The sequence below is a fragment of the Streptomyces sp. NPDC020681 genome, assembly GCF_044334895.1.
GTDB lineage: Bacteria > Actinomycetota > Actinomycetes > Streptomycetales > Streptomycetaceae > Streptomyces.
On the sequence record NZ_JBIRTX010000001.1, the window covers coordinates 227,056 to 342,398 of the forward strand.

The 115,343-nt window shown below is 70.7% G+C and carries 91 protein-coding genes (2 of these 91 only partly in view); 45 read left to right on the forward strand and 46 right to left on the reverse strand.

The window, feature by feature from the left end; all coding sequences use genetic code 11:
- Positions 1–471 carry the 3' portion of an N-acetylmuramoyl-L-alanine amidase gene (locus ACH4YL_RS00920; protein WP_398504348.1) on the forward strand. 1,455 nt of this gene lie to the left of the window's left edge, so the window shows 471 of its 1,926 coding nt (coding positions 1,456–1,926); its start codon lies off the left edge, out of view; its stop codon occupies positions 469–471.
- A gap of 166 nt (positions 472–637) precedes the next feature.
- Entirely contained in the window at positions 638–2,824 is a 2,187-nt protein-coding gene (locus tag ACH4YL_RS00925; protein ID WP_398503460.1) for a germacradienol/geosmin synthase, read from the forward strand.
- 4 nt (positions 2,825–2,828) lie between these two features.
- Here ACH4YL_RS00925 and ACH4YL_RS00930 read toward each other — a convergent pair whose 3' ends face one another.
- The 8 genes from ACH4YL_RS00930 to ACH4YL_RS00965 form a co-directional block, all read right to left on the reverse strand.
- On the reverse strand, positions 2,829–3,329 hold the full coding sequence (locus ACH4YL_RS00930; RefSeq protein ID WP_398503462.1) for a hypothetical protein: 501 nt from the start codon (positions 3,327–3,329) through the stop codon (positions 2,829–2,831).
- 67 nt (positions 3,330–3,396) lie between these two features.
- The gene (locus ACH4YL_RS00935) at positions 3,397–6,312 is read right to left on the reverse strand and encodes an ATP-binding protein (RefSeq protein ID WP_398503464.1); all 2,916 of its coding nucleotides are present in this window, start codon (positions 6,310–6,312) and stop codon (positions 3,397–3,399) included.
- A gap of 164 nt (positions 6,313–6,476) precedes the next feature.
- Positions 6,477–6,827: a hypothetical protein gene (locus ACH4YL_RS00940; RefSeq protein WP_398503466.1), complete on the reverse strand. Its 351-nt coding sequence runs from the start codon at positions 6,825–6,827 to the stop codon at positions 6,477–6,479.
- Between the two features lie 103 nt (positions 6,828–6,930).
- Complete coding sequence (locus ACH4YL_RS00945; protein ID WP_398504350.1) at positions 6,931–7,161, reverse strand: DUF397 domain-containing protein; 231 nt, start codon at positions 7,159–7,161, stop codon at positions 6,931–6,933.
- A 176-nt stretch (positions 7,162–7,337) separates the two neighbouring features.
- Positions 7,338–8,504, reverse strand: coding sequence for a thiolase domain-containing protein (locus ACH4YL_RS00950; RefSeq protein ID WP_398503467.1), 1,167 nt, complete (start codon positions 8,502–8,504; stop codon positions 7,338–7,340).
- Complete coding sequence (locus ACH4YL_RS00955; RefSeq protein ID WP_398503469.1) at positions 8,497–9,561, reverse strand: thiolase domain-containing protein; 1,065 nt, start codon at positions 9,559–9,561, stop codon at positions 8,497–8,499. Before ACH4YL_RS00955 ends, ACH4YL_RS00950 begins: the two co-directional genes overlap by 8 nt.
- A complete protein-coding gene (locus tag ACH4YL_RS00960) occupies positions 9,558–10,517 on the reverse strand; it encodes a Zn-ribbon domain-containing OB-fold protein (RefSeq protein ID WP_398503471.1) in 960 nt (319 codons plus the stop codon). The genes ACH4YL_RS00955 and ACH4YL_RS00960 overlap by 4 nt, the downstream gene beginning before the upstream one ends.
- Before the next feature lie 58 nt (positions 10,518–10,575).
- Positions 10,576–11,376: a crotonase/enoyl-CoA hydratase family protein gene (locus ACH4YL_RS00965; RefSeq protein ID WP_398503473.1), complete on the reverse strand. Its 801-nt coding sequence runs from the start codon at positions 11,374–11,376 to the stop codon at positions 10,576–10,578.
- 164 nt (positions 11,377–11,540) lie between these two features.
- On the opposite strand from ACH4YL_RS00965, the gene ACH4YL_RS00970 reads away from it, so the two are divergent.
- Positions 11,541–13,163, forward strand: coding sequence for an acyl-CoA synthetase (locus ACH4YL_RS00970; RefSeq protein WP_398503475.1), 1,623 nt, complete (start codon positions 11,541–11,543; stop codon positions 13,161–13,163).
- A 21-nt stretch (positions 13,164–13,184) separates the two neighbouring features.
- Here ACH4YL_RS00970 and ACH4YL_RS00975 read toward each other — a convergent pair whose 3' ends face one another.
- The gene (locus ACH4YL_RS00975; RefSeq protein WP_398503477.1) at positions 13,185–13,709 is read right to left on the reverse strand and encodes a VOC family protein; all 525 of its coding nucleotides are present in this window, start codon (positions 13,707–13,709) and stop codon (positions 13,185–13,187) included.
- 156 nt (positions 13,710–13,865) lie between these two features.
- Between ACH4YL_RS00975 and paaK the strand changes: the two genes are divergently transcribed.
- Both paaK and ACH4YL_RS00985 read left to right on the forward strand, forming a co-directional pair.
- Positions 13,866–15,155: a phenylacetate--CoA ligase PaaK gene (gene paaK, locus ACH4YL_RS00980; RefSeq protein WP_398503479.1), complete on the forward strand. Its 1,290-nt coding sequence runs from the start codon at positions 13,866–13,868 to the stop codon at positions 15,153–15,155.
- Between the two features lie 55 nt (positions 15,156–15,210).
- Positions 15,211–15,990 carry a PIG-L deacetylase family protein gene (locus ACH4YL_RS00985; protein ID WP_398503481.1) on the forward strand — a complete coding sequence of 260 codons (780 nt, stop codon included), beginning with the start codon at positions 15,211–15,213 and terminating at the stop codon, positions 15,988–15,990.
- Positions 15,991–15,999: 9 nt separating this feature from the next.
- Here the strand turns inward: ACH4YL_RS00985 and ACH4YL_RS00990 are convergent, their stop codons facing one another.
- Positions 16,000–17,499: an acyl-CoA synthetase gene (locus tag ACH4YL_RS00990; protein WP_398503483.1), complete on the reverse strand. Its 1,500-nt coding sequence runs from the start codon at positions 17,497–17,499 to the stop codon at positions 16,000–16,002.
- A gap of 85 nt (positions 17,500–17,584) precedes the next feature.
- Here ACH4YL_RS00990 and ACH4YL_RS00995 point away from each other — a divergent pair, with 85 nt between their 5' ends.
- On the forward strand, positions 17,585–20,068 hold the full coding sequence (locus ACH4YL_RS00995; protein WP_398503485.1) for a penicillin acylase family protein: 2,484 nt from the start codon (positions 17,585–17,587) through the stop codon (positions 20,066–20,068).
- Positions 20,069–20,085: 17 nt separating this feature from the next.
- Here ACH4YL_RS00995 and ACH4YL_RS01000 read toward each other — a convergent pair whose 3' ends face one another.
- Positions 20,086–21,186, reverse strand: a complete 1,101-nt coding sequence (locus tag ACH4YL_RS01000; protein WP_398503487.1) for a calcium:proton antiporter — start codon at positions 21,184–21,186, stop codon at positions 20,086–20,088.
- Between the two features lie 109 nt (positions 21,187–21,295).
- Between ACH4YL_RS01000 and ACH4YL_RS01005 the strand changes: the two genes are divergently transcribed.
- Complete coding sequence (locus ACH4YL_RS01005; protein ID WP_398503489.1) at positions 21,296–22,249, forward strand: endonuclease/exonuclease/phosphatase family protein; 954 nt, start codon at positions 21,296–21,298, stop codon at positions 22,247–22,249.
- A 22-nt stretch (positions 22,250–22,271) separates the two neighbouring features.
- Here ACH4YL_RS01005 and ACH4YL_RS01010 read toward each other — a convergent pair whose 3' ends face one another.
- Both ACH4YL_RS01010 and ACH4YL_RS01015 read right to left on the reverse strand, forming a co-directional pair.
- A complete protein-coding gene (locus ACH4YL_RS01010; protein WP_398503490.1) occupies positions 22,272–23,831 on the reverse strand; it encodes an acyl-CoA synthetase in 1,560 nt (519 codons plus the stop codon).
- Entirely contained in the window at positions 23,832–24,953 is a 1,122-nt protein-coding gene (locus tag ACH4YL_RS01015; RefSeq protein WP_398503492.1) for an NAD(P)H-dependent flavin oxidoreductase, read from the reverse strand.
- Positions 24,954–25,104: 151 nt separating this feature from the next.
- Here ACH4YL_RS01015 and ACH4YL_RS01020 point away from each other — a divergent pair, with 151 nt between their 5' ends.
- Positions 25,105–26,904: a serine hydrolase gene (locus ACH4YL_RS01020; protein WP_398503494.1), complete on the forward strand. Its 1,800-nt coding sequence runs from the start codon at positions 25,105–25,107 to the stop codon at positions 26,902–26,904.
- A gap of 21 nt (positions 26,905–26,925) precedes the next feature.
- Here ACH4YL_RS01020 and ACH4YL_RS01025 read toward each other — a convergent pair whose 3' ends face one another.
- From ACH4YL_RS01025 to ACH4YL_RS01045, 5 genes are all read right to left on the reverse strand, one after another.
- Positions 26,926–28,458, reverse strand: a complete 1,533-nt coding sequence (locus ACH4YL_RS01025) for a phytoene desaturase family protein (RefSeq protein ID WP_398503496.1) — start codon at positions 28,456–28,458, stop codon at positions 26,926–26,928.
- A 36-nt stretch (positions 28,459–28,494) separates the two neighbouring features.
- Positions 28,495–30,714 carry a tetratricopeptide repeat protein gene (locus ACH4YL_RS01030; RefSeq protein ID WP_398503498.1) on the reverse strand — a complete coding sequence of 740 codons (2,220 nt, stop codon included), beginning with the start codon at positions 30,712–30,714 and terminating at the stop codon, positions 28,495–28,497.
- Positions 30,696–31,625 (reverse strand): oxygenase MpaB family protein, encoded by a 930-nt coding sequence (locus ACH4YL_RS01035; RefSeq protein ID WP_398503500.1) that lies wholly within the window; start codon positions 31,623–31,625, stop codon positions 30,696–30,698. Before ACH4YL_RS01035 ends, ACH4YL_RS01030 begins: the two co-directional genes overlap by 19 nt.
- Position 31,626: 1 nt before the next feature.
- Positions 31,627–32,817 (reverse strand): acyl-CoA dehydrogenase family protein, encoded by a 1,191-nt coding sequence (locus ACH4YL_RS01040; RefSeq protein ID WP_398503502.1) that lies wholly within the window; start codon positions 32,815–32,817, stop codon positions 31,627–31,629.
- A gap of 131 nt (positions 32,818–32,948) precedes the next feature.
- Complete coding sequence (locus tag ACH4YL_RS01045) at positions 32,949–34,109, reverse strand: serine hydrolase domain-containing protein (RefSeq protein ID WP_398503504.1); 1,161 nt, start codon at positions 34,107–34,109, stop codon at positions 32,949–32,951.
- Positions 34,110–34,283: 174 nt separating this feature from the next.
- Between ACH4YL_RS01045 and ACH4YL_RS01050 the strand changes: the two genes are divergently transcribed.
- On the forward strand, positions 34,284–35,339 hold the full coding sequence (locus tag ACH4YL_RS01050; RefSeq protein WP_398503506.1) for an enoyl-CoA hydratase/isomerase family protein: 1,056 nt from the start codon (positions 34,284–34,286) through the stop codon (positions 35,337–35,339).
- A 2-nt stretch (positions 35,340–35,341) separates the two neighbouring features.
- On the opposite strand, the gene ACH4YL_RS01055 is transcribed toward ACH4YL_RS01050, so the two are convergent.
- The 3 genes from ACH4YL_RS01055 to ACH4YL_RS01065 all read right to left on the reverse strand — a co-directional run bounded on the left by ACH4YL_RS01055 (position 35,342) and on the right by ACH4YL_RS01065 (position 41,998).
- Positions 35,342–36,169 (reverse strand): hypothetical protein, encoded by an 828-nt coding sequence (locus ACH4YL_RS01055; protein ID WP_398503508.1) that lies wholly within the window; start codon positions 36,167–36,169, stop codon positions 35,342–35,344.
- Between the two features lie 60 nt (positions 36,170–36,229).
- Entirely contained in the window at positions 36,230–38,293 is a 2,064-nt protein-coding gene (locus ACH4YL_RS01060) for a SpoIIE family protein phosphatase (RefSeq protein WP_398504352.1), read from the reverse strand.
- Positions 38,294–38,491: 198 nt separating this feature from the next.
- Positions 38,492–41,998: a phosphodiester glycosidase family protein gene (locus tag ACH4YL_RS01065; protein ID WP_398503510.1), complete on the reverse strand. Its 3,507-nt coding sequence runs from the start codon at positions 41,996–41,998 to the stop codon at positions 38,492–38,494.
- A 255-nt stretch (positions 41,999–42,253) separates the two neighbouring features.
- Here ACH4YL_RS01065 and ACH4YL_RS01070 point away from each other — a divergent pair, with 255 nt between their 5' ends.
- From ACH4YL_RS01070 to ACH4YL_RS01095, 6 genes are all read left to right on the forward strand, one after another.
- The gene (locus tag ACH4YL_RS01070; RefSeq protein ID WP_351446407.1) at positions 42,254–42,337 is read left to right on the forward strand and encodes a putative leader peptide; all 84 of its coding nucleotides are present in this window, start codon (positions 42,254–42,256) and stop codon (positions 42,335–42,337) included.
- 211 nt (positions 42,338–42,548) lie between these two features.
- Complete coding sequence (locus tag ACH4YL_RS01075) at positions 42,549–43,559, forward strand: ABC transporter substrate-binding protein (RefSeq protein ID WP_398503511.1); 1,011 nt, start codon at positions 42,549–42,551, stop codon at positions 43,557–43,559.
- Positions 43,560–43,563: 4 nt separating this feature from the next.
- Positions 43,564–44,376 (forward strand): ABC transporter ATP-binding protein, encoded by an 813-nt coding sequence (locus tag ACH4YL_RS01080; protein ID WP_398503513.1) that lies wholly within the window; start codon positions 43,564–43,566, stop codon positions 44,374–44,376.
- Complete coding sequence (locus ACH4YL_RS01085) at positions 44,373–45,266, forward strand: ABC transporter permease (RefSeq protein WP_398503515.1); 894 nt, start codon at positions 44,373–44,375, stop codon at positions 45,264–45,266. The genes ACH4YL_RS01080 and ACH4YL_RS01085 overlap by 4 nt, the downstream gene beginning before the upstream one ends.
- A gap of 10 nt (positions 45,267–45,276) precedes the next feature.
- Complete coding sequence (locus ACH4YL_RS01090; RefSeq protein WP_398503517.1) at positions 45,277–46,611, forward strand: LLM class flavin-dependent oxidoreductase; 1,335 nt, start codon at positions 45,277–45,279, stop codon at positions 46,609–46,611.
- Between the two features lie 61 nt (positions 46,612–46,672).
- Positions 46,673–47,569, forward strand: a complete 897-nt coding sequence (locus ACH4YL_RS01095; RefSeq protein ID WP_398503519.1) for a TauD/TfdA dioxygenase family protein — start codon at positions 46,673–46,675, stop codon at positions 47,567–47,569.
- A 145-nt stretch (positions 47,570–47,714) separates the two neighbouring features.
- On the opposite strand, the gene ACH4YL_RS01100 is transcribed toward ACH4YL_RS01095, so the two are convergent.
- The 3 genes from ACH4YL_RS01100 to ACH4YL_RS01110 all read right to left on the reverse strand — a co-directional run bounded on the left by ACH4YL_RS01100 (position 47,715) and on the right by ACH4YL_RS01110 (position 49,865).
- Entirely contained in the window at positions 47,715–48,335 is a 621-nt protein-coding gene (locus ACH4YL_RS01100; RefSeq protein WP_398503521.1) for an LAETG motif-containing sortase-dependent surface protein, read from the reverse strand.
- A gap of 169 nt (positions 48,336–48,504) precedes the next feature.
- Positions 48,505–49,026, reverse strand: coding sequence for a DUF6328 family protein (locus ACH4YL_RS01105; protein ID WP_398503523.1), 522 nt, complete (start codon positions 49,024–49,026; stop codon positions 48,505–48,507).
- Between the two features lie 47 nt (positions 49,027–49,073).
- Positions 49,074–49,865, reverse strand: coding sequence for a SigB/SigF/SigG family RNA polymerase sigma factor (locus tag ACH4YL_RS01110; RefSeq protein ID WP_398503525.1), 792 nt, complete (start codon positions 49,863–49,865; stop codon positions 49,074–49,076).
- 217 nt (positions 49,866–50,082) lie between these two features.
- On the opposite strand from ACH4YL_RS01110, the gene ACH4YL_RS01115 reads away from it, so the two are divergent.
- The gene (locus tag ACH4YL_RS01115; protein WP_398503526.1) at positions 50,083–50,253 is read left to right on the forward strand and encodes a hydrophobic protein; all 171 of its coding nucleotides are present in this window, start codon (positions 50,083–50,085) and stop codon (positions 50,251–50,253) included.
- A 179-nt stretch (positions 50,254–50,432) separates the two neighbouring features.
- Here ACH4YL_RS01115 and ACH4YL_RS01120 read toward each other — a convergent pair whose 3' ends face one another.
- The 3 genes from ACH4YL_RS01120 to ACH4YL_RS01130 form a co-directional block, all read right to left on the reverse strand.
- Positions 50,433–51,755, reverse strand: coding sequence for an NAD(P)/FAD-dependent oxidoreductase (locus ACH4YL_RS01120; protein ID WP_398503528.1), 1,323 nt, complete (start codon positions 51,753–51,755; stop codon positions 50,433–50,435).
- A 97-nt stretch (positions 51,756–51,852) separates the two neighbouring features.
- Entirely contained in the window at positions 51,853–52,077 is a 225-nt protein-coding gene (locus tag ACH4YL_RS01125) for a DUF6458 family protein (protein WP_398503530.1), read from the reverse strand.
- A 176-nt stretch (positions 52,078–52,253) separates the two neighbouring features.
- Positions 52,254–52,517: a DUF6158 family protein gene (locus tag ACH4YL_RS01130; RefSeq protein ID WP_398503532.1), complete on the reverse strand. Its 264-nt coding sequence runs from the start codon at positions 52,515–52,517 to the stop codon at positions 52,254–52,256.
- Positions 52,518–52,867: 350 nt separating this feature from the next.
- Between ACH4YL_RS01130 and ACH4YL_RS01135 the strand changes: the two genes are divergently transcribed.
- A complete protein-coding gene (locus ACH4YL_RS01135) occupies positions 52,868–53,665 on the forward strand; it encodes a VOC family protein (RefSeq protein WP_398503534.1) in 798 nt (265 codons plus the stop codon).
- Between the two features lie 43 nt (positions 53,666–53,708).
- Here the strand turns inward: ACH4YL_RS01135 and ACH4YL_RS01140 are convergent, their stop codons facing one another.
- Entirely contained in the window at positions 53,709–54,035 is a 327-nt protein-coding gene (locus ACH4YL_RS01140) for a plasmid stabilization protein (RefSeq protein ID WP_398503536.1), read from the reverse strand.
- A gap of 256 nt (positions 54,036–54,291) precedes the next feature.
- On the opposite strand from ACH4YL_RS01140, the gene ACH4YL_RS01145 reads away from it, so the two are divergent.
- On the forward strand, positions 54,292–56,562 hold the full coding sequence (locus ACH4YL_RS01145) for a SpoIIE family protein phosphatase (protein WP_398503538.1): 2,271 nt from the start codon (positions 54,292–54,294) through the stop codon (positions 56,560–56,562).
- Positions 56,563–56,590: 28 nt separating this feature from the next.
- Here the strand turns inward: ACH4YL_RS01145 and ACH4YL_RS01150 are convergent, their stop codons facing one another.
- From ACH4YL_RS01150 to ACH4YL_RS01165, 4 genes are all read right to left on the reverse strand, one after another.
- Positions 56,591–59,548 (reverse strand): HAMP domain-containing protein, encoded by a 2,958-nt coding sequence (locus ACH4YL_RS01150; protein WP_398503540.1) that lies wholly within the window; start codon positions 59,546–59,548, stop codon positions 56,591–56,593.
- Positions 59,549–59,627: 79 nt separating this feature from the next.
- Positions 59,628–60,059, reverse strand: a complete 432-nt coding sequence (locus ACH4YL_RS01155) for an ATP-binding protein (protein ID WP_398503542.1) — start codon at positions 60,057–60,059, stop codon at positions 59,628–59,630.
- An 11-nt stretch (positions 60,060–60,070) separates the two neighbouring features.
- The gene (locus ACH4YL_RS01160) at positions 60,071–60,466 is read right to left on the reverse strand and encodes an STAS domain-containing protein (RefSeq protein WP_398503543.1); all 396 of its coding nucleotides are present in this window, start codon (positions 60,464–60,466) and stop codon (positions 60,071–60,073) included.
- Positions 60,467–60,647: 181 nt separating this feature from the next.
- Positions 60,648–61,883, reverse strand: a complete 1,236-nt coding sequence (locus tag ACH4YL_RS01165; protein ID WP_398503544.1) for an aromatic acid exporter family protein — start codon at positions 61,881–61,883, stop codon at positions 60,648–60,650.
- Positions 61,884–61,987: 104 nt separating this feature from the next.
- Between ACH4YL_RS01165 and ACH4YL_RS01170 the strand changes: the two genes are divergently transcribed.
- The 3 genes from ACH4YL_RS01170 (at position 61,988) to ACH4YL_RS01180 (ending at position 66,690) form a co-directional block, all read left to right on the forward strand.
- Positions 61,988–62,992: a PHP domain-containing protein gene (locus tag ACH4YL_RS01170; RefSeq protein WP_398503546.1), complete on the forward strand. Its 1,005-nt coding sequence runs from the start codon at positions 61,988–61,990 to the stop codon at positions 62,990–62,992.
- 141 nt (positions 62,993–63,133) lie between these two features.
- A complete protein-coding gene (locus ACH4YL_RS01175; protein WP_398503548.1) occupies positions 63,134–65,191 on the forward strand; it encodes a phosphocholine-specific phospholipase C in 2,058 nt (685 codons plus the stop codon).
- Positions 65,192–65,331: 140 nt separating this feature from the next.
- The gene (locus tag ACH4YL_RS01180; RefSeq protein ID WP_398503550.1) at positions 65,332–66,690 is read left to right on the forward strand and encodes an LCP family protein; all 1,359 of its coding nucleotides are present in this window, start codon (positions 65,332–65,334) and stop codon (positions 66,688–66,690) included.
- On the opposite strand, the gene ACH4YL_RS01185 is transcribed toward ACH4YL_RS01180, so the two are convergent.
- The 5 genes from ACH4YL_RS01185 to rhaI all read right to left on the reverse strand — a co-directional run bounded on the left by ACH4YL_RS01185 (position 66,678) and on the right by rhaI (position 73,015).
- Positions 66,678–67,064: a VOC family protein gene (locus ACH4YL_RS01185; protein ID WP_398503552.1), complete on the reverse strand. Its 387-nt coding sequence runs from the start codon at positions 67,062–67,064 to the stop codon at positions 66,678–66,680. The genes ACH4YL_RS01180 and ACH4YL_RS01185 overlap by 13 nt on opposite strands.
- Before the next feature lie 159 nt (positions 67,065–67,223).
- Positions 67,224–68,324 carry a diaminopropionate ammonia-lyase gene (locus ACH4YL_RS01190; RefSeq protein ID WP_398503554.1) on the reverse strand — a complete coding sequence of 367 codons (1,101 nt, stop codon included), beginning with the start codon at positions 68,322–68,324 and terminating at the stop codon, positions 67,224–67,226.
- A 38-nt stretch (positions 68,325–68,362) separates the two neighbouring features.
- Positions 68,363–69,730 (reverse strand): rhamnulokinase family protein, encoded by a 1,368-nt coding sequence (locus ACH4YL_RS01195; RefSeq protein ID WP_398504354.1) that lies wholly within the window; start codon positions 69,728–69,730, stop codon positions 68,363–68,365.
- Between the two features lie 70 nt (positions 69,731–69,800).
- Entirely contained in the window at positions 69,801–71,840 is a 2,040-nt protein-coding gene (locus ACH4YL_RS01200) for a bifunctional aldolase/short-chain dehydrogenase (RefSeq protein WP_398504356.1), read from the reverse strand.
- 5 nt (positions 71,841–71,845) lie between these two features.
- Positions 71,846–73,015 (reverse strand): L-rhamnose isomerase, encoded by a 1,170-nt coding sequence (rhaI, locus tag ACH4YL_RS01205; RefSeq protein ID WP_398503556.1) that lies wholly within the window; start codon positions 73,013–73,015, stop codon positions 71,846–71,848.
- Between the two features lie 264 nt (positions 73,016–73,279).
- On the opposite strand from rhaI, the gene ACH4YL_RS01210 reads away from it, so the two are divergent.
- The 15 genes from ACH4YL_RS01210 (at position 73,280) to ACH4YL_RS01280 (ending at position 90,970) form a co-directional block, all read left to right on the forward strand.
- Positions 73,280–74,833 carry a sugar ABC transporter ATP-binding protein gene (locus ACH4YL_RS01210; protein WP_398503558.1) on the forward strand — a complete coding sequence of 518 codons (1,554 nt, stop codon included), beginning with the start codon at positions 73,280–73,282 and terminating at the stop codon, positions 74,831–74,833.
- Positions 74,830–75,870: an ABC transporter permease gene (locus ACH4YL_RS01215; protein WP_398503560.1), complete on the forward strand. Its 1,041-nt coding sequence runs from the start codon at positions 74,830–74,832 to the stop codon at positions 75,868–75,870. Before ACH4YL_RS01210 ends, ACH4YL_RS01215 begins: the two co-directional genes overlap by 4 nt.
- Complete coding sequence (locus tag ACH4YL_RS01220) at positions 75,867–76,868, forward strand: ABC transporter permease (RefSeq protein WP_398503562.1); 1,002 nt, start codon at positions 75,867–75,869, stop codon at positions 76,866–76,868. The genes ACH4YL_RS01215 and ACH4YL_RS01220 overlap by 4 nt, the downstream gene beginning before the upstream one ends.
- A gap of 32 nt (positions 76,869–76,900) precedes the next feature.
- A complete protein-coding gene (gene rhaS / locus ACH4YL_RS01225) occupies positions 76,901–77,986 on the forward strand; it encodes a rhamnose ABC transporter substrate-binding protein (protein ID WP_398503564.1) in 1,086 nt (361 codons plus the stop codon).
- 64 nt (positions 77,987–78,050) lie between these two features.
- Positions 78,051–79,085, forward strand: a complete 1,035-nt coding sequence (locus ACH4YL_RS01230; protein ID WP_398503566.1) for a LacI family DNA-binding transcriptional regulator — start codon at positions 78,051–78,053, stop codon at positions 79,083–79,085.
- Positions 79,086–79,181: 96 nt separating this feature from the next.
- Complete coding sequence (locus ACH4YL_RS01235) at positions 79,182–82,445, forward strand: family 78 glycoside hydrolase catalytic domain (RefSeq protein ID WP_398503568.1); 3,264 nt, start codon at positions 79,182–79,184, stop codon at positions 82,443–82,445.
- 96 nt (positions 82,446–82,541) lie between these two features.
- Positions 82,542–84,398 (forward strand): glycoside hydrolase family 76 protein, encoded by a 1,857-nt coding sequence (locus ACH4YL_RS01240; protein ID WP_398503570.1) that lies wholly within the window; start codon positions 82,542–82,544, stop codon positions 84,396–84,398.
- Between the two features lie 83 nt (positions 84,399–84,481).
- Positions 84,482–85,474, forward strand: a complete 993-nt coding sequence (dhaK, locus tag ACH4YL_RS01245) for a dihydroxyacetone kinase subunit DhaK (protein ID WP_398503572.1) — start codon at positions 84,482–84,484, stop codon at positions 85,472–85,474.
- Positions 85,475–85,507: 33 nt separating this feature from the next.
- Positions 85,508–86,122, forward strand: coding sequence for a dihydroxyacetone kinase subunit DhaL (gene dhaL / locus ACH4YL_RS01250; protein WP_398503574.1), 615 nt, complete (start codon positions 85,508–85,510; stop codon positions 86,120–86,122).
- Positions 86,119–86,535, forward strand: coding sequence for a PTS-dependent dihydroxyacetone kinase phosphotransferase subunit DhaM (locus tag ACH4YL_RS01255; protein WP_398503576.1), 417 nt, complete (start codon positions 86,119–86,121; stop codon positions 86,533–86,535). The genes dhaL and ACH4YL_RS01255 overlap by 4 nt, the downstream gene beginning before the upstream one ends.
- Positions 86,536–86,670: 135 nt before the next feature.
- The gene (locus tag ACH4YL_RS01260) at positions 86,671–87,378 is read left to right on the forward strand and encodes a hypothetical protein (protein WP_398503578.1); all 708 of its coding nucleotides are present in this window, start codon (positions 86,671–86,673) and stop codon (positions 87,376–87,378) included.
- An 18-nt stretch (positions 87,379–87,396) separates the two neighbouring features.
- Positions 87,397–88,029 (forward strand): class F sortase, encoded by a 633-nt coding sequence (locus ACH4YL_RS01265; RefSeq protein WP_398503580.1) that lies wholly within the window; start codon positions 87,397–87,399, stop codon positions 88,027–88,029.
- A 94-nt stretch (positions 88,030–88,123) separates the two neighbouring features.
- Positions 88,124–88,660, forward strand: a complete 537-nt coding sequence (locus tag ACH4YL_RS01270) for an SRPBCC family protein (RefSeq protein WP_398503581.1) — start codon at positions 88,124–88,126, stop codon at positions 88,658–88,660.
- 104 nt (positions 88,661–88,764) lie between these two features.
- Positions 88,765–89,547: a glucosamine-6-phosphate deaminase gene (gene nagB, locus ACH4YL_RS01275; RefSeq protein WP_398503583.1), complete on the forward strand. Its 783-nt coding sequence runs from the start codon at positions 88,765–88,767 to the stop codon at positions 89,545–89,547.
- 160 nt (positions 89,548–89,707) lie between these two features.
- Complete coding sequence (locus ACH4YL_RS01280) at positions 89,708–90,970, forward strand: globin domain-containing protein (protein WP_398503585.1); 1,263 nt, start codon at positions 89,708–89,710, stop codon at positions 90,968–90,970.
- A 10-nt stretch (positions 90,971–90,980) separates the two neighbouring features.
- Here ACH4YL_RS01280 and ACH4YL_RS01285 read toward each other — a convergent pair whose 3' ends face one another.
- The 9 genes from ACH4YL_RS01285 to ACH4YL_RS01325 form a co-directional block, all read right to left on the reverse strand.
- Positions 90,981–92,696, reverse strand: coding sequence for a ThuA domain-containing protein (locus ACH4YL_RS01285; protein ID WP_398504358.1), 1,716 nt, complete (start codon positions 92,694–92,696; stop codon positions 90,981–90,983).
- 87 nt (positions 92,697–92,783) lie between these two features.
- Positions 92,784–95,228: a PQQ-dependent sugar dehydrogenase gene (locus ACH4YL_RS01290; protein ID WP_398503587.1), complete on the reverse strand. Its 2,445-nt coding sequence runs from the start codon at positions 95,226–95,228 to the stop codon at positions 92,784–92,786.
- Positions 95,229–95,640: 412 nt separating this feature from the next.
- Positions 95,641–96,300 (reverse strand): SRPBCC family protein, encoded by a 660-nt coding sequence (locus ACH4YL_RS01295; RefSeq protein WP_398503589.1) that lies wholly within the window; start codon positions 96,298–96,300, stop codon positions 95,641–95,643.
- Positions 96,301–96,330: 30 nt separating this feature from the next.
- Positions 96,331–97,443 carry an XdhC family protein gene (locus tag ACH4YL_RS01300; protein ID WP_398503591.1) on the reverse strand — a complete coding sequence of 371 codons (1,113 nt, stop codon included), beginning with the start codon at positions 97,441–97,443 and terminating at the stop codon, positions 96,331–96,333.
- Positions 97,436–98,566, reverse strand: coding sequence for a VWA domain-containing protein (locus ACH4YL_RS01305; RefSeq protein ID WP_398503593.1), 1,131 nt, complete (start codon positions 98,564–98,566; stop codon positions 97,436–97,438). The genes ACH4YL_RS01300 and ACH4YL_RS01305 overlap by 8 nt, the downstream gene beginning before the upstream one ends.
- A 5-nt stretch (positions 98,567–98,571) precedes the next feature.
- Complete coding sequence (locus ACH4YL_RS01310; RefSeq protein ID WP_398503595.1) at positions 98,572–99,450, reverse strand: AAA family ATPase; 879 nt, start codon at positions 99,448–99,450, stop codon at positions 98,572–98,574.
- Positions 99,451–99,514: 64 nt separating this feature from the next.
- Positions 99,515–100,378 carry an FAD binding domain-containing protein gene (locus ACH4YL_RS01315; protein WP_398503596.1) on the reverse strand — a complete coding sequence of 288 codons (864 nt, stop codon included), beginning with the start codon at positions 100,376–100,378 and terminating at the stop codon, positions 99,515–99,517.
- Positions 100,375–102,750 carry a xanthine dehydrogenase family protein molybdopterin-binding subunit gene (locus ACH4YL_RS01320; protein ID WP_398503598.1) on the reverse strand — a complete coding sequence of 792 codons (2,376 nt, stop codon included), beginning with the start codon at positions 102,748–102,750 and terminating at the stop codon, positions 100,375–100,377. The genes ACH4YL_RS01315 and ACH4YL_RS01320 overlap by 4 nt, the downstream gene beginning before the upstream one ends.
- Complete coding sequence (locus tag ACH4YL_RS01325; RefSeq protein ID WP_398503599.1) at positions 102,747–103,325, reverse strand: (2Fe-2S)-binding protein; 579 nt, start codon at positions 103,323–103,325, stop codon at positions 102,747–102,749. The genes ACH4YL_RS01320 and ACH4YL_RS01325 overlap by 4 nt, the downstream gene beginning before the upstream one ends.
- 197 nt (positions 103,326–103,522) lie before the next feature.
- On the opposite strand from ACH4YL_RS01325, the gene ACH4YL_RS01330 reads away from it, so the two are divergent.
- The 9 genes from ACH4YL_RS01330 to ACH4YL_RS01370 form a co-directional block, all read left to right on the forward strand.
- Entirely contained in the window at positions 103,523–104,047 is a 525-nt protein-coding gene (locus ACH4YL_RS01330; protein WP_398503601.1) for a hypothetical protein, read from the forward strand.
- Between the two features lie 582 nt (positions 104,048–104,629).
- Positions 104,630–106,480 (forward strand): phage tail sheath family protein, encoded by a 1,851-nt coding sequence (locus ACH4YL_RS01335; protein WP_398503603.1) that lies wholly within the window; start codon positions 104,630–104,632, stop codon positions 106,478–106,480.
- Positions 106,481–106,528: 48 nt separating this feature from the next.
- A complete protein-coding gene (locus tag ACH4YL_RS01340; RefSeq protein ID WP_351570284.1) occupies positions 106,529–107,053 on the forward strand; it encodes a phage tail protein in 525 nt (174 codons plus the stop codon).
- 29 nt (positions 107,054–107,082) lie between these two features.
- Entirely contained in the window at positions 107,083–107,829 is a 747-nt protein-coding gene (locus tag ACH4YL_RS01345) for a hypothetical protein (RefSeq protein WP_398503605.1), read from the forward strand.
- Positions 107,822–108,538, forward strand: coding sequence for a hypothetical protein (locus tag ACH4YL_RS01350; RefSeq protein ID WP_398503607.1), 717 nt, complete (start codon positions 107,822–107,824; stop codon positions 108,536–108,538). Before ACH4YL_RS01345 ends, ACH4YL_RS01350 begins: the two co-directional genes overlap by 8 nt.
- 18 nt (positions 108,539–108,556) lie before the next feature.
- Positions 108,557–109,399 (forward strand): Pvc16 family protein, encoded by an 843-nt coding sequence (locus tag ACH4YL_RS01355; protein ID WP_398503609.1) that lies wholly within the window; start codon positions 108,557–108,559, stop codon positions 109,397–109,399.
- A gap of 34 nt (positions 109,400–109,433) precedes the next feature.
- Positions 109,434–111,458, forward strand: a complete 2,025-nt coding sequence (locus ACH4YL_RS01360) for an ATP-binding protein (RefSeq protein ID WP_398503611.1) — start codon at positions 109,434–109,436, stop codon at positions 111,456–111,458.
- Positions 111,449–111,766, forward strand: a complete 318-nt coding sequence (locus ACH4YL_RS01365) for a hypothetical protein (protein ID WP_398503612.1) — start codon at positions 111,449–111,451, stop codon at positions 111,764–111,766. Before ACH4YL_RS01360 ends, ACH4YL_RS01365 begins: the two co-directional genes overlap by 10 nt.
- A protein-coding gene (locus ACH4YL_RS01370; protein ID WP_398503614.1) for a DUF4157 domain-containing protein crosses the window boundary here: on the forward strand, positions 111,763–115,343 show its 5' portion. 2,956 nt of this gene lie beyond the right edge of the window; only the first 3,581 of its 6,537 coding nucleotides appear in the window; its start codon is at positions 111,763–111,765; the stop codon falls past the right edge of the window. The genes ACH4YL_RS01365 and ACH4YL_RS01370 overlap by 4 nt, the downstream gene beginning before the upstream one ends.

Below are 115,343 nucleotides of genomic sequence, written 5' to 3' on the forward strand. Positions count from 1 at the left end.
CCGGGCGGCGAGGACTCCACGACCGGCGTCAACGACACGGGCGCGCGGGCCTCGACCGGCCAGCAGTACGCGGTGGCCGGCCGGCAGGGCGACTGGACGGCGATCTGGTACCTGGGCCAGAAGGCGTGGTTCCACAATCCGCGCAACCAGCCGACGGCGGTGAACGCCCGCGGAGCGCTGCTCACTCCGAAGGCGGGCCTGGCCGAGATCCCGGTCTACGGGCGCGCCTATCCGGAGGCCTCCGCATATCCGGCCACAGTGCCGGTGCAGGCGGTCTCTCCGCTGCCGTACAAGCTGTTGGCCGGGCAGAGGTATGTGACGGGCGATCTGACGCCGGGCGAGTACCTGTACGCGACGACGTTCGACACGACCGGGCATCAGGTGGTGCGCGGCAAGGAGATGTACTACGAGATCCAGTTCGGGCACAGGGTCGCCTTTGTGAAGGCGGCGGATGTGCGGGTGCTGAGGTAGATCGCGGTGCGCCACCGGCCCCGGTTGCTGGTGGCGCACCGACTGAGGGCCTCAAGTCCCCACCCTTTGTGGGCTTGTGTGACTAATGGGCGTGATGCGTGGGCTGTATGGGCGACGGGTAGGGCTGGCCCGGTAACGCTCCGCCCACCCGAAAGGTCTCGCACGCATGGCACAGCCCTTCGTCCTGCCGGACTTCTACGTGCCGCATCCGGCGCGCCTCAATCCCCATGTCGACTCGGCCCGTTCGCACACCAGGGAGTGGGCGCGCGGGATGGGGATGCTGGAGGGCTCCGGCATCTGGGAGGAGCGCGATCTCGACGCGCACGACTACGCCTTGCTGTGCGCCTATACGCACCCCGACTGCGACGCTGACGCGCTGTCGCTGGTGACCGACTGGTATGTGTGGGTCTTCTTCTTCGACGACCACTTCCTGGAGATCTTCAAGCGGACGCAGGACCGGGAGGGCGGCAAGGCCTATCTGGACCGGCTGCCCGCCTTCATGCCGCTGGATCCTTCGCAGGCCACGCCCGAGCCGACCAACCCGGTCGAAGCCGGTCTCGCCGATCTGTGGTTGCGGACGGTGCCGAGCATGTCGCCCGCCTGGCGCGCCCGGTTCGCGGAGTCCACGAGAAACCTTCTCAACGAATCGCTGTGGGAGCTCTCCAACATCAACGAAGGACGGGTCGCCAATCCCGTCGAGTACATCGAGATGCGCCGCAAGGTCGGCGGCGCCCCGTGGTCGGCGGGGCTTGTGGAGTACGCGGCAGGGGCCGAGGTGCCCGAGTCCGTGGCCGGTTCACGGCCGTTGCGCGTCCTCACCGACGCCTTCTCCGACGGCGTTCATCTGCGCAACGACCTTTTCTCGTACCAGCGGGAGGTGGAGGACGAGGGCGAGTTGAGCAATGGCGTGCTCGTGCTGGAGACGTTTCTGGCCTGCACGACACAGGAGGCCGCCGAAGCCGTCAATGATCTGCTGACGTCCCGGCTGCACCAGTTCGAGAACACCTTCTTCACCGAACTCGGCCCGCTCTGCGTCGAGAAGGGCCTCGATCCGGCCCAGACCGCCGCCGTACTCGCCTATGTGAAGGGCCTGCAGGACTGGCAGTCCGGCGGCCACGAGTGGCACATGCGGTCAAGTCGCTATATGAACAAAGAGATTGAGCTCAGCCGGTCTCCGTTCGACGGTGTTCTCGGCACCTCGGCGCTCGACATCAGGGCGCTGTTCGGCCGTCCCGCCGCGGCTCGGGTGCGCGGCCTCACCCATGTACCGCACCAGCACATCGGCCCGTCCCTGCTGCCGGACTTCGACCTGCCGTTCCCGCTGACGATCAGCCCGCACCACCAGGACGCGCTGGAAAAGTCCGTCGAGTGGACGGCCCGGATGGGGCTGCTCGGCGACCTCTGGGACGAGCAGAAGCTGCGGGGCTTCGACTTCGCGCTGTGCTCGGCGGGTCTCGACCCGGACGCCACCCCTGAGGAGCTGGAGCTCAGCGCCGAGTGGCTGACCTGGGGGACGTACGGCGACGACTACTACCCCGTCGTCTACGGGCAGCCGCGCAATCTCATCGGCGCGAAACTGTGCACCGAGCGGCTGATCGCCTGCATGCCGGTGGCCGATCCGGCCGCGGGCGCCGCGGTGGCGGTCAGCCCGATGGAGCACGGTCTCGCCGATCTGTGGGCCCGGACGGCGGGCCCGATGGAGCCAGGGGCGCGTCAGGCCCTGCACCACGCGATCGCGGTGATGCTGGAGAGCTGGCTGTGGGAGCTGCACAACCAGGCGCAGCACCGCATTCCCGATCCGGTCGACTACACGGAGATGCGCCGGCTGACCTTCGGTTCCGATCTCACGATGCTGCTCTGCAGGCTGCGGCACGAGCAGCAACTGCCGCCGGAGGTGCTGCGCAGCGCGACGGTGCGCACTCTGGAGAGCTCGATCGCCGACTACGCCTGCCTGATCAACGATCTCTTCTCCTACCAGAAGGAGATCGAGTTCGAGGGCGAGGTGCACAACGCGGTTCTGGTGGTGCAGTCGTTCTTCGACTGCGACTATCCGACCGGTGTGCGCATCGTCGACGACCTGATGCGTGGACGGCTGCGGCAGTTCCTCCATGTCAAGGAGAACGAACTGCCCGTCCTGTACGAGGACTTCGGGCTGGACGACGGCGGCAGGGCCGCGGTCGACGCCTATGTGCGGGAGCTGGAGGACTGGGCCGCCGGCATCCTCAACTGGCACCGGGGCGTGCGCCGTTACCGGGAGGAGGATCTGCGCCGGGACGACAGCGCGCCGCCGCTGTGGGCCGGTCCGACGGGGATCGGCACCGCGGCGGCCCGCGTGACCGCGCTGCTCGGATGAACGTTCAGCCCTGCTGGAAGAGCTCCGCGGGCAGCGGCTTCAGCAGCGCGTACAGATCGTCCGTGATCGGCCGGTCCCAGCTCGCGATGGTGACCAGGACATTGTCGCTGCGGTCGAACTGCACGCAGGAGATGCGGCTCTCGGAGAGCTTCAGCCTGCGCACGATCAGCAGGTTGTCCCCCTGCATCACCGGCATGTCCTCGGTCTCCACGACCTCGACGGGCTCGTCGTTCTCCAGGGCCAGCAGCAGCTGGGCCACCTCGAACGGAACCTGTCCGTCGCCGAGCTCACGGGCCGGCGAGCCCTCCGGCAGATTGCCGATGATCATCGCCGGGCCACGGCCTCCGAACAGGTCGTAGCGCAGGAAGACGCCCTGGCAGGAGCCGTCCGGAGCGGGCAGCAGACCCGCGCCGAGATTTCCGGGCCAGTCCCCCGGGTCCATGGCCAGGACATCGAAGTCCGGGCCCGCGGGGGTGGCGGCGCTGCGGCGGCGGAGGAAGGACATACCGCCATGGTACGTGTCGGCGCGGGCCCGGCCGAGCCGGGGCCGGGGCCCCTTCGGCCGCCGTCGGTCACGGTGCACGACCACCTCCCGGGCCCTCGGGGGAACTCTCTCCGATGGCCTGGGCAAGGCCCGCGGCATCGGTGCCGATCTTCCGGTAAACGGCGGAGAGAAGCCTGGTCACGGCCTGTTCGTCGAGCTGGAGAGCGGCGGCGACCGAAGCCTTGTCCTGGCCTCGGACGGTCAGTACGGCCGCGGTCCGCTCACGGGTGGTGAGGGCGTCGGTCTCGATGGCGCGCAGCCTGCGCGGCCGCAGCCCGGCCGCGGCGAGTTCGTCGCGGGCGGCGTCCGCGAGCCCGTCCGCGCCGCACTGGCCGGCAGCCTCCAGGCCGCGGTAGAGATGCTCGGCGGCTTCCTTTGTCATGCCCGTGCGGCGCAGGTGCGTGCCGAGGTCGACCAGGGCCCTGGCCAGTTCGTACGCGGCGGGTGAGCGCTCCAGGTGGGCCACGGCCTCGGTCAGATACGCGGTGCGTTCGCTGCCGCCGCAGACCTCGGCGGCGACCCGCAGGGCCTGGCCGATCCCGGACGCGGTGGCATATCGGCGGGCGCGTTCGACCGCTTCCAGAGCGGTCGCGCGGGCTCGCTCCGGGGCGTCGTGGGCCTCGGCGAGCGCGAGGTGGAGCTGCCAGGGGCACCAGGCGGGATTGCGCATGCCGCGCGGGTCCAGCCGCCGGCCCGCCGCAGACAGCTCGACGGCCGCCTCCTTGTTGCGGCCACGGGCCAGCAGCAGCTCTCCGTAGACGGTCTGCGAGTCGGGGAAGGTCACGGCCGCCGGGAAGGGGTCACCGAAGTCGTGGTCCTCGGCGACGTGCACCGCCTCGTCGATGCGGCCGCGGGCCAGCAGGACCTCGATGAGGACGCCCGCCGCGTACCACTCCGCGGGAGCGCGGTGGCCGACGCGCTCGGCGAGCCGCAGTCCGGCGCGTACGAAGTCCTCGGCCTCGGCCAGCCGTCCTCGGCGGTAGCGGATATAGGCGAGCAAGGTGTACGCGAACGACAGATGCGCGCCACGCCAGCCCTGGCGCTCGAACTCGGCGGTCCCGGCGGCGAACAGTTCCTCGGCCCGGCCGGGCCGGTCGGCGTACAGGAAGGTGAGGGCGACGAGGACCGGGACTTCGAAGCCGCGGTCCTCGACGGCCCAGCTCAGTCCTCCGCGGAGGGCGCGTTCGGCGTGGCGCAGCGCGACGGGTGCGGGCTCGGCGCGCAGCGTGGCGTCCCAGGCGCGCAGGCCGATGATGTACCGCTCGGTGAGATCGCGGCCGGTGAGCCGGTCGGCGAGCCGGGTCAGCCGGCGGGAACGGGCCGGCGAGTCGGGTTCGTCGGCGCGGAACGCGTCCCACATGAACTTCTCGGCCTGCATCCGCAGCCGGGTGCGCGGATCGGTGGTGCGGCGTGCCTCCCGGGCCAGCGTGTCGGAAGCCTCGCCGAGCCGGTCGGAGTGGGCGAGGACCTGTGAAAGCCGGTAGACGATGCCGTGGCGCATGGCCGGGTCGGCGATCGGTTCCTCGAGCGCGGCGCGCAGGTGGTTGACGGTGGTGGCGGGTTCGGTGAGCAGGGACGCGCAGCCGAGTTCGAAGAGGACGGCGGCCCGGTCCTCGAAGGGCGGGGGTTCGCGCAGCGCACGGGCGAGCAGTCGGCATGCCGCGTCCGGGGCTCCGGAGCGGAGCGTTTCACGGGCCGCGTCACGCAGCTGGCGGACCACCCACGGGTCGCCCTCGGGGTGGGTCTCCATGAGATGGCGGGCGGCGGCCGTGGGGCCGAGGCCGGCGTCGACGACGGCCCAGGCGGCCTGGCCGTGGAGTGCGACGCGTACGGCGTCCGGGATGGCGCGGTAGACCGCGGTCGCGATCAGCGGATGGACAAATTCGAGCGTGGCCGAGCCGGCGAGGATACGGGCGTCGCGCAGCCGGTCGGCGGCGTCGGCGGCCTCTTCACTACCGAGTCCGGCGACGGCGGCGGCGAGCGCCGGCTGGATCTCGGTGCCGAGTACGGCTCCGGCCCAGGCGAAGCGGACCGTGGATGCGCCGAGGCGCTCGAGACGGGAGACCAGGCCGCTGCCCTTGACCGCGGCGGCGAGATCGCGCAGCAGATGCGCGCCGGCTTCGTTGGGTTCGATGCCTCGGTCGCGGATCTTGGCGGCGAGTTCGACGGCTTCGAACGGGTTGCCGGCGGTGACCGCCCAGCACTCGCGGCAGAACGCGTCGTCGGCGTGGGCCCCGAGCAGGTCGCGCACCAGCTTGCCGACGGCCGGTGCGGTGAGCGGTTCGAGGCCGATCGGCCGCTGTCCGGCGCGGCCGGGCAGACCGCGGAACTCCCGGGCATGATCGGGGAGTTCATCGGGCCGGTAGGCGACCACCAGCAGCATGGGCAGCTCTTCGGCGCGCGGCGCGAAGGCGGCGAGCCAGCTCAGCGACTCGGGGTCGGCCCAGTGCGCGTCGTCGAGCACAAGAACGAGAGGCGCGCGCTGGACGGCGAGATGGGTCAGGACCCAGTCGAGGCCGTCACGCAGGCCCTGCGGGTCGGGCGGCGAGCCCGCCTCGGCGGTGCACAGTCCGAGCGCGGGCCCGACGATGGCGTACCAACTCCCCAGCTGCATCCGGAGCGCGGCTTCGGAGGACCCGGCGAGCTGGGGCTGGATCAGCTGGCGGGCGACATGGAAGGCGACCCGCTGTTCCTGGTCGCCGCCGCGCGCGGAGAGCACGGTGCAGCCCTGGGCGGAGGCGCGCCGGCGCACTTCGGCGAGCAGGGTCGTCTTGCCGAGTCCCGCGGGTCCGGCGAAGGCAAGCAGCGCACCACGCGGTCGCTCGGGCGGATCGACGTCCTCCGCGTGCAGCCCCAGCAACTCGTCCAACGCCTCGTCCACGGCGGCCAGTTCGGCGTCGCGTTCGAAGAGACGGCGTCTGATCGCGCCGGCACGTCGCGTCATGTGCACCCCCACGGACGGGCGCACGCCCGGCGCGGGGAAGAGCTGCCGGACACACGTCCTTGAGGCACCTCAGCGTACGCCCGCGGAGGGTTGTGCGGACCTCTCCGGAGAAAAGGGGTGGTACGAAAGCGCTGTCCGGAGCGATCCGTTGGCCTCCTGTGGTATCAGGCGGAGGTCTGCGCCGGGCCGAGTCCGGTGGGCGCCGTCCCGTTGATCTTCTCGATCGCCTGCCGGGCGTGCTCACCCGGAGTGCGGGCGGTCAGCGAGGACACGGACGACGGCACGGTCTGCTGGGGGCGCTCCGCCGGGGGCCGGGCATGTGTGGCGGTGGTCCGGTTGCGCAGCCGGTGGCCGGCCGCCTCGTCCAGGCTCACCGGACGCTGCATCTGGGCGGCGAGCCGGCCCGCCTCCTGTCCCAGCGCTGCGACGTCCTCCCACTGCAGTCGGACCACCAGCCGGAGTTCGGCCTCTCCGTCCGGGAGGGCTTGAAGAGAAGGGTTGACGGCGTCGTTCATGGGCTGACCTCACGTTCCTGGAACGGAATCCTCGCTGGACGCTGCGTACCCCGCACCCGGGGCACGCAGAGTCATACGAGAGCCAGACCCCGCGCGTTCACCGTCAGGTGAGGTCGAACTCCCCGTCGCGGGCGTTCAGGACGAAGGCACGCCACTCCGCCGGCGTGAAGATCAGCGACGGGTTCTCCGGCTTCCCCCCGTTGCGCATCGCGATGAAACCCTCGACGAAGGCGATCTGGACGTCCCCCGTTCCCTGACTGCTCGACTGCCAGTCGGCGTTGCTGAGGTCGAGTTCAGGCTTGTCCCAGCCCGAAAACATCTGCGTGGTGGTCATGCTCTCGGTCACGTCCGTGCTCCTCCCGCATCGTCTCCGGCTCACACTAGCGATCGTCCCCGGCATGGGACAGGCCGCGGAGGAAGGACCGGGGACCGGCCGGGCCGACACGCCGTGCCCGGGACGTATCGGGTGGTCGGCGTGTCGGGTGGCCGGTGTGTCAGGTGGTCGGTGTGTCAGGTGGTCGGTGGCTCGGCGCCGACGAGCCACATGGAGAAGAACTGCGATCCTCCACCGTAGGCGTGTCCGAGAGCCTTGCGGGCTCCGTCGACCTGGTGCTCGCCCGCCTGTCCGCGGACCTGGAGTGCGGCCTCGGCGAAGCGGATCATGCCGGACGCGCCGATCGGGTTGGTGGACAGCACACCGCCCGACGGGTTCACGGGCAGATCGCCGTCGAGTTCCGTGACACCGGACTCGGTCAGCTTCCAGCCCTCTCCCTCGGCCGCGAAGCCCAGGTTCTCCAGCCACATCGGCTCGTACCAGGAGAAGGGCACGTACATCTCCACGGCGTCGATCTCGCGCCGCGGATCGGCGATGCCGGCCTGCCGGTAGACGTCGGCCGCGCAGTCCTTGCCCGCCTGCGGCGAGACGAAGTCCTTGCCGGCGAACATCGTCGGCTCGCTGCGCATGGCGCCGCCGTGCATCCAGGCCGCCGGCTGCGGCGCGCGCGAAGCACCGGCGCGGTCGGTGAGGACCATCGCGCACGCGCCGTCGGACGACGGGCAGGTCTCGGAGTAGCGGATCGGGTCCCAGAGCATGGGCGACGCCTGGACCTTCTCCAGGGTGATGCCGTGTTCGTGCAGATGGGCGTACGGATTCTTCAGCGCGTTGCGGCGGTCCTTGTACGCGACGAGCGAGCCGACCGTGTCGGGGGCTCCGGTGCGGCGCATATAGGCCCGGATGTGCGGTGCGAAAAAGCCGCCCGCGCCCGCGAGCAGCGGCTGCTGGAACGGGACGGGCAGCGAGAGGCCCCACATGGCGTTGGATTCGGACTGTTTCTCGAAGGCGAGCGTCAGCACGGTCCGGTGCACCCGCGAGGCGACCAGGTTGGTGGCGACGAGTGCGGTGGAGCCGCCGACCGAGCCCGCGGTGTGCACGCGCAGCATCGGCTTGCCGACCGCTCCGAGCGCGTCGGCGAGATACAGCTCCGGCATCATCAGGCCCTCGAAGAAGTCGGGTGCCTTGCCGATGACCACGGCGTCGATGTCGGACCAGGTCAGCTGGGCGTCGTCCAGGGCGCGTCGGGCCGCTTCGCGGACGAGTCCCGCGATGGACACGTCGTGGCGCGCGGCGACGTGCTTGGTCTGGCCGATGCCGACGACGGCGACGGGCTCCTTAGGCATCGGAGGCCTCTCCTTCGAGTACGGCGACGAGGTTCTGCTGGAGGCAGGGCCCGGACGTGGCGTGCGCGAGGGCCCGGTCGGACTCGCCGCGGTGGATGCGGGCGGCGGCTTCGCCGAGGCGGATCAGACCGGCGGCCATCACCGGGTTGGCGGCGAGCGCTCCGCCGGACGGATTCACTCTCACCCTGTCGTCGAGGTTGAGGGCTCGGCGCAGGACGATCTCCTGCGAGGTGAACGGCGCGTGGAGTTCGGCGGTGTCGACGGGACACTCGAAGGCCCCGGCTCGTTCGGCGGCGAGCCTGGTGGAGGGCGAGTCGGTCAGATCGCGTACGCCGAGGCTGTGCGCCTCGATCCGGTGGTCCATGCCGCGGATCCAGGCCGGGCGCTCGCACAGTTCACGGGCCCGGTCGCCGGCCGCGAGGATCACGGCCGCCGCGCCGTCACCGATCGGCGGGCAGTCCCCGGTCCGCAGCGGCTGAACGACGTATTCGCCCGGCGGGACGGAACCGCTCAGCTGCGCGTGCGGATTGGAGACCGCGTCGGCGCGACTGCGGGCGGCGACGCCCGCGAGCGCCGGCTCGTCGGCCGCTCCGGCGTCGATCAGCGCCTGAGCCTGGAGTGCGGCGAGTGACACGGAGTCGGGCCAGAGCGGTGCGAGGTAGTACGGGTCGAGCTGCCGGGTCAGCACATCGCGGACCTGGCCGGGCGAGGACTTTCCGTAGGCGTAGACGAGTGCGGTGTCGGCCTCGCCGGTGAGGATCTTCACCCAGGCCTCGTACAGGGCCCACGCGCCGTCCATCTCCACATGGGACTCGGATATGGGCGGCCAGGCTCCGACTCCGTCGAGCGCCATGGTGAAGGAGAAGGCGCGTCCGGCGAGATAGTCGGACGAGCCGGAGCAGGTGAAGCCGATGTCGCCGGTCTTCAGTCCGGTCTGGTCCAGCACGCTGTGCAGGACCGGCATCAGCATCTCGACCTCGGAGAGCGCGTCGCTGTGGCGCAGATGGTCGGTCTGCGCGAAGGCGACGATCGCGACGTCCCTGGCGTACCGCGTCACAGCAGCTCCTTGTACGTGTCGTAGTCGGCGTCCGGCTCGCCGGTGGGCCGGTAGTGGTCGGGGTAGCGGCTCTCCGCGCTCCACACCGGTTCCACCCGCAGACCCTCGCGCACCTGGTCGTACGGGATGCCGCCGATCCGTCCGTGCAGGGCGAGGTCGGCTCCGTCGAGCGCGATGTGCGCGTACACGTACGGCACTTCGATGTCGAGGTTCTTGGCCTTGATGTTGACGATGCAGTACGTGGTGACGGTGCCGCGCGGGCCGACCTCGACCTGCTCGGCGGTGGCGACGCCGCAGGTGGGACAGGCGCCACGGGGCGGGACGTACACCTTGCGACAGGACGGGCAGCGCTCGCCGACGGTCCTTCGGTCGGCGAGCGCGTGGATGTAGCCGGCCTGCGCGCGGCCGGGCGCGTAGGTGTAGTCGAGGCGGGCGGCTGCGACGATGCCGGTGACGGCGTCCTCGAACTCGCCGCTGTGGTCGCGTACTCCGGTGCTCGTCTGCCCTTCGTACGGCTCGAAGCAGGCGATGTCGGTGATGGCGCCGGTGCGCTCCTCGGCCCAGCGGACGCGGACCCGCATTCCGGTGTGCACGGCCTCGGGGCCCGGTGCGTCGAGGGCGTGCAGCAGCGCGGTGTCGGCCCCGTCGAGATTCACCAGCACCCAGGCGAACGGGGTGGCCAGCGGCTGGTCACGGCGCGGCGCGGGGTTCCAGGCCCAGGTGGTGACGGTGCCGGCGGAGCCGACCTCGACCAGGTCACGCAGTTCGTCGGCGGTGACCGGGTCGTACTCGACGGGCGGCACGAGGATCGTGCCGTCGCCGGTCCGCACGCCGAGGACGGTGCGCTCGCGCAGGCCGGTGAGAAAGGCGCTCTGCACGGGGCCGAGTGAGCGGGTGAAGGGGAACTCGACGACCAGCGGTGCGCTCAGCGTCTCCGGCGCGGGTGCGGCTGCCATGGGCGATGCTCCTTCCAAGGGGCTTCCACGGACTCCAGGGGGCTTCCGAGGCGGGAGTTCATGCGCGGCGGTACACCGGGGCGCGCTTCTCGGCGAAGGCGCGCGCGCCTTCCTTCGCATCGGCCGTGTCGAAGATCGGCCAGCCGCGTTTGAGTTCGGCGGCGAGCCCTTCGGTCTCGGTCATCTCGGCGGTCTCGTACACCGATGCCTTCACCGCCTCGACGGCGAGCGGGCCGCAGGCGTTGATCTGCTCGGCGATGGCGAGCGCCTTCTCCACGGCGGTGCCGTCGGGCACCACATGGCCGATCAGCCCGATGTCCTTGGCTTCGCCGGCGCTGTACGGCCGTCCGGTGAGCAGCATTTCGAGCGCGTGCGTACGCGGTATCTGGCGCGGCAGTCGTACGGTCGAGCCGCCGATCGGGAAGAGTCCGCGCTTGACCTCGAACAGTCCGAAGGTCGCGCTCTCGGCCGCCACGCGGATGTCCGTGCCCTGCAAAATCTCGGTCCCGCCCGCGACGCAGTACCCCTCGACCGCGGCGATCACCGGCTTGCGCGGGCGGTGGTGACGCAGCATGGCCTTCCAGTGCAGATCGGGGTCCGCCTTCATCCGGTCCCGGTACTGCTGTCCCTCCATTCCCTGGCCCGCGAGGGCCTTGAGGTCCATTCCGGCGCAGAAGGAGCCACCCGCCCCGGTGAGCACGACGGAGCGGACGGTCTCGTCCTCGTCCGCCTCCAGCCAGCCGTCGTACAGGCCGACCAGCATCGGCAGTGAGAGAGCGTTCTTCGCCTCGGGCCTGTTCAAGGTGAGCACCAGCGTGGCGCCCTCGCGCCGCACGCTGAGGTGTTCGGTACCACCCATTGCCTGTCTCCCGTCTTCAGACCTAGAACAGGTTGCAGTAGTGGAGGTGCCAGTTCAATAGTTTTCTGACAGTCAGTCAGATTCTTCTGCGCGGACCCTTCCCAGTTGGCCGGGACGGCGCTCTAATGACCGCCGAGTCAGTCGGGCCGCGGTCAGGAGGAACGGTGGAGTACAACCTTGCCGACCTGTTCGAGTCGGTCGTCGATGTGGTCCCGGACCGCGAGGCGCTTGTGTACATCGACCATCCGGGCACCGGCGCGGAGCACCGGCTCAGCTACGCCGAACTGGACGCGGCCGCCAACCGCGTCGCCCACCATCTGATCGACGCCGGCATCCGCCCCGGCGAACATCTCGGGCTGCACCTGTACAACGGCATCGAGTATCTGCAGACCGTGCTCGGCTGCCTCAAGGCCCGCGTTGTGCCGGTCAACGTCAACTACCGGTACGTGGAAGAGGAGTTGGTCTACCTCTACCGCGACGCCGATCTCGCCGCTCTGGTCTTCGACGCGGAGTTCACCGAGCGGGTCGCCGCCGCGCTGCCGAAAACGGAGAAGCTCCGGCATGTGGTGCGCGTCGGCACGCCCCCGGAGGACGCCCCGCAGTTGGAGGCCCTGCCGTTCCAAGAGGCGGTGGCGGCCGCGTCGCCGGAGCGCGGCTTCGCGCCGCGTTCGGCCGACGACCAGTTCATCATCTACACCGGCGGCACCACCGGAATGCCCAAGGGCGTGATGTGGCGGCAGGAGGACCTGTTCTTCTCCGGCCTCGGCGGCGGCGCGCCGACCGGCGAGCCCGTCGGCGCGCCCGAGCAACTCGCCGAGCGGGTGGCCGCCGGAGGCGACGGCATCACCTTCTTCCCCACTCCCCCGCTGATGCACGGCACCTCGACGCTCACCGCGTTCATCGGCTTCAACTTCGGCCAGCGCGTCGTGCTGCACCGCAAGTTCGTGCCGGAGGAAGTGCTGCGTACGATCGAGAAGGAGAAGGTCACCAGCGTGTCCCTGGTCGGCGACGCGATGCTGCGACCGCTGATCGACGCGCTGAACGGCTCGTTGAAGGGCACCGACCTCTCGGCGTTGTTCAGCGTGTCGTCCTCCGGCGCGATCATGTCGGAGACGGTGCGCGCGCAGTTCGCGGCGCTCGCGCCGAATGTGATGCTGCTGAACAACTTCGGCTCGTCCGAGTCCGGATTCAACGGCACGGCGACCGACGACTCGGGCCCGGAGAAAGGCTTCCGGCTGCGTGTCAACGCCCGTACGGCGGTGGTCGACCCGGCGACGTACGAGCCGGTCGCCGTGGGTGAGCCGGGACGGATCGCGCAGCGCGGCCATGTGCCACTCGGCTACTACAACGACCCGAAGAAGACCGCGGAGACCTTCTTCCAGCGCGGCGACGAGCGCTGGGTGCTGCTCGGTGACATGGCGACGGTCGACGAGGAAGGCATCGTCACCGTCCTCGGCCGCGGCTCGCAGTGCATCAACACCGGCGGCGAGAAGGTGTATCCGGAGGAGGTCGAGCAGGCGCTCAAGTCGCATCCGGACGTGTACGACGCGCTGGTGGCCGGGGTGCCGGACGCGACGTGGGGCAACCATGTGGCGGCGGTGGTGCAGGTGCGCGAAGGCGCGGCGGCACCGAGCCTGGACGCGATCCAGTCGCACTGCCGGACCCGGCTGGCCGGATACAAGATCCCGCGCCAGCTGGTCATCGCCGAGGAGATCCAGCGCTCGCCGAGCGGGAAGGCGGACTACCGCTGGGCGCGGTCGGTGGCGACGGACGCGGCGGCGCAGTGACGCGTCCGGCGACCTCGCGCCTCAGTCGTCACCGAGGATGCGCTCGCCGTTGAACACGCCGAGCCGCTCCCGGTAGAGCTCCAGCGGTACGCCGTTCGGGTCGCGGATGTACAGGCTGTCGTCCACGCCGCGGTCCGGGCCGAGATACTCCGTGCCCGCCTCGTCCAGCGCCTTGCGTGCCGAGTCGAACTGTTCCGCGTCCACCGACAGCGCCAGATGCTGCACGCCGCCGATCGTCTCCTCGATCGGCGGATGGTCGTGGCCCGGGAAGTCGAAGAAGCCGAGCAGATTGCCGTGACCGATGTCGAAGAAGAAGTGCGTGGAGCCGCGGTAGTCGCGGTTCTCCACGATCTCGACCAGCGGGAAGCCCAGGAACTCCTGGTAGAAGCGGATGGTCTCCGCCACGTCGCGACAGATGAAGGCCACATGGTGGATGCCGCGCGCCGTGGTCGGAGGCCGTTCGGCCGGCGGCCGCAGAAAGCGCCGCTTCAGCTCCTCCCTGCGGGCCTGTACGGCTTCGAGTTCGGCTCCCTCGGGCTGCGGCATCACGGTCTCCTTCGCGGAAGGTGTTTGCGGGATTCAACTTCTATCGCTTCTTTCCCGCGCGCACACCTCTTGCCAGGAGCCGGGCGGGCTGGATTACTGATCCACAGCACCACGACCGAATGATCGGTCGTCCGTTTTGGGGACGGGAGTCGCGGGATGACGGATCTGCTGGACGCCGGGGAGCGGCTCGGCCGCCCGGAGCTCGAGGCGCTGCAGCTCGAGCGACTGCGGGCGACCCTGCGCCATGCGTACGACAACGTCGCCTTCTACCGGACCGCCTTCGACAAGGCCGGTCTGCGCCCGGAGGACTGCCGTACGCTCGCCGATCTGGCCCGCTTCCCGTTCACGGCCAAGACGGATCTGCGGGACAACTACCCCTTCGGCATGTTCGCGGTCGAGCAGTCCGCGGTGCGCCGCATCCATGCCTCCAGCGGCACCACCGGCCGCCCGACCGTCGTCGGCTACACCGAGCGCGATCTGGACACCTGGGCCGATGTGGTGGCCCGCTCGATCCGCGCGGCGGGCGGCCGGCCCGGGCACAAGGTCCATGTGGCGTACGGCTACGGGCTGTTCACCGGTGGCCTCGGCGCGCACTACGGCGCGGAGCGGCTCGGCTGCACCGTGATCCCGGCGTCCGGCGGCATGACCGCCCGTCAGGTGCAGCTGATCCAGGACTTCCGGCCCGAGATCATCATGGTGACGCCGTCGTACATGCTCACGCTGCTGGACGAGTTCGAGCGGCAGGGCGTCGACCCCCGCAGCACCTCGCTCCAGGTCGGCATCTTCGGCGCCGAGCCGTGGACGGAGGAGATGCGCCGCGAGATCGAGGAGCGGTTCGCCATCGACGCCGTCGACATATACGGACTGTCGGAGGTCATGGGCCCGGGCGTGGCGCAGGAGTGCGTGGAGACCAAGGACGGGCTGCACATCTGGGAGGACCACTTCTATCCGGAGGTCGTCGATCCGTTCACCGGCGAGGTGCTGCCGGACGGCGAGCAGGGCGAGCTGGTCTTCACCTCGCTCACCAAGGAGGCCATGCCCGTGATCCGGTACCGGACACGGGACCTGACCCGGCTGCTGCCGGGCACGGCCCGAGTCTTCCGCCGGATGGAGAAGGTCACCGGGCGCAGCGACGACATGGTGATCCTGCGCGGCGTGAATCTCTTCCCGACCCAGATCGAGGAGATCGTGCTCCGTACGCCGCATGTCGCTCCGCACTTCCAGCTGCGGCTGACCCGCGAGGGGAGGCTCGACGCGCTCACGGTGCGGGCCGAGGCGCGCGCGGCTGCGACGTCCGAGCAGCGCGAGGCCGCGGCCCGCGCGATCGCGACGGCGGTGAAGGACGGGATCGGGGTGTCGGTCGCGGTCGAGGTGGTGGATCCCGAGACGCTGGAGCGGTCGGTCGGCAAGATCAAACGGATCGTGGACCTCCGGAACCCGGTCTAGCCGGCTGGTCCGCCGGAGCTGCCAACTCACCCTCCGGACGGCCATCATGGGCTCCATGAACGCCTTCGAGGACACAGGTGGTGGGGCCTTGCTGCCCGCACTGCCGGAGGACTGGCAGCGGGGCATGGCCGTGGTGGCCCACCCCGACGACATCGAGTACGGGACCGCGGCGGCCGTCGCCCGCTGGACCACGCAGGGCAAGAGCATCACGTATCTGCTGGCCACGCGCGGAGAGGCCGGGATCGACGGGATGCATCCCGATCAGGCGGGCCCGCTGCGCGAGGAGGAGGAGCGGGCCGGGGCGCGGGCGGTCGGCGTGGACGTCGTGGAGTTCCTCGACCATCGCGACGGCGTGGTGGAGTACAGCCTGGCGCTGCGCCGCGACATCGTACGGGCGATCCGCCGGCACCGGCCCGAAGTGATCGTGTCCGGCGCGTTCTCCGTACGCATGGTCGGCGGGATGACCAATCAGTCGGACCACCGGGTGGTGGGTCTGGCCGCGCTGGACGCCGCCCGGGACGCCGGCAACCGGTGGGTCTTCCCGGAGCTCGAGAGCGAGGGACTCGAACCGTGGGGCGGTGTCCGCCTCATGTGCTTCGCCGGCGCGGAACGGCCCACGCACGGCGTGGATGTGACGGGCGATCCGATGGAGCGCGGCATCGCCTCGCTCGCCGCCCACGCCGAGTACACCAAGGGCCTCGGCGAACAGGGCTTCGAGCCGCGGCCGTTCCTCACCTGGCTCGGCAGGATGGGCGGGCCCGCGCTCGGTGTCGAGGCGGCGGTGCTGCTGGACGTCCACGAGCTCATCCCGCAGGGACCGCCGCCCTGGCTGTGACCCTGACCGCTACCTCGAGAACCGGTTGCGCAGCTCGCGCTTGAGGATCTTGCCACTGGCGTTGCGCGGCAGCTCGTCCACGAACAGGACCTTCTTCGGGGCCTTGAAGTGGGCGAGCTTCTCGCGTGCGTGGTCGATCAGTTCGGCCTCGGTGACCTCGGCGCGGGTCACGACGACGGCGGTGACCGCCTCGATCCAGCGCTCGTCGGGCAGGCCGACGACCGCGGTCTCGGCGACCGCCGGATGGGTGTAGAGCGCGTCCTCGACCTGGCGCGAAGCGACCAGCACTCCCCCGGAGTTGATGACGTCCTTCACCCGGTCGACCACCGTGAAGTAGCCCTCGGCATCGCGGACGGCGAGATCGCCGGAGCGGAACCAGCCGTCGCGGAAGGCCTCCGCCGTCTCCTCCGGCTTGTCCCAGTACCCCTCGCACAGCTGCGGCGAGCGGTAGACGACCTCGCCGGCCGTGCCGTCCGGCACGTCCTTGCCGTCCTCGTCGACGACCTTCGCCTCCACGAAGAGCACCGGCCGGCCACAGGATTCCATCCGGCCCTCGTGCTCGTCGGGGCCGAGGACGGTGGCGAGCGGACCGATCTCGCTCTGCCCGAAGCAGTTGTAGAAGCCCAGTTGGGGCAGGCGTTCGCGGAGCCGCTCCAGAACGGGCACGGGCATGATCGACGCGCCGTAGTACGCCTTGCGCAGCGCGCTCAGGTCGCGGGCGGCGAAGTCCGGATGGTTGGACAGGCCGATCCACACCGTCGGCGGAGCGAACAGACTGTCCGCGCGCCCCGCCTCGACCAGATCGAAGATCTTCGCCGCGTCGGGCGCGTCGAGGACGGTGTTCTCCGCGCCGACCGCGAGATACGGCAGCAGAAACACATGCATCTGGGCCGAGTGGTACAGCGGCAGCGAGTGGACAGGTCGGTCGCTCCGGTGGAGGTCGAGGGCGGTGATCGCGCTGACGTACTCGTGGACGAGCGCCCGGTGCGTCATCATCGCGCCCTTGGGCAGCGCGGTCGTGCCCGAGGTGTAGAGCAGCTGGACCAGGTCCTCGGCCGCGGCTTCGCGCGCCGGGCTGAAAGGCCGTCGCGTGCGCAGCTCGGTGAGCAGTGAGTCGTCCGCGTCGCGCAGCGGACGGACGGCGAGGCCGCCCGGGAGCCGGGTCGCGAGATCCGGGTCGGCGAGGACCAGCGAACTGCCCGACTGCCCGAGGATGTACGCCAGGTCGTCACCGGTGAGGTTCTGGTTGACCGGGACATGGACCAGCCCGGCGCGTGCGCAGCCGAGGAAGCCGATGAGATACGCGTCGGAGTTGTGGCCGTACGAGGCGACCCGGTCCCCCGGGCGCAGCCCGTGGCCGGTGAGGACGGCGGCCGCGGTGGTCACGGCGGCGTCGAGTTCGGCGTAGGACCAGGACCGGTCCGCGTACCGCAGTGCGGTGGCGTCAGGGGTGCGCCGTGCGCTGCGCCGCACGATGCCGTCGACTGTGCTGCTGCGTACACCTGTCATGGCGCGATCCTGTGCGGTGCCTGACGGCCGGTCAAGTCCTCGGATACCGAACGGGATGTTGACACCGTCCATGGCGACTGAATGCATGGACCAACCTGCTTATCTCACAGCCCACTTGGGAGGCATTTTGCTCTTCCGCACCCGCCTGAGACGGCTCGGACTCACCGCCGTCGCCCTGGTGACCGCCGCTGCCGCGCTGCCGCCCTCGGCCGCCGCGGACTCCCGCGACCGCGACGACCGCCACCCTTCCGGCCACGGTCTGTCCGCCGTCATCCGCTACACCGAGCACGGCATCCCGCACATCGTGGCGAAGGATTACGCGAACCTCGGCTTCGGCACCGGCTGGGCGCAGGCCGCCGACCAGGTGTGCGTGCTCGCCGACGGCTTTGTCACGGTGCGCGGTGAGCGCTCGCGCCACTTCGGCCCGGACGCGGCTCCGGACGGCTCGCTCTCCTCGGCCGCCAAGAACCTCTCCAGCGATCTGTACTTCCGCGGCGTGCGCGACGCGGGCACCGTCGAGAAGCTGCTCGCCACGCCCGCTCCGCAAGGTCCGGGGCGGCAGGTCAAGGAGCTGATGCGCGGTTGGGCGGCCGGTTACAACGCCTGGCTGAAGCAGAACCGCATCACCGATCCGGCATGCCGGAACGCGGACTGGGTGACGCCCGTGACCACGCTGGACGTGGCCAGGCGCGGCTTCGCGGTCTCGGTACTCGGCGGCCAGGGCCGCGGCGTGGAGGGCATCACGGCGGCGCAGCCGCCGGGCGCGCAGACCACAGCGGCAGCGGTATCGGCGGCAGGCACCGCATCGGGCACGGTGCCGGGCTCGGCCTCGCTCGGCGCTGCCCCGGACCCCGCCGCGACCGCGCAGGCCGCGCGGGAGCTGTTCGCCGCCGAGAGCGCCGACATGGGCTCCAACGCCGTCGCGTTCAGCGGCGCCACCACCGCCAACGGCCGGGGCCTGCTCCTCGGCAACCCGCACTATCCGTGGCAGGGCGGCCGACGCTTCTGGCAGTCGCAGCAGACCATCCCCGGCGAGCTGAATGTCTCCGGCGCCTCGCTGCTCGGCACCGCGGTCGTCAACATCGGCTTCAACGACCACGTGGCCTGGAGCCACACCGTGGCGACCGGTGTCACGCTCAATCTCCACCAGCTGACCCTCGACCCGGCCGATCCCACCGCGTATCTCGTGGACGGCAGGCCGGAGCGTATGACGAGGCGGACCGTCACCGTCCAGGTCAGGAACGGCGCACCGGTGACGCGTACGCAGTGGTGGACGCGGTACGGCCCGGTCGTCACCTCGCTCGGCGCATCGCTTCCGCTGCCGTGGTCGGCGACGACGGCGTACGCGCTCCATGACCCGAACGCCGTCAATCTGCGTGGCTCCGACACGGCGCTCGCCTTCGGCAAGTCCCGCTCCACGGCGGACATGGAGCGGGCGCTGCGGCGGACCCAGGGGCTGCCGTGGGTGAACACGATCGCTGCCGACGCCAAGGGCCACACGCTCTTCACTCAGTCGCAGGTACTGCCGCGGATCACCGACGAGCTGGCGCAGCGCTGCTCGACGTCGCTCGGCCGGGTGACCTATCCGGCGTCCGGCGTCGCCGTACTGGACGGGTCGCGCGGCGACTGCGCGCTGGGCTCGGACAGGGACGCGTTGCAGCCGGGCATCTTCGGCCCGTCGAAGATGCCGACGCTGAAGGACGCTCCGTATGCGGAGAACTCCAACGACAGTGCCTGGCTGGCCAACGCGGACCGGCCGCTGACCGGCTACGAGCGGGTCTTCGGCACGGTCGGCACCCCGCGTTCGCTGCGCACCCGGGGCGGGATCGAGGATGTCGAGGCGATGGCGGACCGGGGCCGGCTGAAGGTCGGTGATCTGCAGCGGCAGCAGTTCGCGAACCGGGTGCCCGCCGGTGATCTCGCCGCGGCCGACGCCGCGAAGGCCTGCCCGGCCGTGCTGCCCGCGGACACGGAGGCCTGCGCGGTGATCGGCGCATGGGACCGGACGGCGAACACCGGCAGCCGCGGCGCGCTGCTCTTCGACCGCTTCTGGCGGAAGTTCACCGCGCAGCCGCTCGCCGACCAGTGGAAGGTCCCGTTCTCGGCGGCCGATCCGGTGCGTACGCCGCACACCCTCAACACCTCGTCGCCGGGCTTCGCGAAGGCCCTCACCGACGCGGTGGCCGAGCTGCGCGCCGCGGGCATTGCGCTGGACGCGCCGCTGGGAGAGGGCCAGTTCGTGGTACGCAACGGCAAGCGCATGCCGGTCCACGGCGGCACGGAGGCGCTCGGAGTCTGGAACAAGATCGAGGCGGTGTGGAATCCGGCGGGCGGCGGCTATCCGGAGGTGGCGCACGGCTCCAGCCACATCCAGGCGGTCGGCTGGGACGGCGGGCGCTGCCCGGTGGCCCGCACGCTGCTGACGTACTCACAGTCCTCGAATCCGAACTCGCCGTACTACAGCGATCAGACGGAGCTGTTCTCGGACGGGCGCTGGGTGACGGCACGGTTCTGCGAGAAGGACATCCTGCGCTCGCCCAGGCTCAGGGTCGTGCGCGTCAGGAGCTGAGGCAGGACCGGCCCGGGTCACGGGCTGAAGGAGAGAAAGACGAAGGCGGCGAACAGCGCCAGGTGGACGCCGCCTTGAAGGAGTGTGGCTCGTCCGGGCACCACGGTCAGCGTGCTCACCACCGCGGTGAGCACGAGCAGGACCATATGTGTGGCGTCCTCACCGAGGACCAGGGGCCCGGACAGCCAGATCGAGGCGAGCGCGATGGCCGGAATGGTCAGGCCGATGCTGGCGATGGCGGAGCCGTACGCGAGGTTGAGGCTGGTTTGCAGCCGGTCGCGGCGCGCCGCGCGCACGGCGGCGAGCGTCTCGGGCAGCAGCACCATCAGAGCGATGGCGACGCCGACGACGGCCTTCGGCAGTCCGGCCGACTCCACGCCGTCCTCGACGGCCGGCGAGATCAGTTTGGCGTTTCCGACGACGGCCACGAGGGCCACGAACAGCAGCGCGACGCTCCACCAGGTCTCGCGGTCGCCGGGCGGCGGCGCGTGCTCCTCGGCGTCGGGCTCCTCGCCTTTGTGTGACGGCGGCAGGAAGTAGTCGCGGTGGCGCACGGTCTGCACGGTGACGAAGAGCCCGTACAGCGCGAGGGAGGCGACGGCCGCGAAGGTCAACTGGGCGCCGGTGAACTCGGGGCCCGGCTTGCTCGTGGTGAACGTGGGCAGGACGAGCGTCATGGTCGCGAGCGTGCAGACGGTCGCGAGCGCGCCGCCGGAGCCCTCGGCGTGGAAGACCGCGATGCGTTTGCGCACCGCCGCGACCAGCACACAGACGCCGACAATGCCATTGCAGGTGATCATGACGGCGGCGAAGACGGTGTCTCTGGCGTAGGTGGCGACCTTGTCGCCGCCGGCGACCATCAGCGTGACGATCAGCCCGACCTCGATGACGGTCACGGCTACGGCCAGGACGAGTGATCCGAAGGGCTCGCCGACGCGATGCGCGACGACCTCGGCGTGATGCACGGCGGCCAGGACCGCGCCCATCAGACAGAACCCGACCACGGCGACGGCGAAGCCCGGCAGGTCGCGGCCCCAGCCGAGCGCCAGGACGACGATCGCGGCGACCGGCACCCAGGTCGTCCAGTGCGACGTCAGCGCTGCCGGGCCGGTCTTCATGCGGCCCACGCTGCCAGCAGGACGTTCGGGCCGCGCGAGGTGCTGCGCCAATGGGTGGGGGTCGGGCGGAGGGTCGGAACCGGATCAACGAGTACCGCGTCGTCGTACCGTGGGGCGTCGCAAGGAAGAACCGGAACTGTCAGCCTGGAGGCGGGGGCGCATCCTTGCGCTGCTTTCCCTGCTGGTCGCCTTCCTGCTGGCCTTTCATGCCGCCGTGCCCAATGCGCCCGGCCGCCTCGGCAGCCTTCTGGAGACATTTCTTCCTTGGCTCGGTCTGGCCGTCCCCGGGCTGCTGGCCCTGGCATTCCTGCGCCGCTCATTCGCCGCACTGACGGCGTTGCTGCTGCCCGTTGTCGTCTGGCTCGCTCTCTTCGGCGGGCTGCTCCTTCCCGGGAACGACTCGGCGGACGGAATCACCGCGCTTCAGCACAATGTCAGTGACGAGAATCCGGACCCGGCAGGGACCGCGAAGAAGCTGGTCGGGGCTGATGCCGACCTCATCGCTCTGGAGGAGCTGACGCCTTCTTCCCTGCCGGCCTTCACCGCGGCGATGGCACCGGACTACCCCTACCGTGCGACAACGGGAACGATCGGACTCTGGTCGAAATATCCGCTCACCGACATACGGCCGGTGGACATCAGGCCGGAGGGAATCGGAGAAGGCTGGAACCGCGGCCTGAGGGCGACCGCCACGACGGAGCAGGGCGCTGTCGCTGTTTTCGTTGCGCACCTGCCTTCGGTGCGCCTCAGCCTGAAGAACGGATTCAGTTCCGCGTGGCGGGATGAAAGCGCTGTTCTCCTCGGTGCGGCGATCGCTGCCGAGCGACTGGACAGGGTGATTCTGCTGGGGGACCTCAACAGCACCGTGGACGACCGCGGGCTGGCACCGGTCAGCTCGCGGATGAACACGGCGGACACAGGCTTCGCCTTCAGCTGGCCCGCAGCTCTGCCCGTGGCCCGGATAGACCAGATCATGGCCAGATCGGCGACGGTCACCGATGTCTGGTCACTGCCTGGGACAGGAAGCGACCACTTGCCCATCGCCGCTCGCATCGGGCTCTGACCCGCTCACGCGCGTCTGACGGTCAGACCGCCCGATCCCGTCCCTCCCAGTAGGGGTCCCGCAGCCTCCGCTTGTACAGCTTGCCGTTCGGGTCCCGCGGCATCGTCTCGATGAAGTCAACCGTCTTGGGCCGCTTGTAGCCGGCCAACTGCCGCTCGCAGTGGGCAAGGATGTCGGCCGCCAGCGCGTCACCCGCCTGATGACCGTCGGCCGGTTCGACGACCGCCTTGACCTCCTCGCCCCAGTCCGCGTGCGGTATGCCGAACGCGGCGGCGTCGGCAACGGCCGGGTGAGTGAGCAGGGCCGACTCGATCTCCGCGGGATAGATGTTGACGCCGCCCGAGATGATCATGTCGATCTTGCGGTCCCGCAGGAAGAGATAGCCGTCCTCGTCGAGGATTCCGAGGTCGCCGACCGTGAAGAAGTCGCCGATGCGGTTCTTCTTCGTCTTGGCCTCGTCCTTGTGGTAGCTGAAGCCGCCGGTGCTCATCTTCATGTAGACGGTGCCCAGTTCACCGGCCGGGAGCCGGTTCCCGTCGTCGTCGAAGACGGCCAGCTCGCTGATGGGCCATGCCTTGCCCACCGTGCCGGGCTTCTTCAGCCAGTCCTCCGCCGTCGCGAACGCGCCGCCGCCCTCGCTCGCCGCGTAGTACTCCTCCACGCAGCTGCCCCACCAGTCGATCATCGCCCGCTTCACGTGGTCGGGGCAGGGAGCCGCGCCATGGATCGCGTGCCGCATGGACGAGACGTCGTAGCGCGCCTTGATCTCGTCGGGCAGCGCGAGCAGCCGGTGGAACTGCGTCGGCACCATGTGCGTGTGCGTGCAGCCGTACGCGTCGATGACCCGCAGCATCTCCTGCGGCGTCCACTTGTCCATCAGCACCAGCGGATGCCCGATGTGCAGGGCCGCGCCGGCGAATTGGAGCACGGCCGTGTGGTAGAGCGGCGAGCAGACCAGATGGACATTGCCGTCGAACGGCCGGATGCCGAAGATGCCGAGGAAGCCGCCGAGATAGGTCTCCTCCGGGAGCTTGCCGGACAGCGGACGGCGGATTCCGCGCGGCCGCCCGGTGGTGCCCGAGGTGTAGTTCATGACCCAGCCGAGCGCCCGGTCGCCGGGCACGGACTCCGGCTGCCCGTCGAGGAGTTCGGCGTACGGGCGGAAGCCGTCGATCGCGCCCACGGCATAGCGGTGGCTCGCGGACAGCTTGGCCTCGTCGGCCGCGGCCGTCGCCGCGGCGGCGAACCGCTCGTGCGCGATGAGCACCTTCGCGCCGGAGTCGGCGACGATCCAGGCGATCTCGGGTCCGACGAGATGGTGGTTGACGGGTACGAGATACAACCCGGCCTGGGACGCGGCGAGATACGCGGTGAAGAACTCGCCCCCGTTGGGCAGCACGACGGCGAAGGCGTCGCCCCGTTCCAGGCCGGCCGCCCGCAGTCCGTGCACCAGCTGGTTCACCGCGGCGTGCAGCCGGCCCGCGGTCCAGTTCTCGCCGTCCGGCGCGGTCAGGATCGTACGGTCCGGGTCCGCGGCGGCCTGGGCCCAGAAACCGTTGGGTCGTTCGGGCTGCTGAGTCATCTACTCGCTCCTTCCGGCGATGCGGTTGATCCGGTCCACGGCCGCCTCGAAACCCCGGGTCAGTTCGTCGAAGACCTGCTGGACGCTGCGTTCGCTGGTCATCCGGCCGACGATCTGGCCCACCGGCGTGCCGAGCAGCGGGCCCACTTCGTACTTCTGGATCCGGGAGACGGCGTCGGCGACAAGTAGTCCCTGGAGCGGCATGGGCAGGGTGCCGGGGCCGCTCGGGTCGTCCCAGGCGTCGGTCCATTCGGTCCGCAGCTGACGGGCGGGCTTTCCGGTCAGGGCCCGGGAGCGGACGGTGTCGCCGGAACCTGCCGCAAGGAGCTTCTGGGTCAGGGCCCGGGAGTGGAGATCGGCTTCGGTGGTGGTGAGCCAGAGCGAGCCGAGCCAGGCGCCCTGGGCGCCGAGTGCGAGCGCGGCGGCGATCTGTTGACCGCTTCCGATGCCGCCGGCGGCGAGTACGGGCAGCGGGCTGACGGCGTCGACGACTTCGGGGGTGAGCACCATGGAGGCGATCTCCCCGGTGTGGCCGCCGGCCTCGTAGCCCTGCGCGACCACGATGTCGATGCCCGCTTCGGCGTGCCGCTCCGCGTGGTGGGCGCTCCCGGCGAGAGCCGCGACGAGTACGCCGTGGTCATGGGCGCGCTGGACAACGTCCTGCGGCGGCGAGCCGAGCGCGTTGGCGAGCAGCTTGATCGGGTAGTCGAAGGCGACATCGAGCTGGTTGCGGGCGACCTGCTCCATCCAGCCGGTGATGCGCCAGCCGGACGCCTCGCCCTCCGGGAGTTCGGGAACGCCGTGTTTGGCGAGGGTTTCTCTGACGAACTGCCGGTGTCCTTCGGGGATCATCGCCTCGACGTCCGCCTCACTCAGTGTTTGATTTCCTTTGGCTTCGACCTTCTTGGCGGGCATGACGACATCGAGGCCGTACGGCTTTTTGTCGGTGTGCTCCTGCATCCAGTCGAGGTCGCGCTTCAGGTCGTCGGGAGCGGTGTAGCGGACCGCACCGAGAACCCCGAATCCGCCCGCCCGTGTGATGGCGGCGGCCACGGCCGGGAACGGCGTGAAGCCGAAGATGGCGTGCTCGATCCCCAGTTTCTTGCTCAGCTCCGTCTCCATGGGCGGCAGGATGCCGCAGCCTGGTGGACGAGGGAAGAGATTTTCTGATGCTGTGTCAGATTCTTTGGGATGGTTGACAGTGCCCGGGTCCCGCAAGAAAGTTTCACTGTCGAGCGAGATCCCGAAAGATACTTTCAGGAGAGGGTTCCGGATGACAGAGGGCGCGGTGGGCAGAGGGATCAGCCGGCGGAGGCTGGGCGGCGGGGTGCTGGCGCTCGGCGGCGCGCTCGCGCTGGCGCCGGTCCCGTTCGCGGACGCGGCGGAGAACTCGGAAGGCGGGTCCGGCGGGCCGGGCCGGCGGCCGACGCTGCGGCGCGGCACACCCGAGCGGGCCGGGCTGCTCCCCGTCCATCTCGACCGACTCGTCACCGACGCGGAGAGGTTCCTCGGCCCCTCCCCCAAGTACCCGTGGTACGCGGGCGCGGTGCTGCTCGCCGGCCGCGGCGGCACCGTCGCGCTGCATCATCCGATCGGCAAGGCCGTGCGCTATGCGGCGTACGACGAGAAGACCGACACCGCCGTGGAGTTCCCGGCGGACCGGCAGATCGCGATGGCCGAGGACACCGTCTTCGACCTGGCGTCGGTCTCGAAGCTGTTCACCTCGATCCTCGCCGTGCAGCAGATCGAGCGGGGCGCGCTGGCGCTGGAGGCCACGGTCGCCTCGTATCTTCCGGACTTCGCGGGCGCGGGCAAGCAGGACATCACCGTGCGCCAGCTGCTGACGCATACGTCCGGGCTGCGGGCCTGGATTCCGCTGTTCAAGGAGCCGACCCGGGAGGGGAAGCTCCGGCTGCTGTGGAACGAGGCGCCGGCGAACCCTCCGGGATCCAAGTACCTCTACTCCGACCTCAATCTGATCTCGCTCCAGCTCATCCTGGAACAGATCACCGGTCGCACTCTTGATGTGCTGCTCCGGAACGAGATCACCGCTCCACTCGGGATGCACCGCACCCGGTTCAACCCGCCGGCGTCCTGGAAGCCGAAGATCGCCGCCACCGAGGACGCCCGGCTGCCCTGGTCCGGCCTGGAGCGCGGGCTCGTCTGGGGCGAGGTGCACGACGAGAACGCCTACAGCTTCGGCGGCGTCGCCGGCCACGCCGGAGTCTTCTCCTGCGCCTGGGACCTCGCGATCCTCGCTCGCACGCTCCTCAACGGCGGCGTCTACGGCCGCTCGCGCGTGCTGCGCCCCGAGTCCGTGGAGCTGATGTTCACCGACTTCAACACCGCCTTCCCGGGCGACGAGCACGGTCTCGGCTTCGAGCTCTACCAGCACTGGTACATGGGCGCGATGGCCACGCCGCGCACCGCGGGCCACACCGGATTCACCGGCACCAGCCTCGTCCTCGACCCCAGCACCGACTCCTTCTTGATCGTGCTCGGCAACTCCGTTCATCCGGTGCGCAGTTGGCGTTCCGGCAGCGCGCCGCGGGTCGCCGCCGCCAACAACATGGCCCGTGCCGTCGCCGTTCGCCCGGACCGCGGACGGGCCGCCTGGTTCTCCGGCATGGCCGGTGCCACTGCCGCCACGCTCACTCTGCCCGCGCTCGCCGTCGTCTCCCGGCGCGCGCGGCTGAGCTGTTCGCTGTGGTGGGACACCGAGCCCGGCTCGGACGCGCTGTTCCTGGAAGGGTCCGCGGACGACGGGGCGACGTGGCAGGCGGTGCCGTTCACGACCGTACGGGACGGGGCCCAGCCGCAGCCGCATCCCGCGGGCTCGGTGACGGGCTGGTCCGGGCGGGTCTGGCACCGGCTGTCCGCGGACCTCTCGGCATGGCAGGGCGGCAAGGTGCGGCTGCGCTGGCGGTATGCGACCGACCAGCTCTATGTCGGCCGTGGGGCATATGTGGACGCGATCCGGGTCGAGGACCGGGGCCGTCCTCTGTTCGACGAGGCCCGGCCCGGCGACGCCGCGCTGATCGAGACCAACGGCTGGACGGCGTCGCGGGACTGACGTGTCCTCAAGGTCTCGGGGTCACCTGCCGAGCGCGGCCATCGCGGCGTTGTGACCCGTTACGCCGCTGACCCCGCCGCCGCGCACGGCGCCCGCCCCGCACAGCAGCACATTGGTGTGCGCCGTCTCGACGCCCCAGCGGCCCGTCGACTCGGCGGCGTACGGGAAGGCGAGATCGCGGTGGAAGATATGGCCGCCGGGAAGCCGGAGTTCCTGCTCCAGATCGAGCGGGGTCTTCGCCTCGATGCATGGCTCACCGTTCTCGTCGAGCGCGAGGCAGTCGGCGATCGGCTCGTCCAGATGGGCGTCGAGTTCGGCGATCGTGGCGGCGAGGAGTTCGGTCCGCGTCGCATCGTTGTCGGCGGCGAAGAGCCGGGCCGGGGTGTGCAGTCCGAAGAGCGTCAGCGTCTGGTAGCCCTGCGCGGCGAGTTCGGGTCCGAGGATGGTCGGGTCGGTGAGCGAGTGGCAGTAGATCTCCGAGGGCGGCGCGCTCGGCAGCCGGCCCGATGACGCTTCCCGGTACGCGGTGGCGAGCTGCCCGTACCCCTCCGACACATGGAAAGTGCCGGCGAACGCGTCGCGCGGGTCGACCGAACGGTCACGCAGCCGCGGCAGCCGCCGCAGCAGCATGTTGACCTTGAGCTGGGCGCCTTCGGCAGGCGCCGCGGGCTCCTCGCCGAGCAGCACGGCCAGCTCCCGCGGCGAGGCGTTCACCAGCACCTGCCGGGCCGCGACCGTGCCTTCGGCGCCGTCCGTGCGGTAGCCGACCTCGGCCCGCTCGCCGTCGGTCTCGATACGGGTCGCCTCGTGCAGCGTCACGATCTCGGCGCCGGCCTCCCGCGCGGCCGCGGCCAGCGCGTCGGTGAGCGCGCCCATGCCGCCGACCGGCACGTCCCAGTCGCCGGTGCCGCCGCCGATCACGTGGTAAAGGAAGCAGCGGTTCTGCGCGAGGCCCGGGTCGTGGGCGTCGGCGAAGGTCCCGATCAGCGCGTCCGTGAGCACCACGCCCCGTACGAGATCGTCGGCGAACCGCTTCTCGATCGCCTCGCCGATGGGCGCCTCGAACAGCGTCCGCCAGGCCGTCTCGTCGTCGATGCGAGCGCGCAGCTCCTCGCGCGCGGGCAGCGGCTCGGTCATCGTCGGAAAGACCCGCTCGGCGACCCGCGCGGTCATCGCGTAGAACTCCTGCCAGGCCGCGTACTCCGCCTCGCCGCCGGTGAGCGCGGTGAACGACTCCCTGGTGCGGCCCGCGCCCACGAGCAGCCCGCCGGCGCCCTTCGGCGTGTAGGAGGAGACGGTGCGCTTGCGCACGGAGAACGTCAGCCCGAGCTCGCGAACGATCTTGTCCGGCAGCAGCGAGACGAGATACGAGTAGCGGGAGAGCCGGGCGTCGACCCCGGCGAAGGGCCGCGTGGACACGGCCGCGCCGCCGGTGTTCCCCCGGCGCTCCAGCACGAGGACGGAGCGGCCGGCGCGGGCGAGGTAGGCGGCGGCGACGAGACCGTTGTGGCCACCGCCGACGATGACGACGTCGTACGAGCTGTGTGCGGGCATGCCGGGACCCTAACCGGTCGCTTCCCCGGAGACGACCTAGCGGCCACGCTGCTGTCGGAGTGCCGCGACCCGGCGGTACAGCTCCACCGCCTCCCCGTGGCGGCCGAGCTGCTCCAGACAGTGCGCCTCGTCGTTGCGGCTGGCCAGGGCGTCCGGGTGGTCCGTGCCGAAGACGCGCTCGCGCGCCTCGGCGACCTGGACGTAGACCGTCAGCGCGTCCGCCCAGCGGCCCAGCCAGCCGAGGCCCACGGCCACTTCGCGGCGGCTGACGAGCGTGTCGGGATGCTCGGGGCCCAGCACCCGCTCGCGCAGGGCGCAGACGTCGCGCGCCTCGGCCAGGGCCTCCTCCCAGCGGGCGAGCCGGCCGAGGTTCACGCCGAGGCCGTGGCGGGCGCGCAGGGTCTCCGGGTCGTTCGGGCCGTTCACTCGGGTGCGGTCGTCGACGAGGTCGCGGTAGAGCTGGAGGGCCTCGGCGCTGCGGCCGAGGCGGCCGAGGCTGATGCCGACCTCGTAGCGCGCGGCGAGGGTGTCCGGATGGTCGGCGCCGAGCGCGCGTCCGCGCGCCGCCGCCACCTCGCGATAGGTCCCCAGGGCCTCCGTCCAGCGGCCCAACTGGCCGAGCGCGTAGGCCACTTCGTACCAGGTGACCAGCGTGTCCGGGTGTTCGGCGCCGAGCACCCGGGCGCGCGCGGCCGCGACGTCGAGCGCCATCCGGTACGAGTCCTCGAGCCGTCCGAGCCTGCTCAGGTTGAAGGCGAGGTTGTGCCGGCAGCGCAGAGTGTCGGGATGGTCGTGTCCCGTGGTGCGTTCGCGGGAGGCGAGCACCGCCGCGTACACATCGTGGGCCTCGAAGTGCCGGCCCAGCTGGCCCAGTACGTATGCCGTCTCCTGGCGGGCCGCGAGCGTCTCCGGGTGGTCCGCGCCCATGCTGCGCTCACGCCCGTCGGCGACGCGTGCGAACTCCCGCAGGGCGTCCGCGGCACGTCCGGTCCGGCTCAGCGTGAAGCCGACTTCGTAGCGGCTGGCCAGCGTGTCCGGGTGGTCGGGGCCCAGGACGTGTTCGCGCTCCGCGGCGACCGCGCGGTGCACCTCGCCGGCTTCCTCCCAGCGGCCGAGCCTGCCGAGGCTCAGGCCCGCGTTGTGCCGGCTGGCGAGCACGGCGAGCAGCTCCGGCGGCGGGGTGGGGCGCTCCTGGCGGGGCAGCCGGACGAGGGACGGTCCACGCAGGTCGACGCCGGTGGTCCACTCGCCGGTGAGGCCCGCGGTGTGGTCCGGCAGCGCGGGCCGCAGCGCCGAGCCGCCGGTGGCTTTGGGGCCGGTGGTCATGGAGCGGGTCCAGGACGGCAGCCTTGGTTCATGGGTGAGCTGGTGCGCCGGCCGGGGCGGCGGCAGGGCCGGGTGGGCATGGCGCGCTGCCGCGCCGATCCGGCGACGCAGATCCTTGGCGTCGGCGGGCCGCCCGTCGGGTGTCTTGGCGAGCAGGTCGAGGACGATCGTCTGGAAGTAGTCCGGGATTTCGGCGCGGTGGGTGCGCAGCGGTTCCGGCGTGGTGTCGCGGTGGCCGACGAGCACCGCCCAGGTGTCGTCGTGATCGAACGGCGGGACGCCGGTGGCGATCTCGTACAGCACGCACCCCAGGGAGTACAGATCGCTGCGATGGTCGACATGGCCGCCGCTGATCTGCTCGGGCGACATGTAGTGCGGCGTCCCCATGGCGATGCCGGTGCCGGTGAGCTTCGAGGTGAAGCCGATGTCCGCGCCGAGGCGTGCGATGCCGAAGTCGCAGATCTTCACGGCTCCGTCGGTGAGCCGCATGATGTTCGCGGGCTTCAAGTCGCGGTGGACGATGCCCTGTTCGTGGGTGTAGGCGAGCGCGTCGGCGACCTGTTCGGCGATGTCGACGACATCGGACACCGGCAGCGGATGCTGTTGGTTCCCCTCGAGGAGCTGGCTGAGATTGCGGCCTTCGAGCAGCTCCATCACCAGATAGAGCACGCCTTCGTACTCGCCGAAGTCATGGACGACGGTCACACCGCGGTGCTGGAGGGCGGCGGCCACCCGTGCTTCGCGCCGGAAGCGCTCCCGGAGCACCGTGGTGAAGGAGGCATCATGCTGCGGACCCATCGGCTTGAGGCACTTGACCGCGACACGTCGCCCGAGAGACTCGTCGACGGCGCGGTACACCTCGCCCATGCCGCCGCGCCCGATGAGATCGAGCAGCCGGTACCGGCCTTGGATCAGCCTGGATTCCGCCATCGCGTGCTGTCGCCCCCGTCGCTTCGCTGCACCCTCCCCGGCCCGTCCAGTATGGCCTCCTGTCTGCGCAGTTTGTACGGGGCCGGGCGGCTGCCGGGGCCGAGTCGGGCCATCGCTTTCAAGATGTGACCCGGCGGGAGTTGCCAGCGCAGACGGGAGGGAATGCAGCGCAGCAGTTTGCCGGTGGCGACGAGGTGACGTGTGACGCGCTCAGGAGCGGGGGCGGGCCGGCCGTACAGCTCATGGGCGTAAGGAGGCAGCGCGTTGTACGCGAGCCGGGCCACGCGCCGCCACAGCAGTTCGCGCGCCGGTACGAGAAGGGCGTTGATCGGTGGGCGTTGCAGGAAGTCGTCGACGTCGCGGGCGTCGGCTCCGGCGGCAAGTTGGGGCCGGACGCGGTCGAAATAGGCGGCGAGCTGCGCGGTGTTCGCCGGGACGGCCTCGGGGTCGAGGCCGACGAGACGGGCCGAGACACGCTGCTCGTCGACATAGGCGTCGGCCAGGGCGTCGCCGGTCAAAAGGCCCGAGCGGCGCGCCACGTGGAGGTAGGAGTCGATCTCCGCGCAGTGCACCCACAGCAGCAGATCGGGCTCGTCGACGCCGTAGCGTTCCCCGGTGTCGGGGTCGGTGGCCTTGAGGCGGGTGTGGATGCGGCGGACGCGGGCGCCGGCCTTCTCCGCGGCGTCGGTGGTGCCGTAGCTGATGGTGCCGACGAAGTTGGCGGTGCGCAGCAGTCTGCCCCAGGCGTCTTTCCTGAAGTCCGAGTTCTCCATCACTCCGCGGACGGCGCGCGGGTGCAGCGCCTGCAGATAGAGCGCGCGGACCCCGGCGACCCACATCATGGGGTCTGCGTGCATCTGCCAGGTGACGGATTCGGGTCCGAAAAGACCGGGGTCGGCTGCTTCGCTCATGTCATCGTCGTACCCGCGGCATGCCCAGTCCGATCCACGAAATGATCTCGCGCTGGATTTCGTTGTTGCCGCCGCCGAAAGTGAAGATCACGGCGGAGCGGTAGCCGCGCTCGAGCTCGCCGTGCAGGACGGCGCCCGCCGAGCCCTCCTTGAGCGGGCCCGCCGAGCCGACGATCTCCATCAGCCAGGCGTATGCGTCACGGCGTGCTTCGGAACCGTAGACCTTGACGGCGGAGGCGTCCTGCGGGGTGAGTGTGCCTTCCTGGACGGCGTTCACCATCTGCCAGTTGAGCAGTTTCATCGCGTCGAGCTTGGTGTGGGTGCGGGCGAGGCGTCCGCGCACCCAGCCGAGGTCGATCACGCGGCGGCCGTCGGCGAGTTTGGTGTCGGCCGCCCAGCGCTGGACGTCGTGGAGCGCGCGGATGGCCATGGTGCCGTGTGCGGCGAGGGTGACGCGCTCGTGGTTGAGCTGGTTGGTGATCAGGCGCCAGCCCTTGTTCTCCTGCCCGACGCGGCGGGACGCGGGGACGCGGACGTTCTCGTAATAGCTGGCGGTGGTGTCGTGCGAGGCGAGGGTGTTGATGATGGTGCAGGAGTAGCCGGGGTCGGAGGTCGGCACCAGCAGCATGGTGATGCCCTTGTGCGGCGGCGCGTCGGGGTCGGTGCGCACCGCGAGCCAGACCCAGTCGGCCGTGTCGCCGTTGGTGGTCCAGATCTTCTGGCCGTTGACGGTGTACGTACCGGTGTCCTCGTCCCCCTCGCGCACGGCCCGGGTCTTCAGCGCGGCGAGGTCGGTGCCGGCGTCGGGCTCGCTGTAGCCGATCGCGAAGTCGATCTCACCGGCGAGGACCTTCGGCAGGAAGTACGCCTTCTGTTCGTCCGTGCCGAACTGCATGATCGTCGGGCCGACGGTGTTGAGCGCCATCAGCGGCAGCGGCACTCCGGCCTGCGCGGCCTCGTCGAAGAAGATGAACTGCTCGATCGGGCTCAGCCCGCGGCCGCCGTACTCCTTCGGCCATCCGACGCCGAGCCAGCCGTCGGTGCCGAGACGGCGGATCGTCTCGCGGTAGAAGCGTTTCTGGGCGGCCGGGTCGCCGTAGCGGGCGTAGACGTTGTCGGGCACCAGGTCGGCGAAGTAGGTGCGCAGCTCGGCGCGCAACTGCTGCTGTTCAGGCGTGTATTCGAGGTGCACAGCCCCTCCAGAGTCTCGCAATCCGTCGCATGCGCGGCGCACACGGTAGAACGTGTTGCAAGAATCCGGAAGACCGTTGGGTTCGGGCGTTGCTCTCGATCGCCGGACGGGCTGGAATCAGCCCTCCCCGGTCAGGCGTACACCGCGTCGATCAGCGCCATCTTCCGCGGGTCGTCCGCGATGTGCGGACCCATCCGGTTCATCACATAGCCCATGCTCAGGCCCGCCTCGGGGTCCGCGAGTCCGCAGGAGCCACCGAAGCCGTCGTGGCCGAAGGCACGGGAGTTGGGGCCGTACGAGCCGTTCTCGCCGCTCAGCCAGAGCCCGAGGCCCACCTCGGTCTCGTGCTTGAAGCCCGCGCCGAGCACCAGGTCCCGGCAGGCGCCCTGGCCTTCGCGCACGCGCTCCGCGGCCTCGGGCGACAGCAGCTGCCGGCCGGCGACCTCTCCGCGTCCGGCCAGGATTCCGTACAGCGCGGCGACGGCGCGGGCAGTGCCGTGGCCGTTCGCGGCCGGGATCTCTGCCGCGCGCCACGCGGGCGTGTTGGCGTCGGCCGCTCCGAGCATCGGGTTGATCAGCGCCGCCAGCGCGAGCGGTTCCAACTGGGCGAAGATCGCCGCCTGTTCACTGCTCGCCTGGGCCGGCGGATGCACCAGCTCGGCCGCGCGTGCGGACTCCTTCTCCGGCAGCCCGATGGTGAAGTCGATGCCGAGCGGTCCGGTGACCTCCTGCTGGAGGAAGGCGCCGGGGAGCTGTCCGGTGATGCGCCGTACGACCTCGCCCACCAGGAAGCCGTAGGTGAAGGCGTGGTAGCCGGACTGCGTGCCGGGCTCCCACCAGGGCTCGGTGGCGGCGAGGCGGGCGCAGGTCAGCTCCCAGTCGTAGAGCTGCTCGGTGGAGTGCGGCTCGCGCAGTCCGGCGAGGCCGGCACGGTGCGAGAGCAGCTGGCGCACCGGAATCGCGTCCTTGCCGGCCGCGGCGAATTCCGGCCAGTACGTGGCGACGGGCGCGTCAAGATCGAGCAGTCCGCGGTCGACGAGCAGATGCGCGCACAGGGCGGTGGCACCCTTGGTCGTCGACCACACGTTGACGAGCGTGTCGCGCTCCCACGGACGTGTGCGCGCCTCGTCGGCCCAGCCGCCCCACAGATCGACGACTGTTTCACCGTCGTGCAGCACGGTCACGGCCGCGCCGAGCTCGCCGCGTTCGCGGAAGTTCTGCTCGAAGGCCGCGCGCACCGCGAGGAAGCGTTCGTCGCAGTGACCCTCGATCTTGGGTGCGCTCTCGGACATGGTGCCTCCGTCGCCTCGGCCGGCCGCCCGGACGCCGGTGTCCGGTGCTCTTCGCATGAACGTACCGACTGGTCGGACTGTCGGGAAGAGCCGGGACACAACCTCCGGCGTCCGATGCCCCGGCCGGGTGAGCGAGGATGGGACCGGAAGATCCACGCCCGGAAGGAACCACCGATGGCCCTCGACGACTCCGTACTGCTCCGCACCGAGGGCCGCGCGGGTTACATCACCCTCAACCGCCCCCGGGCGCTGAACGCGCTCACGCACGAGATGGTCCGCCGTATCGACCAGGCCCTCGCCGAGTGGGAGCGGGACGAGTCCGTCGCCGTCGTGGTGATCGCCGGAGCCGGTGAGCGAGGGCTGTGCGCCGGCGGCGACATCCGGGCCATCCACGCGGACGCCCTCTCCGGCGGGCATGCCTCGACGGACTTCTGGCGGGACGAGTACCGGCTCAACGCCCGTATCGCCCGCTATCCCAAGCCGTGCGTCGCCCTCATGGACGGCATCGTGATGGGCGGCGGCGTCGGTGTGTCGGCGCACGGCGATGTACGGATCGTCACCGAGCGCTCGGCCGTCGCCATGCCGGAGACGGTCATCGGCTTCGTGCCGGATGTCGGCGGCACCTTCCTGCTGTCCCGCGCGCCGGGCGAGCTCGGCACCCATCTCGCGCTCACGGGCCTGGCGGTGGGCGCGGCGGACGCCGTGCTGTGCGGCCTCGCCGACCGGTTCGTGCCCTCGCAGCGGCTGGCGGAACTCGCGGCCTCGCTCGCGGAGTTGGACGTCCCGGAGGCACTGCGCCGGTTCGCGGCCCCGGCGCCCGAGGGCGAACTGGCCGCCGCCCGTGCGTGGATCGACGAGTGCTACGCGTACGACTCGGTGGAACGCATCGTGGACCGGCTGTTCGCCCATGGCGACCCGGCGGCGAAGGAGGCCGCCGAAACGATCCTCAGCAGGTCTCCCACCTCGCTGAAGGTGACGCTCGCCGCGCTGCGCAGGGCTCGGGCCCTGGACTCGCTGGAGCAGGTCCTGGACCAGGAGTACCGCGTCTCGTGCGCCGCCTTCGCCGGGCCCGATCTGATCGAGGGCGTACGGGCGCAGGTCATCGACAAGGACCGCAGGCCGCGCTGGTCGCCCGCGGAGCTGTCGCAGGTGTCCGACGCCGACGTGGCACGGTTCTTCGAGCCGCTCGGGGACGCGGAACTCGGGCTCGCGCGCGGCCTCGGCGGCTGAGCTCAGCGCCCGAGGATGTGGTGCAGCGAGGCCTTCATCCGGTCGACGAAGGCCTCGCGGACGCCGTCCTCAACCAGGTCCAGCGAGAGATACGGGTTGAGGTCCTCCAGCTCGACCAGCAGCAGTTCGCCGTCCGGGGCCCGGCAGGCGTCGACGCGCTGGATGCCATGGTCGAGGGTGTTCCAGTCGATGAACCGCTGCGCGAACTCCAGGTCCTCCAGGCCCGGTTCGTACCGCTGAAGCTCCCAGCGGCGCTCGGGGAGCGGCGCGTACAGGGCGTACTGGAAGTCCCGGTCGACGAAGTAGAACGACACCTCGTAGCGGAACGGGATCCGGGGCTGCACCAGGACGTCCGCGTGGACGAGCCCGGCGAGCCGGTCCCGGGCGGCGAACTCCATGCCGATCGAGTCCGCGCCCAGCTTGGGCTTGACGACATACTCCTCGGCCTCCGGCAGCCGTCCGAGGTCCTCGGCGCGGTCCACGGTCGGTATGACGGGGAATCCGGCCGCGCTCAGCTCCACCAGGTACTGCTTGCCCGCCATGTCGCCGCGTCCCGTCGGCGGGTTGTAGAGGAGTGTGCCCGTCGCGCGGACGCGTTCCAGGAACGCGTCGTACGCCCGCTGGTAGTGGAGCACAGGACCACTGTTGCGTACGACCACGGCGTCGAAGGAGCCCATCAGGCGGGCCGCGTCCAGCGGATGGCAGAGCGCGATGTCGAAGTCCTCGCGCAGGCGTCCGGAGAGCCGGATGTCCTCGTCGCAGTAGCGCCGGCCCTTCGCCTCGTAGCCGAGATCGGTGACATAGAGGAGGCTGGCGCGTTCGACGGTCATGGTCCCTTCGTATCAGACGGTCCCCTGCCCGGCCTGCGGCGGTACTGGTCGCGGTAACGCTCAGAACCTCGGGCGGAGCAGCAGCAGCGCTGTGTCGTCGTCGCGTTCGCGGCTGCCGGTGGTCCAGTCGATGAGCCGGTCCGCCAGGGCTTCGAGCGTCTCGTCGGCGGCGAACTCCAGCTGTCCGGCCAGTTCCGCCAGAGCCTTGTCCATGTCGATGCCCGGCGCCTCGATCAGTCCGTCCGTGTACAGCACCAGCACGGACCCCGGGCGCAGCTCCACGGTCGTGGTCGGATAGACGGCCGACGGGTCGACGCCGAGCAGCGGGCCGCCGGCCAGATCGAGGACGTGGACCCGGCCCTCCGGATCGCGCAGCAGCGGCTGCGGGTGTCCGGCACGGGCGAAGTGGGCCCAGTGGTGCGGCAGGTCCAGATGGAGATAGACGCAGCTGGCGAGCAGCTCGGCGTCGAGGTCGATCAGGAGCCGGTTGGTGGACTCCATGACGTTCCCGGGCGGCTGGCCGACGGCCGTGTAGGCGCGTACGGCGGTGCGGACCTGGCCCATCAGCCCGGCGGCGGTGACGTTGTGGCCCTGTACGTCGCCGATGACCGCGGCTGCTTCCTGGCCGGTGCGGATCAGGTCGTAGAAGTCGCCCCCGATCTCCATGCCCTGGGTGCCGGGCAGATACCGCGCGGCGACCTCGAGCCCGTCGAGCGCGGGCAGCGAGTGCGGCAGCAGAGCGGACTGCAGGCCGTGGGCGAGGCGGTGTTTGGCGTCGTAGAGCCGGGCCCGCTCCAGGGCCTGGGCGATCAGCCCGCCGAGGCTGGTGAGAACGGCCCGTTCGTCGGTGGAGAAGTGGTGCTCCTTGTCGTAGCCGAGTACGCAGGTGCCGACCGGCCGGCCGGAGGCGATCAGCGGCAGATAGGCCCAGGCGGCCATGCCGTCGGGAGTCGCGAATCGTGCGGGGTAGATGTGTTCGAGCTGGGCGCGCGACTCGAAGAAGGACGGCACGCCCGTCGCCAGCGCCTGGGCGCCCGGCGTGGGTGCGGTCAGCGGCATGCCGTCGAAGCGCTCGACGGTCTCCGCGTTCTCGTAGCCGCGCTGCCCGAGGACCCGTAGCCGCCCGCCCTCGGACGCCAGCATGACCAGCGCACGGCTTCCGACGGCCGGCATGATCTCGTCGGCGACCAGCTCGATCACGTCGGACACTCCGACGGCCTCCGTGAGCGCGCTGGCGAGGCTGAGGATGTTGGAGATGGCGACGAGGCGTGCCGGGTGCCCGGAGGGCGCGTCGGCGGGAATCTCCTGAACCGTTCCGCTGGCCGGGCTGATGTGCACGGTGATGCCGTTCCTGCTGGGGTGGAGCTTGAACATCAGCCAGTCCTGCGGCGGGCGCAGCGCTACGAACGAGATGGTCTCCTGGCTGAGCAGCGCCGCCCGGTAGCGGTCCTCGTACACCGGGTCGTTCAGCCAGGGCAGCGAGGCCCACGGCTGGGTGCCGAGCAGGTCCCCCACGGGCACGCCCACCAGCTCGGCCGTGGCGGGGTTGGCGTAGGTGATACGGCCGTGCAGGTCCAGCGAGCACAGGCCGTCGGGTATCCGGGTGAGCATGCGCACGGCCTCGATCGGGCCCGTCGTGGCGGCCATGGTGGAGGGGCCGAGGATGTCGTTCTCGGTGGTCAGGGTGCGGCCCTCCGCGACTGCCCGTTGCAGCCGCAGAGCGAGCCGGTCGCAGGCGGCGGTGAGGCGTCCCCGCTCGTCGTCCGAGAGCGTGGACGTGTGCGAGCCGGGCCAGGTGACGAACACGGCTCCGTACGCGGCGTCGTCGGTCGCGACGGGCAGGGCGGCGAGTGCGAACGGATAAGGCAGCGCGACGGCGATACGCGGGTAGCGGGTCGCCATGTCCTCCTCGCCGGAGACCCAGATGAGCCGTCGTTCGCGCATGGCGTCGGCGACGGGGATCGGCGAGCCGATCGCGACCCGCTCCCAGGGCGCCGCGAAGGCGCGTGGCAGCCCGGCCATGACCGCCATCTCGAGGACCTGCCGGTCGGGCGAGAGCAGATACACGGCCCCGGAGTGGGCGTGGACGTCGTCGAGCATGCCAGCCAGGGCGAGCGACAGCATGGGCTGGGCACCAGGGTTTCCGCCGGACGGCTGTGTGACCCCGGAGGTGAGCGGATCCGACAAGGGAAACCACCTCCTCCGCACCGCCCATCACCAAGGCTGCCCGCTGCGGGTGTTTCCCGCACGGCGAGCGGGCCCCGGGGAAGAGGGCGCCCGCCCGCCGTGCACGCGCTCATGCTCAGGCGCTGCGCCGAGGCCCTAGGCCACCCGGTTGCGGCGCGCCTCCGCGGCCGGTGCCGCGCTGTCGGCCGTGACGCGGATCCCGGCCCGCTCGGTGACTCCGCCCACGGTGACGGCCAGCGTGACCGTCCCCGGTCGCAGGCCGGTGAGCCTGCCGGTCGCCGGGTCGAACGCCGCCACGTGCCGGTGCCGGGCGTTCTCGGGATCACCGATGTACAGATTCGGCGACCCTGTCCAGTCCGCGCTCAACGGGAAGGCGACCGGGACCTCGCGGACACCCTGCGTGACCTTCGCCGACGCGTCCTCGGTGCGGCCGGGCGGCAGCACCGCCGGTGCTTCGAGCGCGAGCGCGTCGACATGGGCGCGGGTCTGGACGGAGACCCAGTCCGGCATCCCCTCCCACGGCCTGTGCCTGCCGGCCGACTGCTCGCCGCGGGACACCTTGTCGACGCCGACCAGTGACCAGCCGGTGAAGCCGCCGCCGGCCGCCGGCCCTGCCGGTGTCTTGCCCGAGTTGCCGTTGATCAGATACGGAACTCCGTCGACGTGCTCGGCGTGGAAGACGCCGACGTGGCTGCCGACGAGCCCGGCGCCCTTGCCGGTCGTACGGCGGAACTCGGCCAGCCACCGCTCGATCAGCGCCGCTTCCTTGCGGTCGCTCAGCTGGCTGCCCTTCTGCGGGGTCGGGTCACGCGGCGGGACGTGCTCGATGAGCATCACCGAGCTCACGGCCGGATCCTTCGCCGCCGCGTCCAGTTGGGCGCGGACCGCCTTGATCTGCTCGAAGCCGCCGCCGCGCAGCGTCAGGCTGGAGGTGTCGAGGGTCAGGAAACGGGTGCCGAGGTGGTCGAACGTGCGGTGCGTGGCACCGAACTCGGCGATGAAGTTGTCTATCTTCCCACCCATCACTTCGTGGTTGCCCGGCACGTAGTACCAGGGCAGTTCGTCGCCGAGCTCCTCGGTCAGGATCTGCCGGGCGAACGCCAGGTCCGCCGGTGTTCCTTCGTCGACCAGGTCACCGTTGATGACGAGGAAGTCGGGACGGGCGGCCTTGATCTCGCGCAGCGTCCGCCGGGTCTGCTTCACGATGGCGCTGTCCGGTTCCCGCGCGACGAACTGCGCGTCGGACATGACCGCGAACTGCCAGTCCCTGTCCTGTGTTTCGGCAGCGGAGTCGATCAGCGGGTCGGCCGTACGGGGCTGGTCCGGCAGGTCGACGGTCGGCGGCACCTGTGCGGTCAGGCCATCGATGACGATCTTCCCGGTGTACTGCCGGGCGGCCGTCGCCTCGGCCAGATAGAAGCGGTGGACCGACACCGGCAGCCCGGCCCCGGGCGGCACGGTGAAGGTCACCTGCCGCCAGCCGGTCCAGGTGACATACGGGCCGCGCAGCAACTGGTCGGTGCCCGCGGCGTCCTTGAGGTGCAGCGTCGGCCAGGCGCCCTTGCCGTCGCCGTTGATCCACAGCGTGAACGACTGCGGCTGGCCGGGGACCGCGATCCGCTGCGGCGGGTTGGCGTACGCGGCGCGGGTGGCCGTCGACTGCGTGAAGTCGTAGGTGAGTTCCAGGCCCGTGCCGCTCTGGCCGTTCGGCGTCGCCGCGACAGAGCCGCTCGCGCGCGCCGAGGTGAAGGTCCAGGCCGCCGCGTCGTCGAAGCCGGCCACCGGCTGCTCGGCGAGACCGACGCTCACCGCGAGGACGGTACTCACTCCGGCGACCTCGGCCGTGATCCGGCCGGCGCCGCTGCCGGTGCGGGAGGTGACGGCGAAGGAGCCCCTGCCGTCGTCGCGCACCTCGAACTGCGTGTGGTCGTAGTCGAGTTTCACATCGGCAGGCTCGACGGGAGCGCTGTTGCCCTGCGCGTCGAGGCCGAGGATGCCGAACATGCCGGTGACGGTGGCGTCGGCGAGTGAGACGCGGCGGGTGGTCGGCTCGATCCGGGTGAGGTCGTCGAGCACGGTCAGTTCGGTGCTGCCGTGCGCGCCCGCGCGCTCGGCGCGGACCTCGGTGGTGCCGCTGTTGCGCGCACGGAAGACGCCTTGCGCGTCGACCCGGCCCACCGAGGGGCGTTCGGCCCGCCAGTGCGCGGTGCCCGCGGCCGGTCCGTACGTCTCGTCGTATCCGGCGGCGGTGAGGCGTCGGGTCAGTCCGGGGAACACCCGCTCGGGATGGCCGCCCTTGACCGGGTCGGCGGTCGGGGCGCTCAGCGCCGGTGTACGGGTCTCGACCCAGAATCCGCGCAGCCGACCGCTGCCGTCGGGCGCGGTGAGCGCGAGCCCGTTGGGGACCGTGCGCTCGCTGCCGTCGGAGGGGCTGTTCTCCACCTGGAGCGCGTCGCTGCCGGGTTCGCGGGCGACGAGGGTGGATGAGCCGCCGCCGTCGAGGTTGAGCGCGCTGTGCGCGCCGGCCTGCTTCATCATCACGCCGAGTTCGGTGAGCGTGACGCCGCCGCTGTCGGCCTGGCGTCCGTCGACGGTGATGACCTGCATCGCGCGGCCGTCCCGGGAGAAGCCGACGGCGGTGCGGGGCGCGGCGGTGTTGTTGCCCTCGCCTTCGTGGTTCTGCGGTACGCCGTCGACGACGAGGAGTTCACGGCCGCCGACCGCGGTGCGCGGAACGGGGCCGCTGTCGGTGCGCGGCCGGTACTCCATCGACACGGGGTCGCCGGGACGCAGCGCGGCGAGCGGTCCGGCGCCGGCCTCGCGTCCTACGAGCACGATGGTGTCCGGCGCGATGGGCCCGGTGCCCGGCCGGTCGGCCACGGAGACGACCCTGCCGTCCCGAACGACCGCTTCGGCGACGGGAGTTGCGCCGTCCACGGTCAGCGCGCGGTCCGCGATCCCCCAGGCCGGGGTGTACGCGCCTATGCCCCCGGCGGGGACATTGGCGGCGTTGTAGGCGGCCAGCGGGTGCGGACCGGACGGCAGGGCCAGCGTGCCTTCGAAGTAGAGCTGGAGTACCCGTCCGGCTCCTTCGGGCCCGATGCCGACGGCCCGGTTGGCGCCGGCCGCCGGAGAGTGGGTGACCTTGCCGTCCTTGATTCCCGCGCCCTGCGGGGCGCCGGTCTGGTTGATGTCGAAGAAGTCCGCGTTGATGGCGGCGACGGTGCGCCGGCCGGGACCGGGGTCGTGCCGGTCGGCGAGCTGCGACACGGTGGCGCGGTCGGCGACCTTGCCGGACGAAAGGTAGTCGGCCCGCGCGCCGCTGCCGTCGAGGTCGACGGAGAGCGCGTCGACACGCAGCCACTTGTCGGACTCGAGCCGGTCGTACGAGGTGAGGCGGATGCCCGGGGCGATCGGCCGGGCGCTGCGCGCGGTCTCGATGCCGTCGCCGTCCACGACGGACCTGGGTGCTCCGGCGGGTCCGCTTGCCGGCGGCGGGGCGAGCGGGCGCAGCACTTCGCCGGCGTCCCGCGGACGGGGATCGGGGGTGGAGTCGGCGACGGCGGGAGACAGGGCTCCCGCCGTCAGTGCGGACACCGTCGCGACCAGCACGACGGTCCGTCTTGCTCTGCCAAGGCCCACAACTACTCCTGGAATGCGGCTGGTTGAGCACGGAGTAAGCGCTGTCGGCGGACAGCTTCGCGGCGCTCGTACGTTCGCACCAGGGGGCCCGGGCAACACCGGGGAGAACATGTGCCGTCAGGACCGTTGCCGGTCAGTGATCATGGCGGTCCGTCAGCACGCCACATTCGCGCAAGAAATCCGTAACAATTCACGATGCGAGACGATTACCGCCACTTATTGACGTGACCGGAAATCACTGCCACGCTCGCCGTTGTGAGTCAAGCTGACATTCTCGTATCGCGCCTGCACGTCGATCTCCGACGGCACGCCAGCGCACTCTGTGCCGCCGGCCGCTGACACCTGCGCAGCTGACCTTTCCGCGTCGAACCCCAGCTCCTGAGGCATCTGACGCGCTCAGCCCCACCTCGCCCGGGCAACCCGTGGCAATTTCACCGGCAGCGCTCCCGCTTGTTTTCGCCTGCCGTATTGCGCCGACTCTTTCCTGAATTCAGCGAATTCACTTCCGCGCTGCTTCAGGCACCTTCGCGTACCCGAAACGGAATGACTGATGACGTACTCCCGACGCGGTTTCCTCGCGCTTTCCGGTCTCTCTGCCCTGGCGGTCGCCGGCTGCGGCACGGCGAGCGGCAGTGGCATTCGCAACACCACGACGCTCCGCTACCAGGGCTCGGCCGGCGCGGTCACACCGCCCGAGCTCGCGGCGTCCCTCGGCTACCTGGGCGAACTGAAACTCGACTGGGTGGGCAACACCATCAGCGGCCCGCAGGACATCCAGTCCGCCGCGTCCGGCCAGATCGACTTCGGCGGCGCGTTCAACGGCGCGGTCGTCAAGCTCGCTTCCCGCAAAGCCCCCATCAAGGCAGTCATCAGCTATTACGGCTCGGACAAGGACGCCTACAGCGGCTACTACGTCCTGGAGAAGAGCGCCATCCGGTCGCCGCGCGATCTGATCGGCAAGAAGGTCGGCATGAACACCCTCGGCGCGCACGCCGAGGCGATGCTCGACATCTATCTCAAGAATCACGGGCTGAGCCGCGCCGAGGCCGAGCAGGTCGAGCGGATCGTCATTCCGCCCGTCAACACCGAACAGTCGCTGCGCCAGCGCCAGATCGATGTCGCCGTACTCGGCGGCATCCTGCGCGACAAGGCGCTGGAGACCGGCGGCGTACGGAAACTCTTCAGCGACTTCGAACTCCGCGGGGCCTTCAGCGCCGGCACCTATGTGCTCACCGACCGCTTCATCAAGCAGAACCCGGAGACGGTGCGGACCTTTGTCACCGGCGTCGGCAAGGCCCTGGACTGGTCGCGTACGACACCGCGCGAAGAGGTCGTGGCGCGGATGACCGAGATCCTCGCCCGGCGCAAGCGCAGCGAGAGTGCGGACGCCCTCAAGTACTGGCGTTCCTACGGCGTCTCGGCGCCCGGCGGCCGGATCGAGGCGCAGGAACTGTCGGTGTGGTCCGACTGGCTCACCGAGCGCGGCGACCTCAAGTCGGGCCAGGTGCAGGTCGACGGGCTGTTCACCAATGAATTCAACGGCAAGAAGGCGGCGGGCTGATCCCATGACGGCGAAAATCAGCTTCCAGGGCGTCGGCAAGACGTTTCCCGTACGCGGAAAACAGCAGCGTCCCGTCACCGCGCTGGACGGCATCGACCTCGACATCGCCGACGGTGAGTTCCTGGTCGTCGTCGGGCCGAGCGGCTGCGGCAAGTCGACGCTGCTCGATCTGCTCGGCGGTCTCTCCGATCCCACGTCCGGCCGGATCCTGCTCGACGGCGAGCCCGTGACCGGTCCCGGGCTCGACCGCGGCATCGTCTTCCAGCAGTACGCGCTCCTCCCCTGGCGCACCGCCCAGGGCAATGTGGAGTTCGGCCTCGAAGCCACCAGGGTGCCGCGCCGCGAACGGGCCGCGCAGGCCAAGGAGTATCTGGCGCTCGTCGGGCTCACCGGCTTCGAGGACCGGCATCCGCACGAGCTGTCCGGCGGTATGCGCCAGCGCGTCGCCATCGCCCGCAGCCTCGCCTACGACCCCGATGTGCTGCTGATGGACGAGCCGTTCGCCGCGCTCGACGCACAGACCCGCGAGTCGCTCCAGGACGAACTGCTGCGGATCTGGCAGCGCACCGGCAAGACGATCGTGTTCATCACGCACGGCATCGACGAGGCGGTCCGTCTCGGGCAGCGGGTCGCCGTGCTCACATCCCGCCCCGGCCGGATCAAGGAGGTCGTGCCGATCGACCTCGGCGATCGGGACGCGGACGCCGATCCGCGCTCCAGCCCCGAGTTCGCGCACCACCGCCATCAGATCTGGAGCCTGCTGCGCGACGAGGTCAGTCGGGCGCAGCAGGAGGAGAGGGAGGCCGTAACGCCATGACCATCACCACCGAGAAGGCCGCCGCGACCGAAGTGTCACTGCCGGCCGCCGATGTGAACGGCGCGGCGCACAGCGGCGACCTCGCGCTCGCGGCCCCCCGCCGCAAACGCCTGCCGCACCTCGTGGGCCGAGCGCTGCTCGCCGTGGTCACGCGGACCGTGGCGATCGCCGCGCTGCTGGCGGTGTGGGAGACCGCGCCGCGACTCGGCCTGGTCGACCGGACGTTCCTGCCGCCGTTCTCCGAAGTCGCCGTCGCCTGGTGGCAGTTGCTGCTGAACGGCCAGCTCGTCGAGCACACCCAGGTCAGCCTCGGCCGTTCGCTGACCGGGTTCGGGCTGGCGGTCGCCGTCGCGGTGCCGCTCGGTCTGCTGATCGGCTGGTACCGGCCGCTCGCGGATCTCCTCGGACCGCTGCTCGAGGTCTTCCGCAACACCGCCGCGCTGGCACTGCTGCCGGTCTTTGTGCTGCTGCTCGGCATCGGCGAGACCTCGAAGGTCTCGATCGTGCTGTACGCGTGCACCTGGCCGATCCTGCTGAACACCATCAGCGCCGTACGCAGCGTCGATCCGACCCTGCTCAGGCTTGCCAGGTCGATGGATCTGCCCGCGCCGAAGATCTTCCAGAAGGTGATCCTGCCCGCATCCGTGCCGACCGTTTTCACCGGCATCCGGCTGGCCGGCGCGGTCGCGATCCTCGTCCTCGTCGCCGCCGAGATGGTCGGCGCAAAGGCCGGGCTCGGCTTCCTCGTCAACGCCTCACAGTTCAACTTCGCGATCCCCGACATGTACGCCGGGATCATCACGCTCTCCGCCATCGGCGTGGCCTTCAACCAGCTGCTCGTGGCACTGGAGCGCCGCTTCACCTCGTGGCGCACCCCGACCGGAAACTGAGGAACCGACCATGCCCGCCGCACCCGACCGCCAGTTCCATCTCAACGCGTTCCTGATGAACGCCGGCCATCACGACGCCGCCTGGCGCCATCCGCGCACCCAGCCGGAGCGCATCACCGATCTCTCGTACTTCCAGGAGCTGGCCCGCATCGCCGAACGCGGCAGGCTCGACTCGCTGTTCCTCGCGGACGGCGTAGCGCTGTGGGGCAACGCCCGCTACAACGCGGTCGGTGGATTCGAACCGCTCACGCTGCTGTCGGCGCTGGCCGTCGCAACCGAGCACATCGGACTGATCGCCACCGTCTCCACCACCTTCAACGAGCCGTTCCATGTGGCGCGCAAGTTCGCCTCGCTCGACCATCTCAGCGGCGGACGCGCCGGCTGGAACATCGTCACCTCCGGAAACGTCGCCGAGGCAAGGAACTTCGGCCGCGAGGAGCATCTGGAGCACGCGCTGCGCTACGAGCGCGCCGCCGAGTTCCTCGATGTGACCAAGCAGCTGTGGGACAGCTGGCGGGACGACGCGCCCGTCATCGACCGCGAGCGCGGCGTCTACTCCGAAGAGGACGCGGTCCGCGCGATCGACCACCGCGGCACCCACTTCCGCGTCGACGGACCGCTCAATGTGCAGCGCCCGCCGCAGGGTCATCCGCTGCTGGTGCAGGCCGGATCGTCGGAGGACGGCAAGGAGTTCGCGGCGCGGTACGCGGAGGCGGTGTTCACCGCCCAGCAGACCCTCGCCGACGGCCAGACCTTCTACAAGGACCTCAAGTCACGGCTTGCGAAGTACGGCCGTAAGCCGGACCAGCTGAAGATCCTTCCCGGCATCTGCCCGGTCATCGGCTCGACGGAGGCCGAGGCCCTGGCGCTCGAGGACGAACTGACCGCTCTGCAGGTGCCGGAGTACGGACTGCAGCAGCTGTCCGGGATGCTCGGCACGGATCTGAGCGGACTGCCGCTGGACGGGCCGCTGCCCGAACTCCCGCAGGAGCGGGACATCAACGGCAACAAGTCCCGCTTCACGCTGGTCGCCGAACTCGCCCGGCGCGAGCAGCTCACCATTCGCCAACTGATCGCCCGGCTCGGCGGCGGGCGCGGTCACCGGGTCTTCGCGGGTACGCCCGAGCAGATCGCGGACCAGCTTCAGGAGTGGTTCACCGAGGGCGCGGCCGACGGCTTCAACATCATGCCGCCGTATCTGCCGGGCGGCCTCGAGGACTTCGTCGACCAGGTGGTCCCGCTGCTGCAGGAACGCGGGCTGTTCCGCACCGAGTACACCGGCCGCACGCTGCGCGACCACTACGGCCTCGAGCGCCCGGCGGGCCGGCCGGCCGCCACGCACTGACCCCCGCTCCCGTCCCCCACCCGACCCACACCCATCCCGTACGGAGAAAGGCAGTCCTCTCATGACCACAACAGGCTTCGACATCCGCCGGATCGGCGGCCGCATCGGCGCGGAGATTCTCGGCGTCGACATCTCTTCGGACCTCGATCCCGCCATCGTCACCGAGATCAACGCCGCCCTGGTGGAACACAAGGCGCTCTTCTTCCGCGGCCAGGAACTCGACGACGCGGCCCAGATCCGCTTCGCCTCGCTCTTCGGCGAACTCACCACCGCGCATCCCACCGTCCCGTCGGCCGACGGTCAGCCGCACATCCTGCCGGTCGACGGCGACGAGGGCATCCGCGCCAACCAGTGGCACACCGACGTCACGTTCCTGCGCACTCCGCCCAAGGCGTCCACGCTCCGCAGCCTGGTGGTCCCGCCGTACGGCGGCAACACGCTGATCGCCAACTCGGCTGCCGCGTACCGGGATCTGCCCGAGCCGCTGCGGGAGCTGGCCGACCGGCTGTGGGCCGTGCACACCAACGACTACGACTACGCGGCGCCGAAGACCGAGAAGGCCGCCGAGCACCGCAGGCAGTTCGTGTCCAAGAAGTACCGCACCGAGCACCCGGTGGTGCGCGTGCACCCCGAGTCGGGTGAGCGCGGACTGTTCATCGGCGGCTTCGCGCAGTCCCTGGTCGGCCTGTCGCCGTCCGAGTCCCGCGACATCCTGCGGATTCTCCAGGCGTATGTGACGCGGCCGGAGAACGTGGTGCGCTGGACCTGGGCGCCGGGCGACCTGGTGCTGTTCGACAACCGCATCACCCAGCACTATGCGCCGGACGACTACGGCGACCTGCCGCGGCTGCTGCACCGTGTGACGGTCGCGGGCGATGTGCCGGTCGGCGTCGACGGTTCACCGAGCCGGGTCGTCGAGGGCGACGAGGCCGCGCACTACACGCCCGCGGCGGCCTGACAGCCCCCGCTCCGGGATGGCTTGCACAACAGAACGGGGCGGGCGGGCCGTTGTCGGCCCGCCCGCCCCGCGTTCACCGGCTCCGGCGACGGCCCACGGGGGCGGCCGCGTCGGTGCGCCGGTGAGAGTACTGGGCGTTACCTGCTCAGGCGGTGGTGCGGCGCTTGCGCGCGGCCCACATGATGCCGCCGCCCGCGACGACGATCACGGCGGCAGCGCCGGCGATCAGCGGGGTGGAGCTGGAGGAACCCGTCTCGGCGAGGTCACCGTTGGGCGTCGGCGAGGGAGCCGGGGCGGCCGGGGAGCTGGTGGCCGTGCTGGGGGTGTCGCTCGGCGTCTGTGACGGAGCAGGGGTGGTGGGAGGCGTCGAGGGGCTGGGCGTCGCCGACGGGGGCGGCGTGGTGTTGTCCTCGCACACCGGCGCCGTCTTGGTCTCGTCGCGCGAGAACTTGTCGCCGTCGCTCGCCTTCACGACGAGGCGGACGGTGAGTTCCTTGTCGTGCTTGGGGAGCTCGAGCTTCTTCTCGAAGTCGTTCTTGAACGTCTCGGTGGGCAGCAGGTCCTTGCCGTCCACGGTGATCGTCACGGTGTTCTCGGAGTTGTTGCCGTAGTTGGTCAGCTTCACGTTGACCTCGGCGCAGTCCACCGACCACACGGGAGTGTGCGCCAGCGCCGGGCCGGCGGACATGCCCACGGCGAGAACACCGGCCGCCGCGGCAGCCACAAGTGTCCCTGAACGCCGCCACGATCTGTTGATGGTTGTCACTTAATCCTCCACTGTTACCGCGCCACCCTTCTGGCGGTGCGCGCACAGTACCGCCATGGCCACAGGTACATGCACCCACCCCACCCCACTCTTGGTGCACTTGTGACTCCCCGTTTCCTGGGCCGCCGGCACGCGTTGGCGTGATCTCGCCGGTCGGCTCCTGGTCCGCCTACGGCGACGGAGTTGAAGGCTCGTCGCTCTCGGCCGAGTGGACGGCGCGCGCCCAGGCCGGCATGACGTACCAGCAGAGGATGAACCACAGGACCATTCCGGCCACCAGCCAGGCCGCGGCCGTGTCGTCGACCACCACGCGCAGAATGAGCAGCAGCGACGAGGCCATCGTGCACAACAGCAGAATCAGGCCGAGGACGGTGAGGCGGGAGGCCCAGACCACCGTCTGCGGTTTCAGCCGTTGGCCGGTGACAAGCCGGTGGAACGAGACCGGCCCGATCAGCGCGCCGGTCGTCGCCGCGCCCAGCAGCACCGTGCACGTATAGATGTCCTGGTTGGTCTGGGACAGATCGGCGAACCGCGGCTGGAAGACCACGGTGAGCAGAAATCCGAACAGGATCTGCACGCCCGTCTGAGCCACCCGCAATTCCTGCAGGAGATCGCCCCATCGACGGTCTGCCCTTTCCTCGGCCGTCTCGTCGCGACCTCGGTTCCGGCCGTCTCCGCCGTCGTCTTGCATCACCGCACACCTCCTGTTTCTGGTGAACCGGATACAGCGCACGCAGCCTATGCGGCATCCTGCATGATCTCGCGGCGCAACCGGTCGCAGGAAAGGTTTATCAGCCGCGACACATGCATCTGGGAGATTCCGAATTCCTCGGCGATGCTGCTCTGGGTCATGTCCCGGAAGAACCTCATGTAGAGGATTTCCCGCTCGCGTTCCGGCAGTTGGCGCAAGCGCGGTTTGACGGCCTCGCGGTCGATGACGACATCGAGCGCCGGATCGGGGCTGCCGAGCGTGTCGACCATCGTGTACCCGCGCTCGCCGCCGGTGAGCTCGACGTCCAGCGACAGGGTGCTGAAGGAACCGATGGCCTCCAGGCCCGCCTTCGCCTCCTCCGGCGTCAGCCCCGCCTCGGCCGCGATCTCCGCGACGGTCGGAGAGGCGCCGGACACGGTGCGGGCCAGCTGCTGCTGCGCGGCCCGGACGCGATTGCGCTGGTCCTGGACGCGGCGCGGCACGTGCAGAGCCCACATGTGGTCGCGGAAGTGCCGTTTGACCTCACCGGTGATGGTGGGCACGGCGAAGCTGACGAACGCGTGGCCCCGGCCCGGGTCGTACCGGTCGACGGCCTTGACCAGGCCGAGCGCGGCGACCTGGCGGAGGTCCTCCAGGGACTCGCCACGGTTTCTGAAGCGCCCTGCGACCCGCTGAGCCATCGGCAGCCAGGCGTGCACCAGGTCCTCGCGCAGCGTCTCGCGCTCGGGGCCTTCGGGCAGTGTGACCAGTCGGTCGAATGCGGCCCGTGTGTCGGGCGCGTCGTCGTGCGGATGATGTGTGCTCGTGTGCGTGCGCATGATGTGCGACCACTCCTCACGTACGGACGGATGATTGCGACCGCCGAAATTGCGGATTCAATCGCCGTTCTGCCGGCGGATCACCGCTTGAGCGGACGTGCCTCCGGTCCGAAGCACGAAATAGCGCCTGCCCGCGACCCGTCCGCACAAACACGCACCTCAATTGGCGGCGTATCCAAGGGGATTCGGGGCACACGTTGAACACGGAGGTGCAGATATGGTTCCCATCCTGCTCGTACTGCTTCTCGCGGTGCTTCTCTTCGGCGTCGGATTCGCCGTCAAGGCACTGTGGTGGATTGCACTCGTTGTGCTGGTCCTGTGGCTCCTCGGATTTGTGATGAGGAGCACCACGGCCGCCGGGACGCGATCACGCTGGTACCGGTGGTAGACGCGAGAAGCAGAGCTCTCAAGCACACAGGACGGCGGCCCGTGCGGGCCGCCGTCCGTCGTGTTCCAGCCTTTTCCGCCGGCGTCGGCGGACCACGGCCCGCTGCAGGGTCGCGGCGGCGCTTACCGAGTCCATCCCGCAACTGCTGTGCCGGCTCTGCCAGTTGTTCGTACCGCATCTCAGTGCTGCTTGTCGGGACCGCCCGGGATCCGCGCCAGCTCGGGCGAGGCGCTGTCCAGCGGGACCGACCAGGAGCGCACGAGGCCCAGTTGGACGGACTGGCGCGGGAGCACCGCGTCCAGCAGCCAGTCGGCCGCGACGCGCACGCGGTTTCCCGGCATGGCCGCGAGGTGGTAGCCGCGGGTGACCGCGCCGGCGAGCGGGCCGGACAGCGGTACGCCCAGCGGGTTCGCGGCGGCCTGGACCCCGCCGAGGTCGACGGCGAAGCCCAGATCGTGGTGCTTGTAGGCGCGCTGCTCGCCGTGGCCCAGAGTGGCCGCGACATTGAGCCCGGCCAGCCTGCCCTGGCGGGACGCGTGCTGGGCCGTCATCGGCGTGAACTGCCCCGGCCGGGTGGCGTCCGGCACGGCGGCCGCGTCACCGCAGGCGAAGACCTCGGGGTGGCCGGCAACGGCCAGATGCGGCTCGACGAGCAGCCGGCCGCGTTCCACGGGCAGCCCGAGGTCGGAGACCAGCGGGTCGGGACGCACGCCGACGCACCAGACAAGCGTCCTGGTGCCGATGAACTCACCGTCGTCCAGCAGGACTCCGGCCGAGGTCGCCTCCTGCACGGAGGTGCCGGTGCGCACCTCGACGCCTCGGCGGCGCAGCACCCGGTCGGCCGTCGTGGACAGCCTGCGGTCGAGCTCGGGCAGGACGCGGTCGGCGATGTCGAGCAGCAGCCACCGCGGAGAGCCCTGCTGCTCAGGCCGTCTCTTGCGCGTGAGGGCGTCGGTGAACAGCTTTCCCTGGGCGGCGACTTCGGTGCCGGTGTAGCCGGCGCCGACGACCACGAAGGTGCGGCGGGCGGCGCGCTCTTCGGCGGTCGCCGCGTCATCGGCCAGCTCGATCTGGCGGGTGATGTGATCGCGCAGATAGAGCGCTTCCGGCAGGCCGCGGAAGCCGCTGGCGTGCTCGGTGACGCCGGGCACGGGAAGCAGCTTGTTGACGCTGCCGACGGCCAGTACGAGCCGGTCGTACGGCAGCTCGCCGCGGCCGCCCTCGGGGTCGGTGAAGTGGACCCGCCGCTCGGCCGTGTCGACCCGGTCCGCCTCGCCGAGGACGAGGCGCGCCCGCGGCAGCGAGTCCGGAATCGAGACGCTCACCCGGCGCGGCTCCAGGATGCCCGTCGCGACCTGTGGCAGCAGCGGCAGGTAGAGGAAGTAGTCCGTGGGGTTGAGCACGACGATCTCGGTCTTGTCCGGGACCGTCCTGGAGAGCGCGCGGGCGGCTTGGAAACCGGCGAATCCGGCTCCGACCACAACGACACGGGAACGGCTCACGATCGACTCCGTTGAGACGGGGACGGGGTTGAGTGCTCGGCGGCCTCCCGAGTGCCCCTGAGCCGCCCTGCCGAACCGGGCGCGGGCAACGTCGCTCTCACTCGTACGTACGCCGGTCCCGGTCGTCGATCACAGGCGTCGACGGCGGCACGACCACGCGACGGCGCTTGGCGATTCCCGCGAATGTGGTGACCCCGATGAGCCCCACGGCCATCAGGATCAGCCCGACCACGTCGAGGTTGGCGCCTTCCATCTGCCAGTCTGTGGCGAACGTGAGGATCGCGCCGACGGCGATCAGAATGATGCACCCGCCCAGGCCCATGAGACTCACCTTCCTGTTGGGACGGCTGGTCGCGGCCGAGTACCCGGCGGGACGCCGATCATGCACGGCGCCCCGGCGCACGGGCGGCTCATGCCCGGCGGCGTGCGCTCCGGGCGGATGCGCCCGCTGCCCGCGCCCCCTCGGCGAGGCGCGGGCCAGTCAGGCCGGTGAGGGATTCACTCCGGCTCCTGGTCCGACTCCGAGCGCGCGCGAGCGCCCGCTCGCGTCCGGCCCGCCGACGCCCGACGCTCCGGGTGGCGGCGCAAATACTCTTCCTCCAGCTCGGCCATCCGGGTGGTGTGCGCGGCGAGCGCGGACGCCGACCCGTGCAGGAGCGTGTCGTGCCGGCTCCGGTGGATGTTCTCCAGCTCCCGCAGCAGTTCCGCCTCCCCCAGGCGGTTGGGCGCGATGCCGCGGTGCTCGCTCTCGGCCTCCGTCATGGCTGCCGTTCTCCTTCGTTTCGCGGTGTGGTGTGACTCAAGACCCTGCGGGTACCCGCACAAAGGACTATCCCGCCCTCTTAGGGAGGAAGCCATACAAATAGAGGTTCTTGCATCTCTCTATGAGCATCCCGGCCCGTGGGCCAGGACAAGCATGCGGCGGCTCGACAAGGACCTGTAGCGCCGCGGCTCGCGAGGACGCGCGCCTGAGGGGAGGATGGGTGGAGCCGGATCCCGGCCGCGCCCAGTCCCGTCTCGCGTTCCCAGATCCGGGGCCCAGCCGAATACACCGCGCACATCCCAGGACACTGAGTGTGATGGACCAGAAGCAATCAGCGAGAGGCACCGCCATGACGTCGAGCGATTCGGTGTTCGGCGCGCCGTGCTGGGTCAGCCTCATGGCCCGGAATCTCAAGTCGTCGCAGGACTTCTACGGCACGGTTCTCGGATGGGTCTTCCGCAAAGGGAAGCTCGGCGACGAGTTCAGCGTCGCCTTCTTCGAGGGAGCGCCGGTCGCCGGCATCGGAGCCCTGGCGCCCGCACTGCAGGTCGCCGTCGCCTGGACGCCGTACTTCGCGATCAGCGACGCCGACGTGGCCGCGGCACGCATCCGGGAGCGCAGCGGCACGGTCGCGGTCGGACCGCTCGCCTTCCCGATCGGACGCGGCGCACTGGCCGCGGACCGTGACGGCGCGGTGTTCGGCATCTGGGAGGGCGCGCTGATCCCGGACTGGCAGTCCGGGCACAAGGACGCACCGGCCTGGCTCCTGCTGCGCACCCGGAACGCCTTCGACGCCGCGATCTTCTACGGAGAGGTGCTGGACTGGGCGAGCGAACGCCCGGGCTGCTGCGACGTCAGCTACGAGAACGACGATGTGGTGCTGCTCAGCGGCGGCCATGTCCTCGCGCGCATCAGCTCCGGGGCGACCGGCGCGGCGCCCGACCCCATGGTCCGTCCCCGCTGGGACGTCCACTTCCCCGTCGACGACCTGGATGCCACGGTCCGGGCCGTGGAGCACAACGGCGGCTCGGTTCTTGAGCGGCGCGAGACCCGGGAGGGCCCGGAGGCCGCGGTGCGCGACCCGGACGGCGCGCTGTTCACTCTCACCAGCCGCAAGAGGGCGCGGGCAGTCGGCGGGACCGGCTGAGCCGAGCCGTGCGGTCCGAGGTTCTCGGCTCAGCCCGAGGTCCTCAGCTCTGCCCGAGCGACCGCTTCAGCTCGGCCTTGTTCATCGAGGAACGTCCATGGATGTTGCGGCGCTGAGCCTCGGCGTAGAGCTGGTCGTAGGTCGGCCCCTCGGAGCCGCTGTGGGAGCGTAGCCCACCGCGCCGGGACGACGACATGTCCTGTGTCGAGCTCTTGCTCGCCGTACGGGACTCACCGGACCGGGCGCGTTCCTTGTTGACCGTACGAGCCGCGATCTCCTCGGCGCGCCTCCTGCTCTCTCCGCGCTCCTCGGCACTCTCCTTGATGTGTTCGTACTGCCGCTCCCGCTTGGGGCTCGAACCGCGAGGCATGACGACAACTCCTTGATGGTGTGGCGGGGCTTTTTCTCACCGTGCGACGCACGGCATGCGGCCGCAATCCGGGCGTTCGCGCGGCGCTCTGCCCGCGGCCTGCGGCCGGCCGCGCGGCGCGAATATCCGGGCAGTCACCGTGCCCACCGCGGTCTCCGGCGCCGACTGCCCGTGCCCTTGATGCCCACGTAGAATCCAGATCGGGCGCGATCATGCCGCTTCGCGCCTGATGCCCGGAATGGGAGTATTTGTGGTCGTGCCTGCGCAGGATCCTTCGGGTTCCGGCCGCGGGCAGGAGGATCTGTCCGCGTCGGTCGCCGACCTGTCCGCCGAGAACGCCGCTCTGCGTGCGGAACTCGTCCGGCGGCGGCTTCTCGATCTCGCGACCGGGGTCCTCGTGACGCGGTTGGAGGCATCGCCGGCCGAGGCCGCCGAGCATCTGGAACGCCTTGCCGAGGAGACCGGCGTGAGCGCGGAGGATCTCGCCGCGGACATCGTGAACGGCGTGGCCGGGACAATCGCGGTCACACCGACCGGCGCGCCCCACCCCGCCCCGAGCGCCGAGACGCGCCGGATGCGCAGGACGGCGACGGCCGCGGAGGCACAGGACACGGTCAGCGAGGCCGCGGCGACCCTGCTGCGCGGCGGTCTCGCTCCGCTCGGCGTCCAGAGCCTGTGGCTGTGGCGGCGTACGGACTCCGGCTCGCTGCGGCTCGCCGGCCATGCGGGCGCGAGCGCGACGCAGGCGGAGCAGTGGCAGTGGATTCCGCCGGGCGCGCCCGAGCCCTTCCGCACCGCCCTCGCCGACGACTCACCCGTGTGGCTCCCGGACGGCGCGCCCGCCCAGGAGCCGCTGCCGGGCTCCGGACCACGAGCCGCCCGTGCCCTGCTGCCGCTGCGGCTCAGAGGCGCGACCGTCGGCCTTGCTCTCGCCTCCTGGCCCGACCGGGCCGAGCTCGGCGAGCCGGTCCGCCGGGCGCTCACCGATCTGATGGACGTGGCGGCCCGGGTCCTCACCGCGACCGAGGACGAACGCTCGCCGACGCCCGCCCTGGACGATCTGCTCGACGCGATGGCGCATCCGGCGATGCTGCTGAGCCGTGATCCCGAGGCGCCTGACGACGACCTCAAGGTCGAGCACCTCAACGAGGCCGCCGCCGAGGCGCTCGGCATCTCGGGCACATCGGCCGGACAGCGGCTCGGCAGGGTGGTTCCGCTGCTTCACGCCGAGATCGCCCGGCTGTCCGAACAGGCCCGTGCCGGAGCCTCGGTGCTGCACGCGGCCCGCCTCCCCGCGGACGACACCGCCGGCTCCGCCGTCCCGCTCCTCGACGTCCGCGTCCTGCCGCTCGGCGCAGAGAGCACTGTCCTGCTGTGGCACGCCAGGAGCGACCTCGGCACGTCCGCCACCCGGGCGGTCGGCCGGCTGCAGGGCGTGGCTCCGTTCGTGGACGATCTGCTGACCGGCACGGCGAGCTGGAACGAGCAGGCGTACGGAATCTTCGGCATGCCCCGCGATTCGGCGCCGCTCCCGCTCAGCGAGCTGCGCGGCCGGGTCCATCCGGAGGACGGCGGCGATCTGGCCGAGCTGCTCACGACCCTCACCGTCCGGCGCAAGGGTGCCACCGCCGTCGTCCGGTTCGTCTGCGACGACGGCAGGCAGCGGCCTGTCCGGGTCACCGCGGAACCGCTGCTGGACGGTGGCGAGCTCACCGGCGTCACCGGCGTCTACCAGGACGTGTCCGCCGAGTACCACACCGAGTTCGCGCTCTCGGCGACGTTCGACCAGCTCACCGCGGTGCAGGCGCAGGCCGCGATCCGGCACCGGCTGGCGCTCCAGCTTCAGCAGGCCATCGTCCCCGACATGCCGGCCCTGCAGCGGCTGCCGGGCCTGCGGGCCACCGCCCGCTACCGGCCCGCCGTGCAGGAGTACCGCGTCGGCGGCGACTGGTACGACGTACTCCCGCTGCCCAGCGGGAAGGTGCTCGTCGCGGTCGGCGACATCGCGGGCCACGGCATCGACTCCGCCACCGGCATGGTCGCCCTGCGCAACGCGCTGCGCGGCCTGGCCTTCACCGGTCACGCTCCAGGACGCCTCATGGAGTGGCTCAACGAGGTCACCCTCCACACCCAGGGCCATCCCACGGCCACCGCGGTGTGCGCGCTCTACGATCCGGCCGACCGCTCGCTGTGCTGGGCGAGCGCCGGACACCTGCCGCTGCTGTTGCTGCGTGCGGGCCGGGCGCGGGTTCTCGATCCGCCGCGGGACATTCTGCTGGGCGCGATGCCGCACGCGTCGTACCGGGAGATCACCACGCAACTGAAGCCCGGCGACACGCTGTTGCTGTTCACCGACGGCCTCATCGAGCGCCGGCACGGCGGTCTCGACGAGGGTCTGGCGACGCTGCTGCGCAGCGCCGAGGAGCTGAGTTCCCTCGAGGTCGACGAGCAGGTCGACCGGCTGCTCGCCACGGCGTCCGGCGACACCGACGACGACACCAGCCTGATCGCGGTACGGGTCCGCTGACCGGGAGCGCCGCGGCGGCAGGGACGCCTCAGCGCGCCAGGTGGTTGCGGATCTTCGCCATCAGCTGGTCGGCGTCAACCGGCTTGGCCACATAGTCGTTCGCTCCCGCGGCCAGCACCTCGGCCCGGTCTCCCGGCATCGCCTTGGCGGTGACCGCGATGATCGGCACATCGGCGAACCGCGGGATCCGCCTGATCTCCGCCATGGTCTCGGTGCCGTCCATGCCGGCCATCATCACGTCCATCACGATGAGATCCACCGCGTCGTGAGCGAGGAGCAGATCGATTCCGGCTCTGCCGCTGTCCGCCTGGAGGACCACCATGCCTTCGCGTTCCAGGATTTCGGTGAGCGCGAAGATGTTTCTGGTGTCGTCGTCGACCACGAGCACGGTGTGTCCGACCGCCGGTTCCTCCTCGTCGGGAGCGATGTGCGGGTGCGCCCGCGTGGCCTCCTCGACGGCTCCCCGCGTCGCCGCCTGCGCGGCGGCCGGCAGATAGAGCGTGAAGCAACTGCCTTCGCCCGGTGTGCTCTCCGCGACGATCGCGCCGCCGAGGAGCTGCGCCACCTCACGGCTGATGGAGAGCCCGAGGCCGGTTCCGCCGTAGCGGCGCGACGTGGTGCCGTCGCCCTGCTGGAACGCGCCGAACACGCTCTGCAGACGGTCGGCCGGAATCCCGATCCCGGTGTCACTGACGCGGAACGCCACCGCGGGACCGCTGTCCCGCAGCGCCGCCGGCAGCTCGTCGGCGGTCGCGAGGTCGACATGGAGGTCGACCCGGCCCCACTCGGTGAACTTCAGCGCGTTGGAGAGCAGATTGCGCAGCACCTGCCGGAGCCGGGACTCGTCGGTGGTGATGGTGTCCGGGATGCCGGGTCCGGGAATCACCCGGAACTCCAGCTCCTGTTCGCTCGCCACCGGCCGGAAGGTCGCCTCGACGTACTCCAGCAGCTGATGCAGCGGGAACGCCTCGGCATGGACGTCCATCTTCCCGGCTTCGACCTTCGACAGATCCAGGATGTCGTTGATCAGCTGAAGCAGGTCGGAGCCGGCGGAGTGGATCACCTCGGCGTAGTCGACCTGTTTCTCGGTGAGATTGCCCTCGAGATTCTGCGCGAGCAACTGGGCGAGGATCAGGAGGCTGTTCAGGGGCGTACGCAGCTCGTGGCTCATGTTGGCCAGGAACTCCGACTTGTACATCGAGGTCCGGGACAGTTGCTGCGCCCGCTCCTCCAGCTCCTTGCGGGCCTGCTCGATCTCCAGGTTCTTCTGCTCGATGTCGCGGTTGCGGTCCGCCAGCAGCGCCGCCTTCTCCCTGAACGCGGCGTTGGAGCGCTGCAGTTCCTCCTGGCGGGCCTGCAACTCCTTGGAGCGGGTGCTGAGTTCGGCGGTCAGCCGCTGGGACTGCTCCAGCAGCTCGTCGGTGCGCAGATTGGCGATCAGCGAGCTGACGTTGACGCCGACGGTCTCGATGAACTGGTCGAGGAAGTCCCGGTGGATCGGTGTGAAAGGGCGCAGCGCGGCGAGTTCGATGACGCCCAGCACCTGGTCCTCCACGACGATCGGGAGCACGACGAGGCTGCTGGGGTCCATCGCGCCCGTGCCGGAGACGATGGTGGCGTATCCGGGCGGGAGATCGTCGACGGTGATGGTGCGGCGGCTCTGCGCGGCCTGGCCGACCAGCGACTGGCCGAAGCGGAAGCGGCGGGGGCCGGCGTCCGGGTCGTCCGGAGCGCCGTAGGCGGCGGTCATCACCAGTTCCGGCCCGCGGCCGTCGTCGCCGTTCTCGTGAGTCAGGAAGAAGCCGCCGTACTGCGCAGAGACCAGTGGGGGCACTTCGTTCATGATGAGTTCGGCGATCGCCGGAAGGCTTCTGGTGCCCTGCATCCGGCTGAACACCCGGGCCAGATTCGTCTTGAGCCAGTCCTGCTCCTCGTTGGCCCGGATCGTCGCGCGCAGCGACTCGACCATGGCGTTGATGTTGTCCTTGAGGTCTCCGACCTCCCCCGGGGCCTCGACGGTGATGGACCGGGTGAGATCGCCTTCGGCGACCGCGCTGGTCACTTCGGCGATGGCGCGGACCTGGCGGGTGAGGTTGCCCGCCAGTTCGTTGACGTTCTCGGTGAGCCGTTTCCAGGTGCCGGAGACGCCCTCGACCTCGGCCTGACCGCCCAGCCGCCCCTGACTGCCGACCTCACGGGCGACGCGCGTGACCTCGGCGGCGAAGGACGACAGCTGGTCGACCATCGTGTTGATGGTGGTCTTCAGCTCCAGGATCTCGCCGCGCGCGGCGACGTCGATCTTGCGTGTGAGATCGCCGCCGGCGACCGCCGTGGTGACCTGGGCGATGTTGCGGACCTGGTTGGTCAGGTTGTCGGCCATGAAGTTGACGTTGTCGGTGAGGTCCTTCCAGGTGCCGGAGACGCCGCGGACGGTGGCCTGGCCGCCGAGCTTGCCTTCGGTGCCGACTTCGCGGGCAACGCGGGTGACCTCCTCGGCGAACGAGGACAGCCGGTCGACCATGGTGTTGATGGTCTCCTTGAGCTCCAGGATCTCGCCGCGGGCGTCGACCCTGATCTTCTGGGTGAGGTCGCCGCGCGCCACGGCGGTCGCGACCTGCGCGATGGAGCGGACCTGCGAGGTGAGGTTGTCCGCCATCGTGTTGACGCCGGTGGTGAGCTCCCGCCACGCGCCGCTGCCCCGCGGTTCGCGTGCGTGACCGCCGAGCAGGCCCTGACCGCCGACCTCGCGGGCGACGCGGGTGACCTCGGAGGTGACAAGCGAGAGCTGCTCGACCATGCCGTTGTAGACGGCCGCGATCTCGCCCAGCAGACCGGCGTCGTCCGGCAGCCGGACCGAGAGATCGCCGTCCCGTACGGCGGTGAGCCCGGCCAGCAGCTTTCTCAGGCCTTCCTCGCTCAGCCGGGCGGAGGGCTGGGCAGGAGGCGGTTCCCCGTGCGGATCGGGCCTGTCGGCGGGCACATCCATCGCTGACCTCGCGCTGTGACGGCTTCCTCCACTGTGGCACGCCGCCCCAGCTCCGACACCCTGAACAGCGGCGACGGCTTCAGGAACGGCCGCGCGGCGGGACGGCGACCTCCACCCAGACCACCTTGCCCTCGTCCTTCGCGGTCCAGCCCCAGCTCTGCGACAACCGCTCCAGCACGATCAGCCCGTGGCCGCCCGGCAGTGACACCTCACGCGGACGGCGGCGCGGATGCTCCGGGCTGGAGTCCGCCACCTCGATCCGCAGCCGGTCCACGTCGTGGTGCAGCACGAGTTCGTCCGGCCCGCCCGCGTGCAGGCATGCGTTGGTGACCAGCTCCGACACCAGCAGCAGCACGTCCTCGACGCGGGCGCCGTTCTCCCCCGCCGCCGGGGTCCACCCCCAGTCGGCGAGCGCCTCCGCCGTGAAGTCGCGGCAGCGGCTCACCACGCCCTTGGTGCCGAACAGCACCAGGCGACGGGTCTGCCCCTGACCACGGAGGCTTGCGCCCATCAGATCCTCCGCTAGGCCGGCCGCTCGTCCGCCAGCGCCGCGGCCACGCTGGCGTGGACGCGGAACACCGCGTGAGCGCCGGTGATGTCGAACATCCGGGCCACCGGCTGCCGCAGTGCCGCGAGCTCGATCCGGCTGCCCGCCTCGCGCGCGGCGAGCCGCGCGTGGAGCAGTACGTTAAGGCCCGTCGAATCGCAGAACTGCAGGTCGGCGCAGTCGACCAGAATCCGCTCGGGAGCGGCCGCCACACCTTGCCGCAGGGCTTCACGCAGCGGCTCGGCCGTGTCGTGGTCCAGTTCCCCCGAGAGTACGAGGACGACCGCGTCGGCCCTCGTACTCGTCTCGACGCCGAACCGGCCGCCGTCGGCGCCCTCCCCCTCTGGCTGCCCGGAAACTCCGGAGACCATGGGGCTCTCCCGCCTTCCTGACGTACATCCGGACGCGGCCCCTGAACAGGGTGCGCTCTGCTGTCGAGGTTGTCAGGACGACACCGCGGCCGCCAGTGGGGCCCGTCCGCCGGGCCCTTCCGGACGTACGCAAGCTGCCCGCCCCGTACGGAGGAAAACGTGCATGCGCGTCAGGAAGAAGTCAGCGGGACCCGGCGCGGTCCCGGCGGATGCCGGACAGCCGCTGGTGCAGCACGGTCAGCCTCGGGTGCTTCTCGTGCTGTTCGCGCGTGCTGCGGTCCAGTTCTTCCATCAGGCGGTGCGAGCGGTGGTCCATGTCCAGCTCGGCCAGAATCCGGTCGATCTCCGAGAGGAGCGCACCGTACAGCTGCCACTGGCGCGGCAGCCGCTGGACCTCCCGGAGGAGCAGTTGTGCGGCCCTGTCGCGGCTGGCCGAGGCCGCGGCGAGCTCTCCGGACAGCCGGCGTTCCGCGGCCTCGGCGTTCGCACTCACCTGCGTGGTGACCAGTACGGCGAAGCTCACCAGGGCGTCGGCGACATGGGCCAGCAACTCCTCCAGAGCCACGCCGACCTCTCGTGGGAAGAGGTCCTCGTCGCCCCGCTCCTTGGCGAGGTCGGTCAGCGTCCTGGCCAGTACGCGCAGCACCACCGCGCAGATCTCCAGCGTGTCGAGCCCGGTGCGCAGCACCACGCGGTACAGCAGTCCTTCCTTGACCCGCGGATTGAACCGGAGGCTGTCTTCCGCCTGCCTCAGCGCCGCGTCCACATCGGCGATGTCGTTGTCGAGCCGACGCGCCTCATGGAGCCTCGCGGCGGCCCGCTCGACCGGAGTGTGGCTGCTCAGCTCCTCGCCGAGGCGCAGCATCAGCCGGCGCATCCGCCGGGACAGATCCGCGATGGACTGCCCGGCGGTGTCGATCCAGACCGGCGGCACGAACAGCACATTGAACAGCAGCCCGACCACCGCGCCGATGAGTGTCTCGAGCACCCGGTCCCACGCGGTGTCCGCCACCCGTGTCACGCCGAGTACGAGCATGGCGCTGATGGCGACCTCGGGCACGAACTCGCTGACGCGGACCAGGTGCCCGACGATCAGCGAGGCAAGGATGATCAGGCCGAGGCTCCACCAGCTGAGTCCGACGAGGGCGCTGAACGCGATGGCCAGCACGACGCCCGCGACCACGGAGTTCACCCGGCGGATGCCGGTGGTGAGGGTCTGGTAGAGGGTCACCTGGACGACGAGCAGCGCGGTGAGAGGAGCGGTGAGCGGCGCGGGCTCGCTGCTCAGCTGCAGGGCGACGACATAGGCGATGGTCGCCGCCGCGGTCGACCGCAGCGTCTGGACGACGGCAGGCTCATTGCGCAGCTTGGCGAGCTCGGCCAGCTGCGTCCGGAGCGGCGCACGCGATTCCTCCATGGCTTGGTCCTTCCCGCTCGTGCGGAACAAGCCTCACTGTGGTCCCGCGTGCCGCCGTCTGCCGCAGCGGCGAGAGTGGAAGCAGAAGCGGGAGAGGAGCCGGGATGCACCCTGTCGAGGCGCTGGACCGGGTCGCGTTCCTGCTGGAGCGCTCGCTGGCGGAGCCGTACCGGGTCCGTGCCTTTCGTACCGCTTCCGCCGTGCTTGCCGAGATGTCCGACGCGGAGGTCGCCGAGCGCTCCGCGGCGGGAAAGCTGGAGACCGTCAAGGGCATCGGCCCGAAGACCGCGCAGGTCGTACGGGAAGCACTCGCCGGTGACACACCGCAGTATCTTCAGCGCCTCGAGGACGAGGCGTCCTCGGCCGTGACCGAGGGCGGGACAAGGCTGCGGGCCCTGCTGCGCGGCGACTGCCACATGCATTCGGACTGGTCGGACGGCGGCAGCCCGATCGAGGCCATGGGACGTACGGCGATGGCGCTCGGGCACGAGTGGGCGGCGCTGACCGACCACTCTCCGCGGCTCACGGTCGCGAACGGCCTGACCGCGGAGCGGCTGCGTGAGCAGTTGGAGGTGGTGGCGGAGCTGAACCGGCAGTGGGCGCCGTTTCGGCTGCTGACCGGCATCGAGTGCGACATCCTGCCGGACGGCTCGCTCGACCAGGAGCCGGAACTGCTGGATCAGCTGGACCTCGTGGTGGCCTCGGTCCATTCCGAACTGCGGATGCGGTCGGCGCCGATGACGCGCCGTCTGGTGAAGGCGGTGCAGAACCCGTTGGTCGATGTGCTCGGACACTGCACCGGACGGCGTATCACCGAAAGAAGCCGGCCGGAGTCGGAGTTCGACGCCGAGAAGGTCTTCGCGGCCTGCGCGGCGCACGACACGGCCGTGGAGATCAACTGCAGGCCCGAGCGGCTGGATCCGCCGCTGCGGCTGCTGAGGATCGCGGTGGCCGCCGGGACGTACCTCGCGATCGACACCGATGCGCACGCGCCGGGCCAGCTCGACTGGCAGATCCTCGGCTGCGCGCGGGCGGAGCGCTGCGACGTGCCGGCGGAGCGGGTGATCAACACGTGGCCCGCCGAGCGGTTGCTCGGCTGGGCGGCGTAGCGACGAATGCGGCCCTGCTGTTCGTGGCGCGTACGGGATGCCTTCACGCCACTGACACCACGCCTTCCCTTCCTTTCCCTTCGCTCCTCTTGGACACTCCGCACGCTCCTGTTTCCCTCCGACTCCAAGAGGCCCACCCACATGGCTGAACTCAATCGGCGCCGGTTCCTTCAGATCGCCGGCGCGACCGCGGGATTCGCTGCTCTGTCGAGCAGCATCGACCGCGCCGCCGCCATCCCCGCCAGCCGGCGCTCCGGCACCATCAAGGACGTCGAGCACATCGTCGTACTGATGCAGGAGAACCGTTCTTTCGACCACTACTTCGGCGCACTGAAGGGTGTACGCGGATTCGGCGACCCGCGCCCGGTCTCCACCGGTCCCGGCAAGTCGGTGTGGCACCAGTCGGACGGCACGAAGGAACTGCTGCCCTTCCACCCGGACGCCGACGACCTCGGCATGCAGTTCCTGGAGGGCCTGCCGCACGGCTGGACCGACGGCCAGGCCGCCTACAACGGAGGCAAGTACGACAAGTGGGTCCCCGCGAAGGGCACCACGACCATGGCGTACCTGACCCGTGAGGACATTCCGTTCCACTACGCGCTCGCCGACACCTTCACCGTCTGCGACGCGTACCACTGCTCGTTCATCGGCTCCACCGACCCGAACCGCTACTACATGTGGACGGGTTACACCGGCAACGACGGCACGGGCGGCGGCCCCGTCCTCGGCAACGACGAGCTCGGCTACGGCTGGACGACCTACCCGGAGCGCCTCGAAGCGGCCGGGATCTCCTGGAAGATCTACCAGGACATCGGCGACGGCCTGGACGCGGCCGGCTCCTGGGGCTGGATCGGGGACGCCTACCGCGGCAACTACGGCGACAACTCGCTGCTGTACTTCAACAAGTACCGCAACGCCGTGCCCGGCGACCCGTTCTACGACAAGGCCCGCACCGGCACCGACGTCAAGAACGGCGACGGTTACTTCGACCAGCTGAAGGCGGACGTCAAGGCGGGCAAGCTGCCGCAGATCTCCTACATCGCCGCCCCCGAAGCCTTCTCCGAGCACTCCAACTGGCCCTCCAACTACGGTGCCTGGTACATCGCTCAGGTCCTGGACGCGCTCACCTCCAACCCGGAGGTGTGGGCGAAGACGGCCCTGTTCATCACGTACGACGAGAACGACGGCTTCTTCGACCACGTGGTGCCGCCGCTTCCGCCGCGGTCCGCCGCGCAGGGCAAGTCCACGGTCGACGTCTCCCTCGACCTCTACGCGGGCGACAGCAACCGTCCGGCCGGTCCGTACGGCATGGGGCCGCGCGTGCCGATGCTGGTCGTCTCGCCGTGGAGCAAGGGCGGTTACGTCTGCTCCGAAACGCTCGACCACACCTCGATCGTCCGGTTCATGGAGCGCCGCTTCGGCGTGCACGAGCCGAACATCTCGCCGTGGCGGCGCGCGATCTGCGGCGACCTCACCTCGGCCTTCGACTTCAGCCTCCGCAACACCACGCCGGCCGAGCTCCCGGACACCGACGCCTACGAGCCGCCGGACAACGAGCGCCACCCCGACTACTCCCCGAAGCCGCCCTCCAAGCAGGTCCTGCCCAAGCAGGAGAGGGGCTACAAGCGTGCCCGTCCGCTGCCGTACGCACCGCTGGTCGACGGCAAGGCGACGCCCTCGACCGGACGGTTCACGCTGACCTTCGGCAGCGGCCCTTCGGCGGGCGCGTTCTTCCTGGTCACGGCCGGGAACCGGACGGACGGCCCGTGGACATACACCACGTCGGCCGGCAAGACGCTCTCCGACACCTGGAACACGGCGCACTCCAACAGTCAGTACGACCTCACGGTGCACGGCCCGAACGGCTTCGTCCGCGGCTTCAAGGGCCCCGGCACCGCGGCCGGCCCCGAGGTGACCGCCCGCCATGTGGCGTCCACCGGCCGCGTCCAGCTGACGATGACCAACGCGGGCAGCGCCGACGTGCGTCTCACGCTGACCAATGCGTACGACGGCGGGACGCGGACCTTCACCGTGCGCGCGGGCGGGCGGGTCGTGCACACCGTCGATCTGAGCGGCAGCAAGCGCTGGTACGACCTGAGCGTGGTGTCCGACAAGGACAGCACGTTCCTGCGGCGCTTCGCCGGGCATGCGGAGAACGGCCAGCCGGGTGTGAGCGACCCGGCGATCATCACCGTCTGATCCGCCGCTGATCCGTCGCTGGTCCGCTGTTGATACGACCCTGTCGCACGGGCCGTCCGCCGATCCGGTGGGCGGCCCGTGTGCGCGGGCGATCCTCTGGCGCGCCGGTGCCACTTTCGTACGATCTTCATGATTTCGTCATGGAAAGCACCGATGTGGTGGTCGTTGCCCGAGGAGCCTCCATGCGTCATTTCGCCGTCACAGCAGTACTGGTCACCGCGCTGGCATCCGGCGGCTCCATCTGGCCCCTCGCCCAACCGGCCGCGAAACCCGACCATGAGACCGAGGCGGGCAAGGGCACCAATGTCCTGGTCGTCGGGCTGGACCGCCGCACCGGCATTTCCAAGGCGGACATCAAACGGCTGCACGTCGGCGGCAGGGAATGCAACTGCACCGACGTGATGATGGTGGTGCATCTCGCCGACGACGGCCGGCGGATGAGTGTGGTCTCCGTCCCCCGCGACTCCTACGTGGAATTCGCCGCTCACGATCATCCGAAGCACTCGGGGAAGATCAACGGCGCCTTCAAGCACGGCGGCGGAGATCTGGCCGCTCGGACCGTGGAGAAGGCAACAGGGCTGCGGATCGATCACTACCTGGAGACCGACTTCACGGGATTCGCCGACACGGTGGACCGCCTCGGCGGCGCCAAGGTCTGTACGGACAAGCCACTGCGCGACCTCAGTTCCGGGCTGAAACTCGCCACCGGCACCCGCACGGTGAACGGCAGTCGCACGCTGCGCTATGTCCGCGCCCGCCATGTCTCTCCGCCCGGCGACCTGGGCCGGGTACGCCGCCAGCAGCGGGTGCTGATCGAGATGCTTTCCCGGCTGAAGACCGAAGGAGCCCTCGGCAATCCGGCCACCGCGCTCAACACGGCCCTTGAGCTGAGCAAGTCCGTACGCACCGATCGGCACACGGGTCTCGCCGACCTGATGCGCCTGGGCGTGAAGCTGGGGCGGCTGACGGCGGATCGGACGGAGTTCGCGACGGTCCCCATCTCGGAGTTCGACCACCGCGTGCCCGAGTGGGGCTCCACCCTGCTGTGGGACAAGCAGCGCTCCGACGCCGTGTGGGACGCGCTGCGGGAGGACCGGCCGATCGTCGGCGACTCCCGCATCCGGCCCAGCAAGGACACCCCGGTCGAGATGGATCCGGCCACGATCAGTCTGCGCGTGGACGATGCCGCGGTCGCCGACGCGTTGCGCGCCAACGGATTTGTCGTCGACCGGACCCCGGGCAAAGCGCCACGGCCCAAGGGTCCCACGGTCATCACCTACGACCCGTTCTGGGAGCGCTATGTGTCGACCCTCGCCGCGGCCCTTCCCGGCGCGCGGCTGCGTCCTGTGCCGGGACACGGCCAGGTCTTCGACGTACGGCTCGGGTCGGTGGCCGCCAAGGTCGTGAAGGTCGTCCACGACCGCAGCATGGTGGAGGGCGCGCCGGTGGCGGGCGACCGCCTGCGCTGCGGGCCCGGCAACAAGCCTCAGTCGAGCTGAAGCACGGAGAGCGTGTTCCCGGACGGGTCGGTGAACCAGGCGATCTGCGGGCCTTCGGAGCGGCTGATGCCCTTGTCGTCCAGTTCGAACTCGGTGTACCGCTCGAAGGTGACTCCGCGGCGCACCAGTTCGTCCACGGCCGCGTCGATGTCGGGGACCGGGAAATTGAGCACGGTGAAGGACGCGGGGACATGGTTCGGCTTGGGGTAGACGAGGATCTCGGCCCCGCCCGCCAGTTTCAGATTCAGCAATCCGCCGCCGGGCATGTCGGTGTTCTCGGTGACCTGCAGGCCGAGCGTCTGGCCGTAGAACTCCTTCGCCTGCCGCAGGTCCTTGACCGCGAAGCTGCTGAATGCCTTGCTGCTGCCGAGCATGGTGACTGCCTTCCGTTCCGCCGTCCCGATGAGCGGTTCGAGTATTCAGGCGCCGTCGGCGGGTACGGGTGGCGAACCGGCCGACGGCCCGGGACGGCCACGGCGAATCATTCCGATGGCCCAGGGCCCGGGCCTGTCGCCTGATCCAGACGACAGGCCCTAGAGGCGGTGCGGATTCGCGGCGGGGCCCTCGGTGCTGAGGAGGACCAGCGTCGCGGTCGGCGTGAGCGCGAGGACGGTGCGGCGGGCGGGCCCGCCGTCGCCGGTGAGTGCGGCGCGGACACCGGCGAGGGAGGCGGCGCCGCACGGGCCCGACGCGACACCGAGCGCGGCGAGGTCGCGGGCCGCCGCCGCGCTGTCCTCGTCCGTCACGGCCACCGCCGCGTCCAGTCCGTCGCGCAGGAAGGGCCAGGCGACGCTGGACGGGCTGCCGCAGTTGAGTCCCGCCATGGTGGTGGCGGTGGTCGGCACGGTGACCGGCTTCTGCTGGGTGAGGCTGGTCAGCACGCAGGGCGCGGCCTGCGGCTCCACCGAAAGAAGGGCCGGTCCGGCGGGACGGCTGCGGTAGTGGGTGACGGCGGCCTGGGCCAGCGAGCCGACGCCGACCGGGACGGCGACCAGGTCCGGCAACTCGGTGCCGGCGGCGGCCAGTTGGGCGTCGACCTCGGTGAACAGCGTGGAGTAGCCCTCGACGATCCAGCCCGGGATCTGTTCGTAGCCGGGCCACGCGGTGTCCTGGACGAGCACGGCGTCGGCGGCGTCAGCCGCGTCCGCCGCCTGCCGTACGGCTTCGTCGTAGCTGCCGGCGACGCGTGTGACCGCTGCCCCTTCGTCCGCGATGGCGGCCGCGGCCGCCGGATGCACGCCCTGCGGGACGAAGACATGGGCACGCTGGCCGAGCAGCCGCGCCACCCGCGCGACCGCCCGGCCGTGGTTGCCGTCCGTCGCGGTGACCAGCCGCAGCCGGGCGCCGGCCGGGCGCCGGGCAAGGACGCGGTGGACGGCCCATGACGCGCCGAGCGCCTTGAACGCGGGCAGCCCGAGCCGGGAGGACTCGTCCTTCACGAACACCCGTCCGACGCCGAGCTCCGCGGCGAGCGCGGGGAGTTCGGTGAGCGGAGTGGGCGCGTAGTCGGACAGCGAGGCGTGGAAGTCCTGGACCCCGGCCGGAGCCGGGTCGCAGGTCCAGGTCCGGGCGGCGGGACGCGCGTACCACGGCGGGCGGGGCGCGGACGGGCTGAGGGCAGGAGTCGGGGACACGGGAACACCGTGCCTGGCCACCCCGGCCTTGGTCCAGTTCAGGGCTCGTACGTCCGGAGCTGCTGAGTCGCCCGGAGCAGGGCGCGCAGTTCGGCGCGCCCACCCGTCACGACGCCCGCCGCACGCGCCTGCACCAGCACATTGCCGAAGGCCGCAGCCTCCGCGGGACCTGCGACGACCGGCAGGCCGGTGGCCTCGGCCGTGAGGCGGCACAGCAGCCGATTGTGCGCGCCGCCGCCGACGATGTGCACGGTGGAGACCGTCCGTCCCGACAGCCGCTGCACGTCTTCGACCGCCTTGCGGTGTGCCAGCGCGAGCGAGTCCAGTACGCAGCGGACGGTCTCGGCCTCCGTCCGCGGCGCGGGCAGGCCGCTGCGCACGCACGCGTCGGCGATGCGACGCGGCATGTCGTCGGGCGCGATGAATTCCGGATCGCCCGCGTCGACGACCGAGCGCCGCGGCCGCACCGACTCCGCCTCGTCGAGCAGCGCCGCGAGATCGCGCGGTCTGCCGTCCGCCTCCCAGCTGCGCAGGCACTCCTGGAGCAGCCACAGGCCCATGATGTTGCGCAGATAGCGGACCGTGCCGTCGATGCCCAGTTCATTGGTGAAGTTGGCGCGGCGGCTCGCCTCCGAGAGCACCGGCGCGGGCAGTTCCACTCCCGCGAGCGACCAGGTGCCGGTGGCCACGTACGCGAAGTTCTCGTCCTCGGCCGGTACGCCGACGACGGCCGACGCGGTGTCGTGGGAGCAGACGACGGTCACTGGGACCGGCCCGGTCAGCCCGGTCTCGGCCAGTACCTCCGGACGAAGTGTGCCCGCGTGGTCGCCGGGACTGCGCAGCGGCGGGAAGAGGGAGAGGTCGATGCCCAGTGGCCCGGCGACGACCGGTGACCAGTCCCGGGTACGGGGATCGATCAGCTGGGTCGTGGACGCGTTGGTGATCTCGGTCCCGGCCCGGCCGGTGAGCCAGTAGCTGATGAGGTCGGGGATCATCAACAGCTGTTGAGCGGCGGCGAGTTGCGGACCTGTGCGCTCCGCGACGAGCTGGTAGACCGTGTTGAACGGCAGATACTGCAGCCCGGTCGCCGCATACAGCTCCTCCGGCGGGATCACGGCGGCGACCTTGTCCGCCGTTCCCCGGGTCCGCTCGTCGCGGTAGTGCACGGGGTTGCCGAGGAGTTCGTCCGCGGAGTCGAGGAGTCCGTAATCGACGGCCCAGCCGTCGATGCCGACGCCGGCGAGCCGCCCGCCCGTCGCGGCGGCCGCGGCGCGCAGACCGTCGAGTACGCCCCGGTAGAGCGCGAGGATGTCCCAGTGCAGGGTGGAGCCGGTCCTGACCGGGCGGTTGGGAAACCGGTGGACCTCGGTCAGCTCCAGTACGCCGGGTCCCACCCGGCCCAGCATCACGCGCCCGCTGGACGCGCCGAGGTCGACGGCGGCGAAACAGAGCGGCTCGGCGGCAGACACATACACCTCAGCGCAGGAAGGCGGCCGCGACACCCGCGTCCACCGGGATGTGCAGGCCGGTCGTGTGCGAGAGATCGCCGCCGGTCAGCGCGTAGACCGCGTTCGCGACATGCTCCGGCAGCACTTCGCGCTTGAGCAGTGTGCGCCGGGCGTAGAACTCGCCGAGCCTGTCCTCCTCGACGCCGTACACGGCGGCCCGCTGTGCGCCCCAGCCGCCGGCGAAGATGCCCGAGCCGCGCACCACGCCGTCCGGGTTCACTCCGTTGACCCGGATGCCGTGTTCGCCCAGCTCTGCGGCCAGCAGCCGGACTTGATGCGCCTGGTTCGCCTTGGTCGCGCCGTAGGCGACATTGTTCGGCCCTGCGAAGACACCGTTCTTCGACACGATGTAGACGATGTCGCCGCCCAGTCCCTGTGCCGTCATGGTGCGTGCCGCCTCGCGCGAGACCAGGAAGGAGCCGCGCGCCATGATGTCGTGCTGGAGGTCCCAGTCCGCGGCCGAGGTCTCCAGCAGAGGCTTGGAGATGGAGATCCCGGCGTTGTTCACCACCAGGTCCACTCCGCCGAAGGCGAGATGGGCGGCGGCGAACGCGTCCGCGATCTGCCGTTCGCTGGTGACGTCGACGGTCACGGCGAACGCCCGGTCGGGCCCGCCGAGTTCGTCGGCGACGCGCCCGGCGCTCTCCGCCGAGCGGTCGGCGACCACGACGCACGCGCCTTCGGCGGCCAGCCGCTGCGCGACGGCCCGGCCGATGCCGGAGCCCGCGCCGGTGACCAGCGCGACCCTGGCGGCGAGGGCCCTGGGCTTCGGCATCCGCCGGAGTTTGGCCTCCTCGAGTTCCCAGTACTCGATACGGAACTTCTCGGACTCCTCGATCGGCGTGTAGGACGAGACGGCCTCGGCGCCGCGCATCACCTCGATCGCGTTGAGATAGAACTCGCCCGCGACCCGCGCGGTCTGCTTGTCCTTGCCGAAGGAGAACATGCCCACGCCCGGGATCAGCACGATCGCGGGGTCGGCGCCTCGCATCGGCGGCGTGCGCTCGTCGGCGTGGCGCTCGTAGTACGCCCGGTACTCGGCCCGGTAGGCGGTGTGCAGTTCGGTCAGCCGGGCCACCGTCTCGTCGTGTCCGGCGCCGGCCGGCAGGTCGAGGACCAGGGGCCGCACCTTCGTACGGAGGAAGTGGTCGGGACACGAGGTGCCGAGGGCCGCGAGGCGCGGATGCTCCGCCCGGGACAGGAAGTCCAGCACCTGCTCCGAGTCGGTGAAGTGGCCCACCTGCAACCGGTCCTGGGAGGCGAGGCCTCGGACCACCGGTGCGAGCGCGGCGGCGCGCGCCCGTCGTTCGGCCTCGGGCAGTGGCGCGTACCCCTCGATGGCGGGACCGAAGGGCTCCGGCCTGCCGCGGTCGGCGAGGAACGCCTCGGCGGTGCGGATCATGTCCAGCGAGTTGCGCTCGCACTCCTCGGAGGTGTCTCCCCAGGCGGTGATGCCATGGCCGCCGAGCACACAGCCGATCGCCTCGGGGTGCGCATCCTTCACCGCGGCGATGTCCAGGCCGAGTTGGAAGCCGGGCCGCCGCCACGGCACCCACAGCACACGGTCGCCGAAGCACTCCTTCGTCAGCGCTTCGCCGTCGGCCGCGCAGGCCAGCGCGATCCCGGAGTCCGGGTGGAGATGGTCGACATGCGCGGCGTCGACGAGGCCGTGCATGGCGGTGTCGATGGACGGCGCGGCGCCGCCCTTGCCGTGCAGGCAGTGGTCGAAGGCGGCGACCATCTCGTCCTCGCGCTCGACGCCCGGGTAGACGGCGGTCAGCGCGCGCAGCCGGTCGAGTCTGAGCACGGCCAGGCCTTCGGCCGTGAGCGTGCCGAGGTCACCACCGGAGCCCTTGACCCACAGCAGCTCGGTCTCGCCGCCGGTGACCGGATCGGCGGCGACGGCCTTGGCGGAGGTGTTGCCGCCGGCGTAGTTGGTGTTGCGCGGATCGGCTCCGAGCCGGTGGGAGCGCGCCAGCAGCGCTTCGGCCGACGGGTGTTCGGGCACGGTCATCACGCTCCCCATCCGGCCTGGGTGCCGCCCACGCGCTCGTCGACGATCTTCTGGGCCCAGCCCGAGCGGTGGTAGGCGCCGACCGGGTCCGGATCGATGCCGAGTTCCTCGCGCACGTCGGCGAGCAGCGGCCGGACGTCGGTGCTGTACGCGTCCATCAGCGCCGCGTTGGCACTCAGCACATCGCCGTCGCGCTGCGCCGCTTCCAGTGCCGCGTGGTCCACGAGCAGCGCCTTGGCCGTGGCCTCCTGGACGTTCATCACGGAGCGGATGATCGCCGGGATCTTCGCCTCGATGTTGTGGCACTGGTCGAGCATGAAGGCGATGTCGGGAGTGAGGCCGCCGCCGCGGATCACCTCGTACATGATCCGGAAGAGCTGGAACGGGTCGGCCGCGCCGACCATCAGGTCGTCGTCGGCGTAGAAGCGGGAGTTGAAGTCGAAGCCGCCCAGCTTCCGTTCGCGCAGCAGCACGGCGACGATGAACTCGATGTTGGTGCCGGGTGCGTGGTGGCCGGTGTCCACGACGACCTGGGCCTTCTCGCCCAGCTTCAGACAGTGTGCGTAGGCCGTGCCCCAGTCCGGCACGTCGGTGGTGTAGAAGGCGGGCTCGAAGAGCTTGTACTCCAGCAGCATCCGCCGGCCGTCGCCGAGCCGTTCGTACACCGCCGCGAGCGCCTCGGCCAGCCGGTCCTGGCGAGCACGGATGTCGTCCTGGCCCGGGTAGTTGGTGCCGTCCGAGAACCACAGCTTGAGGTCGCGCGAGCCGGTGGCCTCCATGATCTCGGCGCACTCCAGCAGATGGTCCAGCGCCTTGCGGCGGACCGCGGCGTCGGGATGGCACACGCTGCCGAGCTTGTAGTCGTCGTCCTGGAACACATTGGCGTTGATCGCGCCGATCCGCAGGCCCTGCTCCTCGGCGTACCGCGCCAGGGCCGCGTAGTCGTCGACGCGGTCCCAGGGGATGTGCAGGGCGACCGTCGGGGCGACGCCGGTGTGGCGGTGGACCTGGGCCGCGTCGTCCAGCTTCTCCCGCGGTGTGCGCGGGACGCCGGACTGGGCGAAGACCTTGAAGCGGGTGCCGGAGTTGGCGTATGCCCAGGAAGCCGTCTCGACTCTCTGGGCCTTGAGTTGGGCCTTGACGGCCCGGAGGTCGGTTCGGATCGGCATGGTCAGCACTCCCGTACGACAGGCCCGTTCACAGAGCGGCCGTGAATCGATTCATCCCAAAAAAGCTAGAGAGCGTGGCAGGCACCGTCAAGGGGTCAAGCGACAGGATTCCGCTGGGTATTGCACTTATCGGCCGGGCTGCAAACAAGGCCGTGCAGCCCCATTGACTCCGCGCGGTCGACGCCTCTAGCTTCCGGTGGAAAGTTCGGTTGAAACCTTTCATGGCATCCGGGGATGCTGGCCCACAAATGGTGAGGAGCCCCCATGAACCAGCCCGATCCGGGCTCCGACCCCGTGCTCGCACTGAGGGACGTCGCCAAGTCCTTCGGCGCCGCACGGGCCCTGCACGACGTCTCGCTGAGCCTCCTCCCCCACGAGGTGCATGCCCTCGCCGGGGAGAACGGGGCGGGCAAGTCGACGCTCATCAAGATCCTCGCCGGGGTGCACCGACCCGACGCCGGCACCGTACTGCTCGACGGCGTTCCGGTGGACTTCCGTGGTCCGGCCGACGCCCGCGACGCCGGAATCGCCGTCATCTACCAGGAGCCCACGCTCTTTCCCGACCTGTCCGTCGCCGAGAACATCTTCATGGGCCGCCAGCCGCTGGGGGCACTGCGCCGCATCGACCGCCGCGCCGTCCACGAGGCGACCGCCGCGCTGATGAAACGGCTCGGCGTGGCACTCGCCCCGGACCGCCCCGCCCGCGGGCTGTCCATCGCCGACCAGCAGATCGTCGAGATCGCCAAGGCCCTCTCGTTCGACGCCCGCGTCCTGATCATGGACGAACCCACCGCCGCGCTCACCACCGGTGAGACCGCCCGCCTCTTCGCCGTCGTCGAAGCGCTGCGAGCGGAAGGCACCGCCATCCTCTTCGTCTCGCACCGGCTTGAGGAGATCTTCCAGATCTGCCGCCGCGTCACCGTGCTGCGGGACGGCCGGCACATCGCCACCGAGCCCCTCGACACGCTGACCGAGGCCGATCTCGTACGGCGCATGGTCGGCCGCGATCTCGGCGAGCTCTATCCCAAGCAGCCGAGCGCGCCCGGTGAGACGGCGCTGTCCGTGCACCGGCTCACCCGCGAAGGGGTCTTCCGCGATGTCTCCTTCGACGTACGGCGCGGCGAGATCGTGGCGCTCGCCGGTCTGGTCGGCGCGGGGCGCAGCGAGGTCGTCCAGGCGGTCTTCGGCGTGGACCGGGCCGATGCCGGCGAAGTACGGGTCGCCGGACAGAAGCTGCCCGGCGGTTCGCCGACGGCCGCGATGGACGCCGGGCTCGCGCTCGTGCCCGAGGACCGCAGACAGCGCGGTCTGGTGATGCGGATGTCCATCGAGCGCAATATCGCGCTCACCGGACTCGGCCGCCTCGGCAGGGCCGGACTGGTGCGGCGGACGCTGGAGCAGGGCCGCGCCGCCGACTGGGCGGTGCGTCTTCAGCTCAAGTACAACAAGCTGTCCGACTCGGTCGGCGTGCTCTCCGGCGGCAACCAGCAGAAGGTCGTGCTCGCCAAGTGGCTGGCCACGCAACCGGCCGTGCTCATCGTCGACGAGCCGACCCGCGGCATCGACGTCGGCACCAAGGCCGAGGTCCACCGGCTGCTCTCCTCGCTCGCCGCCGACGGGCTCGCCGTGCTGATGGTCTCCTCCGATCTGCCCGAAGTGCTCGGCATGGCCGACCGGATCCTCGTCATGCGCGAAGGCAGGCTCGTCGGCGAGCTCGCCCGGGACGAGGCCACCGAGGAGACGGTCATGGCCGCGGCGACCGGGCTGCGCACCTCCCTGACGGCCGATCCCGCGGACAACGAGAAGAGCCCCGCATGACCACCGCCCTCGACACACCGCCCGCGCCCGCGGCGCAGTCCGGCCGGCCGGGCGGCCGCTCGTTCGCCGAGTCCGTCCTCAAGGCCCGTGAACTCAGCATCGGCGGCGCGCTCGTCCTGCTGATCGCCGGCACCTGGCTCGCCAACCCGGCCTTCCTCGACGACCAGGGCGTCAAGGACCTCCTGCTCAACTCCTCGATCCTGGTGCTGCTCGCCGTCGGCCAGTCCGTCGTGGTCATCACCCGCAACATCGATCTCTCCGTCGGCTCGGTCGTCGGACTCGCCGCCTTCGCCTGCGGCCGCTTCGTGTCCGGCACGGACCACAGCGCGTTCACCGTGGTCCTGCTCGGCATCGCGCTCGGCGTGGTCTGCGGTCTGGTGAGCGGGGCGCTGGTCAGCTTCGGCCGTGTCCCGGCCCTCGTGGTGACGCTCGGCATGCTGTACGTGATCCAGGGCGTGGACCACGCCTGGGCGCACGGCGAGCAGATCAACGCCGCCGACATCCCCGACTCCGTCCTCTCGCTCGGCAGCGGCTCGGTGCTCGGCATCCCGTATCTGCCGCTGATCTCCGCCGCGTTGCTCGCCGGCACGGCGTACTTCCTGCGCACCTACCGCGGCGGACGCGAGCTGTACGCCATCGGGTCCAGCCCCGAGGCGGCGCGGCTGGCCGGCATCCCGATCCGCCGCCGGGTGCTGGCGGCCTACGCCTTCTCCGGGGCCGTCGCCGGATTCGCCGGCGCCCTGTGGCTCGCCCGCTTCGGCACGGTCGTCGCGGACGCGGCGAACGGCTGGGAACTCACCGTCGTCAGCGCGGTCGTGGTCGGCGGCGTCGCCATCACCGGCGGCACCGGCACGGTCTGGGGCGCGGCGCTCGGCGCGCTGCTCCTCACCACCATCGGCAGCGCCCTGGTCGTGCTGAAGGTGGACGCCTTCTGGCAGCAGGCGATCACCGGTGTGCTGCTGCTTCTGGCCATCACCACAGACCGCATCGTGCAGGTGCGCAGCACCAGTGCCCTGAGGAAGAGGAACCGGCGATGAGCAGCCCTGTCACCTCCTTCGCCAAGTACCTCCGCTGGGACACGGCCGTGGGCATTCTGCTCGTCGCCGTCTTCCTCGCCGGCGCGGGCACCACCGACGGTTTCGCCGAGACCGCCAACCTCTCGGCCGCGCTGGACGACACCGCCGAGATCGCGCTGATCGCGCTGCCGATGACGCTGCTGGTCGTCGCGGGCCAGGTCGATCTGTCGGTCGCCTCGATGCTCGGTCTGTCCAGCGCACTTGCCGGTTCACTGTGGGACGCGGGCTGGGCCTTCGAACTGATCGTCCCCGTCTGCCTGTTGGCGGGCGCGCTGGGCGGACTGCTCAACGGCTGGCTCGTCACCAGGATCGGGCTGCCTTCGCTCGCCGTGACCATCGGCACGCTCACGCTCTACCGCGGCCTGGCCTCCGTCGTCCTCGGGGACAAGGCGGTGGCCGACTTCCCGGAGACGTACGCGCAGTGGGCCAGGTACACGCAGACGGTCCCGGGCACCTTCGTGCCTTACCCCGTGGCGCTGTTCGGCGTGCTCGCCATCGTCGCCGCCGTCGTCCTGCACTGCACCGGCTTCGGCCGCTCGCTGTTCGCCATCGGCGCTCAGGAGGAGGCCGCGCACTTCGCCGGGATCCGCGTCAAGCGGATCAAGCTGGCGCTGTTCGTGGTCTCCGGCCTGATCGCCTCCTTCGCCGGCATCGTCTACACGCTGCGCTACGGAAGCGCCCGCGCGGACAACGGAGTCGGCCTCGAACTCGTCGTCATCGCCTCGGTCCTGCTCGGCGGCGCCGACTTCGACGGCGGCAAGGGCACGCTCGGCGGCACGGTCGCCGGTGTGCTGCTCATCGGCCTGCTGGGCAACCTCCTCACCCTCAACGATGTGTCCAACGAGATCCAGGTGATCGTCACCGGACTGCTGCTCGTCGCGTCCGTCCTCACTCCGAGGGTCATCGCCGCGCTCGGCGAACGCCGCCACCGGCGCGCAGCCGGCAGCCCGGCGAACTGACCTCCGTCCCCAAGCTCCCGAAAGGCACCGCCATGCACCTCCACTCCACCGCGCGCGGCAGCATCGTCCCGGCCGCGGCCGCCGTCTGCGCCCTCGCCGTCGCGCTCACCGGCTGCTCGGGCACCACCAAGGAGTCCGCCAAGGACAGCACCGCCCAGAACACCGCCGGCGCCAAGGCCGATCCCGACGCCCCGATCAAGAAGGGCCTGAAGATCGCCTTTCTGCCGAAGCAGATCAACAACCCCTACTTCACGATCCTGGACGACTCCGGGATCGCGGCGGCCAAGGAGCTCGGCGCCACGGCCAAGGAGGTCGGCTCGTCCGACGCCAAGGCGTCCTCGCAGGTCTCGTACATCAACACGCTCGTCCAGCAGCGTCAGGACGCGATCCTGATCGCCGCCAACGACCCGAACGCGGTCTGCGGCCCGCTGAAGACGGCCCGGCAGCAGAAGATCAAGATCGTCACCTACGACTCCGACACCGCCAAGGAGTGCCGCGACCTCTTCATCAACCAGGCCAGCTCGGAGCAGATCGGCCGCGCCCAGATCCAGAACATCGCCAAGCAGCTCGGCAACAAGGGCGAGATCGCGGTCCTGTCGGCGACCCAGAACGCGACCAACCAGAACACCTGGATCGAGTTCATGAAGGACGAGCTGAAGAAGCCCGAGTACAAGGACATGAAGCTGGTGAAGGTCGCGTACGGGGACGACGACGACCAGAAGTCCTTCCAGGAGACGCAGGGGCTGCTCAAGGCGTATCCGAATCTGAAGGGCATCATCTCGCCGACCACCGTCGGCATCGCCGCGGCCGCCCGCTACATCAGCGACTCGTCGTACAAGGGCAAGGTCGTCCTGAACGGGCTCGGCACGCCCAACCAGATGCGTGCGTACGTCAAGAACGGCACCGTCGAGCAGTTCGCGCTCTGGGACCCGAAGAAGCTCGGCCGGCTCGGCGCGCACGCGGCGGCGGCGCTCGCGTCCGGCCGGATCACCGGTGCCGAGGGCGAGAAGTTCACGGCGGGCGACCTCGGCGAGTACACGATCGGCAAGGACGGAGAGGTCATCCTCGGCCCGCCGGCGGTCTTCGACAAGGACAACATCGACGACTTCGACTTCTGATGGCCGTAGGCACGGCCGACGGTAGGGTTCCGACGAGGTTGGAGCGGGTGGAGGTGGTGGCCTGATGGCGCAGTCGGTGGGTATCAAGGATGTCGCCCGGGAGGCCGGAGTCTCCGTGGGCACGGTCTCGAATGTCATCAACCGCCCGCAGTCGGTGGCCGAGGCGACCCGGCTGCGCGTCCTGTCCACGATCGACCGGCTCGGTTATGTGCGCAGCGAGTCCGCGCGGCAGCTGAGGGCCGGCCACAGCCGGATCATCGCCGTCCTCGTCCTCGACATGGCCAACCCCTTCTTCGTCGACGTCGCGTCCGGCGCCGAGCGGGTGGCCCGCGAGGCCGGTCTCGGCGTGATGCTCTGCAACAGCGCGCAGAGCAGCGAGGAGGAGGCCGAGTATCTGGGCCTGTTCAGCGAACAGCGGGTGCGCGGCGTGCTGGTGACACCGGCCGATCCGACCGGAAGCAATCTGGAGAGCTTCCGGCGCCAGGACATTCCCTTTGTGTTCGTGGACCGGGTGGTGCCCTCCGCCGAGGCCTGTTCGGTGTCGGTCGACGATGTGGCCGGCGGCGCGCTCGCCGGCCGCCATCTGGTGGACCAGGGCCATGAGCAGATCGTGTACGTCACCGGGCCGCTGCATCTCGCGCAGTGCCAGGACCGGCGTACGGGACTGCTGCGGGTGCTCGGCGATGCGGGGCTGCCCGAGGACCGGCTGCGGGTGCTGGAGGAGAAGCGGCTCGACGTGGCGTCGGGCCGGGACGCCGGGGCCCGGCTGCTCGGCATGTCGCCGCGGCCCACCGCGGTGTTCTGCGCCAACGACCTGCTGGCGCTCGGCGTTCTCCAGGCGCTGTTCGCGGCGGGCGTGAGCGTTCCGGGCGAGATCGCGCTCGTCGGGTACGACGACATCGAGTTCGCGTCGGCGGCCGCGGTGCCGCTGACCTCCGTACGGCAGCCGGCCGCCCGGATGGGACGGCTCGCGGCCGAGCTGCTGATCGAGGAGACCGGGGAGGACGCCGCGGACCATCGGCATCAGCGGATCGTCCTCCAGCCCGAACTGGTCGTCCGGGGCTCCTCCTTGACGAGGTCCACGCGTCGGGGCCACTGAGCCCGGTCGCCGACTCCCGCTCTTCTTGCATCCTGCCGAGCGCGCAGTGAATCGTTCCACCATCTTCCGCACTCCACCTCACAGAGAGCGACGATCATGAGCAGAAGCTGGAACCGCCGGGTCTTCCTGCGCGCCGCCGTGTCGACAGCGGCCGCCGGCGCAGCATCGGCGTACGTCAGCGGCAACGCCTTCGCGGACAGCGCTCGACAGCGCGCCCCCAGAGCCGGCCGACTGCGCGTCGAGCGGACGACCGTCGAGTACGCGCCGAACCTCCTCGGCACCGACTCGGCCGCTCCGCAGCTGAGTTGGGAGCTTGCCGCAGAGGGCCGGGGCGCGCGGCAGAGCGCGTACCAGGTGCGGGTGGCGACCGATCCGCGCGAGCTCGGTCGCCGCCCGCGCTGGGACTCCGGCCGCGTCGTCTCCGACCGTACGGTCAACGTCCCTTATGCGGGCCCGAAGTTGACCGACCGCACCCGCTACCACTGGCAGGTCCGGGTCTGGGACGAGCTCGGCAGTGCGTCGCCGTGGAGTGCGGTGCGGTGGTGGGAGACTGCGCTGCCCGCCGACGGCTGGCGGGCCCGCTGGATCGGCGCGGACGCACCGCCCGCGCCGCCCGGCTTCGACGGCACGTCCTGGATCTGGTCGCCCGGCGCCACCACGTCAGGCGCTCCGGTAGGGCCGCGGTGGTTCCGGGCCGCGCTCGAACTGCCCGCCGGAGCCGATGTCACCCGGGCGACGGTCACGGCCACCGCCGACGACGACTTCACACTCCACCTCGGCGGGCAGCAGGTGCTGCACCAGCCGGAGCAGACGGACAGCTGGCGCGTCGGGCACTCGGCCGATGTCACCGCGCAGGTGCGGTCGGCGGGCCGGCGGATCGTGCTGGCGGCCGTCGCCACCAACCGTGGCAACGATGTCAATCCGGCCGGTCTGCTGCTCCGGCTCGACGTGGAGACCAGCGCGGGCAGCCACCAGCTCGTCACCGGCGAGGGCTGGCGGGTCAGCGAAACCGAACGGGACGGCTGGCAGCGCCCCGACCACGACGACTCGGCCTGGGCCGCGGCCACGGTCCTCGCGCCGTACGGCCAGGGACCCTGGGGCCGCGGCGTCGGCCTCGGCCTCCCGGAGCTGCCCGCGCCGCTGCTGCGCCGGGAGTTCACCGTCACCAAGCCGGTGGCCCGCGCCCGGCTCTATGTGTCCGGACTCGCCTACTACGACGCGGAGATCAACGGCCGGCGCGTCGGCCGCCAGGTCCTCGACCCGGGCTTCACCGACTACGACGAGACCGTTCTGTACGCCGTTCACGATGTCACCGAACGGCTTGACAATGGTGTCAACGCCATCGGCGTCACCCTCGGCCGCGGCTTCTTCGGCATGACGACCCCGAACGTCTGGAACTGGCACACTCCCCCGTGGCACGGCGAGCCAAGGCTCCTCGCCCAGCTGGAGATCGACCACCCGGACGGGACCAGGACCACCGTCACCACCGGCCCGGACTGGCGGATCACCGACGGCCCCACCCTCGCCAACTCGCTCTATGCGGGCGAGACGTACGACGCGCGACGTGCGCCACGCGGCTGGACCAGGCCGGGCTTCGACGACAGCGGCTGGCGCGCCGCCCCGGTGCAGAGCGCGCCGAAGGGCACGGTCCGCGCCCAGCCGCACGACCCCATCGAGATCGTCGAGACCGTCCGTCCCACGGGCATCAGCGAGCTGAGTCCCGGGGTGTATGTCGTCGACATGGGCCGCACGCTGGCCGGCTGGACCCGGCTGACCGTCACCGCGGACGCCGGGACCACCGTGCGCCTGGTGCACGGCGAGAAGCTCAAGGACGACGGCAGCGTGCATGCCGAGACCGGCCATGTGCCGGGCCGCTTCCAGACCGACGAGTACGTGTGCGCGGGCGGCGGCGAGGAGATCTGGGAGCCCAAGTTCTCGTACAAGGGCTTCCGTTACGTCCAGATCAGCGGGCTGCCGCAGCGTCCCGTCCCGCAGCAGGTACTCGGCCGGGTCGTGCACACCAGGGTCGACGAGGTCAGCGAGTTCCGCTGCTCCGAGCCGTTCTACGAGCGGCTCGACCGGGCCATGCGCCGTACGGTGCTCAACAATCTGCACGGCATCCCCACCGACACGCCGATGTACGAGAAGAACGGCTGGACCGGCGATGCTCAGCTCGGCGCGCCGGTGATGACCTACGCCTTCGGGGTCCACCGCTTCCTGTCGAAGTGGCTCGGAGACCTCGCGGACAGCCAGCTCGCCGACGGCCATCTCCCGGTCATCGTCCCGAGCGGCGGCTGGGGCTACAACGAACTGGGCCCCTCTCCCGAGTGGACGACCGTCTATCCCTTCGTGATCCGCGAGATGTACCGCGCGTACGGCGACGAACGGGCCGCCCGGGAGCACTGGCCCACGCTCACGCGCTATCTCGACTGGGAGATCGGCCGGCTGCGCGACGGGCTCGCGGTGACCGCGCTCGGCGACTTCCTGCCGCCGGGCTACGGCGGCAACCCGCCCGAGGACACCCGTCTGACCGCTACCGCCTATCTGCACCGGGCGCTGCTGCACACCGCCGAGATGGGCGAGATCCTCGGCGAGAAGCCGACCGCCGACCGCTACCGCGCCACCGCCGGAGCGCTGCGGTCCGCCTTCAACGCGGCCTTCCTGGACCCCGCTTCCGGTCACTACCGCACGTCCAAGGACCCCGGCTACCGGCAGACCAGCAATGCGATACCGCTCGCCTTCGGGCTCGTCCCCGAGTCCGCCCGGGCAAGTGTCACCAAGAGCCTCGTCGACGACATCGCCGCGCGCGGCAACCACCTCAACACCGGCGCGCTGGGCACCAGTGTGCTGCTGCGGGCGCTCACCGCCGAGGGACATCCGGAGGTGGCTCACGCCATCGCCACCCAGCGGACGTATCCGAGCTGGGGCTACTGGTTCGACCAGGGCGCCGACACCATGTGGGAGATGTGGCAGCTCGACTCACGATCGCGCGACCACTACTTCCATGGCACGGTCGTGCAGTGGCTGTACGAGAACGTGGCCGGCCTGCGGCCCGGTGACGCGGGCTACCGCACTTTCACGGTCCGTCCCGACGCCCGTACGGGAGTCGACTGGGCGCGCACCTCGATCCGTACGGTCCGGGGACCGGCCTCGGTGGACTGGGCGCGTGAGGGACGCGGGCTGCGGCTCACGGTCCAGGTCCCGGTGGGCGCGCAGGCCGAGGTGCATGTGCCCGCGGCCCGGCAGTCCGACACGACCGCGCCTGCCGGGGCCGCGTATGTACGGACCGAGCGGGGCCATGTCGTCCACCGCGTGGCGCACGGCAGTTGGCTGTTCCGGACCAAGGAGGCGACCGGCTGAGCGGCGCCGCCGCCGACACCCGCCGTTGACAGGTATTCGTCAACGACGCTTCACTGCCCAGCAGGCCATGTGGCCCCCGGCTCAGGGGAGTTGCTCATGAAGCCCAGAAATCCACGGTTGGCACGGTTGCTGAGACTGCTCGTGTCCGCCGCCGTGGCAGCCACCGCGCTGGTCCCGCTGTCGGCGTCGCCGGCCGTCGCCGACCCGGTGGTGTGCGTCCTGTCCTGCGACACCCGGGACCCGTCGCTGGCCCAGCAGGAGAGCTTCCCGGTACCGGCCAGGCAGATCAACGGCCGGCGGCTGGAACTGCATGTGTCCGATCCGGACGACATGGCCTGGGCCAGCATCGACGAGGGTGTCACCGGGGACTCCGTCTGGCTGGACCGGTCCTGGGACGGCGGTGTGAGCTGGGAGCCGCTGCTGGGCCGGGCGAGCATCCCGGGCACCTGGACCGGCACCAGAACGCTGATGTACAACATCACCGATCCACGCGGCCATCGGCGTGGCTGGATCCGTGCCTGCGGGGACGCGGGCGCCGTCGGCTGCACCGACTGGGTGTACTCCACGGTGTGCGACGTGCTGTGCGACGGCGCCGATCCGGGGCAGGCGGCCGGGGACGCCGAGCCGGTGCCGCCGGCCACGCTCTTCGGCCGCACCATCCGGCTGCACATGGACCAGAAGAACTCCATGGCCTGGGGCAGCATCGAGAACGGCGGCCCCGGCGACGAGATCTGGCTGGACCGGTCCTGGGACGGCGGCACGAGCTGGCCCGGCGGCTCGTCGCTCGGCCGGGCCGCCGTGCCCGGCGGCGCCGGCTCGACGCGTACACCGATGTTCGCCACCCGCGACCCGCGCGGCCTGATGTACGGCGGCGCGGTCCGCGCCTGCGGCCGGGAAGCGGCTCACCAGGAGGGAAGCTGCACCGCCTGGGCCCGGCCCGCGCCGTCCCGGCCGCTCGCGGCGGCGGACGCGCTGATGTGGTCCTACGACCCGTACGACGGCTGGTGGCGGAGCAGCTGGTGGAACTCCGCGGTCACCCTCACCACGCTGATCGACACCGCCCGGCGCACGGGCAGTCATGCGTACGACTGGATCATCGCGCGCACCTTCGACCGGAACCGCGGCGTCTTCGCCGCCGGCGAGCGCGGCACGGATCCGATCGAGGGGCACTTCATCAGCCGGGCGGTCGACGACGCCGCGTGGTGGGGCGTGGCCTGGCTGACGGCCTACGACTACACGGGCGACCGGCGCTATCTCGACGAGGCGGTCACGATCGCCGAGTACGTCCACGGGCACTGGGACACCGGCAGCTGCGGCGGCGGGGTGTGGTGGGACCGCGAGCACACCTACAAGAACGCCGTGACCAGCGGCCTCCATCTCTATCTGACTGCCTCGCTGCATCAGCGCATCGCCGGTGACTCCCTGTGGGGGCAGCGGGCGACGACGGCCGGACAGTGGTATCTGTCCAGTGGCTTGATCAACCAGGCCGGTCTGGTCAACGACGGGCTGACCGCGGACTGCCGCAACAACGGGCAGACGGTGTGGAGTTACAACCAGGGCCTGGCCATCGGCGGCCTGCTCAAGATCTGGGAGAACACCGGGGACGCCGGGTTCCTGGACACGGCACGCCGGCTGGCGGACGCCGCCGTCGCGGGGCCGCAGCTGACGCGGGACGGGGTGCTCACCGAGTCCTGCGATGTGGGCCAGGGCGTCTGCGACGACAACCAGAAGCAGTTCAAGGGCATCTTCATGCGGCACTTCGGCGCCCTGACGCGGGCAACCGGATCGGCCGCGTACCGGCAGTTCGTGCAGCGGCAGTCGGATTCGGTGTGGTCCGCCGACCGGGACCCGCTCAACCGGCTCGGCCAGCGCTGGGCCGGCACGCTCCCGAACCCGGCTGACTGGCGCACCCAGGCCGGCGCGCTCGGCGCCATCACCGCGGCCCAGGACTAGAGCGCGTGCGGGGTACGTGACCGCCGGACCCCGCAGAGCCAATACTTCTCTTGGAGGACCCGCAGGCTCACCAGGAGGAACTCATGAGGATGCTCATCAACGTCCCGGAGACCGTTGTCGCCGACGCCCTCCGTGGCATGGCGGCCGCGCACCCCGAGCTGAACGTGGACGTGGAGAACCGGGTGATCGTGCGGCGGGACGCGCCGGTCGCCGGGAAGGTGGCGCTGGTATCCGGCGGCGGGTCGGGACACGAGCCGCTGCACGGCGGCTTCGTCGGCCCCGGAATGCTGTCGGCGGCCTGTCCCGGAGAGATTTTCACCAGTCCGGTGCCGGATCAGATGGCGCGGGCCGCTGCCGCCGTCGACAGCGGCGAAGGTGTGCTGTTCATCGTCAAGAACTACACCGGTGACGTGCTGAACTTCGACATGGCCGCCGAGCTCGCCGAGGACGAGGGCGTACGGCTGGCCAAGGTCCTGGTCAATGACGATGTGGCGGTGACCGACAGCCTCTACACGGCGGGCCGGCGCGGCACCGGCGCGACGCTGTTCGTCGAGAAGATCGCCGGTGCGGCCGCCGAGGAGGGCGCGCCGCTGGAGCGCGTGGAGGCGATCGCCCGGCAGGTGAACGAGAGCTCCCGCAGCTTCGGAGTCGCGCTGAGCGCGAGCACCACTCCCGCCAAGGGCAGCCCGACCTTCGATCTCCCTTCCGGGGAGCTGGAGTTGGGCATCGGCATCCACGGCGAGCCGGGCCGGGAGCGGCGGCCGATGATGACCTCGCGCGAGATCGCGGACTTCGCCGTCAACGCGGTGCTGGAGGACCTGCCGCCGACGGGCCCGGTGCTGGTACTCGTCAACGGCATGGGCGCCACTCCACTGCTGGAGCTGTACGGATTCAACGCCGAGGTGCAGCGGGTGCTGACCGAGCGGGGTGTGGCCGTCGCCCGTACCCTCGTCGGGAACTATGTGACCTCGCTCGACATGGCGGGCTGCTCGGTGACGCTCTGCCAGGTCGACGAGGAGCTGCTGCGACTGTGGGACGCGCCGGTGCAGACCGCCGGGCTCCGCTGGGGCCGCTGAACCGTCCGGACCGACTGATCACAGGGAGTTCATGTGCTCGACGCCGACTTCATCCACCGCTGGCTGACGGCCGCCGCGGTTCTGGTCGACCGTGAGGCGGGGCATCTCACCGAGCTGGACTCGGCGATCGGCGACGCCGACCACGGCAGCAATCTCCAGCGCGGTTTCGCGGCGGTGACCGCGGTTCTGGAGAAGGAGGCGCCGGGGACTCCGGGGGCCGTACTGACGCTGGCGGGACGGCAGTTGATCTCGACGGTCGGCGGCGCCTCGGGTCCGCTGTACGGCACGCTGCTGCGGCGTACGGGCAAGGCGCTCGGCGAGGCCGCCGAGGTGACACCGGGACAGCTGGCCGACGCGCTGCGTGCGGGTGTGGCGGCGGTGGCGCAGCTCGGCGGCGCCAAGGCCGGCGACAAAACGATGCTGGACGCGCTGGTGCCGGCGGTCGCGGCGCTGGAGGACTCCATGGCGTCCTTCGCGGCGGCCCGCGACGCCGCCGAGCAGGGCGCGCTGGCGACCGTGCCGCTGCAGGCGCGCAAGGGCAGGGCCAGCTATCTCGGCGAGCGCAGCATCGGGCACCAGGACCCCGGCGCCACCTCGTCGGCCCTGCTGATCGCCGCGCTGGCACAGACGGCGGAGGCGGCCGGATGAACGAGCGGATGAACGAGCGGGTCGGAATCGTGCTGGTCTCGCACAGCAAGGAGGTGGCGGAGGCCGTCGCCGAGCTGGCGACGGGCCTCACGGGCGGCGGCACGACCGCACCCGTGGCCGCCGCCGGCGGCGCTCCGGACGGCGGCCTCGGCACCAGCTCGGAGCTGATCACCGCGGCCGCGGCATCGGTGGACGGCGGCGCGGGTGTGGCCGTGCTGGTCGATCTGGGCAGCGCCGTGCTCACGGTGAAGGCGCTGCTTGCCGAGGGCGACGAGCTGCCGGACGGCACACGTCTGGTGGACGCGCCGTTCGTGGAGGGCGCGGTGGCGGCGGTGGTGACGGCGACGGCGGGCGGCAGTCTGGACGAGGTGCAGGCGGCGGCCTCGGAGGCGTACGACTACCGAAAGGTCTGATGCTGCCGCTCCGCCGTCCGTGACGCTTCGTCAGTGCGACCCCTGCCGTTCGGCCCCCCAGGAGTGGCAGGGGCCGGGCGGCCCTCCTAGCGTCGGTCTCATTGTGGTGTATTTCCTACCATCGGAGACCTGACCATGCGCGCGATACACGTCGCCTCCCTCGCTCTGATCGGAAGCGCCGCCGCGCCGGCTCTCGGCGCTCCGGTCGCTCTCGCAGACGATACGAACCCCGTCACCTCGTTCGGCTTCACCGTCAGCCCCGAGACCGTCGAGCCCGGCGGCACCGTGACGCTCAACGCCACGGAGTGCGATGCTCCGTCCGTGACGAGTTCCTCGGGCGTCTTCGACACCGTCACGCTCAATGAGGGACTGCCGGGCACGGCGACGGTCTATGAGGACGCCAAGCCGGGCGCCGAGTACGAGGTCACCTTCGACTGCCAGGGCGAGAAGGGCACTGCCACGCTCACGGTCAGCGCGACCGTCACAGCCACTGCCAGCGCCACCGCCGCCGCCACGCTGACGGACACCGGAACCACCACCGCCGGCAAGGACACGGACACCGGGACCGGCACCGGCACCGGCACCGGCACCGGCACCACCACGGACACGGGCACAGTCACGGATCCAGTCACGGATCCAGTCCCGGACCCAGTCACGGCCCCGGACGCCGGGTTGCTCCCGGTGACCGGCACGACCAAGCCCGGCGGCGGCGTGAAGGCCGGTGCCGGAGGCAGCCTCTCCGGCCTGAGTCCCGCGCAGATCGGCGTCGGCTCCGCGTTCCTCGCGGGCGCGCTCGGCGGCGGTGTCCTGCTGCTGCGCCGTCGCGCCGGGGACGGCGTCTGACGGCGGCTCGTGGGAATCATGCACCTGTCCTCCCGCCGCGGCTCCTGGTTCACGCTCGTCTGCCTCCTGCTCCTCGGCCTGTTTCTGGTACGCGAGGGATTCACCGGGACCGACCAGGGTCCTCCTCGCCCCGGCGCGGCCGTGGCGGCGGACCATCGCGCGGCCGGCCCGCTGCCCCGCGCGCCCGGACCGCTCCCCCACTCTCCGCCACGCCGGATCACCGTCCCGTCGATCAGGCTGGACGCGCCGCTGACCGGCGTCGGTCTCGACTCCGACGGCTGGGTGGAGCCGCCGCCACTGGCGGACAACAACCTGGCCGGCTGGTACCGCGGCGCCGTCACACCGGGTGAGCGCGGTACGTCCGTCGTCGTCGGCCACGTCGACAACAGTGCGGGACCGGCCGTGTTCTATCTGCTGGGCGCGCTGGAGCGCGGCAGCCGCGTCCAGGTGGCGCGCGAGGACGGACGTACCGCGGTCTTCTCGGTCTACGGCGTAGAGCTGTACGCCAAGAAGGACTTCCCGGCGGCACGGGTGTACCGGGACGGAGCGGACGCGGAACTGCGGCTCATCACCTGCGGCGGCGGATACGCAGAGAAGACCGGTTACGACGGAAATGTTGTGGTCTTCGCCCGGCTGGTCGACGTGCGCTGACGCCGGACCTTGGTCATCCTGTCTCCGTCCGACGCGCAGGACATTCCGCTCCTACTGTGGATTCCACCATGCCCTCGAGCCCTGGAGGATTCCCATGACATCACCGGAGCCCACCGGCCGGCTGCTGCGCACCGAACACGGCCGTGATCTTGTGCTGACCCGCACGCTGGGCAGTCCGCTGCCGGAGGTCTGGGCGAGTCTCACCGAGTCCGAGCGGACCGCGCGCTGGATCGGCCCGTGGAAGGGCGAGGCCGGACCCGGCAAGACCGTGGAGATGCAGTTGGTGTTCGAGGAGGGCGCACCCTGGTCACCGTTCCTCATCGAGGCATGCGAACCGCCGCACCTGCTCACCGTGTCGATCCCGAGCGAGGGCGGTTCTTGGCCGATGGAAGTGCGGCTCTCCGAGGCGGACGGCGGCACCGCGGTGGAGCTCGTTCACCGTCTCTCGGCGGACGGTCAGGCATCGGGTGAGGCCGGGCTCGGCGCGATCGGTCCCGGCTGGGAGTACTACCTCGACATGTTCCTCGCCGCGCACGAGGGCCGGCCGCTGCCGTCCTTCGACGACTACTACCCGGCGCAGCAGGAGTACTTCGAGCAGCTCGAGCCTGAACCCCGGGCGACGGACAGCTGACCTTCGGGGAGCTCGGCGCTCCCGGCCCTCTCTTCGCGCGACAGCACACCCGTCACCGGGTAGATTGGTCTACACCAGTTGCGCTTTCAGAGACAGGGATCTTCGTGGAAGTTGTCATCGTCCCGGACTCCGCCGCGGGCGGCGAGCTCATCGCCGAAGCCATGGCCGACCTGCTACGACGCAAGCCGGACGCTCTCCTGGGAGTGGCCACGGGGTCGACCCCGCTGCCGGTCTACGAAGCCCTCGCGGCCAAGGTGCGCGCCTCGGAGGTGGACGCGTCCCGGGCCAGGATCTGTCAGCTCGACGAGTACGTGGGGCTGCCGTACGGGCACCCCGAGTCCTACCGCTCCGTGGTCCTGCGCGAGGTGGTCGAGCCGCTCGGCCTGACCGACGCCGCCTTCATGGGCCCGGACGGCACCGCCGAGGACGTCGCGGCGGCCTGTGTCGCCTACGACCGGGCGCTGGCCGAGGCCGGCGGGGTCGATCTCCAGCTGCTCGGCATCGGCACCGACGGCCACATCGGCTTCAACGAGCCCTGCTCCTCGCTCGCCTCCCGTACCCGCATCAAGACGCTCACCGAGCAGACCCGGCAGGACAACGCCCGGTTCTTCAACGGCCTCGACGAGGTCCCGCACCATGTGATCACCCAGGGCATCGGCACCATCCTGGAAGCCCGCCATCTGGTGCTGCTGGCCACCGGCGAGGCGAAGGCCGACGCCGTGGCGCTCGCCGTCGAGGGCCCGCTCTCCGCTGTGGTGCCCGCATCGGCCCTGCAACTGCACCCGCACGCCACGGTAGTGGTCGACGAGGCCGCGGCATCCAGCCTCAAGCTCGCCGCCTACTTCCGCGCCACCTACGCCGCAAAGCCCGGCTGGCAGGGTCTGTAGCGCCGCCGTCCGCTCTCCCGGCCGGGATCTGGAATGTCCCGGTCGGGACCCAGTCTGCCCCGAACGGCTCCTTCCCGCCCACGAGTTGATACGGTTCAGCTCGCTCAGCATTGTCGCGCGTTCAACAGACTCGCGGACATGCAGGCCCCGGGGGATTTTCATGAACGACGAGATTCATGACGACACAGATGTGGTCAGAGCGAGCCTGGACCGCGTCAGACGGCGCGCGAGCCATGTGGTCCGCTACTTCTACGCGCACCTTTTCACCCACCATCCCGAGCTGCGCCCGCTGTTCCCCGCCGCGATGGACGACCAGTACGAGCGGCTGTTCGCCGCCCTGGTGCACATGGTGGACAACCTCCGCCATCCGGGACTGACCGCGCACCTGGAGCGGCTGGGCCGGGACCACCGCAAGTTCGGTGTGGTGGACGAGGACTACGCGGCGGTCGGCGAGAGCCTCGTCGCCGCCATCCGCCACCACAGCCCGCAGTCCTGGGACGAGCGCACCGAGGCGGCCTGGCTGCGGGTGTACCGGAGCACCGCGCAGATCATGACCCGCTCGGCCCGTCGGTCGCTCGTCGCGAACGAGCCCGCGTGGTGGGACGCCACCGTCGTCTCGCACCGGCTGCACGGCGACCACACGGCCGTCCTGCGCGTCGCCGTCACCACGCCCTATCCCTGGCTACCCGGCCAGTACGCCACCATCGAGCACCCGGAGCTGCCCGGTGTGTGGCGGCCCTACTCGCTGGCCGGCCGGACCAGTGACGAACGGGTGCTGGAATTCCATATCGGCCGGGTGGCCGAGGGCCTGCTCAGCAATGTCCTCTGCGACCACACCACACCGGGCCAGACACTGCGGCTGAGCGGGGCATCGGGTTCCGCACTGGCGCCGCCGCCCGGCACACCGGCCGTCACGCTGATCGCCGCAGGCACGGGCTGGGCGCCGGTCAAATCCGTCCTCGACACGTTACTGGCGCGCCGGCCCGCGCCCCGTATCCGCATCGACGTCGTGGCACGTGGCGAGGCCCATTTCTACGACGGGGCGGCCCTCGACGACTTCCTGCGCAACCACCCGTATCTCAGCGCGTATTGGTGGTACCAGGAACCCGGCGAGGGCCGGATGCGGGCCGCGGAACGGCTGCACACACATCTCGGGGCCCGCCGTGACTGGCCCGAGGAGAGCGTCTATCTGTGCGGTCCGGTGATGTTCGTGCAGGAGACGGCCGAGCTGCTGCACGAGCACGGGCTTCCTGAAGAATCGCTTATTCGCGATCCGCTGCCCGCCTCGGTGAAACAGCGCGGCCACATCTCCCACGCCGAGGCCTTCCTCGATCCGCTGCCGGTCAACTGGATAGATCCGGACGCCCGCACGCGGGCGCTCGAGGTTCCACTCCCCGCGCCGCACACCGCGGTCGGTCAGTGACCCGAGCCCGTCAGCCGACGGAACGCCGCTTCTCGAACTCGCCGACCCAGTACTTCGTACGGTCGAGATAGGCGGTCTCGGCGGCCGCGCCGGTCTTCCCGTACGCGCCGTCGAAGGTCTGGTAGCCGTGCCCGGCCGGCGGATTGCCCGACGCGGGCTCGATGGAACTTCCTTCGTGCCACTCGTTGAACGAGGTCACCGAGACCCAGGCGGGCGAGCCTCCGATCGCCGGATCGAGCGCGTTGTTCCACTCCTTGTCATAGGTGCCGCCGTCCGAACGGCCCAGCGTGGGCGTGGTGTTGCCGGGGACGGCACGGTCGTCGATGTAGCCGGGCGCGACGGACGGAGCCCAGATGAGGTTGTTCGCCCTGGCGTAGTCGCCCGCCTGCTTCCAGCCGGGTGCCGTGGCGCCGGCGATACCGTCGTAGGTGTACAGGCCGGAGAAGTGGGCGATCTTCGACGTGTCGGTGGTCTGTGCCAGGACGATGCTGCTGCCGGTGACCTGGTCCAGCGGTGTCCAGTCGGCGATCCTGAGGCTCTCGAAGATGTAGAAGGCCGAGCGGTTGCCGTGTGCCGCGTCCCGGTAGAAGGCCGGATGGCTGCCGTAGGTGCTGTTCAGATAGCCGATGTCGTCGACCGTCGACTGCGCGGTGCGTCCGCCGTACGGTTCGATGTGCCAGGCCACCTTGATGCCGTGGCGCTGGGCGGCGTCCAGCACGCGTCCGGCGAGGCCGTCCTCGTAGCCGCCCCGGCCCCACCAGCTGTAGACGATGACGCCGGCCCCGGACCGGGCGACCCACTTCATGTGCTGGTCCACCGCTGCGGCCACATCGCCGGAGTCGTACGGGCCGAGCGCCGGATAGAGGTCGGCGCCGATGTCCTCGGGCGGAGTGTGTCCGCCCTGCTGCCAGTGCCGCCAACTGCCTTGTCCGGCCGGTGTTCCGTACCAGGGGTAGTAGAAGAGATGCACGTTCGGCGAGAGATCGCCGGCTCCGGTGCCGTCGCGCGGGCTGCAGTCCGCTGGGGCCACACCGGCCGCGTAGCGGATGCCACCGAGGAGCAGGGCACGGAAGGCGGGGTCGGCATAGCTCTCGGCGGTGTGACCGAGGCCGGTGTAGAAGGAGCGGCCTGATTGCTGCGGATGGCACCAGGTGATGGGGTGGTCGTCGCCCATCTCGCCGCCGCTGTAGGTGGATTCGTCCAGACTCTGCAGGACGCGCACCGAGGAGCGGGGATTGGTGCGGTAGTTGTACCACTCGTCGGTGCGGGTCCAGGTGGCGCCGAGGTGCGCGGTCGCGGGATGCGTCGCGTCCTCGGTGGTGAGGGTGGCCTGCTGGATCGCCGGATGGCTCTTGAAACGGGCGCCGACGAGCTGTTCGTAGTGCGGCCATTCGTACTCGGTGTCGGCCGCCGCGTGGACGCCGACGAAGCCGCCGCCGCCGTCGACGTACGACTGCAGGGCGCTCTGCTGCGGCTCGTTCAGGACGTCCCCGGTGGTGTTGAGGAACACCACAGCCTCGTAGCCCGCGAGGCCGTCCGGTGTGAACGCGGCGCTGTCCTCGGTGGCGGTGACGGCGAAGCCGTTGGCTGTGCCGAGGGCGCGGATCGCGTCGATGCCGGCCGGGATGGAGTCGTGCCGGAAGCCCGCGGTCCTGGAGAAGACGAGCACGTCGTAGTCGGCCTCGGCGGCGCGCGCGTCGGCGCCCGGTGCGGCTGCGACGGACATGCAGCCGAGCGTGAGCGCCGCGAGCACGGCTGTCGAGCGTCGGATGAGTGTGCTGCTCAGTAACGTCACGTTGTCCCCTTCCACCCGTCAGTCGAGGGTGAAGGTGTCGATGTCGAGGAGATTGCCCTGGCCGGAGGGGCCTTTGAAGACCAGGTGCAGGCTGGTGGAGCCGGCCGGTGCGCCGGTCAGGTTCGCCGTCACGGTGGCGAAGTTCTCCCAGCCGCCGGTCGGTGACACGGCCACCGAGCCGATGAGCGTGCCGGTGACGGAGCCCGTACGGATCTCGATCGTGCCGCCGGGGCCGCCTGAGGACACCCTGGCCGTGAACTTCGTGGCGCCGGAGAGCGCGTACGGCTGGAAGGAGATCCAGTCGCCGTCGTCGGTGAAGCCGACCGTTCTGCCGCCCTCGGCATTGCCGTGGTCGGCGGTCTGGATGCCGGACTGCGCGCCGAAGTGCTCGGCCTGCCGGTGCCTGGGCTGCAGGATGCGCTCGCTGTGCGAGGTCAGTCCGCCGTTGTCGGTGTACTCGGCGTCGAAGACCCCGTAGAGGTTGGCGGCGCTGTCGTGTTCGCCGTCGGCCGGTACGGCGATGGTGCCGGTGCAGCCGTTCTTCGAGGTGATCTGGTGACGGTGGCTGTCGTGGCCGAGCAGATAGGTCACCTTCACCCTGGCGCAGTCGACGGCGCCGTCGTCCGGGTCGGTGACCTGGACGGTGAACGGCACGGTGTCGCCGAAGGAGAACAGCGCGCCGTTCGCGGGTGTGGTCAGCTGCACCGTCGGCGCGGTGTTGCCGGCGGTGACCACCAGGCTCGCGGTCCCGGTGAGCCCTTCGGGGTCACGGACGGTCAGCGTCGGGTGGAAGGTGCCCGCGGTGGTGTACGTATGGCTGGGGTTCGCGGCCGTGGACGTGGCGCCGTCGCCGAAGTCCCACCTGTAGGTGAGCGGTTGGCCCTCCGGGTCGGAGCTGCCCTGCGAGGAGAAGGCCACGGTGAGCGGTGTGGGCCCGGAGGTCTTGTCCGCCGCCGCCTTGGCGATGGGACTGCGGTTGCTGCCGGCGAGATACTCGATGCGGTACAGCGCCTGATCGCTCGCGCCGGAGCCGTAGTCGAGGACGTACAGCGCGCCGTCGGGCCCGAAGTCGGTGTCGATGATCTGAGTGCCCTGCCAGGGGAAGTCCTCGATCAGCCCGTACGAGCCGTCGCCCTTGACCTCGATTGCCTTGATCCAGCGTCGGCCGAGTTCCGCGGCGAAGTAGCGCCCGTCGAGGGACTGCGGGAATTTCACGGCCGAGTAGAGGTTCGCGTCATAGCGGTACACCTCGCCGCCCATGGGCGATTCGGAGCCGCCGCCGAACTCGGGCGGTGCGCCCGTGTCTCCGTATTTGATCCAGCTGGGCCTGGCCGCCGGCAGCGTGGACAGGCCGGTGTTCCGGAAGGAGTTGTTCGCCGGTCCGCCGGCGCAGTTGTACTTGGCGCCGGCAGGACCGCTCGGGAAGGAGTACTCGTTGTATGTCTCCGAGGCGGTGTTGGTGCCGGTGCAGTACGGCCAGCCGTAGTTGCCGGGTGCGGTGATGCGGTCGAACTCCACCTGTCCGCCGGGGCCCCGGTTCGGGTCGGTGGTGCCGGCGTCCGGGCCGTAGTCGCCGAGGTACACGACACCGGTCGGCCGGTCCACGGACATCCGGAACGGGTTGCGGAAGCCCATGGCGTAGATCTCGGGCCGCGTGCCGGCGGTGCCGGGCTGGAAGAGGTTTCCGGCCGGGACGGTGTAGCCGCCGTCGGACTGCGGCTTGATGCGCAGCAGCTTTCCGCGCAGGTCGTTGGTGTTGCCGGAGGAGCGCTGTGCGTCGAACTGCGGGTTGCGGTCGGCGCGTTCGTCGATCGGCGAGTATCCGGCGGACTCGAACGGGTTGGTGTCGTCACCGGTGGTCAGATACAGGTTTCCGGCGGCGTCGAAGTCGATGTCGCCGCCGACGTGGCAGCACTGGCCACGGTCGTTCGGCACTTCGAGCATGACCTTCTCGCTGGCGGTGTCGAGCGTGCCGTCGGCCCTGAGCGTGAACCGGGAGAGGTTCAGATGGCCTTTCCAGGGCTCGAAGTCGGCCGCGCTGCCGGTGACCGGGGCGTCGCCCGCCGGTGTGTTCAGCCTGGGCGAGTAGTAGAGATAGACAAGGCGGTTGGCGGCGAAGCCGGGGTCGGCCGCCACACCTTGGAGGCCCTCTTCGTCGTGGGTGTAGACGTCCAGCTTTCCGGCGACCTTGGTGTTTCCGGCGGCGTCGGTGTAGCGGACCGTGCCGTCGCGTGCGGTGTGCAGTACGGCCCGGTCGGGGAGCACGGCCAGCGACATGGCCTCGCCCATCTCGGCGGGGCCGAGGGCGAGTTGGACCTGCTGGTAGTCGGACGGCGGGATGGCCGCGGTCGGCGGCTCGGGCGCGTGGGGCGCGGCCGCCGTGACGGTGAGCGCACCGCCGGACAGCACCAGCGCGAAAGCGGCTAATCCCGTGGACCACGCCTGAAATCGGCGCACTGGCATGGGGGTTTCCTTCCTGACTTGGCGTGGGGGTGCGTCAGGCAAGGCGCGCGACGGCATGCGTCGCCGTCAACGGGCATACGGCCCTGCGGAGTTCTTGCAGAGATCGCAAGATTCTTGGCTTCGTCGTGCGAGCGTTTTGCATGCTCGCAACGCAAGGTTAATTTGTCAAGGCAATGTCAAAATCCCGGAACCGCTCTCGGACATGACAGCGGCACCGCCGGGGAGGGCGGTGCCGCTGCCGTCTTTCCGCGGGAGAAGGGGACTTGGGGTCAGGACGCGAGCCAGAGCGCCGGGGCGTTGTGCGTCTGAGAGCGCTCTCAGTGGGGCCTGGAGACGTGATACTGCCGCACCGGACGGGTGTCAACGGCCCGCGTCGCGACCGTGGTTGAGGCCGGGACCGGCCCGCTCGCGGTCAGCGCCTGCAGCGGCGGTGCACGAGGATCGCGACCAGCGTGGCGAGCGCGGCCGCGGCCAGGACTGCCGCCGCGCGCTTGGCGACCGGGAGGCCCGCGGCTCTCAAGAGGTCGATCGGTACCGCCTCGTCGGTGTCGGCGTCGGCGTCGCGGGCCGCGGCGGGGACGTCGTCGGCGAACTCGGCACGGGCGGGCTCGGCACCAGAGCGTCCGTCGTCGCCCGACAGCTGCTGCGACAGGCAGTCCGCGAACTGGCCGATCAGCTTGTCTCCCACCTCGGCCATCACCCCACGGCCGAACTGTGCGGGGCGGCCGGTGATCGTCAGGTCGGTCACGACGTCCACCTCCGTGCCGCTCCCGCTCCCGGCCAGGGAGGACGTCACCGTCGCGCTCGCCGTCCCCTGGCCGCGTACCTCCTTGCCGCGGGCCGTCAGGACCATCCGGTGCGCCGCCTCGTCCTTCTCGTCGAAGGCCGCGGTGCCTTTGTAGGTGACCGTGACCGGGCCCAGCTTCACTTTCACCGAGCCGTTGATGATCTCGCTGTCGTATCCCTCGACGGTCGCGCCCGGCATGCAGGGAGCGATCCGTTCGATGTCCAGGAGCACCTGCCAGGCCTCGTCGACCGGGACAGGGACGGTGAACGTGTGGTGCAGCTGCATGGCCTCCTCCTTATCCGAACGAGCTCTCGCTCATACGGACTTGAGCCGCGGTGGATGGATCGCCCCGACCGTGTCCCCCAGCGGCGCGCCGCTGCCGCCCCAGCGCAGTGCCACGATCTCCGCCGCGATGGCGACGGCCACCTCCTCCGGCGTACGGGCGCCGAGGTCGAGGCCGATCGGCGAACGGAGCCGCGACAGTTCCGCCTCGTCCACGCCGTTGTCCCGCAGCCGCGCCAGCCGGTCCTCGTGCGTGCGACGGCTGCCCATCACACCGATGTACGCGGCCGGGGAGCGCAGGGCGACTTCGAGCAGCGGCACGTCGAACTTCGGGTCGTGCGTGAGCACACACATCACGGTCCGGTCGTCGACTTCCGTACCGCCCAGATACCGGTGCGGCCAGTCGACGATCACTTCGGCCTCGTCCGGGAAGCGCCTCGGGTCGGCGAAGACCGGACGCGCGTCGCACACCGTCACGCGGTAGCCGAGGAACGCGCCGATCCTGGCCACTGCCGCCGCGAAGTCGATCGCGCCGAAGACCAGCATCCGCGGCGGTGGGGCGAACGACTGGAGAAACACCGTCACGTCGTCCTCGCGCCGCTCGCCGCCGGGACCGTAGTGGCGCCGGCCGGTCGCGCCCTGCGCCAGTTCGCCGCGCGCGTCGTCGGTGACCGCGGCGTCCAGGCCTTCGTCACCGAGCGATCCGGCGACACTGTCCGGCCACACGGCGAGCGTGCCGCCGCGCCGGGCCGGGCCGTCGACGACAGTGGCCACCACCACCGGGCGGTGTTCGGCGACCGACGCGGCGACCTGGCCGAAGGACGGGTCGATCGCTGCCGACACGGGCCGTACGAGCAGGGTGATCTCGCCGCCGCAGGTGAGGCCGACGGCAAACGCGTCCTCGTCGCTGTAGCCGAAGGTCTCCAGCTGTGCCTTGCCGCTCTCGACGACGTCCTTGGCCAGATCGAACACCGCGCCTTCCACGCAGCCGCCGGAGACGCTGCCGACGACCTGGTCGTCCGGACCGACCGCCATCGCCGCGCCGGGGCCGCGCGGCGCGCTGCGGCTGACCGCGACGACGGTGGCGAGCCCGAACGGGCTGCCCGACGCGTACCAGCGGTTGAGCGCAGGGAGGATCTCACGCATGGGCCACACCTCTCACCACTGATGCCAGGCGCTCCAGTGCGGCCAGGCTGTGTCCTTCGACGAAGGCGTCCACGCTGGGCAGCGCCGCCGCCATACCGGCCGCGAGGGGTTCGTAACCCGGGCGCGCCTTGCGCGGATTGGCCCACACCACGCGGTGGGCCAGCCGGTGCAGCCGCCGCATCTGGGCGGCGAGCAGCGCCGGGTCCTCGCGCTCCCAGCCGTCGGAGAGCACGACGACCACGGCTCCGCGGGCCGTCCCGCGCTGTCCCCAGCGGTCGAGGAAGCCGCGGAGCATCTCGCCGAGCCGGGTGCCGCCGCTCCAGTCGGGCACGGCGGCGGCCACGGCGGCCAGCGCCTCGTCCGGATCGCGATGTGCCATTTCCCGGGTGACGCGGGTCAGCCGGGTGCCCAAGGTGAACACCTCGGTGGCGGTACGGGACCCGGGGCCGTGGGCCGCGGCATGAGCGAAGCGGAGCAGCGCGTCGGCGTACGGGTCCATCGAGCCGCTCACATCCAGCAACAGCACAACTCGGCGCGGCTTGGCCGCCGGAGCGCGGTGGCGGAGTCTGGCCGGCTCACCGCCGTGGCGCAGCAGTTCGCGTACGGTGCGCCGCGGATCGACAGTGCCGCGGCGGGCCGGACGCAGCCGCGGAGTACGGCGCGCCTCGCCGCTGAGGGCGAACGCCGCGAGCAGCCGCCGCAGTTGGTCCCGCTCGGCCGCGGACAGGTCAGCCATGTCGCGGTGGCGCAGCACCTCGGTGGAGCTGGCGAGCGCGGCCGCCGCCGGTGTCCTGGTCGTCTCGTCACCGCCGGTCCCGGAAGGCCGGGCGGCCACCGGTCGCAGCAGCGGCCTCGGGCGCGGGCGTACCCGGTCGCGGTTCTTGTGCTGCCTCTCGAAGTAGGCGGCGAAGACGCGGTCGTAGCGTTCCAGGTCGTCCTGGCTGCCGCAGAGGGTGAGCCGGCCTGCCCAGTACACGTCGGAGCGCAGCCGTGCGCCGAGTACGTCGAGCGCGCGCAGAAAGGCCTGTACGCGATCGGGTCCGGCGGCGACTCCGGCCGCGCGCAGCGCCCGGGCGAAGCCGACGACGGCCGCCGTCGCGTCGGTGGGCTGCGTCTGGGTCATGGGGTTCACGCTCCCCGCGCCGCGAGGATCGCGGACAGGTCCAGAGAACGGGCCCGTTCCGCGTCCTCGTGGTACTTGAGCACCGATCCGAGTGTGGCGACGAGGAGCTCGGCGTCGAGCTCGGTCGCGCCGAGCGCGTCCAGAGCCTCGGCCCAGTCGATGGTCTCGGCCACGCCGGGCGGCTTGACCAGGTCCTGATGGCGCAGGGTCTGGACGACGGCGGTCACCTGCGCGGCTAGCCGTTCGGTCACCTGCGGCTGCCGGATGCGGACGATCGCCAGCTCGCGGTCGAAGCCGGGATGGTCGAACCAGTGGTACAGGCAGCGGCGTTTGAGCGCGTCGTGGACCTCGCGGGTCCGGTTCGAGGTGAGGACGACCACCGGCGGCTTCGCGGCCCGCAGGGTGCCGAGTTCGGGCACGGTCACGGCGTACTCGGAGAGCAGTTCCAGCAAGAACGCCTCGAACTCGTCGTCCGCCCGGTCGATTTCGTCGACGAGCAGCACCGAAGGCTGGGTCTCCAAGGCCTGCAGAAGCGGCCGCGCGATGAGGAAGCGCCTGCCGTACAGCTCGCTCTGCAACCGGTCCGCATCGGTGACCCCAGTGGCTTCGGCGGCTCGCAGATGCAGCAGCTGGCGAGGGAAGTCCCAGTCGTACAGCGCCTGGGAGGCGTCGATGCCCTCGTAGCACTGGAGGCGGATCAGCGGCGCGTCGAGAACCTGGGCGAGAGCGGAGGCGAGTGCGGTCTTGCCCACGCCCGCGTCGCCCTCGCAGAAGATCGGCCGGTGCAGCTTCAGTGCCAGAAAGCAGGCGATGGCGAGACCGTCGTCGACGAGATAGCCCGTCTTCTCCAGTCGCGCTCGCAGCTCACCCGGCCCGTCCGTCACACCGTCAACTCCTCAGGCCTGTCGCTGTACTCGTCCGGGCCGTCGCTCACTTCGGCGGCAGGGGTCACTCCATTCCGGCGGCGGCGATCACCGCCCGCCGGGTGAGCACCCGCGCCAGGTGTTCGCGGTACTCGCGCGAGGCCGACAGATCGGATGTCGGGCGGGTGCCGTCAGCCGCCTCGTCGGCAGCGCGCGCCACCGCCTCCGGGTCCGCGTCCACGCCGGCGAGCGCCTGCTCGGCGGCGCCGGCACGCACCGGCGTCGGCCCCATGTTCGTCATGGCGACACGCGACTCGACCAGGTGTCCGTCGTCACGCCGCACCATGGCCGCCACGCCGACGACGGCCCATGCCTGCGCGGTCCGGCTGAACTTCTCGTAGTGGAATCCCCAGCCGTCCGCCTTCGGCACCCGGACCTCCACCAGCAGTTCGTCGGGCCGCATCGACGTCTGCAGATAGTCGGTGAAGAAGTCGCGCGCGGCGATGGTGCGCCGTCCTTGAGGGCCGGCGGCGACCATCTCGCCGTCGAGCGCGAGCAGCACGGCGGGCAGGTCGCCCGCCGGGTCGGCGTGCGAGAGGGAGCCGCCGATGGTGCCCCGGTGCCGTACTGCCGGATCGGCGACGGTCTCGGTGGCGGCGGCCAGCAGCCCGGCGTGCATGCGCACGAGCGGGTCGTGGATGACGTCGTGGTGGGTCGTCATGGCTCCGATGACCAGTGCGCCGGCCTCGGCGTCCTCGCGGACGCCCCGGAGTTCGGGGATGCGGCCGACGTCGACCAGCAGATCGGGGAAGGCGAGACGCATCCGGAGGATGGGCAGCAGGCTCTGGCCGCCGGCCAGCACCTTCGCCTCGTCACCGCCCTCCGCCAGGGCGCGCACCGCCTCGTCGACCGACTGCGGCCGTGTGTAGTCGAATGCAGCGGAAATCATGCCAACACCTCCTGGGCACTGGCCTCTTGAACGGCCTGCCAGATCCGCTCCGGTGTGCAGGGCATTTCCACATCCGTCACGCCCAGCGGGCGCAGCGCGTCCACGACCGCGTTGACCACGGCCGGAGTGGATGCGATGGTCCCGGCTTCGCCGACTCCCTTGACGCCCAGCGGGTTGGACGTCGCCGGTGTCTCGGTGCGGTCGGTGACGAAGTCGGGAAGGTCGACCGCGGACGGCACGAGATAGTCCGCCATGGTGCCGGAGAGCAGATTGCCCTCGGTGTCGTACACCGCCTCCTCGTAGAGCGCCTGCGCGATGCCCTGGGCCACGCCGCCGTGGATCTGGCCCTGGACGATCATCGGGTTGACCGCCTTGCCGACGTCGTCGACGCAGACATAGCTGCGGATCCGGGCGCGTCCGGTCTCGGTGTCGATCTCGATGGCGCACAGGTGGGTGCCGTGCGGGAAGGAGAAGTTGTCGGGGTCGACGAGGTGCTCGGCGTTGATCGTCGGTTCCAGGCCGTCGGGCAGATCGTGCGAGGAGAACGTCTCGAAGGCCACTTCCTGAATGGTCTTCGTCGCCTCCGGCGATCCCTTGACGGAGAAGGTGCCGCCGGAGAACTCCAGGTCGGCCTCGTTCGCCTCGAGCAGATGCGCGGCGATCTTCCTGGCCTTCTCCACGACCTTCTTCGCGGCGTGGTGCACGGCGACGCCGCCGATCACCACCGAGCGCGAGCCGTAGGTGTCCATGCCCTGCGGAACCACCTTGGTGTCGCCGTGCACCACCTCGACGTCGTCGAACGGCACGCCCAGCACTTCCGCGGCGATCTGGCTCCAGCAGGTCGCGTGGCCCTGGCCGTGCGGGCTGGTACCGGTGGCCACCTCGACCTTGCCGGTGGGCAGCATACGGATGGTGGCGGCCTCCCAGCCGCCCGCCACATAACGCAGATCGCGCAGGATCCGGCTGGGCGCCAGGCCGCACATCTCGGTGTAGGTGGAGATGCCGATGCCGAGCCGCACCGGATCGCCGCGCTCGTGGCGCGCGGTCTGCTCGGCGCGCAGATCGTCGTAGCCGAAGAGGGCGAGCGCGCGATCGGTGGCCGCTTCGTAGTTACCGCTGTCGTAGGTCAGTCCGGCGATCGTGGTGTACGGGAACTCCTCGTGGCCGATCCAGTTGAGACGGCGCAGCTCCATGGGGTCCAGGCCCAGCTCGGCGGCCAGTTCGTCCATGGTCCGTTCGATCGCGAAGGTCGCCTCGGGCCGGCCCGCGCCGCGGTAGGCGTCCGTGGGCGTCTTGGTGGTGAAGACACCCGTGCAGTTGAAGGTGTACGCGTTCATCTTGTAGATGGCGGGATACATGAACGCGCCCAGCAGCGGAATGGCGGGCGTGAGCAGCATCAGATAGGCACCCATGTCGGCGAGCAGGTCGACCCGCATGCCGAGCAGCTTGCCGTCTCGGGTGGCAGCGATCTCGATGTCCTGGATCTGGCCGCGGCCGTGATGGGTGGCCTGATAGCCCTCGGACCGGGACTCGGTCCATTTGACCGGCCGGCCGAGCCTTCTGGCGACCCCGAGGGCGACGGCCTCTTCGCCGTACACCTGGAGCTTGGAGCCGAAGCCGCCGCCGACGTCCGGGGCGACCACGCGGAGTTGGTGCTCCGGGATGCCGGTGGTCATCGAGAGCGTCACCCGTGCCACGTGCGGGATCTGGGTCGAGGAGTAGAGCGTGTACTCGTTGGAGGCCGTGGGCGGTGTGGCGACCACCGACCTCGGTTCGATCGCGTTCGGGATGAGGCGCTGCTGTGTGTAGCGGCGCTGGACGACGATGTCGGCGCGCGCCTTCTCGGCCTCGTAGTCGCCGGTGGCCAGCGGCCAGACGTAGCAGCGATTGGTGCCCTTGCCGGAGTGGACCAGCGGCGCGCCGTCGGCGAGCGCCTCCTCCAGGTCGAGTACCGGGGGCAGCGGCGTGTAGTCGACTTCCACGGCTTCCAGCGCGTCGGCCGCGGCGTACCGGTCGCGGGCGACGACGACGGCGACGGGGTCGCCGGCGTAGCGGGCCTCGTCCACGGCGACCGGCGGGTGGTCGGGCATCACGATGTCCTCGGTCACCGGCCAGACGCAGGGCAGGGAGCCCAGCTCGTCCGCCAGGTCGCGGCCGCTGAAGGCGGCGATGACCCCTGGCCGCTCCAGCGCGCCGGAGACGTCGACGCGGTCGATCGTGGCGTGTGCCATGGGGCTGCGGAGGAACGCCATGTGCAGCAGGCCGGTGACGGAGATGTTGTCGGTCCAGGTGGTGCGGCCGGTGACGAGCCGGGCGTCCTCCTTGCGTACACGCGAGCGGCCGACTTCCCGCTCGGTGAGCTGGTCGGTCATACCGGCGCCTCCTGCCCGGCCCTGGCCGGGGCCCTGGGTGCGGCGGGAGCGGTGTCTTCGGATGCCACCGGGGCGGTCTCCGTCTGCGCGCCGGGCGCGGGGGCCCGGCGGCGGCGCTCCTCGGCGGCCGCCGCAAGGACGGCGCGCACGATGTTCTGGTAGCCGGTGCACCGGCAGAGATTGCCTTCGAGACCGTGGCGGATCTCGTCCGGCGAGGGGTCGGGGTTCTCCTTGAGCAGATCCCGTGCGGCCATGATCATGCCGGGTGTGCAGTACCCGCACTGCACGGCGTGCTGCTGATGGAACGCGGTCTGGAGCGGATGCCATTCGGCATCGGAGGCGAGCCCCTGGATGGTGGTCACCTCGCTCCCGTCGGCCTGGACGGCGAGGACCGAGCAGCTCTTGACGCTCGCGCCGTCCAGATCGACCGTGCAGGCCCCGCAGTTGGTGGTGTCACATCCAACGGGCGTGCCGGTGAGTCCCAGACGGTCGCGCAGGTAGTGGACGAGGAGAAGGCGTGGTTCCACTTCGTCCTCGTAGTGCGTGCCGTCCACCGTCATAGCGATGCGGGTCATCTGACCTCCCAGAGACACGGGCAGGCGGAATCTGCCGTTCTGCTCTGATATAGGCAACTCTAGGCGGCGATCATGGGACGCGCGAGCCCTTGGGAGACACCGGCTCTCGCCGTCGCGCCGGGCCGGATCACGGGGTCGGATTCCGCCCTCGGCTGACAGCCCTTCCGCCTGCCACATACGGACGTAATCTTGATTACATGACTAGTGGCGAGCAGGAACAGGTGCTGCGGGGCTGGTTCGCCGGGCGACTGCCGGACGGACTCTTCACCGAGCTCCTGGATGTGACGGTGGACCGTGAGGAGATCACGGTCGTGGGACGGATACCGGAGCCGGACCTCGGCGAGGACGCGTCGCAGGCGGAGCGGGACGCGGCCGTGGAAGGACGGATCTCGGAGTTCCGGGAACGCACACGCGACGAGCGCATCGGGGTCGCGCGCGAGGCCGAGCGGAAGTTCCGGCGCAAGGTCTCGTGGGGCGTGGAGTGCGGCGGCAGGCGGGCGATGTACACCACGGTGTCCGCGCCTGCGATGACGCGGCTGCGCCAGCCCGAGCGTCAGGTTCTGGACACGCTGATCGCGGGCGGCGTCGCGCGCAGCCGCAGCGACGCTCTGGCGTGGTGCGTGCGTTTGGTTGGGCGCAATGCGGACACATGGCTGAGCGATCTGCAGGACTCGCTGCGGCATGTCGAGGAGGTCAGGGCCCAGGGCCCGGACGTCGAGTGAGGCGGGCGTTCGCGCGGTGCGACCTGCGCATGCGCCTGCATCACCGGCGGGCCTGATCCTCCGTCGCCGGGCGGAGGGCCGGGCCCGCCGGCGTTTTCCCCGACGAAGGCCCGGGGAACCTTCCGGCACGTCGACCGGGAGCGGCCGGGGACGGTACACCAGGTGGGCAATTGCGGCCAAGCGGACACAAGGCGGCGCGCCGCGACGATTTACATTCGGCTTGTTTTCCATCCCTCATCGAATGGTCCTGTGAAGCCCTCGTGAATTCGTCTTCATATTCGGCAAGCGATTTCCGTCCGACCATGCCAAATCACCTCGCATCGACCTCACATCCAATGGTCTGCGGATGACCGAATAGCCCCCTTGACCCGCCCTTGAAGTGCAACGGAGGATCGCCAGAGGCACTCATGCATCAGGAGCCACAAGTACAGGCACATGCCGCTGGCCCTGCGAGACCGATATCGCACGGGGTGTGTGACGGGGGAATGTAGTGAGGAGCGTCTGCGCAGGCTGCATGCGCAGACGCGGTTCCTTCACTTCCCCTCCTCATCTCTTGGTGCGCGCGAAGGGAATGGAGGGGGAATGCCGACGCACATGGGCTATCCCGGCGTATACATCGAAGAACTTCCCAGCAGCATCCGGACCATCGCCTCGGTCACCACTTCGGTGACCGCTTTTGTGGGGCACACCCGCCGGGGTCCGCTCAACCAACCGGTGCGGGTCACCAGCTTCGCCGACTTCGAGCGCCGTTTCGGCGGACTCACCTCGAAGAGCGCCGTCAGTTACGCGGTGCACCAGTTCTTCGGCAACGGCGGAACGGTCGCGGTGATCGTGCGGGTGGCCAAGGCCGGCACCGGCGAGGAAGCCTGCGTCACACTCCACTCCACCGAGGGGCACAGCGAGTGCCCGGTGCTGGAGGTGCACGCCAAGGAGCCCGGCGTATGGGGCTCCGGTCTGCGGGTGGCCGTCGACCACGACACCCCGACCCCGGACAAGACCTTCAATCTCCATGTCCTCGACGCGCGCGGCGGCGCCCGCGAGTCGTTCACCGGTCTGTCCATGCAATCGGGGCACGGCCGCTTCGTGGAGACGGTGGTCAACGCCGGCTCCTCGCTCGTCCGTGTGAAGGCGCTCGACGAGGACCGGCCGGACCCCTCGGGCACGGTTTCCAAGCCCTTCGCGGCCGAACTGCCCGACCTGAACGTCGAGTTGAAGGTCAAGATCGGCGATGTGGAGCGAGAATTCACGCTCTACGAGCCCGACCACGACGGCGACCCGCCGGCCGATGTCACCGAGCTGGCGCTCCTGCTGGAGCGCAAGCTCCGCGCGCTGCCCGACGCTCCCGGCAAGCACGCCTACGCCGGAGCCGAGGTCACCGCCTTCGGCCGCCGCCTCCAGGTCGTCGCCGGGTCCGTCGACCCGGACGACGTGGTCCGCTTCATCGGCGAGTGCGCCAACGACCTGGGCCTGGAAGCCTCGGTCAACCCGCCGGTGTTCCCGCTGGAGGGCGGCAAGGACGGCGACCCGCCCGGGCCGCGCGACCTGATCGGCAGCGAGGCACGCAAGACCGGAGTGCAGGCACTGCGCGACGTCGACGACGTCAACCTCCTTGCTCTGCCCGAGCTTTCGGCGTACGAGTCGACCGAGGACATGGTCACCGTGCTGTCCGCGGCCGAGCAGCTCTGCCGGGAGCGGCGGATCTTCCTGCTCGTCGACTCGCCGTCGACCTGGGGCAGTGTGGACGCGGCACGGGCCGGGATCGGCGCGTTCGACCCGGTGCGGAGCAATCACGCCGGGCTCTACTTCCCGCATCTGCAGCTCAACGACCCGCTGACCGGACGGCTGCGTGCCTTCCCGCCGTCGGGCGCGATCGCGGGCGTCATCGCCCGCACCGACGGTGAGCGCGGCGTGTGGAAGGCGCCGGCCGGCACCGAGGCGCGGCTGGCCGGAGTGCGGTCGCTGACCGTCAAGCTGACCGACCGTGAGAACGGACTGCTCAACCCGCTGGGCATCAACTGCCTGCGCACCTACCCGGTCGTGGGACCGCTGGTGTGGGGCGCGCGCACGCTCGAAGGCGCGGACGCGCTGGAGAGCGAGTGGAAGTACGTGCCGGTGCGGCGGCTGGCTCTGCATGTCGAGGAGAGCCTGCACCGCGGTCTGCAGTGGGTGGTCTTCGAGCCCAACGACGAGCAGCTGTGGCAGCAGATCCGGCTCAAGGCGTCCGCGTATCTCAACGACCTGTTCCGGCAGGGCGCGTTCAAGGGCGGCACACCGCGCGAGGCGTACTTCGTCAAGTGCGACAAGGACACCACCACCGAGGCCGACATCGAGCGCGGTGTGGTGAACGTGCTGATCGGCATCGCGCCGGTCAGGCCCGCCGAGTTCGTGATCGTGAAGATCCAGCAGGTGGCCGGTCAGTTCGACCTCTCGTAGCCCAGAACGCCCACCAAGGAACCAAGTAAAGGAACACGAAGGAAACCGATGGCTGAGTTCCGTATCAACGCCCATCGCTTCGACCCGTACAAGAATTTCAAGTTCCTGGTCCTCTGGGACGGTCGTACGGTCGCGGGCATCAGCAAGATCAGTCCACTCAAGCGCACCACCGAGGTGGTCAAGCACCGCCACGGCGGCGACCCGAGCTCACCGCGCAAGTCGCCGGGCCGCTCCGAGTTCGAGGGTGTGACGCTGGAGCGCGGCGTCACCCACGACCCGGAGTTCGACCGCTGGGCCAACAAGGTCTGGCAGGTCGGCGCGGGTCTCGGCTCGGAGGTCTCACTGCGGGACTTCCGCAAGGACATCATCATCCAGGTCCTCAACGAGGCCGGGCAGGTGGCTGTTTCGCACAAGCTGTACCGGGCCTGGGTCAGCGAGTACCAGGTGCTCGGCGAGCTCGACGCCAACGCCAACGCCGTCGCCATCCAGAGCGTCAAGCTCGAATGCGAGGGCTGGGAGCGGGACTACGAGGTGGAGGAGCCGGTCGAACCGTCCTTCACCCACCCCGCCTGAGCATCGCCCGAGCACCGGAGGAATGACGCATGACGCCGACGGGGCCGGCGGAGCTGCTCGCCACCTGGGAGACCGGGCTGACGCAGCACGAGTCGGCACGGTCGCTGCTGCTGCACCGGGCGGCCCGCCCGGGGACCGGCGCCGACGAGTTGCTGTCGATGCCGGTCGGCGAGCGGGAGGCGGATCTGTTCGCGCTGCGCCGGGCGCTGTTCGGCGAGCGGATGCAGGTACGCGTCGAGTGCACGGCGTGCGGCGAGGCCATGGAGTTCGACCTCGACGCGACGGCGCTCGGCACCGGGACGCGGACGCCGGACGGGCCGCTGCGAGTGGCGGAGGACGAGTGGGAGGTGCAGTTCCGGCTGCCCACTGTCGCCGACCTCGCGGCGGCCGGTACGGCCGCCGATCCCGCGGAGGCCCGCCGGATGCTCATCGCGCGCTGCACGGTGTCGGCCCTGCGGGGCTCAGAGGCCGTGCCGCCGGAACGGCTGGCCGCGCTGCTGCCCGAGCGGGTGCAGCAACGGCTGGCCGAGACGGCGGCTCAGGCCGATCCGGCGGCCGATGTGACGCTGAGCGTCGGCTGTCCCGAGTGCGGCGAGGCCACCCCGGCCGAGCTGGACATCACCTCCTACCTGTGGACCGAACTCGACACCTGGGCGCGGGACTTGATGCTCGACGTCCATCTGCTCGCCACCGCCTACGGGTGGAGCGAGCCGGAGATTCTGGCGCTCAGCCCGCTGCGGCGTCGCTACTACCTGGAGCTGTGCGCGGATGCCTGACTACTTCGACCGGCTGCTGGCCCGGTACACGCCGGTGCCCGCGGCCGGTGGTGGCGGTGCGCGGGTCCGGCCGCGGATGCCCGGCCCGTTCGAGCGGATCGAGGCGCTGCGTACGGCCCCGCAGGAACCGGACGAGCCCGCCGCGCTGATTCCGTCCGCGCCCGGACCCGCCTTCGGGCCCGCCGAGCTGATCCGGCACGAGCGGGAGGTGCGGACCGACCGGCACACGGTCGTACGGACCGAGGCGGCACGGCCGGACGAGAACGCCGGGCGGACCGGGGCCGAAGTCGCGGCGCCGCCTGAGCCGTTGCTGCGTCCGGCCGCGCCCGCGGCTCCAAGGCCGCGTCCCGCCGCGGACGTTCCGCGTTCGGCGCGCCGTGGCGGGGCCACGGTGGACTCCGTCGAGCCACGGACGCCTGCCGGCTCAGCGCCGACGGCCGCGGCTCCCCCACCGGTTGCCGCCGCGCCCAGGCCGCGGAGCTCCGAGGCCACGGCCACCGCACGTGCCGCAGCGCTGAATGGCGTGGGACGGCGCGCGCCGCGGCCCGCCGAGCGGGTCGTACACGTACAGATCGGGCGGCTCGAAGTGACCGCGGCACCGTCGCCCGGCGCGAGCCGCACCGCCGGCGGCCGCCCCGACACCACCGCGCGCCGCGCGCCCGCGCTGACTCTGGACGACTACCTGTCGCGCGGCGAGAAGAGGGACTGACGACATGGGGCAGACGACATGAGCAATGCACTCGCCATCGCGACGGTCACCCAGGCCCTTGCCCTGCTGATCGAGAGCAACCTGGGCCCGGAGCTGGACATCGCGGTCAAGGTCGAGATGCGCAAGCCGCCGGCCGAGCCGCCGACGGAACCGACCATCAACGTCTTCCTGTACCAGGTGACGCCGAACCCTTCGATGCGCAACAACGATCTGCCGACCCGCGCGTCGGACGGCAGGCTGATCAAGCGCCCGGCCGCGGCGCTCGATCTGCACTATCTGATCAGCGCGTACGGCGAGGAGTCGGAGCTGGTCGGACAGCGACTCATCGGCTGTGTCGTACGGGCGCTGCACGAAATCCCGGCGCTGCCGAAGGAGTTGATCGAGCTCGCTGCGGAACGTCCTTATCTGGCGGGCAGCGATCTCGCCGATTCGCCGCAGCGGGTGCGGTTCACGCCGACGGTGATGGACATCGACGAGACGTCGAAGCTGTGGGGGATGCTCCACCAGACGCCGTACACGCTGTCGGTGGCCTACCAGGCGTCGCTGGTCCTGCTCGAGGGCCGCGAGACACCGGTCCCGGCGAAGCCGGTGGAGGAGCGGACGGTGCGGGTGCTGCCGTTCGGCGCGCCGGGCGCGCCGGTGCCGCCGCGGCTGCCGGAGGCGGCCGAACCGGTCGAGGAGCCGACACCGGAGCCCGTCGCCGAGTCCGCGGAACCCGTCGAGGCGTCCGCGCCGAAGAAGCGCGCCGCGACCAGGACAACGGCCAAGACGCCGGTCAAGTCCACCACCAAGCGCACCGCGCCCGCCCGTGCCCGCAAGGCCACGGGCCCGGGTCCGGCCGCGGACGGCAAGGAGAGCTGAGGCACGGGTGCGCAACACGGGGGTGGCTGAGGACATGTCCGACGCAAGGACGGTCGAGGGTGCGGGCGCGCTGTTCGCGGCGGTACGCACGGTCCTTGCCCGCGTGGACGGGCATGCGGCCCGCGCGGAAGGGGTTCGCGGGCGGGAGAAGGCCGCCGATCCGAAGAGCCCCGGCGCGCACCAGGACGGAGCCGCGCCGGCCACGGTACGTCGGGACGACGTCGCCGGGCAGGAGCTGCTGCCCGGTCCCGGGGCCCGGGGGCCCGCGACGCTCGACGCGCTCGTGGCCTGCTTCGGTCTCAGCCCCTTCGAGCGGGACATCGTGCTGCTCGCCGCCGCCGCCGAGCTGGAGCCCACCACCGGGGCGCGCTGCGCCGCCGCCTGCGGGGACCCGGACCGTGCGTACCCGACGTTCTCGCTCGCTCTGGCGGCACTCGCCGAGGCGCACTGGAGCGCGCTGACTCCGGTGTCTCCGCTGCGCCGTTGGCGGCTCGTCGAGCTGGACGACGAGACCCGGCTGACCACCTCCCGGCTCCGGCTCGACGAGCGGATTCTGCACTTCCTGGTCGGCTCGCCGTACCTCGACTCCCGGCTGCACGGGCTGCTGCGGCGTACCGCCGTGGCCGACTCGCTGCCCGCCTCCTACGATCTCGCCGCCGGCCGCGTGGCCGCCGCCTGGACCGGCGGCGGTTCGGCCGCTCCGCTGCGGGTCGAGCTGGTCGGCGGCGATCTGCGGACCCGTGCCGACATCGCCGCCGCCGCGGCCCGGCACTCGGGCCTCGGGCTCTACTCGATGGCCGCCGACGACGTGCCCAACGACCCGGCCGAGCGCGACCGGCTGGCCCGGCTGTGGCAGCGGGAGGCGATCCTGCTGCCCGCCGCGCTGCTCGTGGAGGTCGGCGAGCTGGACCGCGAACAGGCCGCGGCGGCCGACGCGTTCATCGAGAGCGCGGCGGTTCCGCTGGTCGTCTCCAGCCTCGATCCGCGCCAGACCGAACGGCCGCGCGGCGAGCGCGTGACCGTGCCCGCGCTGGACACCGAGGAGCAGGTCGGTGTGTGGGCCGACGCGTTCGAGGACGTGCCGGAGGTGTCCGAGGACGATCTGCGGGATCTCGTCGAGCAGTTCGCGCTGCCACCGCACCTGATCCGGTCCGCCGGAGCCACCGTCGTACGCGATCTGCCCGGCGAGGACGAGCTGGACGCCACCTCGCTCGCCTGGCGCGCCGGTCTGACCGAGGCCCGGATGGGCATGGACGAGCTTGGCCGGCGGATCGAGCCGCAGGCGGCGTGGGGCGATCTGGTCCTGGCGGAACGGCAGTTGCGGATCCTGCGGGAGATCGTGGCGCATGTGCGGCAGCGCTCCACCGTCTACCAGGAGTGGGGCTTCGCGTCGACGCTGCGGCGCGGACTGGGCGTCACGGCCCTGTTCGCCGGCGGCTCAGGCACCGGCAAGACCCTCGCGGCCGAGGTGATGGCCCGCGAACTCGGCCTCGACCTCTTCATCATCGATCTCTCGCAGGTCGTCAGCAAATACATCGGCGAGACCGAGAAGAACCTCCGCAAGGTCTTCGACGCAGCCGAACGCGGCGGCGCACTGCTGCTGTTCGACGAGGCCGACGCGCTCTTCGGCAAGCGCAGCGAGGTCAAGGACAGCCATGACCGGTACGCCAACCTGGAGGTCAGCTATCTGCTGATGCGGATGGAGGCGTACCGGGGTCTGGCGATCCTCACCACCAACATGAAGCAGGCGCTGGACACGGCCTTCATGCGCCGGATCCGATTCGTCGTCGACTTCCCCTTCCCCGGCGAGAGCGAGCGCGCCGAGATCTGGCGGCGGGTGCTGCCCGCGCGGGCCCCGATGAAGGGCATCGATCCGGATCTGCTGGCGCGGCTGACGGTCGCGGGCGGCTCGATCCGCAACATCGCGCTGTCGGGCGCGTTCCTCGCGGCGGAAGAGGGCGACCGGCTCCAGATGCGCCACATGCTGGAGGCCGCCCGTACCGAATACCTCAAGCTGGACCGCTCCTTGACGCCCACGGAGGTCAACGGATGGGTCTGAACGAGACGCCGCGCCCGGCGGAGCGCACGGTGCGCGTGGACATCGGCGAGCTGGTGCTCGACGGTTTCGGGCGGCTGGACCCGGAGCGGGTGTCGGCCGCCTTCCAGGCCGAACTGGCCCGGCTCGTACGGGAACGGGGTGTGCCGCTGGCCGCCGACGGCGGCCACGCGCTGGAGGCCCTGTCCGGACTGCCGCCGCTGCCCGCGACCACCTCGCCCGGGCGGCTCGGCGAGGCACTGGCGCGGGCGGTGCACGCGGGTCTGTCGGGGCGCGGTGTCGAACCGGCCGAGCGAGGAGGGTCGCGATGAGTGCGCATGCCGCGTCGCAGGACGCCCGCTCGGCGCAGGAGGCCAGGCGGCGCAAGCGAAAGGAGCGGGCCAAGTCCCGTACTCCGGAGCCGAAGAACATCGTCAGTGGCGCCGGCCAGCCGCTGGACCTGAGCGTACGGCGGGAGCTGGAGGAGCAGCTCGGGCACGACCTCAGCCGGGTGCGGCTGCACACCGACCGGGACGCGGGCACGCTCACCGAGCTGCTGGGCGCGGACGCCGTGGCGGTCGGCCAGGACATCTTCTTCCGGGAGGGCGCGTACGTCCCGGGCACGGCGGACGGGCAGCGGCTGCTCGCCCATGAGCTGCTGCACACGGTGCAGAACCCGGACGGCCTCGGCGCGCTGCGCGCGGGCCGCGACCTGGGCGCGGTGAGCCTGCCGCAGCAGGCGATGGAGCGCGAGGCTGAGTCCGCGGCGCAGGACCTCGTACGGGACGAGGAGCAGTCGCCCGAGGTCGAGCCGGACCAGTCGACGCCCGGCTGGCTGCGGTACGCCACGGTCGACGCGGACCGCTCGCGCATGGAGCAGCTGGACCCGGCGACACTGGTGGACCGGCTGGCGAACGGCGTGCTGCGCTCCCTGCGCGGCGACCCGGCCGACCTGTCGGGACGCGTACGTCTCCAACTCGGCCGGATGTCACCGCAGTTGCAGGACTCGGTACTGGACCGGCTGGAAGTACGGCTGCTCTCCAACGAGTACGACCGGGTGCTGGACCTCGCCGAGGCGGCCGAGACCGGCCCGCTGGACCTCCAGCCGGCCGAGGTGCCGGAGCCGGAGACGGATCTCTTCGAGCTGCTGGGTGTCGAGCGCACCCAGTTCAAGCGCAAGGAGGAGAACAGCCGGAGCTCGAAGGACAAACAGGCCGAGGACTCCCGCGAGGAGCACAAGGACGCCACGTCGCGGGACGAGAAGCGGGGCGGCGAGCAGAGCAGGGCCCAGTCGGACGCGGCGGCCGAGAAGTCGGAGGCCGACCGGCGCACCGAGCAGGAGGACGAGCGCGCCCAGTCCCGGAAGCAGGCCGCGCAGGAACAGCAGCAGGAAGAGGAGAAGCAGGGCCAGGCACGTCAGCAGGTCGACGAGGCAGCGGACGAGCGGGCGCAGGGCCAGGCGGACGGCGCCGAGCAGACGAAGGAAGAGCGCAAGGAGCAGCGCGACCGGGAGGAACAGGACCCGGAACAGGCGAACGCCCCGGGCGCGGACAAGCGCCAACGCAAGGACGACGCGAAGAAGCCGGCGGACGGCTCGAAACGGGAGGACATCGACCCGAAGGCGAAGGGCCAGCCGGGTCCGGTGCGCCCGGAGAAGGTCGACGAGCGGGCGGAACGGCCGGACAGCGCGCTGTCGGAGCACGGTCTGCACGAGAAGGACGAGGACGAAGGGGAGCCGCGGGAGGAAGAGAAGCCGCTGGGGCTTGAGGCGGGGGCGGACAAGGAGATCGGCGGCGAGGAGGGCGACCGGGCCAAGACCGCCGGCGGTGCCGAGCCCGAGCTGAAGCCCGAGGACTTCCTGCCGGAGACCGACCTCGATGTGTCCTCGGTGCCGACCGCGGACAACCCGACCGCCACCGTGCCATCCTTCCCCGCTCCCCCGCCGACCAAGGCCGAACAGGTCCAGGAACAGCGGGAGAACGACGCGGAGGAGGAAGAGGACGAGGACGCACCCGAGGCCGAGGCCAAGCCGCCGGGCGCGGAGATGGGCCCGGTCGAGGGCGAGGCGCCACAGCCCGAGGGCGGTCCGGCGGCCCAGGCCGGGGACCGCAGCGAGAAGGACCTCCAGCCGGAGAAACCGGTGGACCAGGAGGTCGGCCCGGATCCGGAGACCGAGGGCAAGCAGGACCCGGAACCCGAGGCGGAGAAACAGGAACCGGAGCAGCAGGACGCGCCGGAGCCGGACGCCCGCTCCGGTGCGGACGAGCACGACGAGCAGCCCGATGCCAAGAGCGCCGAGGATCAGCGGGAAGAGACCAAGGAGCAGGAGGACCAGCAGGCCAAGGCCCAGCCGGGGATGGCTGGTTCCGGCTCCGCCGTGTCCTCCGTAGGCACGGCTGGTGCGGCACCCTCCGCGACGCCGCCCGCCGGCGCGCACACCGGGCAGACCTCGGCCGAGGACCGCAGGCCCTCCCCTGCCGCCCGCCGGATCGCGGACTCGACGAAGGGCGACCACGAGGCGCCCGCGCCCAAGAGCCAGATCCCCAGGGAGAGTGGCCCGGGGGCCGCGCCGAGCGGTGTGGTCGGCGGCGGCAGCAAGGCGGGGCCGAGCCCCGCGGTCGGCCCCGGAGGCGCGCCCTCGGCGGCCCAAGCCGCCGTCAGCCCGGCAGGCGAACAGGCCGAAAGCCCCGGCAAGATGGGCGCCCCCGCGCCGGGAGGCGCGCAGGCCGCCCCCGAGGCGTCGCTGGAGAAGGACGGCGGCGGCTGCGCCCCGCCCGAGCCCGCGGCGGAGAAGGACGAGGGCGGCGGTAGCTGCGGCGGCGGAGGCGGAGGCGCGGCTCCCGAGGAGAAGCAGGAGGAGCCGCCGGACGTCTCGGCCCAGGACCCGAAGGCCGCGATCAGTACGGTCAGCAAGCTCGCTCCGGACCAGGCTGCCGCCGCGATGCCCGGAGTTGACGCGGCCGCGGACAAGAAGGTCGGCGAGGAGCAGAAACGCCTCGACGCCAACCCGCCGAAGCGGGAACGTCCTTCGGGCGCGCCGCAGACCCAGTCCGGCCCGCCCCAGGCGGCCGCGCCAGCCGCCGAGGTGACGGGCAAGGTCGAGAAGCTCGGGCCCGAGGACCAGGTCGAGAAGCAGAAGGCGAAGGGCAGTGAGAAGGCGGAAGGCGCGAAGCCGACCGACAACACTCCCCCGCCGCCGCCACCCGTGGCGGCCAAGCTGACCGAGGAAGAGGCGAAGAACGTCGACGCCGCGGCCGACGCGGTGCCGACTGTCGACCCTGAGCTCCAGAACAAGACGGTCGGCCCCGCCCCCAAGATCAGGCTTGAGGGCGAGAGCGACCCGAAGCGCACGGACGACCAGGCCAAGGCGCTCAAGGAGAAGCAGTCCGACATCCAGAGCACGGGCCGTGAGGACGCGGCCAAGCCGATGGGTGAGGACCGGATCTTCCCGGACGCGCCCCAGGAGCAACTGGTCGGCAAGGCCGTGGGCCGCGCCGGCAGCAAGGGCGGCAAGCTGGCCGCGTCGCCCATGCCCAAGCCCAGCGTCGGCGCGGTCGCCAAGCAGGAACGCGGCAGCGAGATCCAAGGCGCCGCGGGCCAGGCCCAGGGTGATCTGGTCGCCAAGGAGAAGGAACAGCAGCAGGGCGAGCAGCAGGCCAAGCAGGAGAAGCAGACCGAGATCGACCGCGAGGTCACCCAGAACGCGGAGAAGCAGACGGCCGAACGCGGCCGGGCCGCCGAACAGGCGCAGCGCGAGCGCGAGGGCTGGCGCAACGAGCAGGACAAGAAGATCGAGGACGCGGACAAGGAGTCCGAGAAGGAACACACGTCCAAGAACAAGGAGATCGTCAAGGCCCGCGACGACAAGGACAAGGAGGTCGGCGAAAGGAAGGACAAGGACAACCAGCA

Coding starts and splice junctions, on each gene's coding strand:
- ACH4YL_RS01115 (WP_398503526.1), top strand. CDS start 50,083: ATGGTTCCCATCCTGCTCGTACTGCTTCTCGCGGTGCTTCTCTTCGGC.
- ACH4YL_RS01295 (WP_398503589.1), bottom strand. CDS start 96,300: ATGCAGCTGCACCACACGTTCACCGTCCCTGTCCCGGTCGACGAGGCC.
- ACH4YL_RS01010 (WP_398503490.1), bottom strand. CDS start 23,831: ATGACTCAGCAGCCCGAACGACCCAACGGTTTCTGGGCCCAGGCCGCC.
- ACH4YL_RS01210 (WP_398503558.1), top strand. CDS start 73,280: ATGAACCAGCCCGATCCGGGCTCCGACCCCGTGCTCGCACTGAGGGAC.
- ACH4YL_RS00930 (WP_398503462.1), bottom strand. CDS start 3,329: ATGTCCTTCCTCCGCCGCCGCAGCGCCGCCACCCCCGCGGGCCCGGAC.
- ACH4YL_RS01060 (WP_398504352.1), bottom strand. CDS start 38,293: ATGCTGTCGCTCGCCCTGGCTGGCATGCTCGACGACGTCCACGCCCAC.
- ACH4YL_RS00995 (WP_398503485.1), top strand. CDS start 17,585: ATGGACCAACCTGCTTATCTCACAGCCCACTTGGGAGGCATTTTGCTC.
- ACH4YL_RS01325 (WP_398503599.1), bottom strand. CDS start 103,325: ATGACCCGCATCGCTATGACGGTGGACGGCACGCACTACGAGGACGAA.
- ACH4YL_RS01045 (WP_398503504.1), bottom strand. CDS start 34,109: ATGTCCGAGAGCGCACCCAAGATCGAGGGTCACTGCGACGAACGCTTC.
- ACH4YL_RS01165 (WP_398503544.1), bottom strand. CDS start 61,883: ATGGAGGAATCGCGTGCGCCGCTCCGGACGCAGCTGGCCGAGCTCGCC.
- ACH4YL_RS01315 (WP_398503596.1), bottom strand. CDS start 100,378: ATGATTTCCGCTGCATTCGACTACACACGGCCGCAGTCGGTCGACGAG.
- ACH4YL_RS01110 (WP_398503525.1), bottom strand. CDS start 49,865: ATGCGCACGCACACGAGCACACATCATCCGCACGACGACGCGCCCGAC.
- ACH4YL_RS01215 (WP_398503560.1), top strand. CDS start 74,830: ATGACCACCGCCCTCGACACACCGCCCGCGCCCGCGGCGCAGTCCGGC.
- ACH4YL_RS01075 (WP_398503511.1), top strand. CDS start 42,549: ATGACGTACTCCCGACGCGGTTTCCTCGCGCTTTCCGGTCTCTCTGCC.
- ACH4YL_RS01090 (WP_398503517.1), top strand. CDS start 45,277: ATGCCCGCCGCACCCGACCGCCAGTTCCATCTCAACGCGTTCCTGATG.
- ACH4YL_RS01140 (WP_398503536.1), bottom strand. CDS start 54,035: ATGCCTCGCGGTTCGAGCCCCAAGCGGGAGCGGCAGTACGAACACATC.
- ACH4YL_RS01150 (WP_398503540.1), bottom strand. CDS start 59,548: ATGGATGTGCCCGCCGACAGGCCCGATCCGCACGGGGAACCGCCTCCT.
- ACH4YL_RS01260 (WP_398503578.1), top strand. CDS start 86,671: ATGCGCGCGATACACGTCGCCTCCCTCGCTCTGATCGGAAGCGCCGCC.
- ACH4YL_RS01035 (WP_398503500.1), bottom strand. CDS start 31,625: ATGAGCGAAGCAGCCGACCCCGGTCTTTTCGGACCCGAATCCGTCACC.
- ACH4YL_RS01180 (WP_398503550.1), top strand. CDS start 65,332: ATGGAAAGCACCGATGTGGTGGTCGTTGCCCGAGGAGCCTCCATGCGT.
- ACH4YL_RS01030 (WP_398503498.1), bottom strand. CDS start 30,714: ATGGCGGAATCCAGGCTGATCCAAGGCCGGTACCGGCTGCTCGATCTC.
- paaK (WP_398503479.1), top strand. CDS start 13,866: ATGACGGATCTGCTGGACGCCGGGGAGCGGCTCGGCCGCCCGGAGCTC.
- ACH4YL_RS00935 (WP_398503464.1), bottom strand. CDS start 6,312: ATGACGCGACGTGCCGGCGCGATCAGACGCCGTCTCTTCGAACGCGAC.
- ACH4YL_RS01335 (WP_398503603.1), top strand. CDS start 104,630: ATGCCGACGCACATGGGCTATCCCGGCGTATACATCGAAGAACTTCCC.
- ACH4YL_RS00985 (WP_398503481.1), top strand. CDS start 15,211: ATGAACGCCTTCGAGGACACAGGTGGTGGGGCCTTGCTGCCCGCACTG.
- ACH4YL_RS01305 (WP_398503593.1), bottom strand. CDS start 98,566: ATGACCCAGACGCAGCCCACCGACGCGACGGCGGCCGTCGTCGGCTTC.
- ACH4YL_RS00960 (WP_398503471.1), bottom strand. CDS start 10,517: ATGGCAGCCGCACCCGCGCCGGAGACGCTGAGCGCACCGCTGGTCGTC.
- ACH4YL_RS00940 (WP_398503466.1), bottom strand. CDS start 6,827: ATGAACGACGCCGTCAACCCTTCTCTTCAAGCCCTCCCGGACGGAGAG.
- ACH4YL_RS01185 (WP_398503552.1), bottom strand. CDS start 67,064: ATGCTCGGCAGCAGCAAGGCATTCAGCAGCTTCGCGGTCAAGGACCTG.
- ACH4YL_RS01345 (WP_398503605.1), top strand. CDS start 107,083: ATGACGCCGACGGGGCCGGCGGAGCTGCTCGCCACCTGGGAGACCGGG.
- ACH4YL_RS00925 (WP_398503460.1), top strand. CDS start 638: ATGGCACAGCCCTTCGTCCTGCCGGACTTCTACGTGCCGCATCCGGCG.
- ACH4YL_RS01085 (WP_398503515.1), top strand. CDS start 44,373: ATGACCATCACCACCGAGAAGGCCGCCGCGACCGAAGTGTCACTGCCG.
- ACH4YL_RS01320 (WP_398503598.1), bottom strand. CDS start 102,750: ATGACCGACCAGCTCACCGAGCGGGAAGTCGGCCGCTCGCGTGTACGC.
- ACH4YL_RS01340 (WP_351570284.1), top strand. CDS start 106,529: ATGGCTGAGTTCCGTATCAACGCCCATCGCTTCGACCCGTACAAGAAT.
- ACH4YL_RS00945 (WP_398504350.1), bottom strand. CDS start 7,161: ATGACCACCACGCAGATGTTTTCGGGCTGGGACAAGCCTGAACTCGAC.
- ACH4YL_RS01300 (WP_398503591.1), bottom strand. CDS start 97,443: ATGCGTGAGATCCTCCCTGCGCTCAACCGCTGGTACGCGTCGGGCAGC.
- ACH4YL_RS01080 (WP_398503513.1), top strand. CDS start 43,564: ATGACGGCGAAAATCAGCTTCCAGGGCGTCGGCAAGACGTTTCCCGTA.
- ACH4YL_RS01355 (WP_398503609.1), top strand. CDS start 108,557: ATGAGCAATGCACTCGCCATCGCGACGGTCACCCAGGCCCTTGCCCTG.
- ACH4YL_RS01175 (WP_398503548.1), top strand. CDS start 63,134: ATGGCTGAACTCAATCGGCGCCGGTTCCTTCAGATCGCCGGCGCGACC.
- ACH4YL_RS01365 (WP_398503612.1), top strand. CDS start 111,449: ATGGGTCTGAACGAGACGCCGCGCCCGGCGGAGCGCACGGTGCGCGTG.
- ACH4YL_RS01235 (WP_398503568.1), top strand. CDS start 79,182: ATGAGCAGAAGCTGGAACCGCCGGGTCTTCCTGCGCGCCGCCGTGTCG.
- ACH4YL_RS00975 (WP_398503477.1), bottom strand. CDS start 13,709: ATGCCGCAGCCCGAGGGAGCCGAACTCGAAGCCGTACAGGCCCGCAGG.
- rhaI (WP_398503556.1), bottom strand. CDS start 73,015: ATGCCGATCCGAACCGACCTCCGGGCCGTCAAGGCCCAACTCAAGGCC.
- ACH4YL_RS01270 (WP_398503581.1), top strand. CDS start 88,124: ATGACATCACCGGAGCCCACCGGCCGGCTGCTGCGCACCGAACACGGC.
- ACH4YL_RS01050 (WP_398503506.1), top strand. CDS start 34,284: ATGGCCCTCGACGACTCCGTACTGCTCCGCACCGAGGGCCGCGCGGGT.
- ACH4YL_RS01160 (WP_398503543.1), bottom strand. CDS start 60,466: ATGGTCTCCGGAGTTTCCGGGCAGCCAGAGGGGGAGGGCGCCGACGGC.
- ACH4YL_RS01135 (WP_398503534.1), top strand. CDS start 52,868: ATGACGTCGAGCGATTCGGTGTTCGGCGCGCCGTGCTGGGTCAGCCTC.
- ACH4YL_RS01130 (WP_398503532.1), bottom strand. CDS start 52,517: ATGACGGAGGCCGAGAGCGAGCACCGCGGCATCGCGCCCAACCGCCTG.
- ACH4YL_RS01020 (WP_398503494.1), top strand. CDS start 25,105: ATGACAGAGGGCGCGGTGGGCAGAGGGATCAGCCGGCGGAGGCTGGGC.
- ACH4YL_RS00950 (WP_398503467.1), bottom strand. CDS start 8,504: ATGCCTAAGGAGCCCGTCGCCGTCGTCGGCATCGGCCAGACCAAGCAC.
- ACH4YL_RS01330 (WP_398503601.1), top strand. CDS start 103,523: ATGACTAGTGGCGAGCAGGAACAGGTGCTGCGGGGCTGGTTCGCCGGG.
- ACH4YL_RS01230 (WP_398503566.1), top strand. CDS start 78,051: ATGGCGCAGTCGGTGGGTATCAAGGATGTCGCCCGGGAGGCCGGAGTC.
- rhaS (WP_398503564.1), top strand. CDS start 76,901: ATGCACCTCCACTCCACCGCGCGCGGCAGCATCGTCCCGGCCGCGGCC.
- ACH4YL_RS01105 (WP_398503523.1), bottom strand. CDS start 49,026: ATGCAAGACGACGGCGGAGACGGCCGGAACCGAGGTCGCGACGAGACG.
- ACH4YL_RS01220 (WP_398503562.1), top strand. CDS start 75,867: ATGAGCAGCCCTGTCACCTCCTTCGCCAAGTACCTCCGCTGGGACACG.
- ACH4YL_RS01360 (WP_398503611.1), top strand. CDS start 109,434: ATGTCCGACGCAAGGACGGTCGAGGGTGCGGGCGCGCTGTTCGCGGCG.
- ACH4YL_RS01195 (WP_398504354.1), bottom strand. CDS start 69,730: ATGCTGGGCCGGGTGGGACCCGGCGTACTGGAGCTGACCGAGGTCCAC.
- ACH4YL_RS01155 (WP_398503542.1), bottom strand. CDS start 60,059: ATGGGCGCAAGCCTCCGTGGTCAGGGGCAGACCCGTCGCCTGGTGCTG.
- ACH4YL_RS01095 (WP_398503519.1), top strand. CDS start 46,673: ATGACCACAACAGGCTTCGACATCCGCCGGATCGGCGGCCGCATCGGC.
- ACH4YL_RS01055 (WP_398503508.1), bottom strand. CDS start 36,169: ATGACCGTCGAACGCGCCAGCCTCCTCTATGTCACCGATCTCGGCTAC.
- ACH4YL_RS01255 (WP_398503576.1), top strand. CDS start 86,119: ATGAACGAGCGGATGAACGAGCGGGTCGGAATCGTGCTGGTCTCGCAC.
- ACH4YL_RS01000 (WP_398503487.1), bottom strand. CDS start 21,186: ATGAAGACCGGCCCGGCAGCGCTGACGTCGCACTGGACGACCTGGGTG.
- dhaK (WP_398503572.1), top strand. CDS start 84,482: ATGAGGATGCTCATCAACGTCCCGGAGACCGTTGTCGCCGACGCCCTC.
- ACH4YL_RS01285 (WP_398504358.1), bottom strand. CDS start 92,696: ATGTCCGTCGCAGCCGCACCGGGCGCCGACGCGCGCGCCGCCGAGGCC.
- ACH4YL_RS01025 (WP_398503496.1), bottom strand. CDS start 28,458: ATGCCCGCACACAGCTCGTACGACGTCGTCATCGTCGGCGGTGGCCAC.
- ACH4YL_RS01290 (WP_398503587.1), bottom strand. CDS start 95,228: ATGCCAGTGCGCCGATTTCAGGCGTGGTCCACGGGATTAGCCGCTTTC.
- ACH4YL_RS00990 (WP_398503483.1), bottom strand. CDS start 17,499: ATGACAGGTGTACGCAGCAGCACAGTCGACGGCATCGTGCGGCGCAGC.
- ACH4YL_RS01240 (WP_398503570.1), top strand. CDS start 82,542: ATGAAGCCCAGAAATCCACGGTTGGCACGGTTGCTGAGACTGCTCGTG.
- ACH4YL_RS01170 (WP_398503546.1), top strand. CDS start 61,988: ATGCACCCTGTCGAGGCGCTGGACCGGGTCGCGTTCCTGCTGGAGCGC.
- ACH4YL_RS01265 (WP_398503580.1), top strand. CDS start 87,397: ATGCACCTGTCCTCCCGCCGCGGCTCCTGGTTCACGCTCGTCTGCCTC.
- ACH4YL_RS01125 (WP_398503530.1), bottom strand. CDS start 52,077: ATGGGCCTGGGCGGGTGCATCATTCTGATCGCCGTCGGCGCGATCCTC.
- ACH4YL_RS01280 (WP_398503585.1), top strand. CDS start 89,708: ATGAACGACGAGATTCATGACGACACAGATGTGGTCAGAGCGAGCCTG.
- ACH4YL_RS00965 (WP_398503473.1), bottom strand. CDS start 11,376: ATGGGTGGTACCGAACACCTCAGCGTGCGGCGCGAGGGCGCCACGCTG.
- ACH4YL_RS01015 (WP_398503492.1), bottom strand. CDS start 24,953: ATGGAGACGGAGCTGAGCAAGAAACTGGGGATCGAGCACGCCATCTTC.
- ACH4YL_RS01350 (WP_398503607.1), top strand. CDS start 107,822: ATGCCTGACTACTTCGACCGGCTGCTGGCCCGGTACACGCCGGTGCCC.